This window comes from Pseudomonas sp. MF08875, assembly GCF_059862525.1.
Genome location: NZ_JCBCUW010000007.1, coordinates 1 through 112526, shown reverse-complemented (window position 1 = coordinate 112526; position 112526 = coordinate 1). Strand labels below are relative to the sequence as shown.

Annotated in this window: 102 protein-coding genes and 1 riboswitch (1 of these 103 running past the window's edge); of the genes, 50 read left to right on the top strand and 52 right to left on the bottom strand. The window is 64.1% G+C overall.

Annotation, left to right across the window (positions count from 1 at the left end; translation table 11 throughout):
* Nucleotides 1-778, top strand: the 3' portion of a protein-coding gene (locus AC19YT_RS06000) for a thymidylate synthase (RefSeq protein ID WP_500609930.1). The gene continues 194 nt to the left of window position 1, outside the view; 778 of the gene's 972 nt are visible here — the last part of the coding sequence; its start codon lies beyond the left edge, outside the window; it ends in the stop codon at nt 776-778.
* 31 nt (nt 779-809) lie between these two features.
* Here the strand turns inward: AC19YT_RS06000 and cadR are convergent, their stop codons facing one another.
* Nucleotides 810-1259: a Cd(II)/Pb(II)-responsive transcriptional regulator gene (cadR, locus tag AC19YT_RS05995; RefSeq protein ID WP_095109142.1), complete on the bottom strand. Its 450-nt coding sequence runs from the start codon at nt 1257-1259 to the stop codon at nt 810-812.
* A gap of 85 nt (nt 1260-1344) precedes the next feature.
* On the opposite strand from cadR, the gene AC19YT_RS05990 reads away from it, so the two are divergent.
* The 5 genes from AC19YT_RS05990 (at nt 1345) to AC19YT_RS05970 (ending at nt 8428) form a co-directional block, all read left to right on the top strand.
* Nucleotides 1345-3570 carry a heavy metal translocating P-type ATPase gene (locus tag AC19YT_RS05990; RefSeq protein WP_500609929.1) on the top strand — a complete coding sequence of 742 codons (2226 nt, stop codon included), beginning with the start codon at nt 1345-1347 and terminating at the stop codon, nt 3568-3570.
* A gap of 15 nt (nt 3571-3585) precedes the next feature.
* Nucleotides 3586-4455 carry a LysR family transcriptional regulator gene (locus AC19YT_RS05985; RefSeq protein WP_500609928.1) on the top strand — a complete coding sequence of 290 codons (870 nt, stop codon included), beginning with the start codon at nt 3586-3588 and terminating at the stop codon, nt 4453-4455.
* 114 nt (nt 4456-4569) lie between these two features.
* On the top strand, nt 4570-5646 hold the full coding sequence (locus tag AC19YT_RS05980) for a putative 2-aminoethylphosphonate ABC transporter ATP-binding protein (RefSeq protein ID WP_500609927.1): 1077 nt from the start codon (nt 4570-4572) through the stop codon (nt 5644-5646).
* On the top strand, nt 5646-7370 hold the full coding sequence (locus AC19YT_RS05975) for a putative 2-aminoethylphosphonate ABC transporter permease subunit (protein ID WP_500609926.1): 1725 nt from the start codon (nt 5646-5648) through the stop codon (nt 7368-7370). Before AC19YT_RS05980 ends, AC19YT_RS05975 begins: the two co-directional genes overlap by 1 nt.
* A 32-nt stretch (nt 7371-7402) precedes the next feature.
* Entirely contained in the window at nt 7403-8428 is a 1026-nt protein-coding gene (locus AC19YT_RS05970) for a putative 2-aminoethylphosphonate ABC transporter substrate-binding protein (protein ID WP_500609925.1), read from the top strand.
* Nucleotides 8429-8497: 69 nt separating this feature from the next.
* Here AC19YT_RS05970 and AC19YT_RS05965 read toward each other — a convergent pair whose 3' ends face one another.
* Both AC19YT_RS05965 and AC19YT_RS05960 read right to left on the bottom strand, forming a co-directional pair.
* Nucleotides 8498-9880, bottom strand: a complete 1383-nt coding sequence (locus AC19YT_RS05965) for a GTPase/DUF3482 domain-containing protein (RefSeq protein WP_500609924.1) — start codon at nt 9878-9880, stop codon at nt 8498-8500.
* Nucleotides 9873-11252, bottom strand: a complete 1380-nt coding sequence (locus AC19YT_RS05960) for a DUF2868 domain-containing protein (RefSeq protein ID WP_500609923.1) — start codon at nt 11250-11252, stop codon at nt 9873-9875. The genes AC19YT_RS05965 and AC19YT_RS05960 overlap by 8 nt, the downstream gene beginning before the upstream one ends.
* Before the next feature lie 84 nt (nt 11253-11336).
* Here AC19YT_RS05960 and AC19YT_RS05955 point away from each other — a divergent pair, with 84 nt between their 5' ends.
* Nucleotides 11337-11849 (top strand): dihydrofolate reductase, encoded by a 513-nt coding sequence (locus AC19YT_RS05955; RefSeq protein ID WP_095109134.1) that lies wholly within the window; start codon nt 11337-11339, stop codon nt 11847-11849.
* Between the two features lie 101 nt (nt 11850-11950).
* Here AC19YT_RS05955 and AC19YT_RS05950 read toward each other — a convergent pair whose 3' ends face one another.
* Nucleotides 11951-13342: an L-cystine transporter gene (locus AC19YT_RS05950; RefSeq protein WP_500609922.1), complete on the bottom strand. Its 1392-nt coding sequence runs from the start codon at nt 13340-13342 to the stop codon at nt 11951-11953.
* A 242-nt stretch (nt 13343-13584) separates the two neighbouring features.
* Between AC19YT_RS05950 and AC19YT_RS05945 the strand changes: the two genes are divergently transcribed.
* The 4 genes from AC19YT_RS05945 (at nt 13585) to AC19YT_RS05930 (ending at nt 18692) form a co-directional block, all read left to right on the top strand.
* Nucleotides 13585-14640 carry an HAD family hydrolase gene (locus tag AC19YT_RS05945; protein ID WP_095109132.1) on the top strand — a complete coding sequence of 352 codons (1056 nt, stop codon included), beginning with the start codon at nt 13585-13587 and terminating at the stop codon, nt 14638-14640.
* Between the two features lie 326 nt (nt 14641-14966).
* Nucleotides 14967-16352, top strand: coding sequence for an MBOAT family O-acyltransferase (locus AC19YT_RS05940; RefSeq protein ID WP_095109131.1), 1386 nt, complete (start codon nt 14967-14969; stop codon nt 16350-16352).
* Nucleotides 16339-17478, top strand: a complete 1140-nt coding sequence (locus AC19YT_RS05935; protein ID WP_500609921.1) for an SGNH/GDSL hydrolase family protein — start codon at nt 16339-16341, stop codon at nt 17476-17478. The genes AC19YT_RS05940 and AC19YT_RS05935 overlap by 14 nt, the downstream gene beginning before the upstream one ends.
* A 2-nt stretch (nt 17479-17480) precedes the next feature.
* Nucleotides 17481-18692, top strand: coding sequence for an SGNH/GDSL hydrolase family protein (locus AC19YT_RS05930; RefSeq protein WP_500609920.1), 1212 nt, complete (start codon nt 17481-17483; stop codon nt 18690-18692).
* A gap of 60 nt (nt 18693-18752) precedes the next feature.
* Here AC19YT_RS05930 and ilvD read toward each other — a convergent pair whose 3' ends face one another.
* From ilvD to AC19YT_RS05905, 5 genes are all read right to left on the bottom strand, one after another.
* Entirely contained in the window at nt 18753-20594 is a 1842-nt protein-coding gene (gene ilvD, locus AC19YT_RS05925; RefSeq protein ID WP_095109128.1) for a dihydroxy-acid dehydratase, read from the bottom strand.
* Between the two features lie 220 nt (nt 20595-20814).
* Nucleotides 20815-22011, bottom strand: a complete 1197-nt coding sequence (locus tag AC19YT_RS05920) for an MFS transporter (protein ID WP_500609919.1) — start codon at nt 22009-22011, stop codon at nt 20815-20817.
* Nucleotides 22004-22957 (bottom strand): diiron oxygenase, encoded by a 954-nt coding sequence (locus tag AC19YT_RS05915; RefSeq protein WP_500609918.1) that lies wholly within the window; start codon nt 22955-22957, stop codon nt 22004-22006. The genes AC19YT_RS05920 and AC19YT_RS05915 overlap by 8 nt, the downstream gene beginning before the upstream one ends.
* Entirely contained in the window at nt 22954-24036 is a 1083-nt protein-coding gene (locus AC19YT_RS05910) for a SagB family peptide dehydrogenase (protein ID WP_500609917.1), read from the bottom strand. Before AC19YT_RS05910 ends, AC19YT_RS05915 begins: the two co-directional genes overlap by 4 nt.
* Nucleotides 24037-24515: 479 nt before the next feature.
* Nucleotides 24516-25712, bottom strand: coding sequence for a class I SAM-dependent rRNA methyltransferase (locus tag AC19YT_RS05905; protein WP_095109124.1), 1197 nt, complete (start codon nt 25710-25712; stop codon nt 24516-24518).
* A 208-nt stretch (nt 25713-25920) separates the two neighbouring features.
* On the opposite strand from AC19YT_RS05905, the gene AC19YT_RS05900 reads away from it, so the two are divergent.
* A complete protein-coding gene (locus AC19YT_RS05900; protein WP_176465105.1) occupies nt 25921-26733 on the top strand; it encodes an HDOD domain-containing protein in 813 nt (270 codons plus the stop codon).
* Between the two features lie 21 nt (nt 26734-26754).
* Nucleotides 26755-27567, top strand: coding sequence for a bifunctional DNA-formamidopyrimidine glycosylase/DNA-(apurinic or apyrimidinic site) lyase (gene mutM, locus AC19YT_RS05895; RefSeq protein WP_095109122.1), 813 nt, complete (start codon nt 26755-26757; stop codon nt 27565-27567).
* A 121-nt stretch (nt 27568-27688) separates the two neighbouring features.
* On the opposite strand, the gene AC19YT_RS05890 is transcribed toward mutM, so the two are convergent.
* The 5 genes from AC19YT_RS05890 to AC19YT_RS05870 form a co-directional block, all read right to left on the bottom strand.
* Nucleotides 27689-27940, bottom strand: coding sequence for a YfhL family 4Fe-4S dicluster ferredoxin (locus tag AC19YT_RS05890; protein WP_048722619.1), 252 nt, complete (start codon nt 27938-27940; stop codon nt 27689-27691).
* A gap of 102 nt (nt 27941-28042) precedes the next feature.
* Complete coding sequence (gene coaD / locus AC19YT_RS05885; protein WP_095109121.1) at nt 28043-28522, bottom strand: pantetheine-phosphate adenylyltransferase; 480 nt, start codon at nt 28520-28522, stop codon at nt 28043-28045.
* A 115-nt stretch (nt 28523-28637) separates the two neighbouring features.
* Nucleotides 28638-30233, bottom strand: coding sequence for a GMC family oxidoreductase (locus AC19YT_RS05880; RefSeq protein ID WP_500609916.1), 1596 nt, complete (start codon nt 30231-30233; stop codon nt 28638-28640).
* 80 nt (nt 30234-30313) lie between these two features.
* A complete protein-coding gene (locus AC19YT_RS05875; RefSeq protein ID WP_095109119.1) occupies nt 30314-30859 on the bottom strand; it encodes a twin-arginine translocation pathway signal protein in 546 nt (181 codons plus the stop codon).
* 27 nt (nt 30860-30886) lie between these two features.
* Nucleotides 30887-32317, bottom strand: coding sequence for a coniferyl aldehyde dehydrogenase (locus tag AC19YT_RS05870; protein WP_500609915.1), 1431 nt, complete (start codon nt 32315-32317; stop codon nt 30887-30889).
* Nucleotides 32318-32463: 146 nt separating this feature from the next.
* Here AC19YT_RS05870 and AC19YT_RS05865 point away from each other — a divergent pair, with 146 nt between their 5' ends.
* Nucleotides 32464-33132, top strand: a complete 669-nt coding sequence (locus AC19YT_RS05865) for a TetR/AcrR family transcriptional regulator (protein WP_095109117.1) — start codon at nt 32464-32466, stop codon at nt 33130-33132.
* 33 nt (nt 33133-33165) lie between these two features.
* The gene (locus AC19YT_RS05860; protein ID WP_095109116.1) at nt 33166-34020 is read left to right on the top strand and encodes a sulfurtransferase; all 855 of its coding nucleotides are present in this window, start codon (nt 33166-33168) and stop codon (nt 34018-34020) included.
* Between the two features lie 48 nt (nt 34021-34068).
* Here the strand turns inward: AC19YT_RS05860 and AC19YT_RS05855 are convergent, their stop codons facing one another.
* The 4 genes from AC19YT_RS05855 to AC19YT_RS05840 are packed head-to-tail and all read right to left on the bottom strand — an operon-like array spanning nt 34069 to nt 38576.
* Nucleotides 34069-35067, bottom strand: coding sequence for a hydrolase (locus AC19YT_RS05855; RefSeq protein ID WP_500609914.1), 999 nt, complete (start codon nt 35065-35067; stop codon nt 34069-34071).
* A gap of 56 nt (nt 35068-35123) precedes the next feature.
* Nucleotides 35124-35735, bottom strand: a complete 612-nt coding sequence (rsmD, locus tag AC19YT_RS05850; RefSeq protein ID WP_095109114.1) for a 16S rRNA (guanine(966)-N(2))-methyltransferase RsmD — start codon at nt 35733-35735, stop codon at nt 35124-35126.
* Nucleotides 35735-37228, bottom strand: coding sequence for a M16 family metallopeptidase (locus tag AC19YT_RS05845; protein WP_500597368.1), 1494 nt, complete (start codon nt 37226-37228; stop codon nt 35735-35737). Before AC19YT_RS05845 ends, rsmD begins: the two co-directional genes overlap by 1 nt.
* Complete coding sequence (locus tag AC19YT_RS05840) at nt 37221-38576, bottom strand: M16 family metallopeptidase (protein ID WP_500609913.1); 1356 nt, start codon at nt 38574-38576, stop codon at nt 37221-37223. The genes AC19YT_RS05845 and AC19YT_RS05840 overlap by 8 nt, the downstream gene beginning before the upstream one ends.
* A 405-nt stretch (nt 38577-38981) precedes the next feature.
* On the opposite strand from AC19YT_RS05840, the gene ftsY reads away from it, so the two are divergent.
* The 4 genes from ftsY to rpoH all read left to right on the top strand — a co-directional run bounded on the left by ftsY (nt 38982) and on the right by rpoH (nt 43109).
* On the top strand, nt 38982-40454 hold the full coding sequence (ftsY, locus tag AC19YT_RS05835) for a signal recognition particle-docking protein FtsY (protein ID WP_500609912.1): 1473 nt from the start codon (nt 38982-38984) through the stop codon (nt 40452-40454).
* A complete protein-coding gene (gene ftsE, locus AC19YT_RS05830; protein ID WP_093418294.1) occupies nt 40451-41122 on the top strand; it encodes a cell division ATP-binding protein FtsE in 672 nt (223 codons plus the stop codon). The genes ftsY and ftsE overlap by 4 nt, the downstream gene beginning before the upstream one ends.
* Nucleotides 41119-42141 (top strand): permease-like cell division protein FtsX, encoded by a 1023-nt coding sequence (gene ftsX, locus AC19YT_RS05825; RefSeq protein WP_500597363.1) that lies wholly within the window; start codon nt 41119-41121, stop codon nt 42139-42141. Before ftsE ends, ftsX begins: the two co-directional genes overlap by 4 nt.
* A gap of 113 nt (nt 42142-42254) precedes the next feature.
* A complete protein-coding gene (gene rpoH / locus AC19YT_RS05820; RefSeq protein ID WP_095109109.1) occupies nt 42255-43109 on the top strand; it encodes an RNA polymerase sigma factor RpoH in 855 nt (284 codons plus the stop codon).
* Nucleotides 43110-43181: 72 nt separating this feature from the next.
* Here rpoH and mtgA read toward each other — a convergent pair whose 3' ends face one another.
* A complete protein-coding gene (mtgA, locus tag AC19YT_RS05815) occupies nt 43182-43904 on the bottom strand; it encodes a monofunctional biosynthetic peptidoglycan transglycosylase (protein WP_500609911.1) in 723 nt (240 codons plus the stop codon).
* 74 nt (nt 43905-43978) lie between these two features.
* Between mtgA and AC19YT_RS05810 the strand changes: the two genes are divergently transcribed.
* From AC19YT_RS05810 to trmB, 4 genes are all read left to right on the top strand, one after another.
* A complete protein-coding gene (locus AC19YT_RS05810) occupies nt 43979-44359 on the top strand; it encodes a DUF423 domain-containing protein (protein WP_095109107.1) in 381 nt (126 codons plus the stop codon).
* An 83-nt stretch (nt 44360-44442) separates the two neighbouring features.
* Nucleotides 44443-44643, top strand: a complete 201-nt coding sequence (gene thiS, locus AC19YT_RS05805; protein WP_095109286.1) for a sulfur carrier protein ThiS — start codon at nt 44443-44445, stop codon at nt 44641-44643.
* A gap of 79 nt (nt 44644-44722) precedes the next feature.
* Nucleotides 44723-45517, top strand: coding sequence for a thiazole synthase (locus AC19YT_RS05800; protein WP_095109106.1), 795 nt, complete (start codon nt 44723-44725; stop codon nt 45515-45517).
* 9 nt (nt 45518-45526) lie between these two features.
* Nucleotides 45527-46252, top strand: a complete 726-nt coding sequence (gene trmB, locus AC19YT_RS05795; RefSeq protein WP_095109105.1) for a tRNA (guanosine(46)-N7)-methyltransferase TrmB — start codon at nt 45527-45529, stop codon at nt 46250-46252.
* Nucleotides 46253-46338: 86 nt separating this feature from the next.
* On the opposite strand, the gene AC19YT_RS05790 is transcribed toward trmB, so the two are convergent.
* The 10 genes from AC19YT_RS05790 to AC19YT_RS05745 all read right to left on the bottom strand — a co-directional run bounded on the left by AC19YT_RS05790 (nt 46339) and on the right by AC19YT_RS05745 (nt 53437).
* Nucleotides 46339-46662 (bottom strand): DUF3392 domain-containing protein, encoded by a 324-nt coding sequence (locus AC19YT_RS05790; RefSeq protein WP_095109104.1) that lies wholly within the window; start codon nt 46660-46662, stop codon nt 46339-46341.
* A gap of 21 nt (nt 46663-46683) precedes the next feature.
* Complete coding sequence (hemW, locus tag AC19YT_RS05785) at nt 46684-47886, bottom strand: radical SAM family heme chaperone HemW (protein ID WP_095109103.1); 1203 nt, start codon at nt 47884-47886, stop codon at nt 46684-46686.
* Nucleotides 47883-48479 carry an RdgB/HAM1 family non-canonical purine NTP pyrophosphatase gene (gene rdgB, locus AC19YT_RS05780; protein ID WP_500609910.1) on the bottom strand — a complete coding sequence of 199 codons (597 nt, stop codon included), beginning with the start codon at nt 48477-48479 and terminating at the stop codon, nt 47883-47885. Before rdgB ends, hemW begins: the two co-directional genes overlap by 4 nt.
* Nucleotides 48476-48910 carry a DUF4426 domain-containing protein gene (locus AC19YT_RS05775; protein WP_095109101.1) on the bottom strand — a complete coding sequence of 145 codons (435 nt, stop codon included), beginning with the start codon at nt 48908-48910 and terminating at the stop codon, nt 48476-48478. The genes rdgB and AC19YT_RS05775 overlap by 4 nt, the downstream gene beginning before the upstream one ends.
* Nucleotides 48911-49069: 159 nt before the next feature.
* A complete protein-coding gene (metW, locus tag AC19YT_RS05770; protein WP_500609909.1) occupies nt 49070-49690 on the bottom strand; it encodes a methionine biosynthesis protein MetW in 621 nt (206 codons plus the stop codon).
* A gap of 7 nt (nt 49691-49697) precedes the next feature.
* A complete protein-coding gene (gene metX, locus AC19YT_RS05765; protein WP_095109099.1) occupies nt 49698-50837 on the bottom strand; it encodes a homoserine O-succinyltransferase MetX in 1140 nt (379 codons plus the stop codon).
* 159 nt (nt 50838-50996) lie between these two features.
* Entirely contained in the window at nt 50997-51293 is a 297-nt protein-coding gene (locus tag AC19YT_RS05760) for a DUF167 domain-containing protein (RefSeq protein ID WP_095109098.1), read from the bottom strand.
* 4 nt (nt 51294-51297) lie between these two features.
* Entirely contained in the window at nt 51298-51888 is a 591-nt protein-coding gene (locus tag AC19YT_RS05755) for a YggT family protein (RefSeq protein ID WP_095109097.1), read from the bottom strand.
* Nucleotides 51889-51898: 10 nt separating this feature from the next.
* The gene (gene proC, locus AC19YT_RS05750; protein ID WP_095109096.1) at nt 51899-52717 is read right to left on the bottom strand and encodes a pyrroline-5-carboxylate reductase; all 819 of its coding nucleotides are present in this window, start codon (nt 52715-52717) and stop codon (nt 51899-51901) included.
* A 33-nt stretch (nt 52718-52750) separates the two neighbouring features.
* Nucleotides 52751-53437: a YggS family pyridoxal phosphate-dependent enzyme gene (locus AC19YT_RS05745; protein WP_095109095.1), complete on the bottom strand. Its 687-nt coding sequence runs from the start codon at nt 53435-53437 to the stop codon at nt 52751-52753.
* Nucleotides 53438-53494: 57 nt separating this feature from the next.
* Here AC19YT_RS05745 and AC19YT_RS05740 point away from each other — a divergent pair, with 57 nt between their 5' ends.
* Entirely contained in the window at nt 53495-54529 is a 1035-nt protein-coding gene (locus AC19YT_RS05740; protein ID WP_500609939.1) for a type IV pilus twitching motility protein PilT, read from the top strand.
* A gap of 66 nt (nt 54530-54595) precedes the next feature.
* Here the strand turns inward: AC19YT_RS05740 and AC19YT_RS05735 are convergent, their stop codons facing one another.
* The gene (locus AC19YT_RS05735; RefSeq protein WP_095109093.1) at nt 54596-55210 is read right to left on the bottom strand and encodes a C40 family peptidase; all 615 of its coding nucleotides are present in this window, start codon (nt 55208-55210) and stop codon (nt 54596-54598) included.
* Between the two features lie 251 nt (nt 55211-55461).
* On the opposite strand from AC19YT_RS05735, the gene AC19YT_RS05730 reads away from it, so the two are divergent.
* Nucleotides 55462-55878: an NINE protein gene (locus AC19YT_RS05730; protein WP_095109092.1), complete on the top strand. Its 417-nt coding sequence runs from the start codon at nt 55462-55464 to the stop codon at nt 55876-55878.
* Nucleotides 55879-55952: 74 nt separating this feature from the next.
* On the opposite strand, the gene AC19YT_RS05725 is transcribed toward AC19YT_RS05730, so the two are convergent.
* The 7 genes from AC19YT_RS05725 to gshB all read right to left on the bottom strand — a co-directional run bounded on the left by AC19YT_RS05725 (nt 55953) and on the right by gshB (nt 61884).
* Nucleotides 55953-57224 (bottom strand): dihydroorotase, encoded by a 1272-nt coding sequence (locus AC19YT_RS05725; protein ID WP_095109091.1) that lies wholly within the window; start codon nt 57222-57224, stop codon nt 55953-55955.
* Nucleotides 57221-58225: an aspartate carbamoyltransferase catalytic subunit gene (locus tag AC19YT_RS05720; protein ID WP_095109090.1), complete on the bottom strand. Its 1005-nt coding sequence runs from the start codon at nt 58223-58225 to the stop codon at nt 57221-57223. The genes AC19YT_RS05725 and AC19YT_RS05720 overlap by 4 nt, the downstream gene beginning before the upstream one ends.
* 12 nt (nt 58226-58237) lie before the next feature.
* A complete protein-coding gene (gene pyrR / locus AC19YT_RS05715; protein ID WP_095109089.1) occupies nt 58238-58744 on the bottom strand; it encodes a bifunctional pyr operon transcriptional regulator/uracil phosphoribosyltransferase PyrR in 507 nt (168 codons plus the stop codon).
* Between the two features lie 86 nt (nt 58745-58830).
* Complete coding sequence (ruvX, locus tag AC19YT_RS05710; RefSeq protein WP_095109088.1) at nt 58831-59268, bottom strand: Holliday junction resolvase RuvX; 438 nt, start codon at nt 59266-59268, stop codon at nt 58831-58833.
* Nucleotides 59268-59837 (bottom strand): YqgE/AlgH family protein, encoded by a 570-nt coding sequence (locus AC19YT_RS05705; protein ID WP_500597357.1) that lies wholly within the window; start codon nt 59835-59837, stop codon nt 59268-59270. Before AC19YT_RS05705 ends, ruvX begins: the two co-directional genes overlap by 1 nt.
* 94 nt (nt 59838-59931) lie before the next feature.
* A complete protein-coding gene (locus AC19YT_RS05700) occupies nt 59932-60828 on the bottom strand; it encodes an energy transducer TonB (RefSeq protein WP_095109086.1) in 897 nt (298 codons plus the stop codon).
* A gap of 84 nt (nt 60829-60912) precedes the next feature.
* Nucleotides 60913-61884 carry a glutathione synthase gene (gene gshB / locus AC19YT_RS05695; RefSeq protein ID WP_500597356.1) on the bottom strand — a complete coding sequence of 324 codons (972 nt, stop codon included), beginning with the start codon at nt 61882-61884 and terminating at the stop codon, nt 60913-60915.
* 228 nt (nt 61885-62112) lie between these two features.
* Between gshB and pilG the strand changes: the two genes are divergently transcribed.
* The 7 genes from pilG (at nt 62113) to trhA (ending at nt 72875) form a co-directional block, all read left to right on the top strand.
* A complete protein-coding gene (gene pilG, locus AC19YT_RS05690) occupies nt 62113-62520 on the top strand; it encodes a twitching motility response regulator PilG (protein ID WP_095109084.1) in 408 nt (135 codons plus the stop codon).
* Nucleotides 62521-62564: 44 nt separating this feature from the next.
* Entirely contained in the window at nt 62565-62930 is a 366-nt protein-coding gene (pilH, locus tag AC19YT_RS05685; protein ID WP_095109083.1) for a twitching motility response regulator PilH, read from the top strand.
* Nucleotides 62931-62939: 9 nt separating this feature from the next.
* Complete coding sequence (locus AC19YT_RS05680) at nt 62940-63479, top strand: chemotaxis protein CheW (RefSeq protein ID WP_095109082.1); 540 nt, start codon at nt 62940-62942, stop codon at nt 63477-63479.
* A 126-nt stretch (nt 63480-63605) separates the two neighbouring features.
* Nucleotides 63606-65666: a methyl-accepting chemotaxis protein gene (locus AC19YT_RS05675; RefSeq protein WP_095109081.1), complete on the top strand. Its 2061-nt coding sequence runs from the start codon at nt 63606-63608 to the stop codon at nt 65664-65666.
* Between the two features lie 10 nt (nt 65667-65676).
* A complete protein-coding gene (locus AC19YT_RS05670; RefSeq protein WP_500609938.1) occupies nt 65677-71574 on the top strand; it encodes an Hpt domain-containing protein in 5898 nt (1965 codons plus the stop codon).
* A complete protein-coding gene (locus tag AC19YT_RS05665; protein ID WP_095109080.1) occupies nt 71567-72025 on the top strand; it encodes a chemotaxis protein CheW in 459 nt (152 codons plus the stop codon). The genes AC19YT_RS05670 and AC19YT_RS05665 overlap by 8 nt, the downstream gene beginning before the upstream one ends.
* Before the next feature lie 232 nt (nt 72026-72257).
* The gene (gene trhA / locus AC19YT_RS05660; protein WP_500597353.1) at nt 72258-72875 is read left to right on the top strand and encodes a PAQR family membrane homeostasis protein TrhA; all 618 of its coding nucleotides are present in this window, start codon (nt 72258-72260) and stop codon (nt 72873-72875) included.
* Nucleotides 72876-72908: 33 nt separating this feature from the next.
* On the opposite strand, the gene AC19YT_RS05655 is transcribed toward trhA, so the two are convergent.
* Complete coding sequence (locus AC19YT_RS05655; protein WP_500609908.1) at nt 72909-73811, bottom strand: LysR substrate-binding domain-containing protein; 903 nt, start codon at nt 73809-73811, stop codon at nt 72909-72911.
* A gap of 109 nt (nt 73812-73920) precedes the next feature.
* Between AC19YT_RS05655 and AC19YT_RS05650 the strand changes: the two genes are divergently transcribed.
* A complete protein-coding gene (locus AC19YT_RS05650; protein ID WP_095109075.1) occupies nt 73921-75162 on the top strand; it encodes a D-amino acid dehydrogenase in 1242 nt (413 codons plus the stop codon).
* A 37-nt stretch (nt 75163-75199) separates the two neighbouring features.
* Nucleotides 75200-76096 carry a transporter substrate-binding domain-containing protein gene (locus AC19YT_RS05645; protein WP_500609907.1) on the top strand — a complete coding sequence of 299 codons (897 nt, stop codon included), beginning with the start codon at nt 75200-75202 and terminating at the stop codon, nt 76094-76096.
* 41 nt (nt 76097-76137) lie between these two features.
* On the opposite strand, the gene AC19YT_RS05640 is transcribed toward AC19YT_RS05645, so the two are convergent.
* On the bottom strand, nt 76138-76857 hold the full coding sequence (locus AC19YT_RS05640) for a 16S rRNA (uracil(1498)-N(3))-methyltransferase (RefSeq protein ID WP_095109073.1): 720 nt from the start codon (nt 76855-76857) through the stop codon (nt 76138-76140).
* Between the two features lie 156 nt (nt 76858-77013).
* Nucleotides 77014-78420 (bottom strand): adenosylmethionine--8-amino-7-oxononanoate transaminase, encoded by a 1407-nt coding sequence (locus AC19YT_RS05635; protein WP_095109072.1) that lies wholly within the window; start codon nt 78418-78420, stop codon nt 77014-77016.
* 210 nt (nt 78421-78630) lie between these two features.
* Here AC19YT_RS05635 and AC19YT_RS05630 point away from each other — a divergent pair, with 210 nt between their 5' ends.
* From AC19YT_RS05630 to AC19YT_RS05620, 3 genes are all read left to right on the top strand, one after another.
* A complete protein-coding gene (locus AC19YT_RS05630; RefSeq protein WP_095109071.1) occupies nt 78631-80484 on the top strand; it encodes a flavin monoamine oxidase family protein in 1854 nt (617 codons plus the stop codon).
* A 291-nt stretch (nt 80485-80775) separates the two neighbouring features.
* Nucleotides 80776-81327: a cytochrome b gene (locus tag AC19YT_RS05625; protein ID WP_095109070.1), complete on the top strand. Its 552-nt coding sequence runs from the start codon at nt 80776-80778 to the stop codon at nt 81325-81327.
* A 32-nt stretch (nt 81328-81359) separates the two neighbouring features.
* On the top strand, nt 81360-81938 hold the full coding sequence (locus AC19YT_RS05620; protein WP_095109069.1) for a YceI family protein: 579 nt from the start codon (nt 81360-81362) through the stop codon (nt 81936-81938).
* A gap of 137 nt (nt 81939-82075) precedes the next feature.
* Here the strand turns inward: AC19YT_RS05620 and rhlE2 are convergent, their stop codons facing one another.
* From rhlE2 to ahcY, 4 genes are all read right to left on the bottom strand, one after another.
* The gene (rhlE2, locus tag AC19YT_RS05615) at nt 82076-83938 is read right to left on the bottom strand and encodes an RNA helicase RhlE2 (protein WP_500609906.1); all 1863 of its coding nucleotides are present in this window, start codon (nt 83936-83938) and stop codon (nt 82076-82078) included.
* A 222-nt stretch (nt 83939-84160) separates the two neighbouring features.
* Nucleotides 84161-84976 carry a substrate-binding periplasmic protein gene (locus AC19YT_RS05610; protein WP_095109067.1) on the bottom strand — a complete coding sequence of 272 codons (816 nt, stop codon included), beginning with the start codon at nt 84974-84976 and terminating at the stop codon, nt 84161-84163.
* A 107-nt stretch (nt 84977-85083) separates the two neighbouring features.
* Nucleotides 85084-85929 (bottom strand): methylenetetrahydrofolate reductase [NAD(P)H], encoded by an 846-nt coding sequence (metF, locus tag AC19YT_RS05605; RefSeq protein ID WP_095109066.1) that lies wholly within the window; start codon nt 85927-85929, stop codon nt 85084-85086.
* Between the two features lie 186 nt (nt 85930-86115).
* On the bottom strand, nt 86116-87525 hold the full coding sequence (gene ahcY / locus AC19YT_RS05600) for an adenosylhomocysteinase (RefSeq protein ID WP_095109065.1): 1410 nt from the start codon (nt 87523-87525) through the stop codon (nt 86116-86118).
* A 23-nt stretch (nt 87526-87548) separates the two neighbouring features.
* Nucleotides 87549-87655, bottom strand: a riboswitch (S-adenosyl-L-homocysteine riboswitch).
* Between the two features lie 185 nt (nt 87656-87840).
* Between ahcY and AC19YT_RS05595 the strand changes: the two genes are divergently transcribed.
* The 4 genes from AC19YT_RS05595 (at nt 87841) to AC19YT_RS05580 (ending at nt 95932) form a co-directional block, all read left to right on the top strand.
* The gene (locus AC19YT_RS05595) at nt 87841-88245 is read left to right on the top strand and encodes an acyl-CoA thioesterase (protein WP_095109064.1); all 405 of its coding nucleotides are present in this window, start codon (nt 87841-87843) and stop codon (nt 88243-88245) included.
* 115 nt (nt 88246-88360) lie between these two features.
* Entirely contained in the window at nt 88361-93052 is a 4692-nt protein-coding gene (locus tag AC19YT_RS05590; protein ID WP_500609905.1) for a dermonecrotic toxin domain-containing protein, read from the top strand.
* A gap of 74 nt (nt 93053-93126) precedes the next feature.
* Nucleotides 93127-93969 (top strand): formate/nitrite transporter family protein, encoded by an 843-nt coding sequence (locus tag AC19YT_RS05585; RefSeq protein WP_095109062.1) that lies wholly within the window; start codon nt 93127-93129, stop codon nt 93967-93969.
* A gap of 100 nt (nt 93970-94069) precedes the next feature.
* The gene (locus AC19YT_RS05580; protein WP_095109061.1) at nt 94070-95932 is read left to right on the top strand and encodes a DUF3857 domain-containing transglutaminase family protein; all 1863 of its coding nucleotides are present in this window, start codon (nt 94070-94072) and stop codon (nt 95930-95932) included.
* A 128-nt stretch (nt 95933-96060) separates the two neighbouring features.
* Here AC19YT_RS05580 and AC19YT_RS05575 read toward each other — a convergent pair whose 3' ends face one another.
* Nucleotides 96061-97227, bottom strand: a complete 1167-nt coding sequence (locus AC19YT_RS05575; RefSeq protein ID WP_500609904.1) for an MFS transporter — start codon at nt 97225-97227, stop codon at nt 96061-96063.
* 199 nt (nt 97228-97426) lie between these two features.
* On the opposite strand from AC19YT_RS05575, the gene AC19YT_RS05570 reads away from it, so the two are divergent.
* Together AC19YT_RS05570 and AC19YT_RS05565 are read left to right on the top strand one after the other, a co-directional pair.
* Nucleotides 97427-98266 carry an EamA family transporter gene (locus AC19YT_RS05570; protein WP_095109059.1) on the top strand — a complete coding sequence of 280 codons (840 nt, stop codon included), beginning with the start codon at nt 97427-97429 and terminating at the stop codon, nt 98264-98266.
* A gap of 37 nt (nt 98267-98303) precedes the next feature.
* Nucleotides 98304-98687: an MAPEG family protein gene (locus tag AC19YT_RS05565; protein WP_095109058.1), complete on the top strand. Its 384-nt coding sequence runs from the start codon at nt 98304-98306 to the stop codon at nt 98685-98687.
* 62 nt (nt 98688-98749) lie between these two features.
* On the opposite strand, the gene mltA is transcribed toward AC19YT_RS05565, so the two are convergent.
* Nucleotides 98750-99916 (bottom strand): murein transglycosylase A, encoded by a 1167-nt coding sequence (mltA, locus tag AC19YT_RS05560; protein ID WP_500609903.1) that lies wholly within the window; start codon nt 99914-99916, stop codon nt 98750-98752.
* 128 nt (nt 99917-100044) lie between these two features.
* Here mltA and AC19YT_RS05555 point away from each other — a divergent pair, with 128 nt between their 5' ends.
* On the top strand, nt 100045-100494 hold the full coding sequence (locus AC19YT_RS05555; protein WP_095109056.1) for a c-type cytochrome: 450 nt from the start codon (nt 100045-100047) through the stop codon (nt 100492-100494).
* A 48-nt stretch (nt 100495-100542) separates the two neighbouring features.
* Here AC19YT_RS05555 and AC19YT_RS05550 read toward each other — a convergent pair whose 3' ends face one another.
* From AC19YT_RS05550 to AC19YT_RS05530, 5 genes are all read right to left on the bottom strand, one after another.
* Nucleotides 100543-100935, bottom strand: a complete 393-nt coding sequence (locus AC19YT_RS05550; protein ID WP_095109055.1) for a DUF1090 domain-containing protein — start codon at nt 100933-100935, stop codon at nt 100543-100545.
* Between the two features lie 81 nt (nt 100936-101016).
* Nucleotides 101017-102699, bottom strand: a complete 1683-nt coding sequence (gene ligB, locus AC19YT_RS05545; RefSeq protein ID WP_500609902.1) for an NAD-dependent DNA ligase LigB — start codon at nt 102697-102699, stop codon at nt 101017-101019.
* A 101-nt stretch (nt 102700-102800) separates the two neighbouring features.
* Nucleotides 102801-103157, bottom strand: a complete 357-nt coding sequence (locus AC19YT_RS05540) for a DUF1090 family protein (protein ID WP_095109053.1) — start codon at nt 103155-103157, stop codon at nt 102801-102803.
* A gap of 197 nt (nt 103158-103354) precedes the next feature.
* Nucleotides 103355-104545 carry a methionine adenosyltransferase gene (gene metK / locus AC19YT_RS05535; protein ID WP_095109052.1) on the bottom strand — a complete coding sequence of 397 codons (1191 nt, stop codon included), beginning with the start codon at nt 104543-104545 and terminating at the stop codon, nt 103355-103357.
* 19 nt (nt 104546-104564) lie between these two features.
* Nucleotides 104565-105560 (bottom strand): ArsR/SmtB family transcription factor, encoded by a 996-nt coding sequence (locus AC19YT_RS05530; protein WP_095109051.1) that lies wholly within the window; start codon nt 105558-105560, stop codon nt 104565-104567.
* 261 nt (nt 105561-105821) lie between these two features.
* Between AC19YT_RS05530 and tkt the strand changes: the two genes are divergently transcribed.
* The 6 genes from tkt (at nt 105822) to fba (ending at nt 112087) form a co-directional block, all read left to right on the top strand.
* The gene (gene tkt / locus AC19YT_RS05525; RefSeq protein WP_095109050.1) at nt 105822-107819 is read left to right on the top strand and encodes a transketolase; all 1998 of its coding nucleotides are present in this window, start codon (nt 105822-105824) and stop codon (nt 107817-107819) included.
* Between the two features lie 155 nt (nt 107820-107974).
* A complete protein-coding gene (gene epd / locus AC19YT_RS05520) occupies nt 107975-109030 on the top strand; it encodes an erythrose-4-phosphate dehydrogenase (protein ID WP_500609901.1) in 1056 nt (351 codons plus the stop codon).
* Between the two features lie 17 nt (nt 109031-109047).
* Complete coding sequence (locus AC19YT_RS05515; protein ID WP_095109048.1) at nt 109048-110211, top strand: phosphoglycerate kinase; 1164 nt, start codon at nt 109048-109050, stop codon at nt 110209-110211.
* 32 nt (nt 110212-110243) lie between these two features.
* Nucleotides 110244-110468, top strand: a complete 225-nt coding sequence (locus AC19YT_RS05510; protein ID WP_095109047.1) for a hypothetical protein — start codon at nt 110244-110246, stop codon at nt 110466-110468.
* A 35-nt stretch (nt 110469-110503) separates the two neighbouring features.
* Nucleotides 110504-110833 (top strand): MliC family protein, encoded by a 330-nt coding sequence (locus AC19YT_RS05505; RefSeq protein WP_095109046.1) that lies wholly within the window; start codon nt 110504-110506, stop codon nt 110831-110833.
* A 189-nt stretch (nt 110834-111022) separates the two neighbouring features.
* Nucleotides 111023-112087: a class II fructose-bisphosphate aldolase gene (gene fba, locus AC19YT_RS05500; protein ID WP_095109045.1), complete on the top strand. Its 1065-nt coding sequence runs from the start codon at nt 111023-111025 to the stop codon at nt 112085-112087.
* Between the two features lie 46 nt (nt 112088-112133).
* Here fba and AC19YT_RS05495 read toward each other — a convergent pair whose 3' ends face one another.
* The gene (locus AC19YT_RS05495) at nt 112134-112454 is read right to left on the bottom strand and encodes a hypothetical protein (RefSeq protein ID WP_500609900.1); all 321 of its coding nucleotides are present in this window, start codon (nt 112452-112454) and stop codon (nt 112134-112136) included.
* Nucleotides 112455-112526 lie beyond the last annotated feature (72 nt).

The following is a 112526-nucleotide window of genomic DNA, read 5'->3' as shown; positions in this document are numbered from 1 at the left end:
GGTGAACAACGCCGCCGAGTTCCGCGCCCTGGGCTGCAAGGTCTGGGACCAGAACGCCAACGAAAACACCCAGTGGCTGGCCAACCCGTTCCGCCAGGGCGACGACGACCTGGGCGAGATCTACGGCGTGCAATGGCGCAAGTGGCCGGCGTACAAGCAAGTCCCGCGCAGCAACGCCGCCGCTATCGAGCAGGCGCTCCAGCAAGGCTACCGCCAGATCGCCGAAGGCGAGGAAAACGGCCAGGCCTATGTGGTGCTCTACAAGGCCATCGACCAGGTGCGCCAGTGCGTGGACACCATCATCAACGACCCGGGCAGCCGCCGCATTCTGTTCCACGGCTGGAACTGCGCCCAACTCGATGAAATGGCCCTGCCGCCGTGCCACTTGCTGTACCAGTTCCACCCCAACGTCGAAACCCGGGAAATCTCCCTGACCCTCTACATCCGCTCCAACGACCTGGGCCTGGGCACACCGTTCAACCTCACCGAAGGCGCCGCGCTGCTGAGCCTGATCGGCCGCCTCACCGGCTACACGCCGCGCTGGTTCACCTATTTCATTGGCGATGCCCACGTCTACGAAAACCACCTGGACATGCTCAACGAACAACTCACCCGCGAGCCGTTCCCGATGCCGCGCCTGGTGATCGCCGACCGCGTACCGGAGTTCACCAAGACCGGCGTCTACCAGCCCGAGTGGCTGGAGCAGGTCGAACCCGGCGACTTCTCGCTGGAGGGCTACCAGCACCACGCGCCGATGACCGCACCGATGGCGGTCTGACCCCCTCCCTCAAAAACTGTGGGCTGAGCCGTCAATGCCCGTGGCTTCTGCCCACATGTGAAGGCTCACCCTCACTGGTCACCACCGAGCCACTGACTTCCAGGCGCTGCAAGATCCCGCATTGCTCGATGCCGGGCGCTTCGTGGCAGCGTTGGCGCAGGTCGATCAATTGCACCTGCAAGGCCAGCAGGCCATCGATGCGGGCCTTGACGTGGAGGATGTGCTCGTCCACCAGGGCATTGACGTTCTCGCACTGGTCCTGCGGGCTGTCGCGCAGGACCAGCAGGCTGCGGATTTCTTCCAGGGTCATGTCCAGCGTGCGGCAGTTGCGGATAAACGTCAGGCGCTCGCTGTGGGCCTGGGTGTACAGCCGATAGTTGCCTTCGCTGCGCGCGGGTGGTGGCAACAAGCCTTCGCGCTCGTAATAGCGGATGGTTTCCACCGGGCAGTCGGTCAGTTTGGCCAGTTCGCCGATTTTCATCAGGTGCGTCTCCAAAAGGGTGCTTGACCCTATAGTGGCTATAGGGTCTTTACTTGGCAACAGGCACATTCTTGGAAGCACCGCGATGAGCGATTCCCTGCATATCCACAAACACAAAACTGAAGAAAAACACGACCACGGCCATTCCTGCTGTTCAAGCAAAGCCGCGCCCGCCGTGGTGAAAATCACCGCTGCGGTCAGCGCCAATGGGCGCCTGAGCACGTTCCGCATCGAAGCCATGGACTGCCCCACCGAGCAGACGCTGATCCAGAACAAGCTCGGCAAAATGGCCGGCGTGCAGCAACTGGAATTCAACCTGATTAACCGGGTGTTGAGCGTGACCCACGATCTGCCGTCCACGACGCCGATCATCGACGCCATCGCGTCCTTGGGCATGCAGGCCGACCCGTTCGAGGCAGGCGTCGAGGCTGAACACCCGCCGGCCGCCCCGGCGAAAAAACCTTGGTGGCCGTTGGCCCTATCTGGGGTCATGGCACTGGCTGCCGAGGTTATCCACTTCACCGACGCAGCGCCTACGGTCGTCGTTGCGCTGGTGGCTCTGGTGTCGATCCTCAGTGGTGGCCTTGGCACCTATAAAAAGGGCTGGATCGCCATCAAGAACTTCAACCTCAACATCAACGCGCTGATGAGTATCGCCGTGACCGGCGCGGTGCTGATCGGCCAGTGGCCGGAAGCGGCGATGGTGATGTTCCTGTTCACCGTGGCCGAGCTGATCGAAGCCAAGTCCCTGGACCGCGCGCGCAACGCCATCAGTGGCCTGATGCAAATGGCCCCGGACACCGCGACCGTGCGCCAGGCCGACGGAACCTGGGCCGAACGGGAAGTGAAAAGCGTTGAACTGGACGCCATCGTGCGGGTTCGCCCCGGCGAACGCGTGGGCCTGGACGGCGAAGTAACCGCCGGCAACTCCACCATCGACCAGGCGCCGATTACCGGCGAAAGCCTGCCTGTGGAGAAAACCCTCGGCGACAAAGTCTTCGCGGGCACCATCAACCAGTCAGGCTCGCTGGAATACCGCGTCACCGCCGCCGCCAACCATTCCACCCTGGCGCGCATCATTCACGCCGTGGAACAGGCCCAGGGCGCACGGGCGCCGACCCAGCGTTTCGTCGACAGCTTCGCGAAAATCTACACCCCGGTGGTGTTCCTCTTCGCCCTGGGCGTGGCCCTGATCCCGCCGCTGTTCATGGGCGCGGCGTGGTTCGACTGGATCTACCGCGCGTTGGTCCTGCTGGTGGTGGCGTGCCCGTGTGCACTGGTGATTTCCACCCCCGTGACCATCGTCAGCGGCCTCGCGGCGGCGGCGCGCAAAGGCATTCTGGTCAAGGGCGGCGTGTACCTGGAGGGCGGCTACAAACTCGACTACCTGGCCCTGGACAAGACCGGCACCATCACCCACGGCAAACCGGTACAGACCGATTTCGTGGTGCTCGACCCTTTGGCCGAAGGCACAGCCGTGGCCCTGGCCGCCAGCCTCGCGGCGCGCTCCGACCACCCGGTGTCGATGGCCATCGCCAACGCGGCTGTGGATAACCACACCGCGCTGCACACGGTGGATAACTTTGCGGCCCTGGCCGGGCGCGGCGTGAGCGGCGAAATCGGCGGCCAGCTCTACCACTTGGGCAACCACCGGTTGGTGGAGGAGTTGGGCCTGTGCTCCCCCGCGTTGGAAGAGCGCTTGTTCGCCCTGGAAAAACAAGGCAAATCCGTGGTGCTGCTGCTCAACTCGGGCGGCCCGTTGGCCCTGTTCGCGGTGGCCGACACCGTCAAGGCGTCGAGCCGCGAAGCCATCGCGCAACTGCATGAGCTGGGCATCAAGACCCTCATGCTGACCGGCGACAACCCCCACACCGCCCAAGCCATTGCCGCACAAGTGGGCATCGACCGCGCCGAGGGCAACCTGCTGCCGGCCGACAAACTCAGCGCCATCGAAGCCTTGTACGCCCAGGGCCATCGGGTGGGTATGGTGGGCGACGGCATCAACGACGCCCCGGCCCTGGCCCGTTCCGAAATCGGTTTCGCCATGGCCGCGGCCGGCACCGACACCGCCATCGAAACCGCCGATGTCGCCCTAATGGACGACGATCTGCGCAAGATCCCCGCATTTATTCGCCTGTCGCGCCAGACGTCCACGGTGCTCAAGCAAAACATCGCCCTGGCGCTGGTCATCAAGGCGATCTTTCTTGCGGTAACCTTCTTCGGGATGGCCACCATGTGGATGGCTGTGTTTGCCGACATGGGCGTGGCCCTGTTGGTGGTGTTCAATGGCTTGCGCCTGGTGCGCAAATAAAGAAGCGAGCGTGCAGTGCTGAGTGCCGAGCTAAAGGCGTTTTACATGGTTGCCCGCCTGGGTAGCATCACCCAGGCGGCGAAAAAACTGGCCCTGAGCCAGCCCACGGTGACGACCCAGATTCGGCACCTGGAAAGCCAATACGGCGTGGAGTTGTTCTACCGCGGCGGCCGGCGCCTGAGCCTGAGCGACGACGGCGTGCGGTTGCTGCCGATGGTCAAGATGCTGTTGCAGCAAGAGGCTGACATTGAGTTCTTCCTGCGCAACACCGGGCAGGTGCAGGGCTCCCTGCGCATTGCCGCGACGGCGCCGTATTACATCCTCGACCTGGTGAAAACCTTTCGCGAACGCCTGCCCCAGGTCGAGGTGTCGGTGGAAATCGGCAACTCCCAGCAGGTGCTTGAAGCCCTGGAGGAATACCGTGTCGACGTCGCTGCCTCGTCCCAACTGCTGGAAGACCCGCGCCTGATCCGCCGGGTGTTGGGCATGGACCCTCTCGTGCTGGCGGTGCACCGCAACCACCCGTTGGCGGCGTTCGACCACATCCCCCTCAGTGCGCTGAACGGGCACACGCTGCTGATGCGCGAAACGGGCTCCACCACCCGGCAGTTGACCGAACACATGCTCAAGAGCGCGGGCGTGTCCTTCGGGCCCTTGCTGGAAATCGGCAGCCGCGAATCGATCCGCGAAGCGGTGCTGCGCAACATCGGCATCAGCATCATCGCCCGCCAAGAAGTGCCCCACGACCCGCAGCTAAAGGTGCTGACCCTGGAAAACGCACCGCTGTTGCCCGAGTACCTGTACTGCCTCAAAGAGCGCAAAAACGCACGGCTGCCGGCGGCATTTTTGGGCGTGGCGCAGGAAATGGCGCCGGTTGAAGGCTAAGCCCGCTCCTACCCAAATCCCCCAATACCACTATCGGCAGTTTTTGCCTCGCTGCCATAAGACCTACGCATTGCTTCCCTAGGATGGCCTGCATCTGCTTGATGAGGCCCATCCATGAACCACGCGATCGCAACACCCCTGAGCAACCCCGGTGCGCCGATGAAGGTACGCGGTGTCGAGAAACGCTTCGGCGCCTTTACCGCCCTGGACAACGTGTCGCTGGACGTCGCCGCCGGCGAGTTGGTGTGCCTGCTCGGGCCATCCGGGTGTGGCAAGACCACCTTGCTACGCTGCATCGCAGGCCTGGAGCGCCAGGACCGTGGCGAGTTGTACCTGGGTGATCGCGATGTTTCCCGACTGGCACCGCAGGCGCGGGACTACGGGATTTTGTTCCAGTCCTACGCCCTGTTTCCCAACCTCAGCGTCGAAGCCAACATCGCCTATGGCCTGGCCGGCAGCGGCCGCGAGGAGGTGCGCAAGCGCGTGGCACAGATGCTGGAACTGGTGGGCCTGACCGGCAGCGAAAAGAAGTACCCCGGCCAATTGTCCGGCGGCCAGCAACAGCGCGTGGCCCTGGCCCGCGCCTTGGCGCCAGCACCCTCGTTGCTGCTGCTCGACGAGCCGATGTCGGCCCTCGACGCCCGCGTGCGCGAGCATTTGTGCACCGAATTGCGCCAATTGCAGCGCAGCCTGGGCATCACCACGTTGATGGTCACCCACAACCAGGACGAAGCCATGTTGATGGCCGACCGCATCGCCGTGATGAACCACGGCAAGGTCGAGCAATACGCCACCCCGCAGGAAATCTACGACCACCCGGCCACGCCTTTCGTCGCCGAATTCGTCGGCCAGGGCAACTGGCTACCGTTCCAGCGCCACAGCCAGAGCCACGCCCAGGTGGGCGGCATGAGCCTGCGCCTGGCCGCCAATGCCGGCAGCGCAGCGTCGGGGCGGTTGTTCTGCCGCCCCGAGGCGATCAGCGTCAACCCGTTGGTGCACGAAGAAAACCTGTTCCCGGCCAAGGTGCGCGAGATCACCTTTTTGGGTAACCGCTGCCGCATGAGTTTTGAACTCAACCACTTGCCCGGCCACGCCTTGCTCGCCGAAGTGGCGCCCGAGGCCATGCCGCGCCTGGGCGCACAGGACATCATGGTCGCCCTGCCGCCGCGCAGCCTGCAGGTGTTTGCCTGATGAGCACACCCATGACCCTGGCGCTGGCGCACAAGCAGGTGCGCAAGGCTTCGCGCGCCGAACTCGGTGACCGGGTCTTCGTGATTGGCGGCAAACTGCTGCTGTTGTGCCTGCTGAGCGTGGCGGTGCTGATGCCGCTGCTGGCGATCTTCTGGCGCGGTTTCAGCGCCGAAGACGGCCAGGGCGGAGGTTTGGTGGCCGCGCGGGAGCTGCTGACCAGCGACAACTTCCACTGGTTGCTGGGCAATAGCCTGAAAGTTTCGCTGAGTGTCGCGGCCATTGTCGTACCTTTGGCCTACCTGTTTGCCTACGCCTTGCAGCGCACCCTGATCCCGGCAAAAGGCTTGTGGCGCGGCCTATCGCTGCTGCCGCTAATGGCGCCCTCGATGCTGCCGGGCATTGCCCTGGTCTACCTGTTCGGCAACCAGGGCCTGTTGCGTGGGTTGCTGTCGGACAACATCTACGGTTTCTGGGGCATCGTCCTCGGCGAGGCGATCTACACCTTTCCCCATGCGCTGATGATTCTGTTGTCGGCGCTGTCCTTGGCCGATGCGCGCTTGTTCGACGCCGCCTCCAGCATGGGCGCCAGCCCGGCCAAGGCGTTTCGTAGCATCACCTGGCCGGCCACCCGGCAAGCTGTGTTCGCTGCGTTCTGCCTGGTGTTCACCCTGACCATCACTGACTTTGGCGTGCCGGTGGTGGTCGGCGGCGACTACCAAGTGCTGGCCCTGGAAGCCTATAAGGCAGTAGTGGGCCAGCAGCAATTTGGCCGCGGTGCGTTGATCGGCATGGTGCTGTTGCTGCCGGCGCTGTTCAGTTTCGCCGTGGACGCCTGGCTGCGGCGCCAGCACGGCGATGCCATGAGCGGCCGCGCCCAGGTGTTCACCCCGGCGCCGTCGCGGCTGCGCGACAGCTGCTACCTGGCCATCGTGCTGTTGATCTGCGCGGTGTTGCTGCTGGTGTTTGGCATGGCGGTGTATTCGTCGCTGGTCAAGTTCTGGCCGTACAACCTGTCGCTGTCGCTCAACCACTACCGGTTCAACGACACGGCGGGCGGCGGCTGGCTGGCCTACAGCAACAGCGTGAAGATGGCCCTGTGCACGGCGCTGATCGGCAGCGTGCTGATCTTCACCGGTGCCTACTTGATGGAAAAAACCCACAGCCAGCGCGGCCTCAACCTGACGCTGCGCATGCTGAGTTTCGTACCGATGGCGGTGCCGGGTTTGGTCTTGGGCCTGGGCTACGTGTTTTTCTTCAACCTCAGCGGCAACCCACTGCATGTGTTCTACGGGACGATGACCCTGCTAGTGGTCTGCACCATTGCTCACTATCTGACCACCGCGCAAATGACCGCCACCACCGCCCTGCGCCAACTCGACGCGGAGTTCGAGGCCGCCGCCCTGTCGCTGAAGGCGCCGCTGTATCGCCACTACGTGCGGGTCACGGTGCCGATTTGCCTGCCGGCCCTGCTGGACATCGTGCGCTACCTGTTCGTCTCGGCCATGACCACCGTGTCGGCGGCGATTTTCCTCTACAGCCCCGACACCATCCTCGCCGCCGTGGCGGTGCTGAACATGGACGACGCCGGCAACGTCGGCGGCGCGGCGGCCATGTCCACCTTGATTCTGTTCACTTCGGCGAGCGTTTCCCTGCTCCTGGCCTGGGCGTCGCGCGGCTTGCTGCGCCGCTCCCAGGCCTGGCGCCAGAGCGCTCCCGGCCAATGATTCAGCCCCTTAACTCACACAGGAAAACGCTCATGTTCAAGCCCCTGGCCCTGGCCGCTGCTGCCCTCACCGCTTTCAGCCTGAACGCCTTCGCGGCGAAAACCGAGTTGACGGTGTACACCGCCCTAGAAGCCGAACAACTCAAGACCTACAAACAGGCCTTCGAGCAGGCCAACCCGGACGTGGAAATCAAATGGGTGCGTGATTCCACCGGGATCATCACCGCCAAGCTGCTGGCCGAAAAGGCCCGCCCCCAGGCTGACGCGGTGTGGGGCCTGGCGGCGTCGAGCCTGGCCATCCTCGATGCCCAGGGCATGCTGCAAAACTACGCCCCGCACGACTTGGACAAAATCGGCAGCAACTACCGCGACGCCGCCAACCCGCCGGCCTGGGTGGGCATGGACGTGTGGGCCGCGACCATTTGCTTTAACACCGTCGAAGCCGAAAAACAGGGCCTGAGCAAACCAGTGAGCTGGCAGGACCTGACCAAGCCTGAGTACAAGGGCAAGATCGTTATGCCGAACCCGGCGTCGTCCGGCACCGGTTTCCTCGATGTCAGCGCCTGGTTGCAAACCTTCGGTGAGAAGCAGGGCTGGCAGTACATGGACGACCTGCACCAGAACATCGGCCAATACGTGCACTCCGGCTCCAAGCCGTGCAAGTTGGCGGCGGCGGGGGAGTTCCCTATCGGCATTTCCTTCGAGTACCCCGCCGTGCAGCTCAAGCGCCAGGGCGCGCCGCTGGATATCGTGCTGCCCAAGGAAGGCCTGGGCTGGGAAATCGAAGCCACCGCCGTCATCAGGGGCACGCCCCATGAGGCCGCAGCGAAAAAACTCGCCGACTTCTCCGCCAGCCCTGCGGCCATGGAGTTGTACAAGGAGAACTTCGCTGTCCTCGCCCAGCCCGGCATCGCCAAGCCGCAGACCGAGTTGCCTGCCGACTATGAGCAGCGCCTTATCAAGAATGACTTTGCCTGGGCCTCGAAGAATCGCGACGCGATCCTTGCCGAGTGGCGCAAGCGTTATGACGGCAAGTCCGAGAAAGTCGTAGCCAAGTAAATGATGGGTTAACCGCGCTCCCGGGGCCATCCGTCGCCCCGGGAGCGTTTTCGTTTGTATGGCCTGCGGCTAGAGGTCGTTGAGGACGTGGCTCAAGGCCTCCACCTCTTCCTGGCGTTGGGCCTGGCTCAGGCGGGCGCCGGGGTTGAGGGACGACCATTGCGGGTGCGCGCGGGCGCGGGTCAGGGCCGCGGGCAGTTTGCCTTCACGCCAGGTTTTGTCCTGGGGCGCGGCGACCTTGATGCTGTCCATCGCCGCGTGCCCGCGCAAGTTGAGGGCCTGCAGCAACTGGCGTTGGCGCAGGGCCAGCAGGCGCAGCACGCTGTCGTCGATGGTCAATTCCCGTTGGCCCTTGAGCTTACCCAGCAAGCGGCTGCTGTAGCCGCGCGCGGTTTGCAGGGCGCCGCCGGCGATAGCGCCGGCCAGGGCGGCGGCACCGAGGGTCAGGCCGCCCACCAGTAAATCCACCCCGGCGCCGGCCGCAGCGCCTGCGGCGATCCCACCGCCGACCCGCACCCCCAGTTGCTTGAGGGTTTCGGGGTTGAACAAGTCGTCGCCCCAGCGCCCATCCAGCAGCGGCAGGTCGCCCGCATCGGCGTCCTGGGGGCGAAAACCATAGAGCTTGAGCAGGGCCTCGACGCAGCGTTGTTCGCGCTGGCGAATGGCCGTGTGCAGTTGGCTGACGGCTTGCTGTTCTTCGCCGGCCTCGGTGCTGACGCTGCGCCGGCATGCCGCGCAGTCGATCAGCAGTTCGGCGATCAATCGCGCCGCGCTCTGTTGCCGGGCGTGGCGCTGGGCTTGTTGGTCGGCGATCAGGCGTTCGAGTTGGCCGCGGGCGCTTTCCAGCAGCAGCGCCAGGCTTTCATACAGGCGCCTTTCGCCATCCTCGGGCGGGGCGACGCTGTCAAAGCGCACCAGGGCATGCAGCCCCAGGCGCGCCAGGGCTTCGCGCCAATCCGGCTCGCGGTGGTTGGCGCTGCTGACGAAGTTGAGTACTGGCAGCAGCGGTTTGCCGCAACTGGCCAGCACTTGCAACTCGTCGCGGTACTTGGCCAGCACCGGCTCGCGGGCGTCGATCACGTACAAACCGGCATCCGAGGCCAGCAGTTGGCGCAGCACCTTGGCTTCCTGTTCAAAGCGCTGGCGCGCTTCGCTGGCGTCGAGAAAACGCGCCAGCCGCGCTGGGCCGTCGAGGCGCTCGCCCGGTTGCTCCAGGCGTTCGAGGTAGTCGAGCAGGGCGATGGCGTCTTCCAGGCCAGGGGTGTCGTAGAGCTCCAGCAGCGGCTCGCCGTCCACCGACAGCCGCGCCCCTTCGACGTGGCGTGTGGTGCTGGGGCGGTGGGACACCTCGCCAAAGCCCACGTCCCGGGTCAGGGTGCGCAGCAGGGAGGTCTTGCCCACGTTGGTGTGGCCGACCACGGCCAGTTTCAGCGGCTTGGCGGATTCAGTCATGGCCTGTCTCCAGCCAGTTCATGGGGGCGCAATCGGCGAACGGCAGTTCCAGTTGGCGCAGGGCGCTGTGCCAGTCGCCCAGGCGCTCGGCGTCCAGGGCCTGGCCGGGTGGCGCTTGGAGCAACCACACGCGGGTAGCGGTTGCACTGCGCGCCAGTTCAGCGATCAGTGCCAGGCTGCCGCGATCCGGCGAGCGCCGTGGGTCGCAGGCAATCAGCAGGCGCGCCGCCGGGAAGCGGCTCAGTTGTTCCAGCAGCTTGTTGCGCGATTCGCGGCTGTCGAGGATGCCAGCGTCTTTCACGCCCTTGGGCAGGGCCGGGGGCCAGGGGTGTTGGTCGTCCAGTTCGATGGCCACCAGCAGGGCGCCGTCGCTGTGCTGCACACCCGCACCGCTTTCGACGCGGTGCAACTGCGCTGGCGCGGCGTCATTGACTCCCAGGCGTTCGCTGCTGGGCATCAGGCGTTCACGCAATTGGGCGTAGCCGGGCAGGTTGAGGTCCAGGCCCAGGGCCGCTTGCCCGCGCCGCCAGCGCCAACGGCAAAACAGCATCAGCAGCAGGCGCGGCAGCACGCCGTAAATCAGCATCGCGCCCACCAGCCAGGTGGCCCACATCTGCCGCACCAGTTCGGTGTTGTACACATCGCGAGTGCTGGCCTCGATCATGGCCACGGTCGGCACGCCAAAACCGATGGCCCGTGGCGCGGCGGCGAGGGCGTTGGTCATGGCGACAAAGGCATCGGCGCCCAGCAGGGTGCTTTCCCAGAAGAAGCTGTAGCGGTGGGTGGTCAGCAGCACCAGCAGGATCGCCACCGCACTGAGCATCGCCAGCAGCCACAGGCCATTGACCAGGGTGCCCACGGCCCAGCGGTTGAGTTTGCGCCGTTGCAGCATCAGCAGCAGGGCGGGGGCCAGTTGCGCGGCCTTGGCGTCGCGGGCCAGTTTTTCGCTGAGCCACAACCACAGCCGCCCCAGGCTGGCGCTGTGTTCACCGGCAAACGCCAGGCCCAAGGCCCAGCCCAGCAGCAGGATCAGGTTCAACCCCAGCAGGCTGCCTAGAGCCCAAAACACATTGACCGGGCGCTGGCCGTCGCCCAGTGCGGCGAAGGCCAGGCCCGCGCCGCTGATGATGGCCAGCACGGCCAGCAGCCATACCGCCAGGCGTGCGCCTTGCAGCCAGTGGCCCAAGGCTTCGCGCAGGCCATCGCGGGTGGCCAGGGTCAGGGCGCGGTGCTGGATGCGGCTCGCCAGGTCGCCGCCGGCGGCGCGGGCGAGGCGGTTGGCTTCCTGATCGTCCAGGGCGCCGGCGTGTTCTTCGCGCAAGCGCACGGTTTCCGTCAGCCAGAGGTGGTGCAGGGGAGTCAGTTCAGTCACGCACGATACCGTCGCTCAAATGAGCGCTGAGCATAACCGCTGCGGCGCTTATCGGGGTAAGACGGCTCTGCTATCCTCGCCGCCATGAAAAAAACTCTCCCCTTAAGCCTGATCGCGGCCCTCGCCGAGAACCGCGTGATCGGCGTCGATAACCGCATGCCCTGGCACTTGCCGGGGGATTTCAAATACTTCAAGGCCACTACGCTGGGCAAACCCATCGTCATGGGCCGCAAGACCTGGGATTCCCTCGGCCGGCCCTTGCCCGGGCGCCTGAACATCGTGGTCAGCCGCCAGCCGGGTTTGCAGCTAGAAGGCGCGCAGGTCTACCCCTCGTTGGACGCCGCCCTGGCCCGCGCGCAAGCCTGGGCCCAGGAGCAGGGCGTGGATGAAGTGATGTTGATTGGCGGCGCGCAGCTCTATAGCCAGGCCCTGGCCGATGCCGACCGCTTGTACCTGACCCGCGTGGCGCTCAGCCCCGAGGGCGATGCGTGGTTCCCCGAATTCGACCCGGGCCAGTGGACCCTGGTCAGTAACACCCCGGTGGCCGCCGAGGGCGACAAACCGGCGTACAGCTTTGAGGTGTGGCACCGCCACTGAGGGCTAACAGCATCGCGGGCGGGCGCGCTCTCACAGTGGAACTCGGTTACCTGTGGGAGCGGGCCCGCCCGCGATGCTGTTAATAGGGGTAACAGGCGCCGCTAAGCGTGCGCCAATTCCTCATGCTCATCGGCATTGAGCAGTTCTTTATCGGTCTGCTGCATGATCTGGCTGGTGATCGCCCCGGCGGTCATTGAACCGCTGACGTTCAGGGCTGTGCGGCCCATGTCGATCAACGGCTCTACGGAAATCAGCAGCGCCACCAGCGCCACCGGCAAGCCCATGGCCGGTAGCACGATCAGCGCGGCGAAGGTTGCACCGCCGCCCACGCCCGCCACGCCCGCCGAACTCAACGTGACAATCGCCACCAGCGTCGCGATCCACAGTGGGTCCAGGGGGTTGATGCCCACGGTCGGGGCCACCATCACCGCCAGCATGGCCGGGTACAACCCGGCGCAACCGTTCTGGCCGATGGTTGCACCAAAGGACGCGGCGAAACTGGCGATCGACTGCGGAATACCCAGGCGCCGGGTTTGCGCCTCGATGCTCAACGGAATGCTCGCGGCGCTGGAGCGGCTGGTGAAGGCGAAGGTCAGCACTGGCCAGACCTTGCGGAAAAAACGCAGTGGGTTGATCCCGGCCAGCGCCACCAGCAGGCCATGGACCCCGAACATCAGGCCCAAGCCGATGTAGGACACCACGACAAAACTGCCGAGCTTGATGATGTCTTGCAGGTTGGAACCGGCCACCACCTTGGTCATCAGGGCCAGCACGCCGTAGGGCGTCAGCTTCATCACCAGGCGCACCAGGCGCATCACCCAGGCTTGCAGGGTGTCGATGGCGTTGATGACTTTCTGGCCTTTTTCCACATCGTCCTTGAGCAGTTGCAGCGCCGCCACACCCAGGAACGCGGCGAAAATCACCACGCTGATGATGGAGGTAGGCTTGGCGCGGGCCAGGTCGGCGAAGGGGTTCTGCGGGATAAACGACAACAGCAACTGCGGCACATTCAGGTCGGCAACCTTACCGGCGTAGTCGCTCTGGATGGTTTGCAGGCGCGCCAGTTCCTGGGTGCCGGCCACCAGCCCTTGGGCGGTGAGGCCGAACAGGTTGGTCAGGGCGATGCCGATCAACGCCGCGATGGCGGTGGTGAACAGCAGGGTGCCGATGGTCAGGAAGCTGATTTTGCCCAGGGACGAGGCGTTGTGCAGGCGGGCCACGGCGCTGAGAATCGAAGCAAATACCAGCGGAATCACGATCATTTGCAGCAATTGCACGTAACCGTTGCCCACCAGGTCGAACCAGCCGAGGGAGGCTTTGAGCACCGGGCTATCGGCGCCGTAAATCGTGTGCAGGGCCACGCCGAACGCCACGCCCAGCACCAGGGCCAGCAGGACTTTCTTGGCCAGGCTCCACGTGGTGTGGCGGGTTTGGGCCAGGCCCAGCAACAGGGCGAGGAATACCAGCAGATTGAGGATCAGCGGCAGATTCATTGAGACTCCGGACATAAACGAGTGCCAATCGCGTAGCGCTGCGATTGCGAACCGGCAAGCCTAACAGCTTGAAAAATAATGAATTAATACCGAGATGGAATGGTGACCGTCGTTTTTGGAATAAGGCTGTGGCGCAGATGTGCATGCCGGTGGCGCAATTACGACGCAAGCGGTCGTGGGCAGAGCGGCGCGGTGATGGGGATTTGCTAGCGTCCAACGCTTCCATTCAGGGAGAACCCGCCATGAAACTCGCTTCGAGATTGATCGCTGCCGCGCTGTGCCTGGGCCTCGCCGGCCAGGTGCTGGCCACCGAGTTGCAGCACTGGCCCGCAGAGCAGGCCAAGCAGTTGAACGCCATGATCGCGGCCAATGCCAACAAAGGTAACTACGCGGTGTTCGACATGGACAACACCAGCTACCGCTATGACCTGGAAGAATCCTTGCTGCCGTTCATGGAGAACAAGGGCCTGATTACCCGCGAAAGCCTGGACCCGTCCCTGAAACTGATGCCCTTCAAAGACACCGCTGAGCACAAGGAAAGCCTGTTCAGCTACTACTACCGCCTCTGCGAAGTGGACGACATGGTGTGCTACCCCTGGGTGGCGCAGGTGTTTTCCGGCTTCACCCTCAAGGAACTCAAGGGTTATGTCGATGAGTTGATGGCCGCCGGTAAACCGGTGCCGGTCAGCTATTACGAGGGCGACGTGGTGAAGACGATGGAGGTCAAGCCGCCGCAGATCTTCCCCGGCCAGGTCGAGTTGTATAACCGTTTGATGGAGAACGGCATCGAGGTCTACGTAATGACCGCGGCTTCCGAAGAGCTGGTGCGCATGGTCGCCTCCGACCCCAAGTACGGCTACAACGTCAAACCGCAGAACGTGATCGGTGTGAGTTTGCTGCTAAAAGATCGCAAAAGCGGCGAACTGACCACTGCGCGCAAGCAGATCAGTGCCGGTAAGTACGACGAAAAAGCCAACCTCGGCCTGGAACTCACGCCTTACCTGTGGACCCCGGCGACCTGGATGGCGGGCAAGCACGCGGCGATCCTGACTTACATCGACGAATGGAAAAAACCGGTGCTGGTGGGCGGCGACACCCCGACCAGTGATGGCTACATGCTGTTTCACGGCGTTGACGTGGCCAAGGGCGGCATCCACCTGTGGATCGACCGCAAAGACAAATACCGTGCGCAGATAAACGCCATGATGACCAAGCACGCCGCCGCCCAAGCCCAGGAAGGGCTGCCGGTCACGGCGGACAAGAACTGGGTGATCGTCAAACCTGAAGACATTTTGTAAGCGCGGGGCTCGCTGGCTAATCATGCGCTGCCGGTTCTGGCCTCATCGCGGGCAGGGCCCGCTCCCACAGTGTGGGTGGGATTTGCTTTTCCTTTGTGGGAGCGCGCCTGCTCGCGATGGCGGGGGCAAGACAGTTGCTCCCACAGTGGGGGCGTTTGTGGGCTTGGCCTACATCCCCGGTCGTATACTCCGACGGCTCTAGCTCGGCCTTTTACCTTGTGAGCAGTGCAGGCCTTCTGCCATAATCGCGCGCCCTTTTTACGCCACCCCGCGGCCTGTCGCGGCCGGTGGCGTTGTTGTTTTGCCTTTACGTAACGGACTACGTTGTGAGCTATCTTTCGATCGAATTCGGCCTGTGTTTCATCCTGTTTTTCGCCTTCTACTGGAGCCTGTGCTGGAGCCCGCGCCTGCAAAACGCGCTGTTGCTGGCCGCTAGCTACGCGATCCTCGCCAGTTTCAGCCTCGACTTCCTTTACGTGCTGCTGGGCTACACCGTGCTGGTGTATGCCCTGGGCCTGTTCAGCCAGCGTTTTCCTGCCCAGCGCATTACCTGGGCGTTGCTGCTGTTGCTGGTGCTGGGCTGTTTTTACCTGTTCAAGTACCAGGATTTTTTCACCAGTTCCGTGCAGGGTGTGTTGCTGAGCCTGGGGCTGGATGTGGCCCTGCCGCTGCTGCAAGTGCTGCTGCCCATTGGGCTGTCGTTCTATACCTTTCACTCGGTCAGTTACCTGGTGTCGATCAACCGGGGGGAACTCAAGCCCGGCTCGCCGTTCGACCTGGCGCTGTACCTGGCGTTTTTCCCCAGCCTGATCGCCGGCCCGGTCAACCGCGCCAGCCATTTATTGCCGCAAATCCGCCCCGAGGGCATCCGCCAGGTATTGGAGCCGCAACGGGCCTTGGGCCTGATCGCCATGGCGGTGGTCAAGCTGTTCTTCTTGAGTTCGTGGCTGGCCAACGAATGGGTGGACCCGGTGTTCGAGACGCCGGTGGGCTATTCGGGCGAGCAGATTTTGCGCAGCGTGTACGGCTATTCGTTCCTGATCTATTTCAATTTCAGCGGCTACACCAACCTGGTGACTGGCATCGCGCTGCTGTTGGGTTTTCGCCTACCCGAGAACTTCAACTTCCCCTACGCGGCGCGCAACCTCAAAGAATTCTGGGGGCGCTGGCACATCAGCCTCTCCACCTTTATCCGCGACTACGTGTACATCCCCTTGGGTGGCAACCGCCGTGGGGTGTGGCGCGGCAACCTGAACATGCTGCTGGCGATGCTGATTTCCGGTTTGTGGCACGGTGCCAGCGCCAATTTCCTGATCTGGGGGGCGCTCCACGGTGTGGGGCTGGCGCTGTACAAGCTGTGCAGCCCGCGTTTGCCGCGCTGCCCGGACCTGCTGGCGCGCCTGTTGACCTTCCACTACGTGGCCTTTGCCTGGATTTTCTTCCGCTGCGCCACCTTCGATGATGCCCTGGATATGCTCGCGGGCCTGGGCACGATGTCGGCGGCGGGGCTGGCCAATACCGGCGCGAGCCTGCTGGCGTGCCTATTGGGCGTGGCGTTCTACCCGCGCCTCGTCGCGGGGCTGCAACGCCTGTTCGATGCTGGCACGCGCCTGCCGTGGCTGGTGTATCCCGTGCCCTTGGCACTGTTTATCTGCTTGGTGATTTTTGCTTCGCCGTCGGGCGTGCCGGGGTTTATCTATGCCAGTTTCTGAACCGTCGCCATTGTTGCGCCACCAGGCCGGTGCCGCACGGGTGCTGTACGCCATGCTGCTGAGCAGTGCGCTGTTGTTGTGGTTGAACCAGGATTCGGTGCGCCAGTATTGCCAGCAGAAGTACCACGACGGCTGCGAGCTTCCCGGCTTGGGCCAAAGCACGGCATGGCGCACCGGGGCTTATCTGAGCGAGGCGCTGGGCGCGGCGCGGGTGGCGTTTGTCGAGAGCTTGAGCGGCCACGGCCAAGTCCAGGCAGTGGCCGAGGCAGAAGCGGCGCCGCAAAACGACGTGGCCCCCGCGATGGCGGTAGCGCCCGTGGTTGCACCGCCCGTGGCCAAAACCCTGGGGGCCACCCCCGCCGTGGTGAAACCCGCCCCGGTTGCACCTGCCCCGCGGCCAGTGCCGGTGGCTGCGCCGCCCACGGTTGCCGCAGCGGCCATGCCCCGGGTCACCAGCACGCCGCTGATGGCGTCTCTCAACAGCGGAGACGAGGTGTTTTTTGTCGGCGACTCGCTGATGCAAGGCGTGGCGCCGCACATGGCCAACACCCTGCGCAAACGCTACAACCTCAAGAGCGTCAACCTCAGCCGCCAGAGTACGGGGCTGGCGTACCCGAGTTTTTTCAACTGGCCGAAAACGGTGCAAAGCACCCTGCAAGCCAACCCGCGCATTCGCCTGATGGTGGTTTTCCTCGGCCCCAACGACCCGTGGGACATGCCCCAGGGCAAGGGCAAGCCGTTCCTGCGCTTCAAAACGCCGGATTGGGAAAACCTTTACCGCCAGCGCATCGATGCCATCCTCGACGTGGCCCAGGCGCAGAATGTGCAAGTGATTTGGGTCGGCCCGCCGAACATGCAAAAAACCAAGCTGTCGGATGCCATGGCGTACCTCAGCGACCTGTATAAGAACCGCGTCGAACACTACGGCCAGCATTACGTCTCGGCCAACGAAGTGCTGGGTTATACCAGTGCGCAGTTTTCCTACTACCTGACGGACAAGGGCGGCAAGCAACTCAAGACCCGTGTCGACGATGGCATTCACTTCACCATCACTGGCCAAAAACTGATCTCTGCGCAGGTGCTGTCGCGGATCAACTTCCCCAGTGAACAATTGACGGAACACTAGACATGCGGCACCTGCCGGGCGTGATCGCGCTACTGATGAGCTTTGCCTTGCTGAGCAGTTGCGCCCCCGTGGACGCGGTGCAGGCCACCCCGGCGCCCGTCGTCAAAAAAAATGCCGCCACCTATAACGCCGCCGTGCCGAACCTGGCGGCGCTGACGGCACGCTTCAAGAGCGCCAACCGCAGCCCCATCAGCGTCGTGCAACTGGGCGACTCGCACACCGCCGCCGACCTGTTCAGTGGCGAGATGCGCCGTTTGCTCCAGGCCCAGTACGGCGATGGCGGTATCGGCTTCGTTGCCGCCACCCCGGTGCCCGGCACCCGCTACGAGCGGGTCATCCTGACCACGGCCAAGCGCCAATGGGCGCTGGTGTCGGCGCGCAACCAGCAAAGCGCGCAGTTCCCGTTGGGCGGCTACCTGGCGTTGCCCCAGGTGGCGGGCGCGCAGGTGCGGATTGCCGAGCGCCAGCCTAGCGGGCAGCGTTATCGGGTGTCGGCGCTGTACCAGGCGCAGGCCAATAACAGCCTCAAGGCCCGCGACGGCGCGACCCAGGCCAGCCGCATGCTGTCGGCCACGGGCGGGCAGTGGCGGTTCAGCCCGGTGTTCAACAACATCGCCTTGCCGGTGGAACTGAGCATCGCCCAGCCCCAGGGCCTGGCGCTGGGCGGTTGGAATATTCAGGGGCAGAAAAACGCCGGCGTGACCTATTCGGCCCTGGGTATCAACGGCGCGCGCCTGGACGTGCTGGACAAGTGGCAGGCCGGTTGGCTCGACACCCTCAAGGCCCTGCGCCCAGACCTGGTGGTATTGGCCTACGGCACCAACGAAGCCTTCGACGATGAGCTGGACTTGGGGCTGTACGAGCGTCAATTGCAGGGCAAAATCGCCGAACTGCGGCGAACCTTGCCCAAAGCCGTGATCTTGTTGGTGGGCGCCCCGGATTCGATCAAGCACCGCCGCGCCCAGGCCTGCGCCGCCGCCCAGCCCCACAGCCTGCGCCAAGTCATCCAGATCCAGAAAACCGTCGCCCGGCAAAGCGGCGCGTTGTATTGGGACTGGCAGGCGTTCATGGGCGGCGATTGCTCGATCCGCAACTGGCAGGCCCGGGAAATGGCCCGTGGCGACCTGGTGCACCTCACCGCCGACGGCTACCGGCAAAGCGCCGAAGGGCTGTACCGCTTCCTGCGCGGGCAACTGGGCGAACGCCTACCCTGACGCTGAGGTAGCAGGCAAAAAAATGCCCCGCACGTGGCGGGGCATTTTTATGGGCGTGGATCAGAGGCCGTCGAGCATGGCCTTGTTGCGCACGGCGCCTTTGTCGGCGCTGGTGGCCAGCAGGGCGTAGGCCTTGAGGGCGGTGGTGACTTTGCGCGGGCGCACTTCCACCGGTTTCCAGCCTTTGTTGTCCTGTTCAACGCGGCGCGCCGCCAGCTCTTGATCGCTGACGAGCAGGTTGATCGAGCGGTTGGGGATGTCGATCAGCACTTTATCGCCGTCCCGCACCAGGCCGATGGCGCCGCCCGCGGCGGCTTCCGGCGAGGCGTGGCCGATGGACAGGCCCGAGGTGCCGCCGGAGAAGCGCCCGTCGGTGAGCAGCGCACAGGCTTTACCCAGGCCCTTGGACTTGAGGTACGAGGTTGGGTAGAGCATTTCCTGCATGCCCGGGCCGCCCTTGGGCCCTTCGTAGCGGATGATGACGATGTCACCGGCCTGCACTTCGTCGGCGAGGATGCCGCGCACGGCGCTGTCCTGGCTTTCAAAGATTTTCGCGTTGCCCTCGAACACATGGATCGACTCGTCCACGCCCGCGGTTTTCACCACGCAGCCGTCCAGGGCGATGTTGCCGTAGAGCACGGCGAGGCCACCTTCCTGGGAGTAGGCGTGCTCGACGCTGCGGATGCAGCCGTTTTCACGGTCGTCGTCCAGGCTCGGCCAACGGGTGGACTGGCTGAACGCGGTCTGGGTCGGGATGCCCGCCGGGCCGGCCTTGAAGAAGTGGTGCACGGCTTCGTCGCTGGTCTGGGTAATGTCCCATTTGGCGATGGCGTCGGCCATGGTCTTGCTGTGCACGGTCGGCAGGTCGGTGTGCAGCAGGCCGCCACGGGCCAGGGAGCCGAGGATGGAGAAGATGCCGCCGGCGCGGTGCACGTCTTCCATGTGGTACTTCTGGATGTTCGGCGCGACCTTGCACAGCTGCGGCACGTGGCGCGAGAGGCGGTCGATGTCCTTGAGGTTGAAGTCGATCTCGGCCTCCTGGGCGGCGGCCAGCAGGTGCAGGATGGTGTTGGTCGAACCGCCCATGGCGATGTCGAGGGTCATGGCGTTCTCGAACGCCTTGAAGTTGGCGATGTTGCGCGGCAGCACCGACTCGTCTTCTTCGATGTAGTACTGGCGGCACAGGTCGACGATGGTGCGCCCGGCCTGCAGGAACAGCTGTTCGCGGTCGCTGTGGGTGGCCAGGGTCGAGCCGTTGCCCGGCAGGGCCAGGCCCAGGGCTTCGGTGAGGCAGTTCATGGAGTTGGCGGTGAACATGCCGGAGCACGAACCGCAGGTCGGGCAGGCGCTGCGCTCGTACTCGGCGACCTTCTCGTCAGAGGCCGTGTCGTCGGCGGCGATCACCATGGCATCGACCAGGTCCAGGCCATGGCTGGCCAGTTTGGTCTTGCCCGCTTCCATTGGGCCGCCGGAGACGAAGATCACCGGGATGTTCAGGCGCAGGGCGGCCATCAGCATGCCGGGGGTGATCTTGTCGCAGTTGGAGATGCACACGATGGCGTCGGCGCAGTGGGCGTTGACCATGTATTCGACGGAGTCGGCGATGATCTCGCGGCTGGGCAGCGAATAGAGCATGCCGTCGTGGCCCATGGCGATGCCGTCATCGACGGCGATGGTGTTGAATTCCTTGGCCACGCCGCCGGCGCGTTCGATTTCGCGGGCGACCAGTTGGCCCATGTCCTTGAGGTGGACGTGGCCGGGAACGAACTGGGTGAAGGAGTTGGCGACGGCGATGATCGGCTTCTTGAAGTCGTCATCTTTCATCCCCGTGGCGCGCCACAGTGCGCGGGCGCCGGCCATGTTGCGGCCGTGGGTGGATGTTTTCGAGCGGTAAGCAGGCATGGAACACTCCGGGCGGTTAATCAGGTATCAAAAGGGAAGTGAGCTTCTATTGACGTCTGGAACACACAGAAATGGCCGTGTGCCCGGATGCTGCCGCCAGCGTTACGGGATCGCCGTGTGCCTGGGCCTTGAGCTCATAAACCCGCCGGGGATGACTGGCGATGAATGCGCCGATTCTACACCGCTGGCGCCAGGAAGGAATGGCGCGCCGCGCCGAGTGTCAGGCGCCCGCTTGGTCGGTGCGGGCCTGGCCTCGGCGCAGTTGCGCATTGAGCGCCAGCCCCACGGCGCCCGACAGCATCAGGCACGCGGCCAGGGTCCAGGCCAGGTGGCTGCCGCTGGCCAGGTTAATCAGGGCGCTGAGCAGTCCGCCGATGATGAAAATCAGCACACTGCCCGCCGAGGCCGAGGCGCCGGCCTGCTGGGGGAACACGTCCATGGCCCGGGACGTGGCGGCGGGCCGGGTGAGGGTGGTGCCGGCGGTGCACACCAGCATCGGCAGCAGGATGGTCAGGGTGCTTACGCCCCACCACCCGGTGAGGGCCAGCATCAGCAGCCCCGCAAGCAGGATCAGGCTCAGCCCGCCGACAATCTGCCCGTGGGCGCTGACCCGCGCACTCAGTGCCCCGGCGACCACGCCGCCGACCAGGTAAGCGGCGCCGTACAGCAGCAGGGTCAGGGCAAATTGGTAAGCCGACAGGCCCAACTGCTCCATGAAAATCAGCGGCGAGATGACGATGAAGGAAAAGTGGCAGGCAAACGCGATGGCGCTTATCAGCCAGTACGCGAAGAAGTCGAAGCGCCCGCCCAGGCGGCGGTAGGCCTGGAGGATGTTCTGCCGTGGCCCCTCGGCGCGGCGCGGCGCGGCGGGCAGGAACACCCAGGCCTTGAGCCACACCAGCGCCGCGAGGCCGATAAACAGATAAAAGCTGCCGCGCCAGCCCACCGCGCCCTGCAGCAGCGTGCCGGCCAGGGGAGACAGCGAGATGAACACCCCGGTGGCGGTGGTCATCAGGATGCGCAAACGCTCCCGTTCGCGGCCCTGGAACAAGTCCTGGACCAGCGCCTGGGACAGTACGAAGCAGCCGCAGCCCAGGGCTTGGAGCAGGCGAGAGGCAAGAAACCAGCGGTAGTCGCTGGCCAGCGCGCACCCCGCCGCGCCCAGCATCGCCACGGCCATGCCCGCCAGCAACAAGCCCTTGCGCCCGATCACGTCGGACAACGGCCCGAGCAGCAGTTGGGACAGGGCGATGCCGATGGCGAACAGGCTGATGGAAAACGCGATATCCGCCGCGGGGGTGGCGAAATGGGCGGACAGCGCCGGGAAGGACGGCAGCAGCACGTCGATGGGGAAAACCCCGAGCAACACCATGGCCAGCAACAGCGCCACCGCTGCACCCTTGCTCGCCCTAGCCATCGATCAGCCCTGCGTCGACGAACAACTGGCGGTTGTAGGCAGGCTCGAAGAAACCGTACTTCTTCATCGTCGCCAGGGTGGTGGTGGCATTGGCCCGCGCCCGCTGTGCCCAGGCCTGGGGCTGGAGCAGCGGCTCGATCACCTGCGTGCGGGTGGCCGGGTCGATGCCGGCGCTGGCGAAGCTTTCGTGCAGCCACTGGCCATCGATCTGCGCGAACACCTGAATGATCGCCAGCAGCAGGTCCGCCGCCGCCGGTTGCCGCGCCGCCGCCAGCGCCTCCCAGGTGTAGCCGAACACCTCGCAGAAGTAGCGGCTGTGCCGCGCCTCGTCTTCCAGGTGTTCGCGCAGCATGTGGTAGACGCACGGGATCAGGCTGTCGCGGGTGATGGCCAGCAGCTCCTTGGCGATGATGGTTTCGGAGACGAAACCGATGAAAAACCAGGCCAGCGGCACCTGTTGCGGCGCGGTGCGCTGCACCAGCGCCAGCAGGTGGCGGATGCGCCGGGGCACGCGGTGGCGGTTGTCGATGCCGTACCAGTGGGCGATCTGCGCGGCCAGGGTGTCGGAAAACAGCGCGTGATAGCCCTCGTCGGTGTACAGCTGCAGGGCCGCGGTGCGCATCGGCCGGGGCACGGCCATGGCCAGGTCGCCGTGGACCAGGGTTTCGACGGCGCGGTTGACGATTTTGTGTTCCAGCAGGGTGGTGTAGTCGAGGAAATACACCAGGTGATTGGCCGCCAAACGCTGCTGGGTGGCGCGGCCCAGGCCCTGGATCAGCGGGTGCGCCAGGTACGGCAGGAACGCGGGCGGAAACCAGTCCTGGGTGAGCAGTTGCCGGTCGAGGTCGGCGGGTAGCTCGAAGCAGTCGGGTTTGCTGCGCACCGAGGCCTTGCGGTCCCAGTCGGCCAGGGTGAAACGGTGTTGGGCGGCGCTGGAGGCGGTCATGGGGCGTCCTGGGCGGCGATCAACGCACGCAGTTCCTGGCATTGGGCCTGGCCGTCACCGTGGCCGCAGCCGACGAAAAACAGCGCCTGTTCGGCCGAGGCTTCTTGCAGGCCAAGCTGGGCTTCGACCTGGGCGTCGCTCAGGGCGCCGGTGAGCCAGGTGTTCAGGCCCAGAGCGGTGGCGAGCAACTGGAAGGTCTGGGACAGGTGCCCGGCCTCGACGTAGGCCATGCGATAGGCGCGCGAGTGTTCGTACTTCCACCACAGCTTGTCGAAGCGGCAGGTAATGAACAGGCCCACCGGCAGCGGGTTGATGAAATGCTGGCCGGCCAGTAACTGGCCCAGCGGCGCGTCAAGCAACGGCGCGACCAGTTGCAGGGCATGGCGGTCGGGGTGGTAGAAGTACACCCCCGGGGCGAGGCCGCTGACATTGCGCACATACAGGTAGCCGTCGCAGGCGTTCAAGCCGCCACCGGAGGGGCTGCTGCGCCGTGCCGCGAAGCCCTCGGCAATGGCCGGGTCATCGTCGTCGGCGCGTTCGTGCAAATAGCCGAGCGTCAGGTACAGCAGGGTGCCCACGTCCACCAGGCTGACTGCGCGCGGGGTGAAGGAGCGGCAGGTTTTGCGCTGAATCAGGGTGGTGGCCAGCCCGGCGGCCCGGGCCACCGACAGCGCAGGGTCGGGCAGGGGGATCAGCTCGGGCCCGTCAAAGGTGCAGCGCGGCGGGGGCGGCGCAGCGGCCATGACTTCTTTGCAATGCGCCAGATAATGCTGCGACCACTCATTGATATCCTGTGGCATATATTCGCAGGGAATATTCTTTGTGCCGATGTGGAATATCTTGGAAAGTTCATCCCAGCCCCAGGGTGTGGGAACTTGTTGAATGGGTGTGAAGAGGCCGGCGGCGAGAAATTGCGCATCCATGCTGTTGCACGGATCAAGTTGTTCAGGCGTGGCTATAAGTTGGATAAGGCGGGCGGAATAGTCGGGGTCTAGTTCAAATTGTGTATGGCGCTTGTAGTCCCATATAACCAGGCAGGGAGGTCGGGCAAGAACAAAGAAACTCGGATTTATATACATGGCGATGTTGGCCCTGCAAGCGTGGGCGATGAGGCTGGGGCGCCGGCATTCCCCAGCCTCATCTAGCGGTTAACAGCAGGGTTTAGCGGGCTTTCGCCGGAACCATGGCAGACAGGTTGGCGAGTTTGGTTGCTTCCATAATGATGGTTTTCATGGGTGTAACTCCTTTGATGTATGTTGTTTGAGTGTTGTGTTTTTTATGTTGTCACTTCCGAGTGACGAACAAATAGTAACGGTTAATTATTTAAAGATGAAGTAGTTGGCGGGTAGGGTTGTTCCATGAATGGCGTAGGATTCGTCTTGTGGAACTTATAGAGTGCTGAGTTTGTTTAATTTTTACTTTGAATTGTGGGCCGCGATAGGGTGCACACAAGAGCCAGAGTGCACTGTGGAGCGGAGTTGGTTAGTTTATTTTTTAGTTGGCGGGAAATGCGTTGAAAGTCATGAAGGGCCGTGCGGCCCTTCATGATGGCCGGGACTCAACTGTTAGGCAGCAGTCGGCAGGTGATGCTCTTGATGTAGCGGGTTTCGGCGATGGCCGGGTGAACGGGGTGGTCCGGCCCTTGGCCGCCGCGTTCGAGCATCTGGATGTTGCGGTCCAGGTGGCGGGCGCTGGTCAGCAGGATATTTTGCAGGTCGTCTTCGGGCAGGTGCATGGAGCACGAGGCGCTGACCAGGATGCCGTCCTTGCTGAGCAGGCGCATGGCTTGCTCGTTGAGGCGGCGGTAGGCGCCCTCGCCGTTCTTCATGTCTTTCTTGCGTTTGATGAAGGCGGGCGGGTCGGCGACGATCACGTCGAAACGCTCTTCGCTGGCCTTGAGTTCTTTCAGGGCTTCAAAGACGTCGCCTTCGATGCAGGTCATTTTTTCCGCAAAGCCATTCAGGGCGGCGTTGCGCTCCACGCCGTCGAGGGCAAAGGCCGAGGCATCGACGCAGAACACTTCGCTGGCGCCGAACGCGGCGGCTTGCACGCCCCAGCCGCCGATGTAGCTGTACAGGTCCAGCACGCGTTTGCCCTTGGCATACGGCGCCAGGCGTGCGCGGTTCATGCGGTGGTCGTAGAACCAGCCGGTTTTCTGGCCCTGGATCACCGGGGCTTCGAATTTCACGCCGTTTTCTTCCAGAGCGACCCATTCCGGCACGAGGCCGAACACGGTTTCGACGTAGCGGTTCAGGCCTTCGGCGTCGCGGGCGGCGGAGTCGTTCTTGAACAGGATGCCGCTGGGCTTGAGCACTTGGGTCAGGGCGGCGATCACGTCGTCTTTATGGGCTTCCATGGTGGCGGAGGCGATCTGCACCACCAGAATGTCGCCGAAGCGATCGACCACCAGGCCTGGCAGCAGGTCGGAGTCGCCATAGACGAGGCGGTAGAACGGCTTGTCGAACAGGCGCTCGCGCAGCGACAGCGCGACGTTGAGGCGGTGCACCAGCAGGGATTTGTCCAGGGGCAACTTGATGTCGCGCGACAGCAGGCGCGCGCAGATCAAGTTGTTCGGGCTCATGGCCACGATGCCCAGGGCCTTGCCGCCGGCCGCTTCGAGGATGGCCTGATCGCCGGCCTTGAAGCCGTGCAGTGGGGTGGCGGCCACATCGATTTCGTTGCTGTAGACCCACAAGTGGCCGTTGCGCAGGCGACGGTCGGCATTGGCTTTGAGGCGCAGGCTGGGCAGGGACATGACGTCGCTCCGGAAAAAAGAGCGGGAGTATAGCCTGTTGCGCTGGCAATGGCGGCGCCGCTGCGCCCTTGAATCTGGATCCGTGTTGGGTTTTGCGGTGTCGGCCGACTCTTTATAAGGGGTAGAATCGCCGCCTAGACCGGAGTGAGTACTTATGTCCCAAGAGCTATCAGCCGAACAGATCCAGCAGGCCCTGCAAGGCATCAGTGTGCCGCCCCAGCCGCAAATCATGGTGGATTTGCAGATGGAGCAATACATGCCCGACCCGGACCTGGAAGTGATCGCGCGGCTGATCTCCCAGGACCCGGGCCTGTCCGGGGCGTTGCTCAAGATCGTCAATTCGCCCTATTACGGGCTGAGCAACAAGATTGCCTCGATCCAGCGGGCGGTGAACCTGCTGGGCAGCCGTTCGATCATCAACCTGATTAACGCGCAGTCGATCAAGGGCGAGATGAACGACGACACCATCGTCACCCTCAACCGCTTCTGGGACACCGCCCAGGACGTGGCCATGACCTCGCTGACCCTGGCCAAGCGCATCGGCTCCCAAGCGGTGGACGAAGCCTACGCCCTGGGCCTGTTTCACGATTGCGGCGTGCCGTTGATGCTCAAGCGCTTCCCCCACTACATGAACGTGCTGGAACAGGCCTACGCCGCTGCCGGCGCCGATTGCCGCGTGGTGGACACCGAGAACCGTGCGTTCAACACCAACCATGCGGTGGTCGGTTACTACACGGCAAAATCCTGGCGCCTGCCAGACCACGTCAGCAACGCCATCGCCAACCACCACAATGCCCTGGCCATTTTCAGCGACGAGTCTTCGCGCAACAGCCAACTGAAGAACCTGCTGTCGATCCTGAAAATGGCCGAGCACATCTGCGCCTCGTACCGGGTGCTGGGTAATCAGGTCGATGACCATGAGTGGAACAGCATCGGCCCGTTGGTGCTGGACTACGTGGGGCTTTCGGATTACGACTTCGAGAACCTCAAGCAGACCATCCGCGAGTTGGGCGCACACTGATTTCTCAACCCTGGGGCGAGCATGCCGGAACTACCTGAAGTCGAAACCACCCGGCGCGGGATTGCGCCGCACCTGGAGGGCCAGCGCGTCAGCCGCGTGATCGTGCGCGAGCGGCGCTTGCGCTGGCCGATCCCCGAAGACCTCGATGTGCGCCTGTCCGGGCAGCGCATCGTGCTGGTGGAGCGGCGCGCCAAGTACCTGCTGATAAATGCCGAAGTGGGCACGCTGATTAGCCATTTGGGCATGTCCGGCAACCTGCGGCTGGTGGAGGCCGGGTCGTTGGCGGCCAAGCACGAGCATGTGGACATCGAACTCGAATCCGGCCTGGCGCTGCGGTACACCGACCCGCGGCGGTTCGGCGCGATGCTGTGGAGCCTCGACCCGCTGAACCACGAATTGCTGGCGCGCCTGGGGCCGGAACCCTTGACTGAGCTGTTCGACGGCGATCGGCTGTTCAAGCTGTCCCGGGGCCGCTCGATGGCGGTCAAGCCGTTCATCATGGACAACGCGGTGGTGGTGGGCGTGGGCAATATCTACGCGACCGAAGCGCTGTTCGCCGCCGGCATCGACCCACGGCGTGCGGCCGGGGGCATTTCCCGGGCGCGCTATTTGCGCTTGGCGGTGGAGATCAAACGCATCCTCGCCGCCGCCATCGAGCGCGGTGGCACCACCTTGCGCGACTTCATCGGCGGCGACGGCCAACCGGGTTACTTCCAGCAGGAACTGTTCGTGTACGGCCGCGCCTATGAGGCGTGCAAGGTGTGCGGGAGTGAGTTGCGCGAGGTCAAGCTGGGGCAGCGGGCGAGTGTGTTTTGCTTGAAGTGCCAGCGCTGAGCCTGGGCTGAGGGCCTCATCGCGAGCAGGCTCGCTCCCACGGGGCACCTTTTAACCTTGTGGGAACGGGCCTGGCCCGGGCGGCGATCCGACGATAGTGCCCTGCCAGCCCCCACACCTCTCAAGCCTTACCGGTAATCACCCGGTATTTGGCCATCAGCTGTTCTTCGGTTTCCGGGTGGGCTTCATCCAGCGGGATGCAATCGACCGGGCAGACTTGCTGGCACTGCGGTTCGTCGTAGTGGCCGACGCATTGGGTGCACAGGTTGGGGTCGATCACGTAGATCTCTTCGCCTTGGGAAATGGCGGCGTTGGGGCACTCGGGCTCGCAGACGTCGCAGTTGATGCAATCGTCGGTGATGATAAGGGACATGGGGCACTCCAGCCTGGGCGGACAGCCCAGGCAGCTAAAAACGAATGCGCGCAATTGTGCCGTATTGATGGGCGCAGTGCACGCGGGCGCGATGGAGGGCGGTTATTTCTTGAAGCGTTCGGTCAGGGCCTCGGCCACCGCCGGGTGGACGAACTTGGTGATATCGCCGCCCAGGGCCGCGATTTCCCGCACCAGGGTCGAGGAAATGAACGAATAGCGCTCCGACGGCGTGAGGAACAGGCTTTCCACGTCCGGCGCCAATTGGCGGTTCATGTTGGCCAGTTGGAACTCGTACTCGAAATCCGACACGGCGCGCAGGCCACGCAGGAACACATTGGCGTTCTGCTCCTTGGCAAAGTGCGCCAACAGGGTGGAGAAGCCGACGACTTCGACATTGGGTAGATGCTTGGTGACCTCGCGGGCCAGCTCCACGCGTTGTTCCAGGGGGAACAGCGGGTTTTTCTTGGGGCTGGCAGCCACGGCGATAATCACGTGGTCGAACAGGCGCGAGGCGCGTTCGACCAGATCGCCATGGCCCTTGGTAATAGGGTCGAAGGTACCTGGGTACAACACTCGGTTCATCGCGTCGTCCTGGCGGGAGTCCGTTGGGGAGTCGGATGGTAGCGCAGCAATCCCGGTGGGCCAAGCCGACTTTTTGCGAACAAAGCACTATAGACGCGGCGAATAATCCTGGTTTTCACGGGTTTTTCAGCCGCTCGGCCAGGGCGCTGGCCAGTTGTGCGGTCAGGCCATAGACCGACAATTGCGGGTTGGCGCCGATGCTGGTGGGGAACAGCGAGCCGTCGTGGATCGACAGGTTAGCCAACTGATGATGGCGCCCCAGGCTGTCGCACACCGCGCTTTGCACCGCTTCGCCCATGGCACAACCGCCCATCACGTGGGCGCTGCCCAGGCGCGTGCGGTACAGCGCCAGGTCCAGGCCGTCGATCATGGCGCGGGCCTCGCCCAGGGTTTTCACGTAGCGGGCGTCGTTGTGCAGCGGCATTACCGCTTTGGCGCCGCCGGCGAACTGGATCTCAGCCATGCTGTGGAAGGCCCGGCGCAGGCCATCCCAGGCGTAGGCCGAGACGGGGTAGTCGAGCACCGGCGTGCCATCGCCGCGCAGCTCCACGTGGCCGCCGGGGCTGTCGGGGTGAAAGCCGTCGCGCATCAGCGCCAGCATGGCGTGGGTATTGGGCAGTTGGGCCATGCGCAGGGCGTTGTCGCTGCCAAAACCGCCGAACAGGGTGGCGGCCAGCGCCGGGTGCAGGGGTGGCACTTCGAGCTTGTAGGACATGGGCCCGGTGGTGCCGTTTTGCCATTGGAAGTGGTCGGAGTAGATCGACTGCGGCGCGCCATAGAACGGGTTGATGACCTCGTCGAAATGCCCGGCGGACATGTTCACCAAGTGCAGAAAGGTGCGCTTGCCCAGGCGTGCGTGAGGGTCTGGCGCGCCTGAGCGCAACAGCAGCGCCGGGCTGTTGATGCCGCCGCCGGCCAGTACGTAGTGACGCGCCTTGACGCGGATGCGCCGCCCGGTGGGCGCCACGCAGCGCTCGTCCATGGCCACGCATTCTAGGCCGGTCACGCGCTCGCCGTCGATCAACAGCTTTTCGGCGCGGGCCAGGTACAGCAACTCGCCGCCGCTTTCCAGCGTGGCAGGGATGGTGGTGACCAGCATCGATTGCTTGGCGTTGGTCGGGCAGCCCATGCCGCAATAGCCCAGGTTCCAGCAACCGCGCACATTGCGCGGGATCACCTGCCAGCTGTAGCCCAGTTGTTCGCAGCCTTTTTTGATGACTTCGTTGTTGGCATTGGGTGGCACCCGCCATGGGGCGACCCCCAGGCGCTGTTCCATTTTCTCGAACCAGGGCGCCATCTCGGCCACGCCATGGCCTTTGACGTTGTGTTCGCGGGCCCAGTGTTCCAGGGTCGGCGCCGGGGTGCGGAAACTGGAGGTCCAGTTAATCAGCGTGGTGCCGCCCACGGCACGGCCCTGGAGGATGGTGATGGCGCCGTCCTTGCTCAAACGGCCGATGCCTTCCTGATAAAGGCTGGCGTAGGCGGCGTCTTCGAGCATTTTGAAATCGCTGCTGGTCTTGAGCGGGCCTTCTTCGATCAACAGCACTTTATAGCCGGCGGCGCTGAGGATTTCGGCCGTGGTGCCACCACCCGCGCCGCTGCCGATGATGGCCACGTCGGCTTCAAGCGTCAGGTCTTGGGTGAGGGTGGAGCCGTCATGGGTTTTCCAGCCGCGGGCCATGCCATCGCGAAACGGATCGGGTACGGGCATCAGGGGTCTCTTTCTTATTGTTGAGGTTGGGGCAGGTTCGCTCCCACGGGGGCATCCCTTGGGTTGTCAGTCACAGCGCCTCACACCCGCGGCGGCCCCGGGTAGCCGCAGTGGGCCCAGGCCTCGGCGCGGCTGTACCAGGCCATCATCACCAGTTGCAGCAGGGAGCTGTGGCCCATGCGCAGCAGGCTCAGGCTGCTGTTTTCCCAGCGCTGGAGGAAGTGGCGGATGTCGTCGCCGCTGGCGTTTTCCCACGCGCCCCAGATGCCGGTCAGGGGGCCGCGGGTGACCGCCATGGCGAGCACGTCAAACAGTTGCCGGGTCAGCTTGAGCATTTCTGGCGAGAGGTAGGCCAGGTTGCGGTCCAGGCTTTGCAGGGCGCCCTCCAGCGCAGCGGGGAGGGCGTCGGCGGCCACGGCGCCGTCGAGCATCACCGGCATCACCGCCCGCACAAAGGGCAGGTCGGCGCTGCGCAAGGCGAGAAAACCGCTGGCCGGTTGGCTGGCCGAACAACCGCTCAGGCTGGCGCCCAGGCCAGCGGTGGCGAGGAAGGCGCTGGCGCCCAGGCTGAACTTCAAAAGGCCGCGCCGCGACAGTGCGGCGGGCTCGGGCAGGCATGGATTCATTATTGTTTTAACCGGCAGTGGGGCGCGTTAGCGGATGAACAGTTTGTGGATCAGCTTCTGGATGGCCGTGCCATAGGGCGGGTAGATCAGCCGCGCCGCGTTCAGGCGTTGCTTGACCAGCACGCCCTTGGCCTTGCTGAAGGTCAGGAAGCCTTCATGGCCGTGGTACTGGCCCATGCCCGAGGGGCCGATGCCGCCGAAGGGCAGGTCGTCCTGGGCCACGTGCAGCAGGGTGTCGTTCAGGCACACGCCGCCGGAGTGGGTTTCCTGCAGCACGCGTTGCTGCTCGGCCTTGTCGTAGCCGAAGTAGTACAGCGCCAGAGGGCGCGGCCGCTGGTTGATGTAGGCAAACGCCTGGTCGAGGCCGCTGTAGGGCACGATCGGCAGCAGCGGGCCGAAGATTTCGTCCTGCATCACCGTCATTTCATCGTTGACGTTGAGCAGCACGCTGTGGCCCAAACGCCGGCCCTGGTTCTGCTCGAACAGCGGAACCAACAGTGCGCCCTTGCTCGTGGCGTCGCTGATGTAGCCGTTAAGCCGGTTGAGTTGGCGATCGTTGATGATTGCCGTGTAGTCCGGGTTATCCACAAGCGTGGGGTAAAACCCGCGCACAGCCTGGCGGTAGGCCTCGACGAAGGAACCGACGCGCTCTTGCGGCACCAGCACGTAGTCCGGGGCGACGCAGGTTTGCCCGGCATTGAGGGTTTTGCCGAAGGCGATGCGCTCGGCGGCGTCCTTGAGCGGCACGTCGCTGGAGACGATGGCCGGCGACTTGCCGCCCAGCTCCAGGGTCACCGGGGTGAGGTTCTCGGCGGCGGCGCGCATCACGTGCTTTCCGATGCTGGTGGCGCCGGTGAACAGCAAGTGGTCAAACGGCAGCCGCGAGAAGGCCATGCCCACCTCGGCCTCGCCCAATACCACGCACACCAGGTCTTGGGGGAACACCCGCGCCAGCAGGGTTTTGAGCAGTTGCCCGGTGGCCGGGGTGGCCTCGCTGAGCTTGAGCATCACCCGGTTACCGGCGGCGAGGGCGCCAACCAGCGGGCCAATAGCCAGGTACAACGGGTAGTTCCACGGCACGATCACGCCCACCACCCCCAGGGGCTGATAGACCACTTTGGCCGACGCGGGCTGAAAGGCCAGGCCGACCTTGCGCCGCGACGGTTTCATCCAGGCCTTGAGGTGGCGGCTGGCGTAGTGGATGCCGTGCAGGCTGGGCATCAGCTCGGCGAGCAGGGTTTCGTCGGCGCTGCGGTTGCTGAAATCCTCGCTGATGGCGGCGATCAAAGCCTGGCGTTCGCTGTTCAGTACATCGCCCAGGGCCTTGAGCCATTGCTGACGCTGCGCCGCAGGGGGCATGGGATGGGCGGCGTAGGCCTGGCGCTGGGCGTGGAAAAGCTTGAGCAGTTCGTCGCGCTGGGCTTGGGCGTCTTGCAGGTAGGCGATTTCAGCAGGCATGGCGGCGTCCGTTTTATTCGAGTTGTGCATTTTCTAGAGCTTATACTCTAAAAGGTCAAGGCCGAACTGTGCGTCACTTTGATTTATCCACAAGCGGTTAGGCCGTAAGATGCTCGCCAACGCACTCTGAATTAAAGCCCTTGCCCATGGCCCCACGCATAAAAACCAGCGAGCGCATCGTCCAGAATAGCCTGGAGCTGTTCAACCAGCAGGGCGAGCGCAGCGTCAGCACCAACCACATCGCCGCCCACATGGAAATTTCCCCGGGCAACCTCTATTACCACTTCCCCAACAAGCAGGCGATTATCGCCGTGCTGTTCAGCGAGTACGAAAGCCTGGTGGACAGCTTCCTGCGCCCGCCCCAGGGCCGCGCGGCGACGGTCGAAGACAAGCGCTTCTACTTGCAGGCCCTGTTGGCGGCGATGTGGCGCTACCGCTTCCTGCACCGCGACCTGGAGCATTTGCTCGACAGCGACGCGGACCTGGCCATGCGCTACCGGCGTTTCTCCCAGCGCTGTCTGATCCAGGGCCGCGCCATCTACGAAGGCTTTGTCGCCGCCGGCATCCTGGCGATGGACAAGGTGCAGATCGAGTCCCTGACCCTCAACGCCTGGATCATCCTCACGTCCTGGGTGCGGTTTTTGTGCACCACCCGGGAAAACTCCACGCACCTGAGCGAAGAAGCGATCAAGCGCGGGGTTTATCAGGTGCTGGTGCTGGAGGCCGGTTTCGTCACCGAGCAGGCACGGGACGCGGTGGACGCGCTTTTTGAGGAGTACTACGTGCCGCTGGGGCAGGCGCTGGAAGAACTGTAGGATGGCCTGAGCCTTAACTCACGGGAGCCTGTTATGCCGATTGCGCAACTCATCAGCCCGCAAGACCTGGACGGCAAGAAAGACCAGCCGAACCTGGTGCTTCTCGATTGCCGCTTTGCCCTGGATGACCTCGACTACGGCCAGCGCAGCTATGCCCAAGGGCATATCGCCGGGGCTTCGTTCGCGGACCTGGAGCGCGACCTCAGTGGCCGGGTGAGCAAAGGCGTGACCGGGCGCCACCCGTTGCCCGAGCCGCAGGCCCTGGTGGAGCGCCTGCAAGCCTGGGGCGTGAATGACGACAGCGACATCGTGCTGTACGACGACGGCCCCGGAGCTTTCGCCGCCCGCGCCTGGTGGCTGTTGGCCTGGCTGGGCAAGCGCGACGGGGTGTTTATCCTCGATGGCGGCCTCAAGGCCTGGCACGCGGCCGGCCTGCCCTTGAGCCTCGACGCGCCGCGCCAGGGTGTTGGCAACTTTGCCGGCACACCGGACAACAGCCTGCTGCTCAGCGCCGAGCAACTGCAACAACGCCTCGGCGACCCGGCCTTGACCTTGCTCGATGCCCGCGCCGAGGCGCGTTTTCGCGGTGAAGTGGAGCCCATCGACCCGGTGGCCGGGCACATTCCCGGCGCCCACTGCGCAGTGTTCACCGACAACCTGGGCAGCGATGGCCGCTTCCTCAGTGCGCAGGCCCTCCAGCAGCGCTTCGCCGCCCACCTGGGCGAGCGGCCAGTGAGCGAACTGGTGGCCTATTGCGGTTCCGGCGTGACGGCGTGCCACAACCTCTTCGCCCTGTGCCTGGCGGGCTATCCGCTGGCGCAGTTGTATGCCGGCTCGTGGAGTGAGTGGATCACCGACCCTGCACGGGAAGTCGCCAAGGGCGCTTGACGGCCGTACACCACCGGCCCCTGTGGGAGCCGGCCGGGCCTTCCTCGTTTATTGCCCCGCCCCCTGCGCCAGCCATTGCGGTATGCGCCGTTCCAGGTAGTAGCCGGGGCGGCGCAGGGTGCCGTCAACGAACCCCACATGGCCGCCGTGCGTGTGTAGCTCCCATTGCGTGCCGGGTGCCAGTTCGCTGGCGTCGGGCAGGCTGTGGGGGAACACGAACGGGTCGTCGGCGGCTTGGATCATCAGGGTCGGCGTGGTGATGGTAGCGAGGAAGTAGCGGCTGGAGGCGCGCCGATAGTAGTCGTCGGCATCGCGGTAGCCGTGCAGCGGCGCGGTGACGCGGCCATCGAAGTCCCAAAAGGTACGCAGGTTGCTCAGCGAGCCGAGCCCTTGCAGGGTGGCCAGGCCTTCGTGGCGGCCGTCGTGCTGGAACTGGCGCTGCTTGTTTTTGATGTAGGCGAGCATTTCGCGCATGAAATGGGCCTGGTAGACCCGCGAAAAGCCCTGGCCGATGCGGTCGGCGCATTGGTCGAGGCGAAACGGCACCGACACCGCCACCGCGCTCTGCAAGCCGCTGTCCTCGCCGGTTTCCCCCAAGTGTTTGAGCAGCACATTGCCGCCCAGGGAGTAACCGACTCCGTGCAGCGGCGCGCTGGGGCGCCTGGCCCGTAAGTGGCGGATCACCGCGGCGAGGTCTTCGCTGGCGCCGGAATGGTAGCTGCGCGCTAGCAGGTTGGGCTCCCCCGAACACCCACGCCAGTTCAGCGCCACGCTGGCCCAGCCCTGGGCGGCAAGGGCCTGTTGCAGGCCGGCGACATAAGGCGAGTTCGACGACCCGGTGAGGCCGTGCAGCACCAGCACCAGTGGGGTTTCCAGTTCGTGGGCGCCGTGCCAGTCGAGGTCGAGGAAGTCGCCATCCTCAAGCCAAAGGCGTTCGCGCTGGCGTTCTAAATGGACGGTTTTGCGCCACAGCGGCCCCCACAGGGTTTGCAGGTGCGGGTTGCGCAGGCCCGGGGCGGGCGTGAAGTGGTTCGGCGGTGTCGGCACGGAGGGTCTCGCAGCAGCGGTGCGCAGTGTGGCTGCGCACCTTGTTACACGGTCGGTCAGCCGACCGCCTGCGCCATACGTTGCCACAAGGCGTAGTAGACGCGCCCGGACTTCTGTTCGCGATGCAGGCGCCAGTTGCCCGGCAGGCCCAGGCTCGACGGTGGCGCTTCGCTTTCGGTGTAGACCCAGGCTTCGTCCGCCAGCCACTGGCGCTCTTCGAGCAGGGCGCAGGTGGCGGGCAGCAGGTTCTGGTTGAACGGCGGGTCGAGGAACACCAGGTCGAAGGCGATGGCGGGCTGGGTTTCCAGGTAGCGCAGAGCGTCGGCGGTCTGCACCTGGCCGACGCTGCAACGCAGGGTGCCCAGGTGCTCGCGCAGGCTGGAGACGGCGATGTTGCTGCTATCGAGCGCCTGGCCCATGGCCGCGCCACGGGACAGGGCTTCGAGGAACAGCGCGCCGCTGCCGGCGAACGGGTCCAACACCTTGGCCCCGGCCACGTAAGGGGCGAGCCAGTTGAACAGCGTTTCGCGCACGCGGTCCGGCGTTGGGCGCAGGCCCGGGGCGTCGGGAAAGCTCAAGCGACGGCTGCGCCATTCGCCGCCGATGATGCGCAGTTGGTTCACGCCGTTATGGACGTTGTGGACGGGTTTCTTGGTGGGACGGGCCATTAATGCTCCGGAACCCCGAGCGGCTGCTCGGCAGGTTTATCAGTAGGGGCCGGTAACGGCTTCTGTGCAACGGTCGGGCCGGCGGTGACGATCACCATTTTGTCGGCGCTCAGGTGTTTGTTGAGCGCCGTTTTGACCTGCTCGACGGTCAGGGCCTGGGATTGTTGCATGAAGTCTTCCAGATAGCTCAACGGCAAGTTGTAGAACCCCATGGCGCCCAACTGGCTGACGATGTCGGCGTTGCTGGCGGTGGACAGCGGGAAGCTGCCCGCCAGCTCACGCTTGGCGTCGTCGAGTTCTTTCTGGGTGGGGCCGGTTTTCAGGTAGTCGGCCAGTACGTCCTGCACCAGTTTGAGGGTGCCTTCGCTCATTTCGGCGCGGGTCTGCAGGTTGATGTTGAACGGGCCGCGGGCCTGCATCGGGCTGAAACCGGAGTAGACGCCGTAGGTCAGGCCGCGTTTTTCCCGCACTTCGGTCATCAGGCGCGTGCCGAACCCGCCGCCGCCCAGGATCTGGTTGCCCAGGGACAGGGCCGCGTAATCCGGGTCGGCGCGGTCGATGCCCAGTTGGGCGAGCAGCAGGTGAGTCTGTTTGGACGGGTATTCGATATGGCCAATGCTGGCCTTGGGCTGCACCGGTTCCGGGATTTTCGCCAGGGCCGGACCTTTAGGCAGGGCAGCGGACACCTGGGCGGCGATGGCTTCGGCGTCGCTGCGGGACAAGTCGCCCACCAGGGCAATCACCACGTTGCCGGCCGCGTAGGCTTTTTCGTGGAACGCTTGCAACTGCACCAGGCTGATGGGCGGGATGCTTTGCTCCGTGCCTTCGCTGGGGTGGGCGTAAGGGTGGTCGCCGTAGAGGCGGCTCATCAGTTCCAGGCTCGCCAGTTTGCCGGGGTTCTGCTTCTGGTACTCGAAGCCGGCCAGCACCTGGTTCTTGATGCGTGCCAGGGCATCGGCGGGGAAGGTCGGCTTGCCGACGACTTCGGCGAACAGCGCCAGGGCCGGTTCGCGTTTGTCGCTGGCACTCAGGCTGCGCAGGGAGGCGACGGCCATGTCCTTATAGGAACCGTTGCCGAAATCCGCGCCCAGGCCCTCGAAGCCTTCGGCAATCGCACCGACGTCCTTGCCCGCCACACCTTCGTTGAGCATGGCGTTGGTCAGCATGGCCACGCCGGGTGTCGCGCCGTCCTGGCTGCTGCCGGCGGCGAAGATCAAGCGCAGGTCGAACATCGGCAACTCACGGGCCTCGACGAACAGCACCCGGGCGCCTTCGGCGGTGTTCCAGGCTTGCACGTTCAAGCTGCGCCGGCTTGGCGCCTTGCCATCCAGTTCGGCCAGCGATTGCAGGGTCTTGGTGGTTTGGGCCTTGTCCAGCGCGGGGCTGGCGACGGTGTCGCCCGCGCGGTTGAGGTAATAGAAGCCGGCCGCGCCGAGCAGCACCACGGCCACCAGTACGATCAGAGCCTTGGCAGGGGATTTACGCTCACTCATGGGTAGTCTCCTCGGGCAGTACATGCGCAACGCTGAGACGTTCGCGAGTGAAGTAGGTGCGGGCGGCTTTCTGGATGTCGTCCGGGGTCACGCTTTGCAGCTCGGCCAATTCGGTGTCCATCAGCCTCCACGACAGGCCGACGGTTTCCAGTTGGCCGATGGCGGTGGCTTGGCTGGTGATCGAGTCGCGCTCGTAGACCAGCCCGGCGATAACCTGGGCGCGCACACGCTCCAGTTCTTCGGCGGTGGGCGGGGTGGTTTTCAGTTGTTCAAGCAGGCGCCACAGGCCCGCGTCGGCCTGGGCCAGGGTTTTTTGCTTCTGGGTATTGGGCGTGGCGGTGAGCATGAACAGGCTGTCGCCGCGGGTGTAGGCGTCGTAGTTCGATGAGCCACCGGACACCACTTCTTCGCCGCGTTCGAGCTGGCTCGGGATACGTGCGCTGTAACCGCCGTCGAGCAGCGCCGAGATCAGGCGCAGGGCGTGAACCGAGCGCTTGTCGTCGGTGGTGGCCAGGCTGGGTACGTTGAAACCCAGCATCAGGCTCGGCAGTTGGGTCTGCACATGCAGGGTGATCTGGCGCTCGCCGGGTTCGGCCAGTTCCAAAGGGATTTTCGCCGACGGCAGGTCACGCTTGCGGATCGGGCCGAAATAGCGCTGGGCCAGGGTCTTGACCTCGTCCGGGGTGACATCGCCGACCACCACCAGGGTGGCGTTGTTGGGCGTGTACCAGGTTTCGTACCAGTGACGCAGCTCCTGCACGCTCATGCGGTCCAGGTCGGCCATCCAGCCAATGGTGGGCGTGTGGTAGCCGCTGGCCGGGTAAGCCAGGGCCTTGAAGCGCTCGTAGGCCTTGGACATCGGCTTGTCATCGGTGCGCAGGCGGCGCTCTTCCTTGATGACTTCGATCTCCTTGCTGAACTCCTCCGGTGGCAGGCGCAGGCTGGCCATGCGGTCGGCTTCAAGCTCGAAGGCCACGGGCAGGCGATCGCGCGCCAGTACCTGGTAGTACGCGGTGTAATCGTCGCTGGTAAAGGCGTTTTCCTCGGCGCCGAGGTCGCGCAGGATCAACGAGGCTTCGCCGGGGCCGACCTTGTTGCTGCCCTTGAACATCATGTGTTCCAGGGCATGGGACAGGCCGGTCTGGCCCGGGGTTTCGTAGCTGGAGCCAACCTTGTACCAGACCTGGGACACCACCACCGGCGCGCGATGGTCTTCGCGCACGACCACTTTGAGGCCGTTATCGAGGGTGAATTCGTGGGTCGGTTGCGGGTCGGCAGCCAGGGCTGCAAAGGGCAGGCAAACTGTGCTGAGCAGCAGGCCTGCGGCGCGGCGGGCTAGAGCATTCATTCGTTTTTTAACCTGTTGGGCTGCCCGCGTGATGGTCGGGGCAGCGGACGAGGAGGTTGGGCATGCCATCATTCTTGAGCGGTACTGGTAATGACGCATGACACGCCCTAGGATACTGATCCGTTTTACTGGCGGCCACGCCTATCAGGCCTCTGATGAATCAGAGTGTGCTTGAGAAGGTTGCATGGGTTAGCGGCAAAAAGCCTGGTTTTATCAGCTAAACTGCGTTTTTTCGCCGATTTTGCCGTTCCAGTTCAGTGTAGAAGCGCTCTTCGGATGCCTTGGGCGTTTTGACAACATCTTGCGCGTGAACAAGCTCGGTTAATCGTAGTCTGTTTCGCATCCAATAGTTATTTGCCGGGGCGCCACCAATGGCGCGTCGCCACCTTGAGATAGCCGTCCTCCATGTTTGGTTCCAACGACGACAAAAAGACCCCAGCCGCGGCTGGCGAGAAGAAAGGCCTGTTCGGATGGCTGCGCAAAAAGCCGCAGGAAGCCGTCAGCGAGCAACCGCAACCCGCTCCTGAACCGATTGCCGAGCCTACGCCAGCCGTCGAGGCCCCGGCGCCGGTGGTGTTGCCGCTGGCCGAACCGGTGCTGCAACCGGTAGCCGAGCCCGTGCCACTGGCTGAGGCCGCCCCCGTTGCCGAACACAAGCCCTGGTTGACCCTGCCAGTGGCTGAAGAGCCGGTGGCGCTGGTCCCGGACGACTGCGCCCCGCACATCACGCCGCCGATTCCCGCCCCGACCGCCACCCAGCAAGCGGTGGAGCAACTGCCGGTGGCCGAGCACGTGCCTGCGCCAGAGCCCGTCGTCGAGATCCCGCACGAGCCGGAGCCGGTCATCGCTGCGTTGGCCGTTGCGCCCGCGCCAACCCCGATGGAACCTATCGTTGAATCGCTGCCCGTTGTCAGCGAGCCTGCACCGGTTGCGGTGCAAGAGAACAAGGTCGGCTTCTTTGCCCGCCTCAAGCAAGGCCTGTCGAAAACCAGCGCCAGCATCGGCGAAGGCATGGCGAGCCTGTTCCTAGGCAAGAAGCTGATCGACGACGAACTGCTCGACGACATCGAAACCCGCCTGCTGACCGCAGACGTGGGTGTCGAAGCCACTTCGGTGATTATCCAGAGCCTGACCCAGAAGGTCGCCCGCAAGCAGTTGGCCGATGCCGACGCGCTGTACAAGTCGCTGCAAGGCGAGTTGGCGAACATGCTCAAACCGGTCGAGCAACCGCTGGTCATCAGCGCGCAGACCAAGCCCTTCGTGATTCTGGTGGTGGGCGTCAACGGCGCCGGCAAAACCACCACCATCGGCAAGTTGGCGAAGAAACTGCAACTTGAAGGCAAGAAAGTCATGCTGGCCGCCGGCGATACCTTCCGCGCTGCGGCCGTGGAGCAATTGCAGGTGTGGGGGGAGCGCAACAAGATCCCGGTGATCGCCCAGCACACGGGCGCCGATTCGGCCTCGGTGATCTTCGACGCCGTGCAGGCCGCCAAGGCCCGCGGCATCGACGTGCTGATCGCCGACACCGCCGGGCGCCTGCACACCAAAGACAACCTGATGGAAGAGCTGAAGAAAGTGCGCCGGGTGATGGGCAAGCTGGACGCCGACGCGCCCCACGAAGTGCTGCTGGTGCTGGACGCCGGCACTGGCCAGAACGCCATCAGCCAGGCCAAGCAATTCCACCAGACCGTGCAACTGACCGGCCTGGCCCTGACTAAGCTCGACGGCACCGCCAAGGGCGGGGTGATTTTCGCCCTGGCCAAGCAGTTCGGCCTGCCGATCCGCTACATAGGCGTGGGCGAAGGCATCGACGATTTGCGCACCTTTGAAGCCGAACCCTTTGTCCAGGCACTGTTTGCCGAGCGGGAGCGCTCATGATTCGATTCGAACAGGTCGGTAAACGCTATCCGAACGGCCACGTCGGCTTGCATGAGCTGAGCTTTCGAGTACGTCGGGGCGAATTCTTGTTTGTCACCGGCCATTCCGGCGCGGGCAAAAGCACGCTGCTGCGCCTGCTGCTGGCGATGGAGCGCCCCACCACGGGCAAGCTGCTGCTGGCCGGCCAGGACCTGGCGACCATCAGCAATGCGCAAATTCCTTACCTGCGTCGGCAGATAGGTGTGGTGTTCCAAAACCATCAACTGCTGTTCGACCGCACGGTGTTCAACAACATTGCCCTGCCGTTGCAGATCCTGGGTCTGTCCAAGGCGGAAATCACCAAGCGCGTGGATTCGGCCCTGGAGCGCGTGGCGCTGTCGGACAAGACCGACCTCTACCCCGGCGACCTGTCCACCGGCCAGCAACAGCGCGTCGGCATCGCCCGCGCCATCGTCCACCGCCCGGCCCTGCTGCTGGCGGACGAACCCACCGGTAACCTCGACCCGCGCCTGGCGGCGGAGATCATGGGGGTGTTCGAGGACATCAACCGTTTGGGCACCAGCGTGCTGATCGCCAGCCACGACCTGGCCCTGATCGCCCGCATGCGCCACCGCATGCTCACCTTGCAACGCGGCCGACTGATCGGCGACGGGGAGGCCGGGGTATGAGTGCCACACGCAGTCCCAAGGTTTCCGAGCGGGTGGCGCCCAAGGCGGCGGATCCGAAACCTGCCAAGAAAAAACGCGACGATGACGACGGCCCGGACTTTCGCACCCTGCTGCACGCCTGGATCGAAAGCCACCGCGCCAGCCTGCTCGACAGCCTGCGGCGCCTGGGTAAGCAGCCCATCGGCAGTTTCTTCACCTGCATGGTGATGGCCGTGGCTTTGAGCCTGCCCATGGGCCTGTCGCTGCTGCTGGGCAACGTCGAGCGCCTCGGCGGTTCGTGGCAGCGGGCGGCGCAGATTTCCCTCTACCTGCAACTGGACGCCAGCGCCGCCGAGGGCGAGCAATTGGGCGAGCAGATCGCGGCCATGCCGGGCGTCGCGGATGCCCAATACATCAGCCGCGAACAGGCGCTGGAGGAATTCCAGCAGCAGTCCGGGATCGGCGAAGCGCTCAAGGAATTGCCGCAGAACCCCCTGCCGGGTGTGGTGCTGGTGACGCCCAAGGAAGTCGACAAGGCAGCCCTGGAAACCCTGCGTCAGCGCCTGGCCGAGATGCCCAAGGTGCAACAGGCGCAACTTGATCTAGTCTGGGTGGAACGCCTTGCGGCAATCCTCAAGCTGGGTGACCGGTTTGTCTTCGGTCTGACCGTGCTTTTGGTGTCTGCATTACTTTTGGTGATAGGCAATACCATTCGTCTTCATATTGAAAACCGCCGCACCGAGATAGAAGTGATTAAACTCGTCGGCGGCACCGACAGCTATGTGCGTAGGCCCTTTCTATATATGGGCGCGCTTTATGGCTTGGGTGCAGGGATTCTTTCGTGGGGGTTGCTGGCGTTCGGCCTGGATTGGCTGAACGACGCAGTGGTGGGGTTAGCCGGGTTGTATGGCAGTGATTTTGCCCTGGCTGGCGTGCCTCCTGCTGACGGCCTGTCACTCTTGCTTGGCGCGGTGCTGTTAGGGTATATCGGTGCATGGATCGCCGTCGCAAGGCACCTCAGGGAGCTTGCGCCGAAGTAGTGTCTTTTTGCTTGTATTGACCTTTCAGCTTTCTAGGGAACTTGTCCTACGGTTCCCGGTCAATTTTCGCAGTGCTGAACTGCACGAGTTATGTGAGTCGGAGGTTTTTTCGTATGACCACTTCTTTGCAACCTGCCTATGCCCTAGTCCCAGGCGCAAACCTGGAAGCCTATGTGCACACGGTCAACAGCATTCCATTGCTGACGCCCGAGCAGGAGCGTGAACTGGCCGAGAGTCTCTATTATGAGCAGGATCTTGGGGCGGCTCGGCAGATGGTGCTCGCCCACCTGCGTTTTGTCGTACATATCGCCCGCAGCTATTCCGGCTACGGGTTGGCCCAGGCCGACCTGATCCAGGAAGGTAACGTGGGCCTGATGAAAGCGGTCAAGCGTTTCAACCCGGAAATGGGCGTGCGCCTGGTGTCCTTTGCGGTGCACTGGATCAAGGCGGAAATCCACGAATTCATCCTGCGCAACTGGCGCATCGTGAAAGTCGCGACCACCAAGGCCCAGCGCAAGCTGTTCTTCAACCTGCGCAGCCAGAAAAAACGCCTGGCGTGGCTGAACAACGAAGAAGTGCACCGCGTGGCCGAAAGCCTGGGCGTTGAGCCCCGTGAAGTGCGCGAGATGGAAAGCCGCCTGACTGGCCATGACATGGCCTTCGATCCGGCCGCCGAGGCGGACGACGACAGTGCCTTCCAGTCGCCGGCCAATTACCTCGAAGACCACCGCTACGACCCGGCGCGGCAACTGGAAGATGCTGACTGGAGCGATAACTCCACCAGCAACCTGCACGAAGCCCTGCAAGTGCTGGACGACCGCAGCCGCGACATTCTCTACCAACGCTGGTTGGCAGAAGAAAAAGCCACGCTGCATGACCTGGCGCAGAAGTACAACGTATCGGCTGAGCGTATCCGCCAGTTGGAAAAAAGCGCGATGAACAAGCTGAAGCTGTCTATCGCCGCTTGATCTCAAACTGCTAGTGGATGTAGGTGTGGATGTGGGAGCGGGCAAGTCCGCTCCCACACTTTTTCTGCTGTGTCAGTCTGCCCACGGCAAGCGCCGCGAATCATTGATCCCCAACAGATAACTCTCTCCCCCCAACTGGTTCATCTGCTGCCGAATCCAGCTGGCACGCCGTGCCACGTAAGGGCTTGGGCGGCTGGCGCTCCAGGCGCGGGGATTGGGCAGCACCGCGGCCAGCAGGCTGGCCTGTTGCCGCGACAGTGAGCGGGCGCTCACGCCAAAGTGATGGCGCGCAGCCGCCCCGGCGCCAAACACGCCGTCGTCCCACTCCACGCTGTTGAGGTACACCTCGAGGATGCGTTGCTTGGGCCAGAGGATTTCGATCAGCCCCGTGAACCAGGCCTCCAGGCCCTTGCGCAGCCAACTGCGGCCCGACCACAGAAACAGGTTCTTCGCCACTTGCTGGCTCAAGGTGCTGGCGCCGCGCAGCGAACCACCGCGCTCGTTATGGGCCAGGGCGGCCTTGATCGCGCCGACGTCAAAACCCCAGTGTTCGGGGAATTTCTGGTCTTCGCCGGCAATCACCGCAACTTTCAGGTCGTTGGCGATTTCATCCCACGCTTGCCAGTCGCGCTGCAGGTCGATGGGCTTGCCATTGAACCAGGACTGCACCTTGCGCTCGACCATCAATGCCGTTCCCGGCGGCGGTACGACGCGGAACACAAGCACCAGCAGCACGCTGCCAGCCGCGAACCAGAGCAGGCCTTGGGTGATACGACGAAAGATTAAACGCAACATAGAGATGGCTTGGCCGGAGCGGTCGAGCGGGCCATTATACAGACCCTGTCCTACGAGTCTGACTGGAGTTCCTCATGCTGCGTGGCTTTGTGATGCTGGCTGCCTTCTTCGGCTTTACTGGCGTTGCCCTTGGCGCGTTCGCCGCCCATGGCTTGAAAAACCGCCTCAGCGCTGAATACCTGGCGATTTTCCACACCGGCGTCAGCTATCAGTTGGTCCACACCCTGGCCCTGGTGGGCGTGGCGCTGCTAGCTGCGCACCTGCCCGGACGCTTGGTGACTTGGGCCGGCGCGTCATTCACCCTCGGCATCCTGCTGTTTTCCGGGAGCCTGTACCTGTTGACCCTGACCGGCATCAGCAAACTGGGGATCATCACCCCGTTGGGTGGCGTCGCGTTCCTGGTGGGCTGGCTCTGCCTGGGCCTGGCCGCGTGGCGCCTGCAACCGACGCCCTGAAACCACCGCTGACCAGAGGGCTTGGGTCGGCCTGACGGATCGGGCTAGAATGCTGGCCCTTAAAAACGATGGCGGCCTTTGGCATGCGTATTCAGCTGAACGGTGATTCCTTAGAACTGCCCGACGGTGCAACCGTTGCGGCCCTGCTCGCGCACCTGGAGTTGACCGGGCGTCGCGTCGCAGTCGAGCTCAACCTGGATATCGTCCCCCGCAGCCAGCACGCCGACACCACGCTGAACGACGGCGATAGCGTCGAAGTGGTGCACGCCATCGGTGGCGGCTAGAAGCTAGCGCGTTCGCTACGTTTTCCCTGAATTTGCCGACAAGATTTCTGCAGAACCTCTCCCCAACCGAGGATTCCCGATGAGCAATGTTCGCAGCGACAAGCCTTTCGTCCTGGCCGGTCGTACCTACCAGTCGCGCTTGCTGGTAGGCACCGGCAAGTACCGCGACATGGAAGAAACCCGCCTGGCCATCGAAGCCTCGGGGGCCGAGATCGTCACCGTTGCCGTGCGCCGCACCAACATCGGCCAGAACCCGGGCGAACCGAACCTGCTGGATATCCTGCCGCCAGACCGCTACACCATCCTGCCGAACACCGCCGGTTGCTACGACGCCATCGAGGCCGTGCGCACCTGCCGCCTGGCCCGTGAGCTTCTGGACGGCCATAACTTGGTGAAGCTGGAAGTGCTGGCCGACCAGAAAACCCTGTTCCCCAACGTGATCGAAACCCTCAAAGCCGCCGAAGTGCTGGTCAAGGAAGGTTTCGACGTGATGGTCTACACCAGCGACGACCCGATCATCGCCCGCCAACTGGCCGAAATCGGTTGCATCGCAGTCATGCCGCTGGCGGGCTTGATCGGCACCGGGCTGGGCATCTGCAACCCCTACAACCTGCAGATCATCCTTGAAGAAGCGAAGATCCCGGTGTTGGTGGATGCCGGTGTCGGCACCGCGTCCGACGCCACCATCGCCATGGAACTGGGCTGCGAGGCGGTGCTGATGAACTCGGCCATCGCCAATGCGCAGCAGCCGATCATGATGGCCGAAGCCATGAAGCACGCAATCGTTGCCGGTCGTCTGGCGTACCTCGCCGGGCGCATGCCGAAAAAACTCTATGCCAGCGCCTCTTCGCCGCTGGATGGTCTGATTAAGTAAGAGCCATTGATGACTGAATCAAACGAAACGCCGAACACCGTGCAAGAAGGCGACGAGTCCAAGCACCGCCGTATCAAGAGTTTCGTGATGCGCGCCGGGCGCATGACCGAAGGCCAGCAAAAAGGCCTGGAGCAAGGCACGCCGTTGTTCGTCCTGCCGCTGGCGGATGCGCCGGTGGATTTTGACCAAGTGTTTGGCCGTTCGGCCCCGCGCTCCCTGGAAATCGGCTTTGGCATGGGCCACTCCCTGCTGGAAATGGCCGCGGCGTCGCCCGAGCAGGATTTCATCGGTGTGGAAGTGCACCGCCCAGGTGTCGGCGCGTTGCTCAACGGCGTGCTGACCCAGGGCCTGACTAACCTGCGGGTGTACGACTGCGATGCGATTGAAGTGCTCAACCGCTGTATCGCCGACAACAGCCTGGATCGCCTGATGCTGTTTTTCCCCGACCCGTGGCACAAGAGCCGCCACCACAAGCGCCGTATTGTCCAAGCGTCTTTCGCAGAGTTGGTGCGCAGCAAGTTGAAAGTCGGCGGCATCTTGCACATGGCCACTGACTGGGAACCCTACGCCGAGTACATGCTGGAAGTGATGAACGTCGCGCCGGGCTACCGCAATCTCGCCGAAGACGGCCGCTGCGTGCCGCGCCCGAGCGAGCGCCCGATCACCAAGTTCGAGCGCCGTGGCGAGCGACTGGGGCATGGGGTGTGGGATTTGAAGTTCGAGAAGCAGTCTTAAAGCAGGCAAAACCTAGTGTGGGAGCGGGCTCGCCCGCGATAGCGGTTTCGGCCTCATCGCGAGCAGGCTCGCTCCTACAGTTGTGGTTAACGGCGATCCGCCACTACCCCAATCAGCACCAGCACCACCAACAACACCGGCGCCAGGCTGTAGTTGTTGAATTGGCTCAGGCCGCGCACGATCCACGGTGTGGCGTAGATCAACGCCGCGCCGCTGCCGATCATGCACAGCAGGGCCATCAGCGGTACGCGCAAGGCGCCGGCGATGTTGCCCAGGCGTTGCTCGACCCAGCCCTTGATATCGGCGCCAAACAACACCAGCAGGCAGCCCACCAGCGCCAGGGAGATGTCCGACAGGTTGCTGCGGCTCCAGCGCGAGACGGTGGCGAGCAGGTCGAGTACCAGGTCCATTCGATTTCCTTAAAGAGCCAGTCAGCTCAAAAACTTCTGTAGCAGGTCATTGAGAAAGAGTTGGCCGCGCTCGGTGGCCGCCAGCCGTGACGGTTCGACCTGCAATAAGCCACTTTGTTCGGCCTCGCGGCGGCCCTGGGCCAGGCTTTGCAGCGTCAGCCCGGTGCGTTGCGGGTACAGCTCGGCGGCCACGCCCTCGGTCAGGCGCAAGGCGTTCATCAAGAACTCGAATGGCAGTTCGTCGTCGCCCAGGTATTTTTCGCCGGCCTGGAAGTTTTTGGCTGGGTTGAGGTAGTCCTTGGGCAGGCGGGTTTTCCAGGTGCGCACGATGCGCCCGTCCGGGTGGCTGAGCTTGCCGTGGGCGCCGGCACCGATGCCGATAAAGTCGCCGAAACTCCAGTAATTGAGGTTATGCCGCGCCGCTTTGCCGGGCTGGGCGTAGGCCGAGACCTCGTACTGCGCGTAGCCGTGCTCGGCCAGCAGAGCCTGGCCGGCCTCCTGGATGTCCCACAGGGTGTCGTCCTCCGGCAACACCGGCGGCTGGTTCCAGAACACCGTGTTCGGCTCCAGCGTCAGTTGGTACCAGGACAGGTGCGTAGGCTTGAGGGAGATGGCTTGGCGCAGGTCGTCGAGGGCGTCGTCCAGGGACTGATCGGGCAAGCCGTGCATCAGGTCCAGGTTGAAGTTGTCGAACCCGGCCAGGCGCGCCATGCCGGCGGCGCGGATCGCTTCGTCGCCGTTGTGGATGCGCCCCAGCGCACTGAGCTTGGCCTGCTGGAAACTCTGGATGCCGATGGACAGGCGATTGATGCCCAAGGCCCGGTAGGCGCTGAATTTCTCTTGCTCGAAGGTGCCAGGGTTGGCTTCCAGGGTGATTTCGATGCCCGGGGCGAACGGAATACGTTGCTCCACGCCCTTGAGCAGGCGGCCCAGGGCGGCGGCGCTGAACAGGCTCGGGGTGCCGCCACCGAAGAAGATCGAACTCAGCTCGCGGCCGTATACCGCGTGCAGGTCCTGGTCGAGGTCGGCCAGCAGGGCATCGACGTACTCTTCTTCCGGCAGCACGGGGCTGGCGGTGTGGGAGTTGAAGTCGCAGTACGGGCATTTGCGCACGCACCAGGGAATGTGGATGTACAGCGCCAGCGGCGGCAACAGCGGTAATGCCGCGCGGGTGCTGGGCGTGCCGCCGACGATCAGCGGCAACGCGGGCGAGTCGTGGGTCATTTCAAGCCCAGACGTTGGCGCAGCAAATCCATTGCGCGGGCGCGGTGGCTGATCTGGTTCTTATCGGCGGGGCTCAGCTGCGCGCTGGAGCAGTCGCGCTCCGGCACCCAGAACAGCGGGTCGTAGCCAAAACCATGTTCGCCGCTGGCGGCGGTGAGAATGCGCCCGTGCCACAAGCCTTCGCAGAGGATCGGCAGCGGGTCGTCGGCGTGGCGCACCAGGGCCAGCACACAGACGAACTGCGCGCCGCGCTCTGCCTCGGGCACGTCCTTGAGGGCGTCGAGCAGCTTGGCGTTGTTCGTCGCATCGCCCTGGCCGTCGGCATAGCGCGCCGAGTAAATGCCCGGCGCGCCGCCTAGGAAGTCCACCGCCAGCCCGGAATCGTCGGCCAGCGCCGGCAAACCGGAAATGCGCGCGGCATTGCGGGCCTTGAGGATGGCGTTCTCGACGAACGACAGGCCGGTTTCTTCCGGCTCGACGCGGCTGAACTCGCCAATGGAGCGCAGTTGTACCGCTTGGCCGAGCATGGCCTGGAGTTCTTTGAGTTTGCCGGCGTTATGGCTGGCCAAAACCAGTTGGGTGAAGTTCATCATTGGCCCGGAAACAGCTCTTGGTTAAAGCTGAAACTGTGGGCTTGGCCGCCGGTTTCAACGCTGATGGTGAAGGTTCTGACTTCCTGCTGCTCCACCGGGTATTGGGCGATGTAGTAGATCGCGCCGGGTTCGGTGATTTTCTTGAACGTCAGCGGCACGCTTTTGCTGGTCAGGTCCTTGAGGGTGCCGGTGACCGTGGCGTCCGTCGCTTTGCCAGCCTTGAGCACGGAGAGGTTGATGAGCCCCTGATGCTTGTCGCGCACCAGGCCGGCGGCCTTGGCGATGTCCGGTTGCAGGGCGGTGGAGTTGAAGGTGTTGTAGTGCACCGTCACGTCACCGAAAACTTCCTTGCGTTCGCCTTTGATGGCGTCGGCGGCCATGGCGCTCAGGCTCAGGCAGGCAGTCAGGGCTAACAGGGCTAGACGTCCCATGATCGTTCTCCTCAAAAAATATTTGTGGGCAGTAGCAAGCGGGCTGGCCCGCGCTGGGCAGCGCAGCGGCCCCTCAGTGCGTTTGAGCAAGCACCGCATCAGGAGCGCTACGCACTCCAGCGCGGGCGAGCCCGCTTGCTACAGCCGTTAATGTTGGGGTCAGACCGCGACCTGGTGATCTTGCAGGCCAGGACTGCTGACGCGGTAAATACCGATTTCACCTAATAGGTTAGGCCATAGCTTACTGGCCCACCCGTGGCGGTGTTGTTGATCGACGGCAAGCCGATCGATGACTTTCGCCGCACGTTCGCGGCACAGTTCTTCAAAGTCTTCAAAGGTGCAGAAGTGGATGTTCGGCGTGTTGTACCAGGTGTACGGCAAGAATTCCGACACAGGCATGCGGCCCTTGCTGGCCAGGTACCAGCGGCAGCGCCAGTGGCCGAAATTGGGGAAGGTGATGATGCACTGGCGGCCCACGCGCAGCATTTCGTCGAGGATTCGGTCCGGGTAGTGCACCGCTTGCAGGGCTTGGGTCATCACCACGATATCGAAGCTGTTGCTGGCGAAGTTGCCCAGCCCCTTGTCCAGGTCCTGCTCGATCACGTTGATGCCCTTGGCCACGCATTCGGCAATGTTGTCCGGGTCGTTTTCCAGGCCATAACCGGTGACTTGCTTGTTGTCCCGCAGCCAGGTCAGCAGTTCGCCATCACCGCAGCCAAGGTCGAGCACGCGGCTGCCGGCGGGGATCCATTCCTGGATGATTTCCAGATCAGCTCTCATGGCGTTCTCACAATTGGATTCTGTTCATGTAATTGCCAAACGCCTGCAAGTAGCGCGGGATCGGGATCAAGAAGGCGTCGTGGCCCTGGGGGGCGTCGATTTCCAGGTAGCAGACGTCTTTTTTCGCCGCCATCAGGGCGTCCACCAGTTCCCGCGAGCGGGCCGGGGAGAAGCGCCAGTCGGTGGTGAACGACATCACGCAGAACTTGGCCTTGGCCCCGGCGAAGGTTTTCGCCAGGTTATCGTCGAAGTTCGCCGCCGGATCGAAGTAGTCCAGCGCTTTGGTCATCAGCAGGTAGGTGTTGGCGTCGAAGCGCCCGGAGAATTCTTCGCCCTGGTAGCGCAGGTAGCTTTCCACTTGGAATTCGACGCTGTGGAAGTCGTAGTTGAGCTTTTCGCTCTTGAGGCCGCGGCCGAATTTCTCGCCCATGGAGTCATCCGACAGGTAGGTGATGTGCCCCACCATCCGCGCCAGCATCAACCCGCGCTTGGGGATCACACCGTGCTCCTGGAACGAGCCGCCGTGGAACTCGGGGTCGGTGAGGATGGCCTGGCGCGCCACTTCGTTGAAGGCGATGTTCTGCGCCGAGAGCTTAGGCGCCGAGGCGATGGCCAGGCAATGGCGGATGCGCTCGGGGTAGCTGATGCTCCACTGCAAGGCCTGCATGCCGCCCAGGCTGCCGCCGATCACCGCGGCCCATTGGTCGATGCCCAGCAGGTCGGCCAGGCGCGCCTGGCTGTGCACCCAGTCTTCGACCGTGAGCACCGGGAAGTCGGCGCCAAACGGCTTGCCGGTGTCCGGGTTGGTGCTGCTTGGGCCGGTGGAGCCGTTGCAGCCGCCCAGGTTGTTGAGGCTGACGACGAAGAAGCGGTGGGTATCGATGGGCTTGCCGGGGCCGATGCAGCTGTCCCACCAACCGGGCTTGCGGTCGTCGGGGCTGTGGTAGCCAGCGGCATGGTGATGGCCCGACAGCGCATGGCAGATCAGCACGGCGTTGCTGGCCGTGGCGTTCAGCTCACCGTAGGTTTCATAGATCAGGTCATAGGCGGGCAGCGAACGGCCGCAGGCCAGGGCGAGGGGTTCACTGAAGTGCGCCACTTGGGGCGTCACCAGACCAACGGAATCGGCGGGAAAGGCAGTTGGCATCGACCCTGCTCTCATTTAAATGAGGCGTAAGTCTAAAGAGCAGGGCCCCTAGCGGCAAGCGGCTGTACCGTGGCGTCCCCCTCGCGAGCAGGCTCGCTCCCACACGTCATTGCATAACCTTGTGGGAGCGAGCCTGCTCGCGATAAGTGAGGCGGCTCATCACCCCGCCGGGCGCTCCAGCCCCGGCAGCGGCGGGAGTTTTTTCGGTGCACTGATGCGCACCCGTTTCTGCCGGTTCAACTCGCCGCTGAGCAGGCTCACCTGGCTTTTGGCGACCCCGAAGGCCTTGGCCAGAAAAGCCATCAGGTAGGCATTGGCCTTGCCCTCGACGGGCGGTGCGGTGAGGCGGATTTTCAGGCGCTCGCCGTGCAGCCCGCAGAAATCATCGCTGCGGGCCGCCGGTTGCAGGTGGCATTCGAGGATCAGATCCTCGCCGTCCCAGCGGAAATAGCTCACCGGGTCAGATCAGCATGCGCAGGATGTCCGGCATCTGGCTCATGGCGGCGAGGTTGTTGATGACCAGCATGTCCAGCAGCTTGAGCACCATGAACGCGAGGATCGGCGAGATATCCAGGCCGCCCAGGCTGGGCAGGATCTTGCGAAACGGCGCCAGCACCGGCTCGCAGATCTGGTTGACCAACTCGGCGCCCGGGTTATGGCTGCCCGGTGCGACCCAGGACAGGATCACGCTGATAATCAGGGCGAAGAAGAAAATCTTCAGGAACAGCGCCGTCACGCCGATGATCGCCCAGATCAGCAGTTGCAGCGGGGCGCCCGTGGTGCCGTAGGCCAGCAGCATGGTCACGGCCATCAGCAGCACCTGGAGGATAAGGGCCAGCACCAGGGACGACATGTCCAGGCCGAACACGCTGGGAATGACCCGGCGCAGCGGCTTGAGCAGCGGCTGGGTGGCCTTGACCGCGAACTGGCACAGTGGGTTGTAGAAGTTGGCGCGTACCAGTTGCAGCACGAAACGCAACAGCACGATCAGCAGGTACAGGCTGCCGAGGGTTTGCAGCACGTAGATGGCTGCGGTTTCCAATCCAATCATGAATGGCTCCTTATTGGCCCAGTTGTTCGGCCATTTCGGCCGAGCGATGTGCGGCGGCGCCCAGGGCGGTTTCGACCAGCGCCTCGAAGCCGCCGGCCTGGAATGATTTGATGGCCGCTTCGGTGGTGCCGGCCGGGGAGGTGACGCGGCGGCGCAGCTCAGCGGCGTCCACGTCGCTGGCCACCGCCATGTGGGCGGCGCCGAGTGCGGTTTGCAGGGTCAGTTGGGCGGCGATGTCGCGGGGCAGGCCGAGTTTCTCGCCGGCGGCGGTCATGGCTTCGATCAGCAGGAAGAAGTACGCCGGGCCGCTGCCGGAGACGGCGGTGACCGCGTCCAGTTGCTGCTCGTTTTCCAGCCACAGGGCGAGGCCCACGGCCGACAACAGCTCTTGCGCCTGCTGGCGTTGCGCCTCGGTGACGGCGCCAGTGGCGTACAGGCCGCTCACCCCTTGGCGCAGCAGCGACGGGGTGTTGGGCATGCAGCGCACGATGGGTTGCTCGCCGAGCCACTTGGCCATGCTGGCACAGGTGATGCCAGCGGCGATGGACACCACCAGTTGCTGCGCCGTGAGGTGCGGGCGCAGGGCCTCGCAGACGGCTTTCATCATTTGCGGCTTGACCGCCAGCACGACCACGTCGGCGCCGTCGATGGCCTGGGCGTTGTCGGCGAACAGTTCGATGCCGTGCTCGGCGTGAACCCGCGCGCGGGTTTCTGCGCCGGGGTCGCTGGCGCGGATCTGCGCGGCGTCCAGGCCCTTGGCGCGCAGGCCGCCGATCAGGCTGGCGGCCATGTTACCGGCTCCGATAAAGGCAATACGTGTCTTGCTCATGACAGGTCCTTATAGAGAAGTAAGTCAGCCATTTCAGGGCTGGCTGTAGTCGCGGGCACCGAATAGCGCAGTACCGATGCGCACCCAGGTGGCGCCTTGGGCAATGGCTGACTCCAGGTCGTGGCTCATGCCCATGGAAAGCGTGTCCAGCGGCAAACCGAGGCTGGCTTGCAGCTGTTGTACGGCGGCAAACGCGGCATCTTGCTCGGCGCGCTCGTCGGTTGGCTCCGGGATCGCCATCAAGCCGCGCAGCTTCAAACGCGGCAAGGCATTGATGGCCGTGGCCAGGGCCGGCAGGTCGGCCGGGGTGCAGCCGGATTTGCTCGCCTCGCCGCTGACGTTGACCTGGATGCAGATGTTCAGTGGCGGCAGTTCAGCGGGGCGTTGCTCGGACAGGCGTTGGGCGATTTTCAAGCGGTCCACGGAATGCACCCAGGCGAAGTGTTCGGCGATGGCTCGCGTCTTGTTCGATTGAATGGGGCCGATGAAGTGCCAACTCAAGGGCAGGTCGCGCAGTTCGAGTTGCTTGCTCAGGGCTTCTTGCAGGTAGTTTTCGCCGAAATCGCGCAGTCCGGCGGCATAGGCTTGGCGCAGGGCCTGGGCGGGTTTGGTCTTGCTCACGGCCAGCAGTTGCACGCTGTTTTCGTCGCGCCCGGCGGCTTTTGCGGCAGCGTGGATGCGGCTGCGAACCAGGGCAATGCTGTCTGCTATCGTGGACATTCGATGGGCGCCTGTGGTTCTGAGGTTGGCGGCATTCTACTGGAGTTGGGTTTGGATATGGATATCACTGAGCTACTGTCCCTGAGCGTGCGGCTCGGGGCTTCGGATGTGCATCTGTCGGCGGGCCTGGCGCCCATGGTGCGAGTGGACGGCGACATCCAGCGCCTTGACCTGCCGACGCTGGACTCGGCGCGGGTGCCGGCCTTGCTGGACGAGATCATGGACGATGAGCAGCGGGGACAGTTCGACGCGACCCTGGACCTGGATTTTGCTTTCGAGCGCGCCGGCGTGGGGCGGTTTCGCGTCAACCTGTTCCACCAGCAGCGCGGCGTCGGCGCGGTGCTGCGCAGCGTTGCCGCCCAGGTGCCAAGCCTGGCGTCGTTGGGGTTGGGGGAAGTGTTTCGGCGTATTGCCGAGGCACCCCGTGGCCTGGTATTGGTCACCGGGCCCACCGGGTCGGGCAAGTCCACCACCCTGGCGGCGCTGGTCGATCACCTCAACGCGCACCGCCAGCAGCACATCCTCACCATCGAAGACCCCATCGAGTTCATTCATGAGCCCCGCCAGTGCCTGATAAGCCAGCGCCAAGTGCAGCGCGACACCCGCAGTTTCGCGGTGGCGCTGCGGGCGGCCCTGCGCGAAGACCCGGACTTGATCCTGGTGGGCGAGATGCGTGACCTGGAAACCATTCGCCTGGCCCTGACCGCCGCCGAAACCGGGCACTTGGTGTTCGGCACGCTGCACACCACCTCGGCAGCGAAAACCATCGACCGCGTACTGGACGTGTTCCCGGGCACGGAGCGAGGCATGGCGCGCTCGATGCTGTCGGAGTCATTGCAGGCAGTGGTGTCGCAGTGCTTGCTCAAGAAAGTCGGTGGCGGGCGGGTGGCGGCCCATGAGGTGATGCTGGGCACGGCGGCGATCCGCAACCTGATCCGCGAAGACAAGGTGGCGCAGATGTATTCGGCGATTCAGACCGGCGGGGCGCTGGGCATGCAAACGCTGGACATGGCCCTCAAAGACCTACTGGCCAAGGGGTTGATAAGCCGCGAACAGGCGCGGGAGAAGGCACGGGCGCCGGAGGGGTTTTGAGGCTTTAGGGCCTCAAAACCTGTGGGAGCGGGCTCGCCCGCGATGAGGCCGTCAGCGTCAAACTGCTCAGCGCTGCACAATCCGCAGGGTATTGGGCTCTTTGGGCAACACTCGCTTGGCCACCACGTAGTGTTTTTCCCAATATGGTTTTTTCAGGGTGTCGATGGTTACCGACTTGCCGCGCCGTGGCGCGTGGATAAAGCGGTCGTTGCCCATGTAGATGGCGACGTGGTTGACCCGCCGGCTCTTGAGGTTGAAGAAAATCAGGTCGCCGGGTTTGAGATCCTTGCGGTCGACTTTCTGCCCGTGGCCGCTGGCCATGGCGTTGGAGGTGCGCGGCAGATCGATGGCGGCGACGTCGTTGAAGGCGTACTTCACCAGGCCGCTGCAATCAAAACCCTTGCTGGGGCTGCTGCCGCCCCAACGGTAAGGGGTGCCGAGCACATTGACCGCGCGGCTGAGCACGTCGCTGCTTTGCTTGGCGGCCATGACGGGCACACGCTTGTTGCTGCTGACGCGGTTCAGGCGAGGCGCCTGCTTGTTTTTGCTCGAAGGAGCCGAAACATGGGATTTGGGGGTGAAACCATTGACGTTGGGCAGACGTTGCTCACGATTGGTGGCGTGGGCGGCCAGTGGCATTAATAGGCAGATGGTTAGCCATGTCTTGAAAAATGGACGCATTAGGCAGGGCTCTATAAAGGTAGGCGCGCAACTTTATAACAGCTTTTTTGTCTGTTTCGCGGCCACTGGTCGATTCAAATCGGTAGCCAAGTTCGGCCAACATGCGGCAAATTGGCGCAATTGTCAGACAGAAGTCAGGCGCTACAAGGCTTTGCGCGCGGTGTAAGGTGAACCAGCCACACGTCGGGACGACACAAAAAAGTCACACCTATAGCGAAAAAATTTATCTATCGGACCGCAAGAGGAACTCCATGAACACCTATCAGCAACAGGACACCCACAGCAAAATCATCGGCTATCTGCTGTGGATTTTCGGTTTTACCGGCGCCCACCGCTTCTACTACGGCAAGCCGGTGACCGGGACGATCTGGTTTTTCACCCTGGGCTTGCTGGGGATTGGTTGGTTGATCGACCTGTTCCTGATCCCGGCCATGGACCGCGAAGCCGACCTGCGTTTCACCGCCGGGCCGCTGGAGTACAACGTGGCGTGGATTCTGCTGGCGTTTCTGGGGGTGTTTGGCGTGCACCGCATGTACCAGGGCAAGTGGATCACGGGGGTGATCTACCTGTTCACTGGCGGGTTGCTGCTGGTAGGGGTGCTGTATGACTTCTGGACGCTCAACACGCAGATCTCGATCCGCAACGCCCAGAGCCGTGGGGGGCGATAGCCACTCCCCCATGATGGGAGCCTACTTGCGGGCCGCGCCGCGGCCCGCTCCCACACAAGTTGCTCTTACAGGGTTTAGGCCTGGTAGGTGATGTGCCCATCTACCAGGGTGTAGCGCACGTTCGCCGGCAGGCTGTGGCCCATGAACGGGCAGTTTTCGCCTTTGGACAGCCAGCCTTCGCCGGCCACGGTGGAGCGGTTGGGGTCGAACAGCACCAGGTCGGCGGCGGCGCCCACGTGCAGCTTGCCGGCGGGTAGGCGCAGGGCTTGCGCCGGGCCGGCGCTCAGGCGTGCCAGTAGCGTCGGCAGGTCGAGCAAGCCGTCTGCCACCAGGGTCATGGCCAGCGGCAGCAGCAGTTCAACGCTGCTGATGCCCGGTTCGGTGGCGCCGAACGGTGCCAGTTTGGCGTCGCGCTCATGGGGCTGGTGATGGCTGGAAATGGCCGAGATCACGCCGCTTTTCACCGCTTCGCGCAAGCCGTCGCGGTCGGCGCGGGTGCGCAGCGGCGGTTGCACGTGGTAGAGGCTGTTGAAGTCGATCAGCGCCTCGTCAGTCAGGATCAACTGGTACAGCGCCACATCGGCGGTCACTTTCAGGCCGCGGGCCTGGGCCTGGGCGATCAGCGCCGCGCCACGGGCGCTGGTCAACTGGCTGAAGTGCGCGCGCACGCCGCTTTGTTCTACCAGCAAGAGGTCACGGGCCAGGGCCACGGTCTCGGCGGTTTCGGGAATGCCCGGCAAGCCGAGGAAGCTCGCGGTCGGGCCTTCGTGGGCCAGGCCGCCGGCAGCGAGGTCGTGGTCTTGGGAGTGGAAGATCACCGTCAGGTCGAACGTGGCGGCGTATTCCAGGGCACGGCACAGGGTGCGGGTGTTGCGGAAGTTGTCCAGGCCATTGCTGAAGGCCACGCAACCGGCGTCGCGCAGGGCGATGAGCTCGGCCAATTGCTCGCCTTCCAGGCCTTTGCTCAGGGCGCCGATGGGGAACACCTTGCAATTGCCGGCCTCGCGGGCGCGGTCGAGGATCAGTTCGGCCACGGCGGAGGTGTCGAGCACCGGTTTGGTGCGCGGCGGGCAGCACAGGCTGGTGACGCCGCCGGCGGCGGCGGCGCGGGTTTCGCTGGCGATGGTGCCTTTGCGGCTGTAGCCCGGCTCGCGCAGGGCAACGCTCAGGTCCACCAGCCCCGGCGCGGCCACCAGGCCCTGGGCGTCGAGGGTTTGGCTGGGGCTGAAGTCCGCCGGGGCGGCGCCCATGGCGATGATCTTGCCGGCGTGCAGGTGCAGGTCGGTGGTTTGGTCCAGGCCACTGCTGGGGTCGATGACACGTGCGCCGAGGATGCTGAGCTTCACTGGGCGGTCTCCTGCTCGAATTGACGCTGGGCGGTTTGCCCACTCATGGCCATCGACAGCACGGCCATGCGGATGGCGATGCCGTAGGTGACCTGGTTGAGGATCACCGAGTGGGGGCCGTCGGCCACCGCCGATTCGATCTCCACGCCACGGTTGATCGGGCCCGGGTGCATGACGATGGCATCGGGCTTGGCGCCGGCCAGGCGTGCGGTGGTCAGCCCGAACAGGCGATAGAACTCGCCTTCGCTGGGTAGCAGGCCGCCGGTCATGCGCTCGCGTTGCAGGCGCAGCATGATGACCACGTCCACGTCCTTGAGGCCTTCGGCCAGGTCGGTGTAGACCTTCACGCCGTACTGCTCGACGCCGATGGGCAGCAGGGTTTTCGGCGCGATGACGCGGATGTCCGGGCAGCCCAGGGTTTTGAGGGCTAGCATGTTCGAGCGCGCCACCCGCGAGTGCAGGATGTCGCCGACGATGGCCACCGAGAGGTTCTCGAAACCGCCCTTGTGGCGGCGGATGGTGAGCATGTCGAGCATGCCCTGGGTCGGGTGCGCGTGGCGGCCGTCGCCGCCGTTGATGATCGCCACCTGCGGGCACACGTGCTCGGCGATGAAGTGCGCGGCGCCGGAGTCGCCGTGGCGCACCACAAACATGTCGGCGGCCATGGCTTCGAGGTTGCGCAGGGTGTCGAGCAGGGTTTCGCCCTTGCTCGCCGATGAGGTGGAGACGTTCAGGGTGATGACGTCTGCCGACAGCCGTTGGGCCGCCAGCTCGAAGGTGGTGCGGGTGCGGGTGGAGTTCTCAAAGAACACGTTGCACACGGTCTTGCCGCGCAGCAGCGGGACTTTTTTCACCGCCCGGGCGCCGACTTCCAAGAAGGAGTCGGCGGTGTCGAGGATTTCGGTCAACAGCTCGCGGCGTAAACCGTCGAGCGAGAGGAAGTGCTGCAACTGTCCCTGGTGGTTGAGTTGCAGCGGGCGCTGGGTGTCGAGAGGCGTCATCGCGATGGACTCTTAAAGGGCAAGATCTTGGAGTTCGAGTTGCAGCGGCGCCGGGCCGCAGAGCTTGACCCGCTCATGGGCGGCCAGGCTCAGGGTGGCGCCGACCACGTTGGGGCGGATCGGCAACTCGCCGGCGTCCAGGTCCAGCAGGCTGACCAGGGTCACGCTGGCCGGGCGGCCGTAGTCGAAGAGTTCGTTGAGGGCGGCGCGGATGGTGCGCCCGCTCATCAGCACGTCGTCGATCAGCACCAGGTGCTGGCCCTCGATCTCGAAGGGCAACTCGGAGGGCCGCACTTGCGGGTGCAGGCCGTTCTGGCTGAAGTCGTCGCGGTAGAAGGACACGTCCAGGGTGCCCAGGGGCGAATCGCTGCCCAGCTCTTGCAGCAGCGCCTGGGCCACCCACACGCCGCCGGTGCGGATGCCGATGTAGCGCGGTTCGCTGATGGCGCGGCGGGCCAGGTGGGCCTTGAGATCGACGGCCATCTGGCGGATCAGTTCGGCGGGGTTGGGCAGGCTCATGGTGGCTCCTTCAAGGGCGCGGCTCGGCCAATGATGGCAGGGTCCGGGCTGAAACGAAGAGAGGCGCGGCCCTTGGCCGCACCCCGTCAGGATTCGAACAAAGCAGTGTTTTCGTCGAGCCAGCCTTGCAGCAGCAGGGCGGCGGCGATGGCGTCGACCGGGTTATCGCGGTAACTGCCTTTTTGCCCGCCACGGGCCAGGCGTTCGCCCTTGGCCTCGAACGTGGTCAGGCGTTCGTCGTGGGTATAGAAGGGCAGGTTGAAGCGGCCGTTGAGGCGTCGGGCGAATTTCTCCGCGCGCAGGCACATGTCGCTGGGGGTGCCGTCCATGTTCAACGGCAGGCCGACAACAACGGCGTCGGGTTTCCATTCTTTTATCAGGGCCTCGACCTGGTTCCAGTCGGGGATGCCGTTCTGCGCTTTGAGGGTACACAGCGCACGGGCCTGGCCGGTAATTACTTGGCCCACGGCGACGCCGATCTGCTTGGTGCCGTAGTCAAAACCCAGGATCAGCCGCAGCGCCATCAGGCGTGCCCCGCCTGGCTGGTGAGTAGGTTGAGGTTGACCCCCAGTTGTCGGGCGGCGGCTTCCAGGCGCTGCTCGCTGCTGGTGTTGAACAGGATGTCGGCGTCGAACGGGCAGGTCAGCCAGGCGTTGGCGGCCAGCTCGGCCTCCAATTGCCCCGGCTCCCAACCGGCATAGCCCAGGGCGATCAGGCTCTTGGACGGGCCCCTGCCGTCGGCGATGGCGAACAGCACGTCCTGGGAGCTGGACAGTGCCACGCCGCCCAGTTCGATGGTGGCCTGGAAGGTTTGGCCGCTGGGGTGCAGGACGAAACCGCGGTCCTTGCTCACCGGGCCGCCGAGGAAGATCGGCACGTGCTGGCACAGGGCTGGCGGTTCGATCTCGGGGCGCAATTGTTCGAGGATGTCCGCCAGCGTGATGTCTTGCGGGCGGTTGACCACCAGCCCCATGGCCCCATTGGCAGTGTGCTCGACGATGTAGGTCAAGGTATGCGCAAAGTTCGGGTCCACCATGTGGGGCATGGCGATCAGGAAGTGATGCGAGAGGTAGCTGGGGCTGACGTTTTTCATGGGCGCTAGTGTGGCGTCGGTGTGGCGAACTGACAAGCTGGGGATGTGCGGGAAAACTCTGGCGTTGTGCCATGAATCGGCCTGGGCGGCCCCGTCAATTGCTGGACAAGCGATCCCCGCGCGCGAACTTCCAGGTGCGGATGATTTCCAGGCGATCGATATCTGCCAAGTCGCCGCTGAACGGGGCGAAGGGCGCGCTCAGGCGCACGATGCGTTGTGCGGCTTGATCCAGCAGGGGCTGGCCCGAGGACTCCAGCACCAGCACTTCATGCAACGAGCCATCGCGGTTGATGGCCACCATCAGCCGCAGGCTGCCGTAGATCTGCTGGCGCCGGGCTTCGTCCGGGTAGTTGAGGTTGCCGATGCGCTCGATCTTCTTGCGCCATTCGTCTTTGTACCAGGCGCCCTTGTCGCGCATGGTCGAGGCCGCGTTGATGCGGTGGATACGCGGGCGCTTGGCGTACAGCTGGCGTTCGTTAGCCAGCTCGGCCTCCAGGCTGGCGATGTCGCTGGACAGTTGGGCGCTGTCGAAGCTCGGCGGCGCCTTGGGCGCTTCGGCGGTTTTCACTGCTTCGCGGGGGGTGGTGGTTTTTTTCGGCTTGGGAGCGGTGGTGGCGACGGCTGCCTTGGTGGTGGTCTGCTCGACTTCGTTTTTCTTCGAGGGTGGTGGCACCACTTTTTTCACCTCGGTGCTCTGCATCGGCGCCACTTCGGTGGTGGTGGGGATGGCTTTCTTGTCCAGCGTACCGCTGCCCTGCTGGTTGTCCTGGGCGATGAAGTCGGCCTTCTTCGGCGCGGCCTGGCTTTTGAACATCGACAGGGTGATTTCCAGCGTTTGGCTGACTTGTTTGGGCTCGACGAAGGTAAAGCCCACGCCCAGAAGCAGCGCCAGGTGAACCAGCGCGGCGACCAGCAGGGTAAATCCGAGGCGATCGGCCGGGCGCACACCGCGGTGGGTGAGTTCGGGAGGCAGCTCGGAAGGGAGGGTCATGGCAAAAAACCAACATCGCGTGTATCGAGGCTCGGCATGATAGCGCGATGTGGGTTTTTAGCTGCAAGCTTTGGGGCGTGGGCCTTAGGCTTGTGGCTTGGCGCTGGCGGCTTGCAGCTTGCCAGCAATGGCCGCCATCAGCAGTTCGCCGATGTTGGTGCCGAAGGCATTGTCGATTTCGCGGATGCAGGTGGGGCTGGTGACGTTGATTTCGGTCAGGTGCTCGCCGATCACGTCCAGGCCCACGAACAGCAGGCCCTTTTCCCGCAGGGTCGGGCCGACCTGGGCGGCGATCCAGCGATCCTTATCGGTCAGCGGCCGTGCTTCGCCACGCCCGCCGGCCGCCAGGTTGCCGCGGGTTTCGCCGGCTGCCGGGATGCGCGCCAGGCAGTAGGGCACCGGTTCGCCGTCGATCATCAGGATGCGCTTGTCGCCATCCTTGATCGCCGGCAAATAGCCCTGGGCCATGATTTGCTGGGTGCCGTTGGCGGTCAGGGTTTCGAGAATTACCGACAGGTTCGGGTCGCCTACGCGGTGGCGGAAGATCGAGGTGCCGCCCATGCCGTCCAGCGGTTTGAGGATGACGTCGCCATGCAGTGCGGCAAATTCGCGCAGCACATCGGCGCGGCGGCTCACCACCGTGGGCGGCGTGCACTGCGGGAACTGGGTGGCGAACAGTTTTTCATTACAGTCGCGCAGGCTTTGCGGCTTGTTGACCACCAGCACCCCGGCGCGCTCGGCCTGCTCCAGCAGGTAAGTGCTGTAGACGAATTCCATGTCGAAGGGCGGGTCCTTGCGCATCAGGATCACGTCCAGGTCGCTCAGCGGCGCGTCCGTCTCGGCCTGCAACTCGAACCAGTGCTCGGGGTTGGCGAACACCTGCAATGGCCGCATCCGCGCCCGGGCCACGCCAGCGTTCTGGTAAAGATCCTGCTGTTCCATATAGAACAGCGTCCAGCCGCGGGCCTGGGCGGCGAGCAGCATGGCCAGCGAGCTGTCCTTCTTATAGGAAATGCTGGCGATGGGGTCCATGACAATGCCGACGCGAACGCTCATGGGGGGTTTCCTCTAGCAGATTGGGGCGCACAAAAGTGGCGTCAGAGTGGCGCCCGGGGTGTTCCCGGTCAAGGAAAAACCACCCGGCGGGCGAGCCGATAGATTGACGCTGGCGACTGTGCTAAAAAGGCTCCCATGCCGTTTCGAGCCCTTGGCCATCAAGGCTTTTGAGTGACGGTGCCCGTATACGGACACAACCGATTCGCTGTGGCGATGGTACAAGCAGATATGGAACAGCACTCCAGCGCCTTGAAAGTCATGGTCATCGACGACTCCAAGACGATTCGGCGCACCGCTGAAACACTGTTGAAGAACGTGGGCTGTGAAGTCATCACCGCGGTCGATGGCTTTGATGCGCTGGCCAAGATCGTCGATCACCACCCCGGCATTATCTTCGTCGACATCATGATGCCGCGCCTGGACGGCTATCAGACCTGCGCCCTGATTAAGAACAACAGCGCCTTCAAGGCCACGCCCGTGATTATGCTGTCCTCCAAGGACGGCCTGTTCGACAAGGCCAAGGGGCGGATCGTCGGTTCCGATCAGTTTTTGACCAAGCCTTTCAGCAAGGAAGAATTGCTCAGCGCAATCAAGGCCCATGTGCCGGGGTTCGCCGCAGTAGAACAAGCACATTGACGGGCGGCCATTGGGCCGCTCGGCTTTTGGAAATGGGGAAGACCATGGCACGTATTCTGATCGTCGATGACTCGCCGACTGAAATGTACAAACTGACCGGCATGCTGGAAAAGCACGGCCACCAGGTATTGAAAGCGGAAAACGGCGCCGATGGCGTCGCCCTGGCCCGCCAGGAAAAACCCGACGCGGTGCTGATGGACATCGTCATGCCCGGCCTCAACGGCTTCCAGGCCACGCGCCAGTTGACCAAGGACGCCGACACCAGCCACATCCCGGTCATCATCATCACCACCAAGGACCAGGAAACCGACAAGGTCTGGGGCACGCGCCAGGGCGCGCGGGACTATCTGACCAAACCGGTGGACGAAGACACCCTGATAAAGACCCTGAACAAAGTCCTGGCCGGCTGACCCGCGGCCATGACCGATTCCCTCACCGCGTTTGAGCTGCTACTGGATATCGACCAACGCTGCCGCCTGTTGGCCGCCGACCTGCCGTCCCAGGAAACCCGCCAGCAGAGTTGGAGCGGCATCGGCTTTCGCATCGGCGCGCACTGGTACGTCGCGCCCATGGGCGAAGTCAGCGAGGTTTTGCACGAGCCGCGGTACACCCTGTTGCCCGGGGTCAAGACGTGGGTCAAGGGAGTGGCTAATCTGCGGGGGCGGCTGTTGCCGGTAATGGACCTGTGCGGCTTTTTCGGCCACGAACTGTCGGCCCGGCGCAAGCAGCGGCGGGTGCTGGTGGTCGAGCACCGCGATGTGTTCGCGGGGCTGATGGTCGATGAAGTCTGCGGTTTGCAGCACTTTGCCCAGGACAGCCTGGAGCCGTTGCTGATGGACGACCTGGATGGCGCCATGAGCGCGTTCGTCAAGGGGCGGTTCCCCGGGGAGCAGTCCTGGCAGGTGTTCAGCCCGTTCGCCCTGGCGCAGTCGCAAGGTTTCATGAATGTAGCCCTGTGAAGGCGGGGTTCGCTTAGGTGGGCCCGGCTCCATGGTTTAACCGATTCACTTCAAGAGCGCTTTGCGCTCACTCGCGGACAAGCCCGCTGGCCACGGTGCCTGTGGCGACAGGTGGGGACCTGATCGATGACAAAAGCAAAAACCGCCAAGCCCATGGAAGCGTCGCGCAGCCGTTCGCAGATCATCGTGCTGTTCATGGCCCTGATCGTGTTCATCGTGTTGTTGTTCGCCAACTTCGCCTACCTCAATACCCAGTCGAACTACGACAAGCAGTACATCGGCCACGCCGGTGAGCTGCGGGTGCTGTCCCAGCGCATCGCCAAGAACGCCACCGAGGCCGCCGCCGGCAAGGCCGCGGCGTTCAAGCTGCTCAGCGATGCGCGCAACGATTTTGCCCAGCGCTGGGGTTACCTGAAAAAAGGCGACCCGGCCACCGGCCTGCCCGGTGCGCCGTCGGCGGTGCGCCCGCAAATGCGCGCGGTGCAGCTCGACTGGGAGCGCCTGCTGAAAAACGCCGACGCCATCCTGTCCAGCGAACAGACCGTGCTGTCGCTGCATCAGGTCGCCGCCACCCTGGCCGAAACCGTGCCGCAATTGCAGGTCGAATACGAAAAAGTCGTGGAGATCCTCCTGCAACGCGGCGCCCCGGCCGGACAAGTGGCCATGGCCCAGCGCCAATCGTTGCTGGCCGAGCGCATCCTGGGTGCAGTGAACACCGTGCTGGCGGGGGACGAAAACGCGGTGCAGGCCGCCGATGCCTTTGGCCGCGACGCCGCGCGCTTCGGCCAGGTGCTCAACGGCATGCTCCAGGGCAACACGCTGCTCAAGGTCAGCCAGGTCGAGGACCGCGACGCCCGCGCGCGGTTGGCGGAAATCGCCGAGTTGTTCCAGTTCGTCTCCGGCTCCGTGGACGAAATCCTCGAAACCTCGCCCGAGCTGTTCAAGGTCCGCGAGTCGGCGGGCAACATTTTCAACCTGTCCCAGACCCTGCTCGACGAAGCCTCGCTGCTGGCCAGCGGTTTCGAGAACCTGGCCGAGGGGCGCACCGTCAACGCGGTGGGCGGCTACGTGCTGGGCCTGCTGGCCTTGGCCTCGATCATCCTGATCGGCCTGGTGATGGTGCGCGAGACGAACCGCCAGTTGCGCGAAACGGCGCAGAAAAACGAACGCAACCAGAACGCGATCATGCGCCTGCTGGACGAAATCGCCGACCTCGCCGACGGCGACCTGACCGTGACCGCGTCGGTCACCGAGGACTTCACCGGCACCATCGCCGACTCGATCAACTATTCGGTGGACCAACTGCGCGACCTGGTGGCCACCATCAACCTCACCGCCGGCCTCGTCGCCGCCGCCGTGCAGGAAACCCAGGCCAACGCCATGCACCTGGCGCAGGCCTCGGAACACCAGGCCCAGCAGATCAGCGAGGCCTCGACCTCCATCAATGACATGGCCCGCTCCATCGACCAGGTCTCGGCCAATGCCGCCGAGTCCTCCGCAGTGGCCGAACGCTCGGTGGAAATCGCTAACAAGGGCAACGAGGTGGTGCACAACACCATCTACGGCATGGACAACATCCGCGAACAGATCCAGGACACCGCTAAACGGATCAAACGCCTGGGCGAGTCTTCCCAGGAAATCGGCGATATTGTCAGCTTGATCGACGATATTGCCGACCAAACCAACATACTCGCCCTCAACGCGGCGATCCAGGCCTCCATGGCCGGTGACGCCGGCCGCGGCTTTGCCGTGGTGGCCGACGAAGTGCAGCGCCTGGCCGAGCGTTCCTCGGCGGCGACCCGGCAGATCGAAACCCTGGTGCGGGCGATCCAGACCGACACCAACGAAGCGGTGATTTCCATGGAGCAGACCACCACCGAAGTGGTGCGTGGCGCCCGCTTGGCCCAGGACGCGGGCGTGGCCCTGGAAGAAATCGAAGGCGTGTCCAAGACCCTCGCGGCGCTGATCCAGAGCATTTCCAACGCGGCGCAGCAGCAAACCCTGTCGGCGGGGCAGATTTCCCTGACCATGAACGTGATCCAGCAGATCACCTCGCAAACCTCCTCCGGCTCCACCGCCACCGCCGAAAGCATTGGCAACCTGGCGAAAATGGCCAGCCAACTGCGCCGCTCGGTGTCGGGCTTTACCTTGCCCGCCGCCCCCGAGCCGGGCGTCGAGCACGCGTGAGGCCATGGTGATGGTCGACCGGCACGACTATGTGGGCCTGGAATGGGTCAAGGGTGAAATCGCCGAAACCCTCAAGCAAGCCCTGGCCGCCCTCGACAGCCTGGGCACCGAGGCCGGCGAGCACGATGCCGAGGCCCTCGAACGGTGCCTGGCAAGCGTTCATCAGGTCCACGGTTGCCTGCAGATGGTCGAGTTCTACGGCGCGGCGCTGCTGGCCGAAGAGATGGAACAACTGGCCCTGGCCGTGCAACAGGGCCGCGCCGGCCACCGCGACGAAGCCATCGGCCTGCTACGCCAGGCCCTGGTGCAGTTGCCGATCTACCTGGAGCGCGTGCAAAGCGCACGGCGCGACCTGCCCCTGGTGGTGCTGCCCCTGCTCAACGATTTGCGCAGCGCCCGGGGTGAAAGCCTGCTGTCGGAAACCAGCCTGTTCAGCCCGCAACTGCCGGTGATCCCCGCCCTGGACGCCTATGCCCTGGCCCTGCTGGAGCCGCCCGACTTGCCCGTGGTACTGCGCAAATTGCGCCAGGGGCTGCAAACCGCGTTGGCGGGGTTGCTGCGCGAGCAGGACGACGACGCCAACCTGGCGCGCTTGGCCACCGTGTTTGGCCGGCTCCAGGCCTTGTGCCGCAATGCGCCGCTGGAGCCCTTGTGGCAAGTGGCGGCAGCGCTGGTGGACGGCATGCGCACAGGCAGTATCGGCAACAGCCCGGCCCTGCGCAGCCTGTTCAAGGACGCTGACCAAGAACTCAAGCGCTTGCTCGACCAGGGTATGGCCGGGGTCAACCAGCCTGCGCCGCCGCACTTGCTCACCAGCCTGTTGTTTTATATCGCCAAAGCCGAACATCCCAGCGGACAGATGCAGACCATGAAAGAAGCCTACGGACTCGACGACGCCTTGCCTGACAGCGCCGTGGTCGATGAAGAACGCGCGCGCCTGGCCGGGCCGGACCGCGACGCCATGCGCTCGGTGCTCGCCGCCCTGTGCGAGGAGTTGGTGCGGGTCAAGGAACGCCTGGACCTGTTCGTGCGCAGCGACCGCCAGCACACCTCGGACCTGGACAGCCTCCTGGCGCCGTTGCGGCAGATCGCCGACACCCTGGCGGTGCTGGGTTTCGGCCAGCCGCGCAAAGTGATAATCGACCAATTGGCGGTGGTGCAGAGCCTGGCCCAAGGCCAGCGCGAGCCCAACGACGCAGTGTTGATGGACGTCGCCGGGGCGCTGCTGTACGTCGAAGCCACACTGGCCGGGATGGTCGGCACCGTCGAGGCGCAGCGCCGCGAGGAAAGCCACCTGCCCACCACCGACCTGACCCAGATCCACCAATTGGTCATCAAGGAAGCCCAGGCCTGCCTGCAACAGGCCAAGGACATGATCGTCGACTACATCGACGGCGAATGGGACCGCAGCCAGGTCCAGGACCTGCCCGAGCTGCTGACCCAGGTGCGCGGCGCGCTGGCGATGATCCCCCTGAGCCGGGGCGCGGGCCTGCTGGAGGCCTGCAACGGCTTTGTCCGCGAGCATCTGCTGGGCAGCCCGACGCCGCCCGATTGGGAGCAACTGGAACACCTGGCCGACGCCCTGAGCAGCATCGAGTATTACCTTGAACGCCTCGGCCAGGACCCGTTGGCCCCCGGCGAAACCGTGCTGGACGCGGCTGAAGAAAGCCTGGCGGCCCTCGGTTACCTGCCGGCCGAGCCCCATGTGCCGGTGCTGAGCCAACCCCTGAGCCCCAACGAAGCGCTGGTGATGCACGACTTGCAGGAGCTGGACGACGCCGAGGTCGCCCAGTCCCTGGCCGATGTGCTGGCCGGGCCGGTGTCAAGCCTCAACCCGCCCGCGCGGCACACCCCCGGCAGCCTGCTGCCGCCGCCCACGGGCGAAGCGCCGGTGGACGAGGAGTTGCATGAGGTGTTCCTCGAAGAAACCGATGAAGTCCTCGAAGTGCTCCATGAATTTCTCCCGCAATGGCACGCCGACCCCACCGACGCTTCGGCCCTGAGCGAGCTGCGCCGCGCCTTCCACACCCTCAAGGGCAGCGGGCGCATGGTCCGTGCCCTGGTGCTGGGCGAACTGGCCTGGGCCGTGGAAAACCTGCTCAACCGCGTGCTGGAACACAGCGTCGAACCTTCGCCGGCGCTGCATCAGTTGCTCGACGAAGTGGTCAGCCTGCTGCCGCGCCTGATCGCCGATTTCGCCGCCCAGGCCCAGCGCCAGCGCGATGAGGTCGATCAACTGGCGGCCCGCGCCCATGCCCTGGCTCGGGGCGACCAAACCACGGTCGCCGCCCCGGCGGCGCTGGACCCGCAACTGCTGGAGATTTTCCGCACCGAGGCCCAGGCCCACCTCGACAGCCTCAACCGCTTTCTCGACCAGGCCGCCGAGCACCTGCCGTTGCAGGCCAGCGACGAACTGCAACGGGCCCTGCACACCCTCAAGGGCAGCGCCTCCATGGCCGGCGTGCTGCCGATGGCCGAGTTGGCCGCGCCCCTGGACCACTTGGCCCGCGAGTACAAGGCGCACCAGTTGCCCCTGGACCTGGACGAAGTGGAACTGCTGCTCGAAGCCGAAGGCTTGCTGCGCCGTGGTTTGAAGCACCTGCACCTGGACCCGTTGGCGCGCATCGAGGGGGCCGCGGCGCTGATCGAACGCACGCAAAAGCTTCTTGCCGAACGCCTGCAAGCCATCCTCAACGCCCCCAGCGGCGGCCTGCGGGTCAAGCGCGACCCGCAGCTCATCAGCAACTTCCTGGCCCAGGGCATGGACATCCTGCTCGACGCCGAAACCCTGTTGCAGCGTTGGCAGCAGCACCCCGGCGAGCGCCAGGAACTGAGCGCCCTGCTGGACGAACTGACCACCCTGGGCGAAGGCGCGCACCTGGCCGAGCTGCACCCGATGGATGAGCTGTGCGAGGCCCTGCTCGACCTCTACGGCGCCGTCGAAGAAAGCAGCCTGGCGGTCAGCGAAGCGTTTTTTCGCGAGGCCGACAGCGCCCACGAAGCCCTTATCAGCATGCTCGACCAATTGGCCGCCGGGCAGGAAATCAGCCCGCAACCGGCGCGGGTCAAGGCCCTGCGCGAGTTGCTCGGGCAAAGCCTGGACCCGTCTGCCACCGGGCTGATCCGCAGCGATGCCAACCGCACCCTGAGCATCAGCGACCTGGGCACCGCCACTGCCGAACTGGCGCACACCGCGCCGATGGACGACGAGATCGTGGCGATCTTCCTCGATGAAGCGACGGACATCCTCGAAAGCGCCGGCCAGGCCCTGCAACGCTGGCTCGACGAACCGGACAACAGCGCGCCCTTGCAATCGCTGCAACGGGATCTGCATACCCTCAAGGGCGGTGCGCGCATGGCCAACGTGGCGCCGGTGGGCGACCTGGCCCATGAACTGCAAAGCCTCTACGAAGACCTGGTGGACCGGCGCTACGCCTACAGCCAGGAGCTGGCGCTGCTGTTGCAACACAGCCATGACCTGCTGGCGTTGCTGCTGGAAGACTTGCAGCAGCACCATCCCTTGGAAGACCCAGGGTTTTTGATCGACGCCATCCGCGATTTCCGCCAGCAGGCCGCCAGCCCTGCGGCGAGTGAGACCGTGGCCGAACCGGTGGCGGACAGCGCCGGGGCCGACCCGGAACTGCTGGAAATCTTCCTCGAAGAAGGCTTTGACATCATCGACAGCTCCGGCGCCGCGTTGCTGCGTTGGCAGGCCGAGCCGCATGGCCGCCAGGAACTGGAAACCCTGCTGCGTGACCTGCACACCCTCAAGGGCGGTGCGCGGATGGTCGAAATCGGCCCGATTGGCGACCTGGCCCATGAACTGGAATTTCTCTACGAAGGCCTCTCGGCCGGGCAATTGCTGCCCTCCCAGGAACTCTTCACCCTGTTGCAAAGCTGCCACGACCGCCTCGCCCAGATGCTCGAAGCGGCCCGCGCCGCCCGCCCGGTGCTGGCCGCCGACAGCCTGATCGAAGCCATCCGCAGCTTCGCCCAATGCCCCGTGGCGCCACCCGCCGCCGAACCCGCGCCCGCCGCCGTCGAGGTTGCACCGCCCGCTCCCCAGGAAACAAGCAGCGCCGACATGGTCAAGGTTTCGGCGCAACTGCTCGACGACCTCGTCAACCTGGCCGGCGAAACCTCGATCTTCCGTGGCCGCATCGAACAGCAGGTCAACGACGCCCGCACTGCCCTGGGCGAGATGGAAACCACCCTCGAACGCATGCGCGATCAACTGCGGCGCCTGGAAACCGAAACCCAGGCGCGCACCCTCGGCCAGCAGCAAATGGAGGCCGAGCACCAGGGCTACGAAGAATTCGACCCACTGGAAATGGACCGCCACTCCCTCTTGCAGCAATTGTCGCGGGCCTTGTCCGAGTCCGCCTCGGACCTGCTCGACCTCAAGGAAACCCTCGGCCGGCGCACCTACGACGCACAAAACCTGTTGCAGCAGCAGGGCCGGGTCAACACCGAGCTGCAAGAAGGCCTGATGGGCACGCGCATGGTGCCGTTCGAGCGCATGCTGCCGCGCCTCAAGCGCATCGTGCGCCAGGTGGCCGGCGAGTTGGGCAAGGACGTGGCCTTCGTGGTCGGCAACGCCCAGGGCGAGATGGACCGCAACGTGCTCGAACGCATGGTCGCCCCCCTGGAACACATGCTGCGCAACTCCGTCGACCATGGCCTGGAGGCCGCTGCGGTGCGCCTGGCCGCCGGCAAACCGGCCCAGGGGCGCATCACCCTGGACCTGTCTCACGAGGGCGGCGACATCGTCTTCGACATCCGCGACGACGGCGCCGGGGTGCCGCTCGAAGCGGTGCGGCGCAAGGCGATCAACCGCGGCCTGCTGGACCCCGCCGCCCAAATCAGCGACCGCGAAGTGCTGCAATTCATCCTGCAACCGGGGTTTTCCACCGCCGAAAAAATCACCCAGATTTCCGGGCGTGGCGTGGGCATGGACGTGGTCCACGAAGAAGTGCGGCAACTGGGCGGCAGCATGAGCATCGACTCCACTCCGGGCCTGGGCGTGCACTTTCGCATTCGTCTGCCGTTCACCCTGTCGGTCAACCAGGCCCTGATGGTGCAGTGCGTGGAGGAGCAATACGCGATCCCGCTCAACACCATCGAAGGCATCGTGCGGGTGCTGCCCAACGAGCTGGAGGCCTGCTACCAACTCGACGCGCCGCACTATGAATACGCCGGGCAGCGCTACGAGTTGTGCTACTTGGGCGAACTGCTCGGCACCGTCGCCCGGCCGCGCTCGCTAGGGGAAAACCAGGCGCTGCCGGTGCTGTTGGTGCACGTTGACGAGCGGCGCATCGCGGTGCAGGTGGACGCCATGGCCGGCAGCCGCGAAATCGTGGTCAAGAGCCTGGGGCCGCAGTTCGCCGCCGTGCAGGGGCTGTCCGGGGCGACCATCCTGGGCGATGGCCGGGTGGTGCTGATCCTCGACCTGCTGGCCCATATGCGCGCCCTGCACACACGCCTGCCGCAACAGCGCAGCGGCGACGGCGCGGCGGGCGACAGCCAGGTACGCCGGCCCATGCTGGTGCTGGTGGTGGACGACTCGGTCACCGTGCGCAAAGTCACCAGCCGCTTGCTGGAACGCCACGGCATGAACGTCCTCACCGCCAAAGACGGCGTGGACGCCATGGCTCTGCTGGAAGAACACACCCCCGACCTGATGCTGCTGGACATCGAAATGCCGCGCATGGATGGCTTTGAAGTGGCCATCGCCGTGCGCAACCATCCGCGCCTGCAACAGCTGCCGATCATCATGATTACCTCGCGCACCGGCCAGAAACACCGCGACCGCGCCATGGCCATCGGCGTCAACGACTACCTGGGCAAGCCGTACCAGGAGTCGGTCTTGCTTGAAAGCATCGGCCTGTGGAGCAAACCCCATGCGTGACCACCGCGTCAGCAGCCTTACCGGGCTGCTCCTGCCCTTGGGCGACCGCCACCTGATCCTGCCCAACGTGGCCATCGCCGAACTGATCGACTACCAGCCCGGCACCTTCGACCTCGACACCCCGCCCTGGTACTTGGGCCGCGTGACCTGGCGGGACCGGCACATCCCGCTGCTGAGTTTTGAATCGGCCTGCGGGCAGAAAACCGTCATCGGCGAACGCGCCCGCATCGTCGTCCTCAACGCCCTGGGCGGCCATGCGGGCCTTAAATTTATTGGCCTGTTGGTGCAGGGCATCCCGCGCTCCTGCAAGCTCGACAGCCAACTGAGCTACGTGGACGTGCCCCTCTGCCCCCTGGAAAAAGCCGCCGTGCAAATCGCCGACCAAGTGGCCAAAGTCCCGGACTTGCCGGGGCTTGAGGCCTTGCTGGTGGAGGCGGGGTTGGTGGGGTAGGAGCTGCCACCCAAAGGACTCTGTAGGCTCGATCCGGCAGGCGCAAGCGGTGCAGATTTCTAGGAAATGTCCTTCAAATTAAAGGGAAGCAGCACCGGAGTGCTGATTGACTTGTCGACATATCGGACCCAAATAGGGACCGATCAGTCCCGTTTTTGGGCTGATTCAATAGACCGCGTGGTGTGCGGCTGTACATTGCGCGCTCCGCGGGGATTCTCAAAGCGAGGCAGCGATGTATCACGGGGAAAGATTCAACGCCTGGAGCCATTTGCTCGGGGCGGTGGCGGCGTGTGTGGGGGCGGTGTGGTTGCTGGTGATCGCCAGCCTGGACGGCAGCCCCTGGAAGATTGTCAGCGTGGCGATCTACGGGTTCACGCTGTTGGTGCTGTACAGCGCCTCGACCGTGTACCACAGCGTGCGCGGGCGCAAGAAGGCGATCATGCAGAAGGTCGACCATTTTTCGATCTACCTGCTGATCGCCGGCAGCTACACCCCGTTTTGCCTGGTGACCCTGCGCGGGCCGTGGGGTTGGACGTTGTTCGGGGTTGTCTGGGGGCTGGCGGTGATCGGCATTTTGCAGGAGATCAAGCCCCGCTCCGAGGCGCGGATTTTATCCATCGTGATTTACGCGGTGATGGGCTGGATCGTGCTGGTGGCGGTCAAGCCGTTGCTGGCGGCCCTGGGCCCCAGCGGTTTCGCCTGGTTGGCCTCGGGTGGGGTGCTGTACACCGTGGGCATCATCTTCTTCGCCCTCGACAGCCGTTTGCGCCACGCCCACGGCATTTGGCATCTGTTCGTCATGGGCGGCAGCTTGCTGCATTTCGTGGCGATTCTGTTTTACGTGCTCTAACCCCCGTCCTGTTTGCCACGCACTGCCCGCTTGCTACAGGCGTGCCAGGGCTTGGCGGGCGTTGTTGCTGACGATGTGCAGCAGGCTGCCCAGGGTGTGGGCCGGGGCTTCGTGGGCGCGGGTGACGGCGTAGAGGGTGATGGGCAGCGCCGGGGCGAGGGGGCGGATGCGGGTGGTGGCGGTGGAGGCGCCGAGCGCGGTGAAGGGGTCGATCACCGCCAGCCCCGCACCCGATTCGACCATGGCCCGGGCCAGGGAATAGGTCTGCACGGCAATGCGGATACGCGGCGCCGGTTCTACCGCTTCCAGGTAGCTGTCGAGCCGTGCCGCTAACGGGTCGGCGCTGGACAAACCAATCAACGGCGCATCTGCCAGGTCCATCAATGCCAGGGGCCGGCCCACCGTGTCGGCCGGCCAGTAGTTGGCCGGGGCCAGTACCACCAGCACGCCCTCGGCCAGGGCCTGGGCCGTGAGCCCCGGGTGATCGGGGCTTTGCAGGGTCAAGGCAACATCGATTTCACGCATCAGCAGGTTTTGCGTCAGTTCGCGGCTGTGGGCGCTGGACAATTCGCAGGCGATGTCGGGGTAATGCTGCGTCCACTGGTGGATGGCCGGCGGCAGGATCGACAGGGCCAGCGCCGGCGTAGCGCCGATACGCAGGCTGTGGCCCGGTTCGCGGCGCAGGCTTTGGGCCAGGCGCCGCACCCCTTGCAGGCTTTCGCTGACCTTGCTGACCTCGCGCTCCAACTCCAGCGCTTCGGGGGTGGCGTGAAGCTTGCCGCGCACCCGCAAAAACAGCGGGAAGCCCAGCTGCAACTCGGCGTGTTGCAGCACTTTGGTCACCGCCGGTTGAGACACGTGCAGCAACTGCGCGGCGCCGCTGACCGAGCCGGTCTGGCGGATGGCCTGGAAAATCTCGATATGTCGCAAGCGCATGGCAAGTCCATAACCTTTGTTTATGGGTTGCCCATCTTTATTCATTGTCCCGCGCCTGTCACCCGGGCCTACCCTTAACGCCTGATTTATCCACAGGGCAAGGACTGACATGGCACAGCGGGTTTGCATCATCGGGGGCGGCGTGGTTGGCCTGGCAACGGCCTATGCGCTGGTGCGCGACGGCGTCGAGGTGACGCTGGTGGAGGCGCGCCAGGACCTGGGCGGGGAAGCCAGTTTCGCCAACGGCGGCCAGTTGTCCTACCGCTATGTCGCGCCCCTGGCCGATGCCGGCGTGCCCTTGCAAGCGTTGGGCTGGATGTTGCGCGCCGACTCCCCGCTCAAGCTGCGCCCGCGCCTGGACCCGGCGCAGTGGCGCTGGATGGGCGCGTTCCTGGCGGCGTGCCGCACCTCGGTCAACCGCCAGAACGCCGCCCACCTGCTGCGCCTGGCGCTGTTGAGCCAGCGCACCTTGAGCGACTGGCGCGAAGAAGACCTGCTGGGGGATTTCCACTGGCGGCGCAACGGCAAACTGGTGACCTTCCGCGATGCCTATAGCTTCGAGCGCGCCCGCCATGCGCTGATCGAGCCACAGCAGCAATTGGTGCTGTCGGATACCGAATGCGCCAGCCTGGAGCCGGCCCTGGCCCGCCGCGAACTGGTGGGCGGCATCTATACCCCCGAGGAAGAGGTTGGCGACTGCCACGCCTTTTGCCAACAACTGCTGGCCCGGCTCCAGGCTTCGCGCAGTTGCACCTTGCGCCTGGGCCAAGCGGTCACCGGGTTGCGCCACGCCGGCGGGGTGGTGCAGGCCATCGAGCTGGGCGACGAGGTGCTGGCGGTGGAACACCTGGTGATCGCCGCCGGGCACCGTAGCCCGCTGTTGCGCCTGCCCGGCGTGCAGATGCCGCTGTACCCGCTCAAGGGCTACAGCCTGACGGTGCCGATTGGCCCGCAGCACCGCGCGCCCCAGTTGAGCATCACCGATTACGACCGCAAGATCGTCTACGCGCGGCTCGGCCAGCAATTACGGGTGGCGGCGATGGTGGATATCGTCGGCTTCGACCCGGCCCTGGACCCCAAACGCCTGGCCCTGATAAAGCGCCAGGCCCGCGAGACGTTCCCCGAGGCCGGCGATTATGAGGCCGCCATCGAGTGGGCCGGCATGCGCCCGGCCACGCCCAATGGCGTGCCGCTGATCGGCGCCACGGCGTACCGCAACCTGTGGCTCAACCTCGGCCACGGTGCGCTGGGCTTTACCCTGGCCTGTGCCAGCGGGCGTTTGCTCAGTGAATTGATCGGTGGGCGCAGGCCCGCCATCGACATGCAAGGCCTCACGCCCCGCGCGGCGTGAGCCTTGGTTCCGCGAAAAACCACAACGGAGAATAACAATGCAAAAAATCACGTTGATCGGTTGTGCCCTGGCCTTCTGCGCCCCGTTGCACGCCAACGAAGCCCCCCTGGCGGGCACCCTGGGCAAAATCGCCGGTGCCCAGAGCATCACCCTGGGCTACCGCGACGCCTCGGTGCCGTTTTCCTACGTGGGCGACCACAGCGGCCAACCCATGGGTTACTCCGTCGATCTGGCGGCCAAAGTGGTTGAACGGGTGCGCAACAAGCTGGATATGCCCAAGCTCAAGGTCAAGTACAACCTGGTTACCTCGCAAACCCGCATCCCCTTGGTGCAGAACGGCACCGTGGACCTGGAGTGCGGCTCCACCGGCGTCACCGCCGAGCGGCAGAAGCAGGTGGCGTTCTCTTACGGTTTTATCTACGTCAAAGGCCAGTTGCTCACCGCCAGAGACAGCGGCATCCAGGGTTTTGCCGACCTGCGCGGCAAGAACGTGGTGACCACGGCGGGCACCACCAACGAGCGTTACCTGAAGAACTACAACGCTGAAAACACCATGGGCATGGCGGTGATTAGCGCCAAGGACCACGGCGAAGCCTTCCAGATGCTGGAAACCGGCCGCGCCCAGGCGTTTTACATGGACGACGCGCTGCTCTACGGCGAACGGGCCAAGGCCCGCGACCCGCACAAGTGGGTGGTGGTGGGCGAGGAACAATCGCGGGAGATCTACAGCTGCATGCTGCGCAAGGACGACCCGCAGTTCCTCGCCCTGGTCAACGACACCTTGGGCGAGTTGTACCGCTCGGGGGAAATCCACGGGATCTACCAACGCTGGTTCGAGCAACCCATCCCGCCCAAGGGCCTGAACCTGGAATTCCCCATGACCGGCGAGCTCAAGGCGCTGATTGCGGCGCCGACGAGTGAGCCGGTGCAGTAGGGCTGCGGGAGAAAGCCTACGTGGCAGCGGGCTGCGAGAGCCTAGAAATCACCCCACAACTGCTGCGCCACCGCCAGGGCGACCACGGGGGCGGTTTCGGTGCGCAGCACCCGTGGGCCGAGGCGGGCGGCGTGGAAGTCGGCCTGGCGGGCCTGTGCCACTTCGCCATCGGTCAAACCGCCCTCGGGGCCGATGAGAAAGGCCAGCGAAGCGGGTTTGGCGTGGCTGAGCAACGGCTCGGCCACCGGGTGCAGCACCAGTTTCAGCGCGGCGTCGGCCTGTTTGAGCCAGTCGGCCAGCAGCAGCGGCGGGTGAATTACTGGCACCCGCGAGCGCCCGCATTGTTCGCAGGCGCTGATGGCCACCTGGCGCCAATGCAGCAGGCGCTTGTCGGCGCGTTCGTCCTTGAGGCGCACTTCGCAGCGCTCGGTGAAAATCGGCGTGATCTCATTGGCCCCAAGCTCGGTGGCCTTCTGGACTGCCCAATCCATGCGTTCGCCCCGGGACAGGCCCTGGCCCAGGTGGATGTGCAGCGGCGATTCTTCTTGCCCGGCAAAGCGCTCGGTGACCTGCACACGTACGCGCTTCTTGCCGACTTCCACCAGGCTGGCGCGAAACTCCAGGCCCGAGCCGTCGAACAACTGCAACCCGTCGCCTTCGGCCATGCGCAGCACGCGGCTGATGTAGTGCGCCTGGGCCTCGGGCAGTTCGTGCTCGCCGAGGCTCAGCGGGGTGTCGGTAAAGAAGCGGGACAGTCTCATGGGTGGGTCTCTGTAATTCATGTGGATCAGGTGAAGGCCCTGCGGGTCTTATCGCGAGCGGGCTCGCTTTCACCGGGAACGGCGCGGGCCTTTGTGGGAGCGAGCCTGCTCGCGATGGCGGCCGCCCCGGCCCCACAAAAATAAAGGTGAACTCAATCAACCCGGATCACGAAACCCCGGGTGGAAGTTTTCCGGCACTGCCACGCTCACTGTGCTGCGGGTGGCGATGTCGATGCCTTCGCTGGCCACCTCGGCGAGGAAGTCGATCTGCTCGGGGGTAATCACGTAGGGCGGCAGGAAATACACCACGCTGCCCAGCGGGCGCAACAGGGCGCCGCGCTCCAGGGCGTGCTGGAACACCTTCAGGCCACGGCGTTCCTGCCACGGGTAGGCGGTTTTGCTGGCCTTGTCCTGAACCATCTCGATGGCCAGCACCATGCCGGTCTGGCGCACTTCGGCCACGTGGGGGTGGTCGGCCAGGTGCGCGGTGGAGGTGGCCATGCGCCGGGCCAGGGCCTTGTTGTGCTCGATGACGTTGTCTTGCTCGAAAATATCCAGGGTCGCCAGCGCCGCCGCACAGGCCAGCGGGTTGCCGGTGTAGCTGTGGGAATGGAGGAAGGCGCGCAGGGTCGGGTAGTCGTCGTAGAAGGCGCTGTACACCTCATCGGTGGTGACGCACGCCGCCAGTGGCAGGTAGCCGCCGGTCAGGGCCTTGGACAGGCACAGGAAATCCGGGCGGATGCCGGCCTGTTCGCAGGCGAACATCGTGCCCGTGCGGCCAAAACCCACGGCGATTTCGTCGAGGATCAGGTGCACGCCGTAGCGGTCGCAGGCCTCGCGCAGCAGCGTCAGGTACACCGGGTGGTACATGCGCATGCCGCCCGCGCCCTGGATCAACGGCTCGACGATCACCGCCGCCACGCTGGCATGGTGCTCGGCCAGGGTCTGCTCCATGGCGGCGAACATCGTGCGTGAGTGTTCTTCCCAGCTCACGCCTTCGGGGCGCAGGTAGCAGTCGGGGCTGGGCACCTTGAGGGTGTCTAGCAGCAGGGCCTTGTAGGTTTCGGTGAACAGCGGCACATCGCCCACCGACATCGCCGCCATGGTTTCGCCGTGGTAGCTGTTGGTCAGCGTGACGAAGCGCTTCTTGGTCGGCTGGCCGCGGTTGAGCCAGTAGTGAAAGCTCATTTTCAGCGCTACTTCGATGCAGGATGACCCGTTATCGGCGTAGAAGCACCGCGTCAGGCCTTCGGGCGTCATCTTCACCAGGCGTTCGGACAGCTCAATCACCGGTTGGTGGCTGAACCCGGCCAGGATCACGTGTTCGAGTTGGTCGACCTGGTCCTTGATGCGCTGGTTGATGCGCGGGTTGGCGTGGCCGAACACGTTGACCCACCAGGAGCTGACCGCGTCCAGGTAGCGCTTGCCTTCGAAATCTTCCAGCCACACACCTTCACCGCGCTTGATCGGGATCAGCGGCAGCTGCTCGTGGTCTTTCATCTGGGTGCACGGGTGCCACAACACCGCGAGGTCGCGCTGCATCCACTGATTATTCAGACCCATTGGGGCTCTCCTGGAGGCGGTCCGGGACATACACGGACAAACAATCGCGCAAGCCTATGCAATGCGTGGGCGCGGGACAACCCATAGCGCGCCGGGCGCGGCGATAGACGTCGCTGGCGGGCGTCTGATGCCTGACGTATCCTTCGCCGCTCTGTGAGCCGTCTGGCTTAAAAATCGGAATTTTCCTCGTTCAATACCGGAGTTCGCTGAATGTCTGCTGGTTGGCTGCGCGCCTGTGCGCTGGTGGTGATAGGGCTGTTCAGCGTGAGTGCGCTGGCCAAGGACAAACAACCGACGGCGATTGTGATCGGCGGTGGCCTGGCGGGCCTGACGGCGGCGTACGAGCTGCAAAACAAAGGTTGGCAGGTGACCTTGCTCGAAGCGCGGCCGAACCTGGGCGGGCGCTCCGGCATGGCCACCAGCGAGTGGATCGGCAACAGCAAGACCCAACCGGTGCTGAACCAGTACGTGGACGCTTTCAAACTGGGCACCACGCCCGCGCCGGAGTTCGTGCGTACCCCGGGCTACCTGATCGACGGCACCTACTTCAGCGTCGCTGACCTGGCCACCAAGCAACCGGCCACTGCCGAGGCGCTCAAGCGCTACGAAGCCACCCTCGATGACCTGGCGCGCTCGATCACCGACCCGCTCAACCCCTCGGCCAATAGCACCCTGCATGCCCTGGACCAGATCAACGTGTCCAACTGGCTCGACCGTTTGCAACTGCCGGCCACCGCGCGGCAACTGGTCAACCAGCAGATCCGCAGCCGCTACGACGAACCGTCGCGCCTGTCGCTGCTGTATTTCGCCCAGCAAAGCCGCGTCTACCGTGGCGTGGCCGACCGCGACCAGCGCGCCTCGCGCCTGCTCGGCGGCAGCCCGGTGCTGGCCCAGGCGTTCGTCAAGCAGCTGAAAACCATCAAAACCGCCTCGCCGGTGTCGGCCATCGTCCAGGGCAAGGACGGCGTCACCGTCAAGGTCGGTAGCGTCGGCTACCAGGCCGACTACGTGGTGCTGGCCGTGCCGCTGCGGGCGCTGGCCAAGATCCAGATGACCCCGGCCCTGGACGCCGTGCATCAGGGCGCCATCAAGGGCACCAACTACGGCTGGCGCGACCAGATCATGCTCAAGTTCAAGACCCCGGTGTGGGAGAGCAAGGCGCGGATGTCCGGCGAGGTGTACAGCAACGCCGGCCTGGGCATGCTGTGGATCGAGCCTGCGCTCAAGGGCGGCGCCAACGTGGTGATTAACCTGTCCGGCGACAACGCGCGGATCATGCAGGCGTTTGGCGACAAACAGATCGCCGACCAGGTGCTGATCCGCCTGCACGCTTTTTATCCACAGGCCCGTGGTGCGTTCACTGGCTATGAAATCCGCCGCTACAGCACCGACCCGTCCACCGGCGGCGCCTACCTGGCCTTTGGCCCGGGGCAGATCAGCAAATACTGGCGCCTGTGGGAGCGGCCGATCCAGCGCGTTGCCTTTGCCGGCGAGCACACCGATGCCCTCTACCCCGGCACCCTGGAAGGCGCACTGCGCAGCGGCCAGCGCGCAGCGAGCCAGGTGCAGGACCTGGCGGCGGGCAAGTCGTTCGACCCGGTAAAAGCGGCCCCTGTGGTGGCGGCTGCGGCGGCCGGTGCGGCGACGGCCAGCAAGGGTAACTTCTTCAGCAATATGTTCGGCGGCTCGTCCGACAAGCCTGCCGAGAAGAAAGCAGAGCCGGCCAAGGCCGAGGCGAAAGCCGAAGCGGGCAAGCCCGGGTTCTTCTCGCGGATGTTCGGCGGTGGCGACAAAGCTCCGGCCAAGGCGCCAGAGCCCGCGGTTGCACCGGTGGCCCCGGCTCCAGCTCCGGTGGCTGCCCCGGCCCCGGTGGAAGCGCCCAAACCTGTGGTGCCGGCCAAAGCCGAGCCGGTGAAAAAAGCCCCGGCCAAGGCCCAACCGGCGAAAAAACCACCGGTCAAAAAAGCCCCGGCCAAACCGGCCCCCGCGAAAAAGGCCCCGGCCAAGGTCGAACCGGCGAAAAAAGCCGTCGCCAAACCGGCGGCTGAGGCCAAGGCGCAGTAACCCTTCCCAACGTTCCCATGTGCCCGCATGGGAACGTGCTCCCTTTGTAGCAAGTGGGCTCGCCCGCGCTGGGGTGCGCATGTACCCCACGGTTTTTTCGGCCGCTTTGCGCCCAAGCGAGCGAGCCCGCTGGCTACGACGGCCCGTCATAAACCCGCTGTTAATCTTGCGTTAACGAGCCCGTTTCAGACTCTTGATCGTTTTTCTCGATCATTTAAAGCCAAATTTTCCGCTTTAAGTCGATAGATAACGGGTTAACCTTGCCCGCAGTTCCCACAGGATTGGCAATCAATGCAGTTACGTAATTCTTCTTCCCGTTATGGCTGGGTCAGTATTTTCATGCACTGGGGTGTGGCGCTGGCGGTTTTCGGCCTGTTCGCCCTGGGCTTGTGGATGGTTGGCCTGGACTACTACAGCACGTGGCGCAAAGACGCGCCGGATTTGCACAAGAGCATTGGCCTGACGCTGTTCGCCGTCATGCTGCTGCGGGTGGTGTGGCGCTTTGTCAGCCCGCCACCGCCGACGTTGAGCAGCTATAGCCGCCTGACGCGGCTGGGTGCCAAGGTCGGCCATTCGTTCCTGTACCTGAGCCTGTTCGCCGTGATGATTGCCGGTTACCTGATTTCCACCGCAGACGGCGCGGGCATTGCGGTGTTTGGCCTGTTTGAAGTGCCGGCGCTGGTGTCTGGCTTGCCGGACCAGGCGGACGTGGCCGGTGTCGTGCATCTATATCTGGCCTGGGCGCTGGTGGTTTTCGCCGGTTTGCACGCCCTGGCTGCCCTCAAGCACCACTTTATCGATCGTGACGCGACCCTGGCTCGTATGCTGGGGCGCAAAGCCTGATGTTCAACCTGGACTCCAAAGGAATAGAAAATATGTTGAAGAAGACTCTCGCCGCTCTGGCAATCGGTACTGCACTGTTGTCGGCCGGTCAGGCGATGGCCGCCGACTACAAGATCGACAAGGAAGGCCAGCACGCCTTCATCGATTGGAAAATCAGCCACCTGGGCTATAGCTTCATCCACGGCACCTTCAAAGACTGGGACGGTTCGTTCTCTTGGGATGCGGCCAAGCCAGAAGCCAGCAAAATCGACGTCACCCTGAAAACCGCCAGCCTGTGGAGCAACCACGCCGAGCGTGACAAGCACATCGCCAGCAAAGACTTCCTCGATGTAAGCAAGTACCCAGAGGCCAAGTTCGTCTCCACCGCGGTGAAAACCACCGGCGAGAAAACCGCTGACGTGACTGGCGACCTGACCCTGCACGGCGTGACCAAGCCCGTGGTTATCAAGGCCACTTTCAACGGCGAAGGCAAAGACCCATGGGGCGGCCAGCGGGCCGGCTTCAACGGCAGCACCACCCTGAACCTGAACGATTTCGGCATCAAAGGCCCGGGCCCAAGTTCCCAGACCCTGGACCTGGATATCTCGCTGGAAGGCGTGCAAGTGAAGTAAGGCCCCGGCCTTGAAACGAAAAAGCCCCCGGTTGTGAGACCGGGGGCTTTTTTGTGCGGCTCAAATTCCACTGAGCGCCAGTGGAACCTGTGTGGGAGCGGGCATCAAGCAGGCACTTTGCCGATGCCTACAAAAACTCAGCGGTTGCGGGTCAGCAGCGCTGGTTTTTCGCCGCGTGGGCGGCCTGGTAGTTGATCCAATTGCTCTGGAGTCAGCGAGCGATCGCTTTTGGACTCCTTGTGGATGATTTTCGGTGCCGGGCCGCTGCGTGGGTTTTGTACGGCCGGTTCCGACAAGCGTGGCTGGTCGTCACGGGCCGGGCGGCGGTTGCGTGATTCCTCGCGGCGGGCCTGGCCGTCACGTGGGGCGCCGTTGCGCGGGCCGCTGCGTTTGGCGGGGGCGGTGCCGCTGCCATTGCGTGGGCTGCCGGGGCGTGCCGCGCCACCGCTGCGGGGGGCGGCAGCGCCGGTTGCGCTGCCCTGGGCCGGAGCACCCGGACGACGGCCGCGACCCTGGGCAGGTTTCTGCTGGGGCACGTAGTCGACGCGGTTGCCGAAGTTGTCGATGTCGTCGTCCAGGAACTCGTCCGGGGCGCGGTCGGCGGCCCGTGGTGGCTGGCTCGGCTGGCGCTGTTCGCGGGCCGGAGTGCCTTCACGGGGTTTTTGTTCGCGGGCCGGGCGTTCGCCACGGGCAGCGGCGGGTTTTTCCTTGCCGCCCTTGTCCTTGCCTTTGTCCTTGCGACCACCGCCGCCACCGCCGCCGTTCGGGCCATCGCCACGCGGGCCACGGGGGTTGCGCGGGTTACGAACGTCCGGGCGCTCGCGCACTTCCGGTTTTTCGGCTTCCACCGTGCTGGCGTCAAAACCCATCAGGTCGCCGTCGGCGATTTTCTGCTTGGTCATGCGCTCGATGCTTTTGAGCAGCTTTTCTTCGTCCGGCGCGACCAGCGAGATCGCCTCGCCCGAGCGACCGGCGCGGCCGGTACGGCCGATGCGGTGCACGTAGTCTTCGTCAACGTTGGGCAGCTCGAAGTTGACCACGTGGGGCAACTGGTCGATGTCCAGGCCGCGAGCGGCGATATCGGTGGCCACCAGGATGCGCACTTCACCGGCCTTGAAGTCGGCCAGGGCTTTGGTGCGGGCGTTCTGGCTCTTGTTGCCGTGGATGGCGACGGCGCTCAGGCCGTGTTTGTCCAGGTACTCGGCCAAGCGGTTGGCGCCGTGCTTGGTGCGGGTGAAGACCAGGACCTGTTCCCAGGCGCCAGCGGTAATCAGGTGGGCCAGCAATGCACGCTTGTGGCTGGCGGGCAGGCGGAATACCCGTTGCTCGATGCGCTCGACCGTGGTGTTGGGCGGCGTGACTTCGATGCGCTCGGGGTTGTGCAGCAGCTTGCCGGCCAGGTCGGTGATGTCCTTGGAGAACGTCGCCGAGAACAGCAGGTTCTGGCGCTTGCTGGGCAGGCGCGCGAGAACTTTCTTCACGTCATGGACAAAGCCCATGTCGAGCATGCGGTCGGCTTCGTCCAGCACGAGGATTTCAACGTGGGACAAGTCAACGCTGCCCTGGCCGCACAGGTCGAGCAAACGACCGGGGCATGCCACCAGCACGTCAACACCGCGGGACATGGCCTGAACCTGCGGGTTCATGCCGACGCCGCCGAAGATGCAGGCGCTGACGAACTTGAGGTCGCGGGCATAGAGCTTGAAGCTCTCGTGCACCTGGGCGGCCAGTTCGCGGGTGGGGGTCAGGACCAGGACGCGCGGTTGGCGCGGGCCGTGACGCTGGGATTTGTCCGGGTGACCGTTGGGGAACAACCGCTCCAGGATCGGGAGGGCGAAACCGCCGGTTTTACCAGTACCTGTCTGTGCCGCAACCATGAGGTCGCGACCTTGCAACACGGCGGGAATGGCCCGCTGTTGCACCGGAGTAGGCTCGGTATAGCCCGCCGCTTCGATGGCACGGACTAAAGCCTCGGAGAGACCGAGGGAAGCAAAGGACATGAGTAATCCTGTTTTAGTTAGGGCTTGGCCCAGAGGGATAGTCTTGCCGGGTGCGAATCACGTTTAAGGGGACGAGATCCCGTCCGGTCCAGCTCGAACCTGGCGCCTCGTGCAGCGCTCGCGCGGGCTCTGTGGCTGCGCTGTAGCGGTGTTGGGAGGCGTGTTGCTAGGTCCGGTGTCCGGGCGTCAGCCTGGCGGAAAGGCCGCAGTATAACAGAGCAATCACTGCGCGCTGCTTTCCTGCTGCTCAACGGTGCCTGGCGCCCGTTGCAGGGGGATGCCCGGTTCGCTGGCCAGGATGTGCATGCTGGCGTATTTGGCGCTCAGTTCAGCGTAGGCCGGCTCTTGCTTGAAGCGCTTGAGCTCCGCGCCAAAGCGTTGCACCAGCAGGTCCATGCCGGCACTGCGGCGCACCGCGAGGAACTGGCTGTTGCTGCTCACAACCTTGGGTTGCTGGCTGATCTGGTCGTTGAGTTGCAGTTCGTTGACCACCAATTGCCCGACGCGGCGGTCGGTGATGAGCATGTCGATGCGCCCGCGCAGCAGTTTGCCGAAGTTGGCTTCGTGGCTGGGCGCCGGCTCGCGGGTGAACAGGTTGGAGGTGCTGAACTGCGTGCTGTACAGGTAGCCGGGCGAGGTGCCGATGGTCAGGCCGCGCAGGTCGTCGAGGCTGTCGAAACGGTGGGGGCGGGCGTTGGCATAGAACAGGACGAATTCCACTTCGGACAGTGGCTCGCTGGGGTATAGCAGGGTGAGTTCGCGTTCGGCGCTGTGGAAGATGTCCAGGGCGCCGTCGGCCTGGCCCAGTTCCAGCATCGCCAGGCAGCGTTTCCAAGGCAGAAATTGCCACTCCACCTCGATCTCCAGGCGCTTGAACACGATGGCCGTGGTTTCGTAGTCCAGGCCAAGGGCCACGCCGTTTTCCTCGTACACGTAAGGCGCCCAGGGCTCGGTGACAATACGGATTTTCTCGCCCCGGGCGCTAAAGCTCAGGCAAGTGATGAGAAGGGCGACGAGTAACTGCGCAATCACGGGCATGCCTTGAGATTACGACGAGATATGGCAAAGAGCCAGAAAGCAGCTGCGAGCTGTAAGCGACAAGCTGCAAGAGCTTGCTGCTTACAGCTTGTAACTTGCAGTTGCCCTTACCGTGGCAGCTTGAGGTTGTTCCACACCGCCAGGCTCGGTTCGGCCTGGTTGAGGGTGTAGAAGTGCAGCCCTGGTGCGCCGCCTTGCAGCAGGCGTTCGCACATCTGGGTGATGACCTCTTCGCCGAAGGCCTGGATGCTCTTGACGTCATCGCCGTAGGCTTCCAGTTGCTTGCGCACCCAGCGTGGGATTTCTGCCCCGCAGGCGTCGGAGAAGCGCGCCAGCTTGCTGTAGTTGGTGATCGGCATGATGCCGGGCACGATCGGGATGTTCACGCCCATCGCCCGTACCCGCTCGACGAAGTAGAAGTAGCTGTCGGCGTTGAAGAAGTACTGAGTGATGGCACTGTCGGCGCCGGCGTTGGCCTTGCGCACGAAGTTGACGAGATCATCTTCGAAATTACGCGCTTGTGGGTGCATCTCCGGGTAAGCCGCCACTTCGATGTGGAAGTGATCGCCGCTTTCTTCGCGGATGAAACTCACCAGGTCATTGGCGTAGCGCAACTCGCCGCTGGCGATGCCCATGCCTGACGGCAGGTCGCCGCGCAGGGCGACGATGCGCTTGATGCCCGCTTCCTGGTACTGGGCCAGCAGGCCACGCAGGTCGGCCTTGCTGTCGCCGACGCAGGACAGGTGCGGCGCAGCAGGGATTTTTACTTCACTTTCCAGCTGCAGCACGGTGTTGATCGTGCGGTCGCGGGTCGAACCCCCGGCACCGTAGGTGCAGGAGAAGAAGTCGGGGTTGTAGCCGGCCAGTTGACGGGCGGTGGCGAGCAGTTTTTCGTGCCCGGCATCGGTCTTGGTCGGAAAGAACTCGAAGCTGTAGCGACGGTCTTGGGACATGTCGGAATCTCCAGCCAAAAGCTGCAAGCTTTAAGCGGCAAGAGGGCGGGGCGCCGGGTCTTGTGGCTTGAAGCTCACCGCTTGTAGCTGCTCAATGAGCGATGAAGTAGCAAGCCACAAGCTTCAAGCCACCAGTAAACGCATCGCCTTTACTTGCCGCTTGAAGCTTGCCGCTTGCCGCTGCTGTCAGTACCGGTAGGCGTGCGGCTTGAACGGGCCTTCGACCGTCACGCCGATGTAGTCGGCCTGGGTCTTGGTCAGTTGGGTCACGACGCCGCCGAAACCGCGGACCATTTCCAGGGCCACTTCTTCGTCGAGTTTTTTCGGCAGCACTTCAACGGTCAGGCGCTCGGCTTTCTGGGCCGGCGACAGGTCGGCGTATTTCTGGCCGAACAGGAAGATCTGCGCCAGTACCTGGTTGGCGAACGAGCCGTCCATGATGCGGCTCGGGTGGCCGGTGGCGTTGCCCAGGTTCACCAGGCGGCCTTCGGCCAGCAGGATCAGGTAGTCGTCGTTCTGCGCGTCGAAATCGCCAGGGCCGGTGCGGTGGATCTTGTGCACCTGCGGCTTCACTTCTTCCCACGCCCAGTTCTTACGCATGAAAGCGGTGTCGATTTCGTTGTCGAAGTGGCCGATGTTGCACACCACGGCGCGCTTTTTCAGGGCCTTGAGCATGTTGGAATCGCACACATTGACGTTGCCGGTGGTGGTCACGATCAGGTCGATCTTGCCCAGCAGCGCTTTGTCGATGCTCGCTTCAGTGCCGGTGTTGATCCCGTCGATGAACGGCGAAACCAGCTCGAAACCGTCCATGCAGGCTTGCATGGCGCAGATCGGGTCGACTTCCGAGACCTTGACGATCATGCCTTCCTGGCGCAGCGACTGGGCCGAGCCCTTGCCCACGTCGCCGTAGCCGATCACCAGGGCCTGCTTGCCGGACAGCAAGTGGTCGGTGCCGCGCTTGATGGCGTCGTTGAGGCTGTGACGGCAGCCGTACTTGTTGTCGTTCTTGCTCTTGGTCACCGAGTCGTTGACGTTGATGGCCGGGATTTTCAGCTCGCCCTTGGCCAGCATGTCCAGTAGGCGATGCACGCCGGTGGTGGTTTCTTCGGTCACGCCGTGGACGCGTTCGAGAACGGCCGGGTACTTCTTGTGCAGCAGCTCGGTGAGGTCACCGCCGTCGTCGAGGATCATGTTGGCGTCCCATGGCGCGCCATCCTTGAGGATGGTCTGCTCCAGGCACCATTCGTACTCTTGCTCGGTCTCGCCTTTCCAGGCGAACACCGGGATGCCGGCGGCGGCGATGGACGCGGCGGCCTGGTCCTGGGTGGAGAAGATGTTGCACGACGACCAGCGGACTTCGGCGCCCAGGGCAACCAGGGTCTCGATCAGCACGGCGGTCTGGATGGTCATGTGGATGCAGCCGAGGATCTTCGCGCCCTTGAGCGGTTGCTCGCCGGCGTATTTGCGGCGCAGGCCCATCAGGGCGGGCATTTCCGATTCGGCGATGATGGTTTCGCGACGGCCCCAGGCAGCCAGGGACATGTCGGCGACTTTGTAGTCGGTAAAATCTGCAGGCGTGTTGACAGCGCTCATGAAGAGCCTCCATTCGTTTTGAGTGCGAATGGGCGCCGTTGTGCGTTTAAGGCCGGGCCGGATCATCCTGGCCAGACAACGCCCCATCCGAGCCTGACAGGTAGAACCTGCTGCAGCGCCCCTCGGACAGGTGGCGGGAAACGGCGTTTGCCGTGTTTGAAGCGGTGGGGATTATAGCGGGGTTTGCGCGGCAAGTTGCAAGCTGCAAGCGGCAAGTAAGGGCAGGAGCGCTTTTAACTTGCAGCTTGGCGCTCAAAACTCGAAGCTGGGAGGGCAACACCCCCCCGCAAATTGCCCACCCCCTCGGAGCCCCCCATGAATTTCCACACCCGCAAATGGGTCAAACCCGAAGACCTCAACCCCAACGGCACGCTGTTCGGCGGCAGCCTGCTGCGCTGGATCGACGAAGAAGCGGCGATCTACGCCATCGTCCAGTTGGGTAACCAGCGCGTGGTCACCAAGTACATTTCCGAGATCAACTTCGTCAGCGCCTCGCGCCAGGGTGACATCATCGAGTTGGGCATCACTGCCACCGAATTCGGCCGCACCTCCATCACCCTGACCTGTGAAGTGCGCAACAAGATCACCCGCAAAAGTATCCTCACCGTGGAAAAAATGGTCTTCGTCAACCTCGGTGAAGACGGCCTGCCCGCGCCCCACGGGCGCACCGAAATCAAATACGTGAAGGATCAGTTCAGCGCCGAAGGCATCGGCGAGTAACCGGCCACGCGATACCCCGCTACCACCGTTACCACCCCGTCGCCCGCCAGGCTTGGCGACGGGCTGACTGACCCATACCGCGTCCAGGGCCCGCACCTTTTACTAGGAGGCGATCATGGCCCTGACACCTAACGGCCCGTCCCACTACGTGCCCCTGGCGGCCCTGGCCGTGAAGATCCAGACGCTGTTCGCCGAGCGCTCGACCCTGGTCCAGGCTGTCGCCCGGGACCTGCGCCGCAGCCTGCTCGATAGCTACCCGAACCTGGACATCACCGACCAACTCCCCGTGCTGCTGACCCCGCGCTATCACTATGAGAACAAGGTCATCACGGCCCTACCGGCCGCCCACACGCCGCTGGTGGAGGTGTTGATCCAACGTTTCGTCGACGATAAACACGTCGATTTCGGTAATGGTGAGGTCATCACCGACGAGCCTGCCCGCCATCCGCCACGGGCCGGCGCCCTCAAGCCCTTCGACGCCGAAACCGCGATCAACGCCCGTGGCGCGCAGTTGCTACGCACCTGCCAGAGCGCCTTGATCGAGGATTGGACGAGCCTTTCGTACCAGGCTAAAAGCCGTTTCGAGGCCTTGGCGGGGCTGCTCAAGGACGGTTTCAGGGACGTGGCCGCACAAACCGCCACGCTGGATGTCGACCAGCAGCAGATGGTCAGTGACGTGGTGCAGGTGGCGGACAACAACCTGCGCCAATCCGGCGTGCGCGCCTACCTGGTCGACCAGTGGGGCGAGGAGGGCAGCCCCCATCTGGAGCTGCTGCGGGGCATGGTGCTGATCGCGCCCAAGGCTTCGGGCGAGCACGTGTTGCTGTTCACCCTGGGCGCGGGGGTCGAGGTGTTCGACTCCCGCGCAGCCTTGGGCGCGGCGCTGCCCAGGTGGTTGACGGGCCTGCGGCCGGGGAAAGCGATGCAATGGCGCCTGTACGAACCCGGAGCCAATATTTTCGACAGCTTTGCCCTGACCTTCCTGGCCAAGCAACTGGCCGACCTGGGGCAGCTGGCCAACTATGGCCGGCAGTTTCCCTTCTGGGGCAGTGCTGCGCTCAAGGGTGCGCATTCTTGGATCACAGGCGATTTCGACAGCCTGCAACTGGCCGATAACCACGACCTGCAACGCCTCTACAGTGCCTTACCGTCGTGGCTCAAGCAGGTCGACCGGGATTTGCGCAGCCTGTTCAGCCAACAGATGCGCCAAATGGCTGAACTGACCGGACGTGCGGGCTGGAAGTTTTTCAACGAGGGCGTGCCGACGATTCTCGATTTCACCCGTGAACGCTTGGTCGCGCAGTATCCCCAGGCCAGTGACGTCAAGCCCGATGACGTGCAGCTCACCATCCACACGGTGCGCGGCGCGTCGGCGGCGGGCGGCTTCCCGGTGAAGGTCATCACCACGCTGCTCGAAGTCGCCCTGGAGAACCTCGCGGCGCTGCCGGGCGATGCCATCAGCGTGCAGTTGCGCGACGGCAGCCCGCCGCCGGCATGGATGAACGCCCAGGCAATCAAAAAACTGGTGACCGACGCCGACATCGGCCGCACCTACCCGGAGCTGGTCAGCGCCAAGCTGCGCGACGATCAAGCCGAGGTAGCCTGGCGTAGCCAGCACTTTGCCGAGCAGTTGCGCATCGAGTTGCCCATGGTCGCCCTCCAAGCCCTGTGTCGCGGCCATGGCGGGGTGACGCGCAAGGGCTACGACTGCGTGGCGGCGGTGGTCAGGGAGACGCCGGAACAGCGTTATGTCGGCGACCAGGCCATCGTGCTGCGCCCGCTTGGCTTTCGCACGGGCGCCGATGTCAGCCCGGACAACGTGCTGAACATGTTCGTGATCGGCCCCAAGGACTTCGAGCAAGGCCCGCACCTGCTCTACCGGCCCATGAGCGAGGAGAAACTGCTGGAGTTCAGCTCGCACGAGGCGCTGTTCGAGGCCATAAAGCAACCGGGAACGTTGCAGCAGCAGGTGCTGGCTTGGATGAGCCGCGAAGCGCGCACGGTGTACCAGGGGGAAGGGTTCAACGTGCCGCACTTCAAGAGCATCGATGGCCTGGCGATGCTGTTCGACGCCATGTTCAGCAAGCCGGCGCTACTGAGCCGCGATGAGGTCTCGGGCGACTACCTCGCTCACCTCTACCACAGCCAGGTACGCGCCACCCTGGAGCTGGCGGACCGCCAATCGGTGTCCAACAGCGAGAACCTCTGGGCGCGACGCCTGGAGGGCTTGGCCCTGGGCTTGAACAGCGTGCTGTCGTTCGTCACTGGCCCCGCCGCCGTGGTGGGCTGGATGCTGGTGGCCTGGGATGTGCAAGGGCAGATCAACGCCGCCCACAACAACCCGACGCAGGACAAGAGCGCGGTGATGGCCGGGTTCTTCTTGAACATGGCGCTGGTGTTGATGCACTACTCCCGCACCGAAATCAGCAGCGCACGCCTGGAACGCGTGAAGGTAGACGAGGCGTTGACCGTGCCCGCTGCCGAAGAAGCCGCCGTGGCGCTCAAACCATTGCCTGAGGCCCGAGCCCAGAACGCCAGCCTCACGGCCACGGTGCCGATCGATTATGGCTTCGTGTTCACCTCCACCCGGTTGACCCCGGCCCAGGAGGCAGACCTCAAAAGCTTTGCCGTGCCCGCGCCGCAAGGCGCCCAACGGCTCAGCGCGGGCACGCTGGCCGGGCTCTATCAGAACGCCACTGGCCTGTACGCGAACCTGGCCGATGGCTGGTTCCCGGTCACGAGGCAGCCCGACGGGGTGCGCGTGCAAGCAACCGACGCTCGCCCAGGGCCGTGGCTCAAGCCCCAGGGCAACGGCCAGTGGGTGCTGGACCTGCGCCTGCGCCTGGCCGGCGGCAGCCTGGGCCTGCAAGGGCAGGTGAGCCAGGCCCAGATCACGCTCAAGGAGCGTTTCACCAGCCTGTACCGGGCCTTCGAGGCTCGCGAGCACCTGGAGGCGGGTTTGGTCGCCAGGGTCCTGGCGGAAAACGGCTTTGACAATCGCCTCAAACGCATCGAGATCGAGCAGGCCAAGGCGCTGGTGCAGGGCGAACAGTCGCGCGAACTGCTGGACCTCTTGGAACAGCGGCGGCGCTTCGAGGTAGTGCGCCACTATGCCAAGACCCGCAGCGCGCTGATGGCTGGGCGGGTGGACTGCCTGCGCATCCAGGTGCGCCTGCTGGAGCAAAAACGCCATTTGATCTGCGAGCGTTTGGCGGGGGCGCCCAGCCACAGCTATTTCCTCAACCTGGGGGAGGTGGCCAAGCGCAACCCCTCGCTGGAATTTCGCACCACCCTGGGCCAAATCGTCGCCCTGCATGACGAGGCGATAACCCTTTGCCGGGAAGAGCAGCAAACCTTCGCCCTGATGCTCAAGGAAGCGGTGGCGGGCGATGTCAATGTGGCGCGCCTGGACACGCCCGAGTTCAAGGGCAAGGCCGCGATCGCGCGCTGGCAGGAAGCGTCCCTGCGCCCGCGGGTGCTGCTGTGCCTCAAGACCCAGGTCGCGCCCCATCAGCGCGAAGGCCTGGCCCTGCTGACCCAGGCCAACCTGTATTGCCGGATGAAACTGGCCACGTACCGCGAGCTGTTCGACGCCCCGGCCCTGGGCCTGGAAACCCGCGCCCGGGTATTGAACGACGTGATTGATGCCCTGGCCTGGGAGCATGTGCGCTTGCACAGGCTGGAGGGCGAACTCAACGGTTTTGTCGATCAACCGGCCTTGAGTGAATACCGCGCTTTCCTCTTGGGCGTGCGCCAGGACATCGTTGGCGAAACCCTGGAGCATTACGCCCGAGCGGCCACCGCGCCGGCATCGGCCATGCAGAGTGATGAGGTGGGCGAGCACCGGTTGCTGATCCGCCATGAACGCCTGGGCTTGCTGATAGCCGTCAAGGGGGAGCGCATCGCATCCAGCAGCAGTAGCAGTAGCAGCACCGCCAGTGAGCCGGAAAACGGCAACGAGCCGGGCACGGGCCGTGAGGGTGTCGCGGAGCTGGAGGGTCACGACGGCTCGCTCACGTTTTCGCTGGATGGCTTTGTGCAGTTCATCGACCCCTATACCGGTGCGGCTTACGCCGGGTTGAGAAAAACGATCTCTGAACAAAACATCCATTGGGACTTGGTGGCCCCGACGGTGGAGCGCCCCAGCCAAGCCCTGATGCGCTACATGAATGCCTTGCGCGTGCTGCGCCGCGGCGAGGCGCGTCTGGCCGACCTGGCGAATCTGGAGAGCAACCCATTGGTCTCGGTGCAGTTGCTACAGGCCGAGGCAGAAATCATGGCCGATGAACTGCGGATTTTTTACCAACTGTTCGAGGACCGCGATGTGCTGGACGTCAGCCTGATGAACCAGATGGATGGTGTGGCACGGCAGTTGAGCGACAAGAGCCGCGAAGTGGCGCAGCGCATGATTCTGGCCCGCGACCCGACCCCTGCCGGGGTGCGCCAATTGCTGAACGAGGGCGTAGTGGAAATCAAGGAAGTGCTGGCCACCGGGCGCGAGCCGGGCGCCGGCACGCCGCCGCTGTTTCGCAGCTTCTACATCAGTAAGGTGCCGGCGGTGGGTGCGCCGCCCACGGCGGTGGAGATTCTCTGGTTCGCCCATTTTCACTATGCCCCTCAGCGCACCGACAGCCGGGGCCTGGGCTTTACCCGGGCGCATCTGAAGCGCTACGTACGCCACTCCGAAACCTTCGACCAGCAAATCCGTAACGCCCGAAACGACGAGCAAGTGCTCAACGTGCTGCGCACCACCCTCGACCATGAGGCGGCGCAGGGGTTGTTCTTCCCCCAGGAGACTTTGCCCTGATTGCACGGCACCACCGAACAGCCTGCGGCGCGGGAGGTCGTACCTGTACGCCCCCCCTTCGCCCCAGGAATACCATGGCCACGCCAAACGACGGCAAGACCCCCAATCTGTCGGCCCGCGAGCAGCACGAAGTCGACAAAAACCAGCCGCCCCGCGCGGCGGTGTTGCACGAAATCATCCGCGCCCAGGGCGAGCAGGAGCTGGAGCGCAGCATCGCCGCGCTTTGGTGGTCGGCGCTGGCGGCGGGGTTGACCATGGGCCTGTCGCTGATGGCGATGGGCTTGCTCAACTCGCGCCTGCCGGACGGCGAGGGCTTCAAGGTGATCGCCAGTTTCGGCTATTGCGCGGGGTTTCTCGCGGTGATCCTGGCGCGCCAGCAACTGTTCACCGAAAACACCCTGACTGCCGTGCTGCCGGTGATGACCAAGCCGTCGCTGAACAACTTCGCCCGCTTGATCCGCCTGTGGTCCGTGGTGCTGGTGGGTAACCTGTGCGGCACCTTGCTGGTGGCCTACGTGATGCTGCACTTGCCGATCTTCGACAGCAAAACCGACCTGGCCTTCCTGGAAATCGGGCGCAAGGTCATGGAAAACCACACCGGCCAGATGTTCGCCAAGGGCATTATTTCCGGGTGGATGATCGCCACTATGGTGTGGATGATCCCGTCCATGGAGAGCGCCAAGATGTGGATCATCATCCTCATCACCTACCTGATGGCCCTGGGGGATTTCACCCACATCGTCGTCGGCTCGGCGGAGGTGTCGTACCTGGTGTTCGCCGGGGAACTGGGCTGGAAGGACTTCTGGCTGGGCTTCGCCGGGCCGACGCTGGCGGGCAACATCATTGGCGGCAGCTTCATCTTTGCCTTGCTCAGCCATGCGCAAATCCGCAGCGAAGCCACCGTGCCCAAGGCGTAGGTAGTTGAGGGGAAAAGGTTTTTTTTCGGTGATGGGTAAATGATGGCCAGCTTCATGCTGTATATTGCGAACGTTTCCCATTTAGAGAAGACGGACCTTTATGCAGTTTTCAGCTTTTTCCCCGGCGCGCCTTTTCGCCGCGTTGGTCGTCCTGGCCCTGAGCCTGGGCACGGCCCACGCCCGCGATGACGGCACCGACCGCTCGGTGACCATCGAGAAAGAAACCCAGAGCAACGTGATTAATGCCGACGGCAGCTTTGTGGTCAGCGCCGAAACCGTACTGCTCATCAACGAAGAGCGAGCGATCAAGGAACAGGCGCAACGGTCGCTGAGCTACAACCGCACCCTGGAAACCCTCGACGTGGTGCAGGCGTACACGCAAAAACCCGACGGGCGCAAAGTGCCGGTGCTGGCCGAGCAGATCAAGGAGCAGCAGGAGCAGGCTTCTTCCGGCGCGCCGATGTTCCAGGACACCCGGGTCAAAGTGGTGATCTTCCCCGAAGTGGCGGTGGGCGATCGCCTGGTGTTGCAGTACAAGAAAAACCGCACCACGGCACTGTTCCCGGGCCAGTTTGAAGACCTGTCGTTCCCAGCCTTCCACCCCACCCAAGCGTTCAGCCTGATCTACGACCTGCCGGCGGATATGCCGCTGCACGCCGATGCCCGCGGCTTTACCGCGTCCACGCCTGCGGCGGCGCCGGGGCGCAAGGTCTATCGCTGGGACTATGTGCCCGCCGACAAGGCGCGCATCGAGCAGGGCGCGGTGTCGTACCTCGACTACGGCCAGTTCCTGGCGGTATCCACCTTCAGTGACTTCGCTGCGTTCGCCAAGGCCTACGACGCGCGGGCCAAGGTCGAGCAGACCGCCGAGATCCGCGAACTGGCCGCCTCCCTCACCGCCAAGCTGGATAGCCCCCGCGCCAAGGCCCTGGCCCTGAGCGACTGGGTGCGCAAGAACATCCGCTACGTTGCCGTGTACATGGGCGCTGGCGGTGTGGTGCCGCATTCGGCCAAGACCATCCTGGCCAATCGCTATGGCGACTGCAAAGACCACGTCGCTTTGCTCGAAGCCTTGCTGGCCGCGGCCGGTATCGACAGTACGCCGGCCCTGGTCAACCTGGGCAACGCCTACACCTTGGCCAAGGTGCCGACCCTGGGCGTGCTCAACCACGCCATCACCTACGTGCCGAGCCTGGACCTGTACCTGGACTCCACCGCCGAAGGCATCTCGGCAGGCTTTTTGCCGGCGCCGGTGCTGGACAAAACCGTGGTGCTGAGCAAAAGCGGCACCCTGGGCCACACCCCCGCGACCCAGGATGGCCTGGTGCAAAACACCACGGTGTTCAAGGTTACGTCCACGGGGGCGGCGGATTTCACCCACGCCTCCAACGTCAATGGCTGGGCGGCGGAACTGAACCGTTTTGGCATCAAGTCGATGAAACCGGCTGACCGCGACCTGCTGATCCAGCAAATCCTCGCCTCCTACGGCCAAAGCGCCAGCGGCAAGCTCGACGCCGGCAACCTCGAAGGCACCGCCAACAGCTACGAAATCAAGATGGCCGGGCGTACCGAAAACCTGGTCACCCTGCCCGGGCCCATCGGCGTGCCGACCCTGAGCAGCTTTGCCGGCGGCATCGCGCAGAACGTGTTTGGTTTCATCATGGAACCCGAGCGTACCCAGGCTTTCGGTTGCATTGGCGGGGTGACCGAGGAGCAGGCGCGTTTTGAGTTCCCCAAGGAAGTCAGCGTCCTCGCCGCGCCAAAACCGGTGAGCCTGCGCACCGCCAGTTTCGACTACAGCGCCACCTACACCCGTGAGGCCAACGCCGTGGTGGTCAAGCGCCGCTTCGCCTTCACCCACCCCAGTGCGGTGTGCAGCGCCGAGGACTTCAAAGCCATGAAGCCGACGGTGGACGCGATGGTCAACGACCTCAAGAGCCAGATCATCGTCCAGACGCTGTAGGGCGATTTGCTGGTTGAGGTAGGCCTGCGAACAGCCCTTGTGGGAGCGAGCCTGCTCGCGATAGCGCCGTGTCAGTCACCCGATATCGACGGGCAGGCTCGTTCCCACAGAAGGTTTTGGCTCGGCAGTCAGCCGGCCGCCGCCACCCGCTCGGCGCCGCGCTGGCGGTAGATAAAGTACAACGCCGCCAGCACGGTCAAGCCGCTGACCAGGACGCCGGTCCACGGCAGGTCGGCCAGGTCGGCGCCGCTGGCCACCACCAGGCCGCCAATCCAGGCACCCGCCGCATTGCCCAGGTTGAAGGCGCTTTGGTTCAGGGTCGAGCCCAGGTTTGGGGCTTCGTGGGCCTGGTCGATGATGAGCAGTTGCAGGATCGGGCACAGGGCGAAGGCAAAAATCCCCCACAGCACCAGGGTGATGGCCGCCGGGATCAGCGATTGGCTGGTCTGGGTGAATGCCGCCAATACCAGCACCACCGCCAGCGCCATGCCCACCAGAGACGGCAGCAAGCGGCTGTCGGCCAGGCGCCCGCCGAGCATGCTGCCCGCCGTCAGGCCGACGCCGAACAACAGCAGCATGACGGTCACGCCGTGGGGGCTGACGCCGGTGATGTCTTGCAGGATCGGCGCGATGTAGGTGAACACGCTGAACAGGCTGGTGGACGCCAGCACGCTCATGCCCAACGCCAGCAGCACGTTGACCTTGCCCAGCACCTTGAACTCAGTGGCCAGGTTGGCTTTGTCCAGAGTGATGGCACGGGGTAGCCAGCGCCATTGGGCGAGGGCGGCGATCACGCCGATTACCGCCACCGCCCAAAACGTCGAGCGCCACCCGGCGTACTGGCCCAGCGCCGTGCCCAGCGGCACGCCGAGCACATTGGCCAGGGTCAGGCCAGTGAACATCAGGGCAATCGCCTGGGCTCGCTTGTTCGGCGCCACCAGGCCTGCGGCCACCACCGAGCCAATGCCGAAAAACGCCCCGTGGCACAGCGCCGTGACCACCCGCGCGGCCATCAGCGTGGCGTAGTTCGGCGCCAGGGCGCAGAGGATATTGCCCAGGATGAACATCAGGGTCATGCCCAGGAGCGTGGCTTTGCGCGGCATGTTGGCGGTGCCGATGGCCAGGATCGGCGCGCCGAACACCACGCCCAGGGCGTAGCCGGTAATCAGCAGGCCCGCATCGGGGATGCTCACCCCCAGGTCGCGGGCGACGTCGGGCAGCAGGCCCATGATGACGAATTCAGTCGTACCGATGCCGAAAGCGGCAACGGCCAGTGCAAGCAAAGCAAGTGGCATGCGCAAGGTCTCTGTCTGTAGTCTTGACGCTTTAATCAGGCATACGCCGGCCAGCTCCGGTTCGCGCGGGGCGCGGCGGTGGCGGGCCTTTATTGGAATGGGTGTGTGCGCAACTGAATGGGGCGTGGCGGTGGCCAGTATAAACAGGGCTGCTGAAACGTGGTGAAACGATTCTGCAAAACCGGACAAGGAGCACACCGTGCTGGCAACCACCCTGGTATTGGTCGCCGCGCTGCTGCATGCAGCCTGGAACACCCTGATTAAATTCAGCGCCGAACGCTTGCTGGTGATCGCCTGCATGGACAGCGTGGCCATGCTGTTCGTGGCGCTTATGTTCGCCTTCGGCGCCGTGGACTGGCCGCCGGCCGAACTGTGGCCGTGGATCTTCGCCTCGGCGGCCCTTGAGCTGCTGTATCGCTATTTGCTGATCCAGGCCTACCGCGTCGGCGACCTGGGGCTGGTCTACCCGCTGATGCGCGGTTTGTCGCCCCTGGTGGTGCTGGCCCTGACCCTGTTCTTTGCTGGCGAAGTGCTGACAACCCAGCAGATCATCGGCATCCTCCTGATCCCCCTCGGCATGCTCTGCCTGCTGTGGCAGGGCGGTGGCGGGGAGCGCTTGCCCTGGTCGATGCTGCCGGTGGTGGCGCTGATCGGCCTGTGCATCGGTGGCTACACCTACATCGACGGCCAGGCGTTGCGCCGCTGGTCCCACCCGCTCGATTACCTGGTGTGGGTGACACTGCTCAGTGCCTGGCCCTATCCGGTGCTGGCGCTGGTGGCCAAGCGGGCGGCGTTCACCCTGTTTTGGCGCGAGCAATGGCGGCTGGGTTTGAGCGTGGGGTTCTGCGTGCTGTTGAGCTATGCCCTGGTGTTGTGGGCGATGCAGCTAGGCTCGATTGCCGAGGCGGCGGCGCTGAGGGAGATCAGTGTAATTTTGGTGGTGCTGTTCGGTATGCGCTACCTCAAAGAACCTTTCGGCCGGCCGCGGCTCTTAGCGTGTGGGCTGGTGTTGATTGGCCTGTTGGTGATGAAGCTCTAAACCGGATCTAAACAAAAACTAAACAAGGGTATGTGTGATGACTGTGGCTTTTTGGTGTGTGCTGATTGCGATTTTCCTGCCCTACCTGGGTACGGCCGTGGCCAAGGTCAGCGGCAAGTATGGCCTGCGGGACAACCATGACCCCCGGGCCTTCATGGGCAAGGCGCAAGGGCTGGGCAAACGCGCCCACAACGCCGAACTCAACAGCTTTGAAATCACCCCGGCCTTCGCCGCCGCCGTGATAATCGCCCACCTCGCCGGCAACGCCGACCTGGTGACGATCAACGTGCTGGCGGTGCTGTTCATCACCACGCGCCTGCTGTTCCTGATCTGCTACCTGGCCGACTGGGCGACCCTGCGCTCGCTGATGTGGTTCGTGAACATGGGGCTGGTGGCGAGTTTCTTTTTCGTCTCGATGTGAGGCGGGCGGGTAAGCGGAGCGCAGCCCGGCCCGCTCCCCCACAAGCCTGCTCTCACAAAACCTCAAGGCTTTTGCGGCACATCCGGTAACGCGAGGCCCTTGGGCCAGAGCATCCAGATCTGCCCTTGCTGCTTCATGTCGCCGGCCAGGTGCCCGGCGGCGTCGCCTGTGCCCCAGAACAGGTCGGCGCGCACTTCGCCGGTGATGGCGCCACCGGTGTCCTGGGCCGCGACCGGGCGTACCAGCGCGGTGCCGTCGGGGCGGGTGGTGGACAGCCACAACAGGCTGCCCAGCGGGATCACCTTACGGTCCACTGCCACGCTGTAGCCGGAGGTCAGCGGTACGTTCAACGAGCCGCGCGGGCCCTCGTTGCTGTCCGGGTTGCGGTTGAAGAACACATAACTGGGGTTGCTCGCCAGCAGCTCGGGGATGCGCGTTGGGTTGGCCTTGGCCCAGGCACTGATGGTGCCCATGGTGACCTCCTCCTTTTTCAACTCGCCCTGTTCCACCAGCCAACGGCCGATGGGCCGGTACGGGTGGCCGTTCTGGTCGGCGTAGCCGATGCGCAGTTGCCGGCCATCTTCGAGTTGCACCCGGCCCGAGCCCTGGATTTGCAGGAATTGCAGGTCCATCGGGTCGGTCAGCCAGGCGATCACCGGCGCTTTCACACCCTTGGCCTCGATGCTGGCGGAGTCGTCGTAGGGCTTGAGCACCCGCCCTTCGAGCCGGCCGCGCAGGCGTTTGCCCTTGAGTTCGGGGTAGAGGCTGTCCAGCGCGACCACGATCATGTCCTCGGGCACGCCGTAAACGGGCACGTGGGCGCTGTCGGTGCGGGTCAGGCTGCCGGGGTAGACCGGTTCGTAGTAGCCGGTAATCAGGCCTTTGTCGCTGCCCTCGCCGGAGCGCAGGCCATAGACCTGCAAATGCTCCTTGAGGAAGGCGCGGATGGCCGCCGGGGTCTGGGGCAGGTCGGCGGCCGCCAGGCAGGTGCCGCCCCACACCGGGTCGGCCTTGAGACGGGTGCAAGCACTGCGCCAGGCACCGAAGCCGGCCAGCAGGTCGTTATCGGCCACGGCGGGCAGGGCATCCCAGGAGGCACTAGCGTAGGTGGCGAGGGCGTGGGGCTCAGGTTGGGTGCTGTCGCCGCCGTTGCAGCCGGCCAGCAGCGCCGCCAGCAGGGGCAGCGTCCAGGCCAGGCGACGGTGCCTGCGGTTGAATCTTGGGTTCATGCACGATGTCCTTGGCAGGTTGGGCGCAGGCATCAGGCCTGCGGGCAACCCTCATTGTTAATAGGGCTATTGGTCTTTGCGGGCGAGGCGAGGATACTGGCCGCCGTTTTCCGTGACCTGAAGCCACCATGACTCTTAAACGAATTTCCGTTGTATTGCTGGCCTGCCTGGCCCTGGCCGCCTGTGGCGGTGTCGATCCGAACTCGCCTTTGGGCCAGCGCAAGGCCATCTTCAAGCAGATGCTCAAGACCGGCGAAGACCTGGGCGGCATGCTACGTGGGCGCATTCCTTTTGACGGCCAGCGGTTTGCCGACGGCGCGGTGAAACTCGACGCCTTGGCCCACGAGCCGTGGAAGCACTTCCCGCAGGTGCGTGAGCAAGATCACACCAGTGCCACGGACGACGTCTGGAAAAAACAGGCGCGCTTCCAGGAAATCGCCCGCGAACTGGAAGCGGCCACCGGCCAATTGGTGATCGCCAGCAAGATCCAGCCCTACAAGGTCAGCAACCTGGCACCGGCGGTGCAACGGGTCGAAGACGCGTGCAGCGCGTGCCATAAGGAATTCCGCGATCATTGAGTGCTGCCCGTAGCAAGTGGGCAAGCCCGCTTGCTACGGGGCGGCGGTTTATTTATCCAGCTCTTCCACCGCTTCTTGCAGTTCCTTACGTGACTTGGCCAGTTTGTCCTTGAGCTTGTTGATCTTCTCCGGGTCGCCCTTCTTCATCGCCTTGTCCAGGTCGCCCTGACGGCGACTGACTTCGTGCTTGGCTTCCAGCACTTTGTTTTCCCGTTCCTTTTTCAGCGAGGCGTCGGTGCAGTGGGCGGTCACTTCGCTCAGGGCTTTTTCCAGGCCGGCGAGCTGGTCGCTGTTGCCGTGGGCCTTGGCGTGTTCGATCTGGGTGGCGATGGACTGGCGCTTGGCGGCGCAGCCCGTGAGTTCCTGGGCGGGTTCAGCGGCCAGCAGCGGGGTGGACAGGCTGCAAAGCGTGATAAGGGCGAGCGGTGCAAGAAATTTCATAAAAGCTCCGTACAAAAAATAGTCTGGTCGTCTGCCAATGGCGATTGGAGCCGGTTGGCGGATGCGGGTTCAATCCGGCGTCTAGAAGCCTTCAACGCCGGCCATACGTAAATGTTCGGCCAGGGCCAGGACCTGCGGGTCGCGAAAAAAAGCGCTCAGTTGCGCCGCGCGCCCCGGGCCGATGCCTGGCTCGGCCTGCCACTGTTCGGCCTCGCGGCTGGCCAGGGCCTGCCATTGCCGGGGCAGGTTGGCGCCAGCGGTCGGCGGCATGCCCAAAGCCTTGAGCCATCGTTCGAACGGGCGTTGCCGGGCACTGTGGAAACTGTTGAGCAGGCGCGTGCTGCTACGTGCGCCGAAGCCGGCAATGTTAGCAAGCTCTTGGGCGTCGAGGGTCAACCAATCGAGCAGGTGGCCGATTCGCCCGGCCGCCAGCAATTTCTCCCAAGTCCCCGGGCCGACATGCGCCAGGCCCAAGCCTTGTTTGCCACTGAGCCAGGTCAAGCGAGCCAGGAACTGGCTTTCGCACCCCGCGCTGGGTTGCCAGCAGCTGAGGGCGTGGAAGGCCTGCGGGTCGGGCACCGGCAGGGCTAGCCGTTGCGGGTTGCGCCACAGCACGTTGTCCAGGCGCGGGATGGTCAGCCCCGCCAGGCTGATGGCCACATGGTCGCCGGGGCGGATGTCCAGGGCTTGCCAGCGCGCGAGGGAGCCGGCGCTGACCCGTTTGATCTGGCGGTCGTCGAGCAGCACTGGGGTCAGTTCCAGCACCGGGGTGATGCGCCCGGTGCGCCCGACCTTGAAGTTGACCTTACGCACTTCGGCCAGGGCCTGGGCGAAGGGGTACTTCCAGGCCACGCCCCAGAACGGGCTGCTGGCCTGCCAGCGCTCGGCGGGCGGGCGACGGCTCTGGCGCAGCACCACGCCATCGCTGGCGAAGGGCAAGGCTGTGCGATACCAATGCTCGCGCCATTGCCGGGCCTGGGCAAAATCCTTGATGGGTTGGCTGTATTCGACGCTATCGGTGAAACCCAGTTGCGCCAGGCCGGCCAAGCGCTCGGGCAGGGTGGCGGGGCCTTGGGGCCAGTCCCAGACAAACAGGCCGATACCGCTGGCCTCGTCGGCGCCCAGGGTTTTGCGCGCCATCAACCCGGCCACGCGGCCGCGGGCGTTGCGGCTGCCGGCCTTGGCCTGCACGTGTGCGTCGAGGCGCCAGTAGAGTTCGCCTTGCAGCAGCAGGTCTATGTCCTTGGGCAGTTGCCGGGGGATGGCCGCAACCTGCAAGGCGTTGGTGGTCCAGTCCTGGCCGGTGTTGCCGTCGCCACGGCTGATGGCCTGCTGGAGCAGGCCCTGGCGGTAGATCAGGGTGACCGCCACGCCATCGACCTTGGGTTGCACCCAGACGTCATCGCGCGGGTGCAACCAGGCGCGCACGGCTTCGGCGTCGTTGAGCTTGTCCAGCCCGGTATGGGCGATGGGGTGCGCCACCGGGCCGCCCGCCGTGCGCAGTGGGTGGGCGGGAATGTCGGCGGGGGCGGGGAAGCAGCGACGCCATTGGTCGAGGCGGATGCGGCTCTGGTCGTAGAGTTCGTCGGCTACCAGCGCCTGGCCCTGGCGGTGGTAGCTGTCGTCCCAGTGGGCGATTTGCGTTTGCAGGGCGCCGATCTGTTCCCGGGCCTGTTGGGGCGTCCAGGACGGGCAGTCGGCAAGGGCTGGCAGGCAAAAAAAGGCGAGCGCCAGGCTGGCGCAAAACCGCAGGGGGCGAGGCATGGTGAGCATCCTTGCTCGGCTTGGGGGAGCCTGAAGCCTAGACCCGTCGCCCACAAAAAAGCCCCGCACGGGGCGGGGCTTTTTTTGCAGCGTATGTCGGCTTACTTCAGCAGGCCGCCGAGGGCGCTAACGCCGCTCTTGTCAGCTTTGGCCTGGGTTTCTTGCGTGACGCCGTCAACCTTCTGGTTGGCTTCTGCGGTCTTGTCGCCGACCACTTTGCAGCCTTTGTTGGCTTGCTCCAGGGCAGCCTTGTAACCGGCGGCCTTAAGGGTGTTGCCGCTGGCTTCGGCTTCGTCGAACTTGGCTTGCAGTTCGGCGGTTTTCTCTTTGCAGTTGCCGTCGGCAACGCCGATGTGGCCGGTCACTTTCGAGGTCAGCGAGCCCAGGTCCACGGCTTGTGCAGGCAGGGAGAACAGCGCGAACAGGGCAGCAGCAGGAGCGAGCAAGGAAATACGCATGAAAAACCTCAATGTTCGATCGCGCGCGCACAAATGATCTCGGATAAGCGCGTCGCAATATCCAAATGGAATAAGGATCCGAGTTGGCGCGGATTCTATTGGGCCATCATTGGGCCTGCAAGTGAGACATGTCGTTTAGCCATTAAAAAACCCCGCGCGGCATGCCGGGCGGGGTTTTCGGTGCAGCGAAACGGCGTTTACAGGCCGGCGGCGGTGCGCAGGTCGTTGGCGCGGTCGGTTTTTTCCCAGGTGAAGGTGGTGAAGGTGTCTTCGCCCACGGTCTTTTGCTCCGGGGTGCGGCCGAAGTGGCCGTAGGCCGCGGTCGCCTGGTACATCGGGTGCAGCAGGTCGAGCATCTTGGTGATCGCGTAGGGGCGCAGGTCGAACACTTCGCGCACCAGTTTGATGATCTTGTCATCGCTGATCTTGCCGGTGCCGAAGGTGTTCAGCGAGATCGAGGTCGGTTGCGCCACGCCAATGGCGTAGGACACCTGGATCTCACAGCGCTCGGCCAGGCCGGCGGCGACGATGTTCTTGGCCACGTAGCGACCGGCGTAGGCTGCCGAGCGGTCTACCTTGGATGGGTCTTTGCCGGAGAACGCGCCGCCGCCGTGGCGGGCCATGCCGCCGTAGGTGTCGACGATGATCTTGCGCCCGGTCAGGCCGCAGTCGCCCACCGGGCCGCCGATGATGAACTGGCCGGTAGGGTTGATGTGGAACTGGGTGTCTTTGTGCAGCAGTTCGGCTGGCAGCACGTGCTTGACGATCAGTTCCATCACGCCTTCGCGCAGGTCTTTGTAGGAAACTTCCGGGTTGTGCTGGGTCGACAGCACCACCGCGTCAATGCCCACCACCTTGCCGCCTTCATAGCGGCAGGTGACCTGGGATTTGGCATCCGGGCGCAACCACGGCAGCAGGCCGGATTTGCGGGCTTCGGCCTGGCGCTGCACCAACTGGTGGGAGAAGGTGATGGGCGCGGGCATCAGCACGTCGGTTTCGTTGCTGGCGTAGCCGAACATCAGGCCCTGGTCGCCCGCGCCCTGGTCTTCCGGCTTGGCGCGATCAACACCCTGGTTGATGTCGGGGGACTGCTTGCCAATGATGTTCATCACGCCGCAGGTCGCGCCGTCGAAGCCGACGTCGGAGCTGGTGTAGCCGATGTCGGTGATGACATCGCGCACGATCTGCTCCAGGTCAACCCAAGCCGAGGTAGTGACTTCGCCGGCGATGATCGCAACGCCCGTTTTCACCAGAGTCTCGCACGCCACACGGGCGAACTTGTCTTCAGCAATGATGGCGTCCAGCACCGCATCAGAAATCTGGTCGGCGATTTTGTCCGGATGCCCTTCAGACACGGACTCGGAGGTGAAAAGGGAGTATTCGCTCATCTCGATGGTTTCCTACTGTTTACCGATGGTGAGTGTCGCCAGCCGGCCGCTGAAAATGGCGGACCTGGATCTGGAAACCATTACGTAAGCCTACATAGAGGCTGTCCCCGGGAACGAGTCCCGCAGCGGTGGCCCAATGGGCCAGATCGTCCTGTTCAAACCCCAACCAAAGATCACCGCAGGCCTCCCTGGCCCAACTTTGGTTGTGACTGCATAACTCTGTCACCAGCAGGCTACCGCCCGGTTGCAGCAGATCGGCCATGCGCTTGAGGGCATCGGCGGGCGCGGCGAAATGGTGTAGCACCATGTTCAGCACCACGCAATCGGCTTGCAGGGCGACGCCGTTCAAGGCGTCGGCCAGTTGCAGGCGCACATTGCCCAACGCCTGGCGCTGGCACACCTGGCGCGCCAGTTCGAGCATCGCCGGGCTGTTCTCCAGTGCGGTGACCTGGCTGAAACGCTGCGCCAGCTCCGGCAGGAAACCGCCGTCGCCGGGGCCGACTTCAATGGCCGTGGCGCCTTCACTGAAGCTCAACTTGTCCAGCAGCGCCAGCACGCTTTCCCGGTACTGGGGCAAGCCGGCGATCAAGTCTTGCTGGGCCCGAAACTTCTCCGCAACCCGTGAGAAAAAATCCTGGCTGGCGGCGGCCCGTTGCCCGTGGACCTGGCCTATCCGCGAGCGCACTTCGGCGGGCAGGGTCAGGTTGTCCACTTCATCGAGCAACGCCGCGTGCAACTTACCCCCCAGCAATTCGGTGTGGGGCAGGGCGCGGCGATAAAAAATCGCATTGCCCTCGCGCCGTGTTGCCACCAGGTCGGCTTGGGCCAGCACCTTCAAGTGGTGGCTCATGCCGGACTGGCCGATGGCGAAGATCTGCGCCAGTTCCAGCACGCCAAACGAGTCGTTGGCCAGCGCGCGCAAAACATTGAGCCGCAACGGATCGCCGCCAGCCTTGCACAAGGCTGCCAGCTCATCGCAATCGTCATGACGAATTGAAGGCACGCGTAAATTCATAAGGCCGGCAGTCTAGTGACGGGCCTGTCGCCCCGCAAGGTCAATATCAAAAAGTTTTGATATTGCTCGATAAATGGCACTCCGGCAGTGCTGGCGGGTTCTACTCAAAGGGTGCGCAATGGTTTCAGCAGGCCCGGGGGCGGTTATCCACAGGAAAAAGTCGCCCCAGCGACTATCTGTGATTGCCCCAGGGCCGCCCCGTGAGGGAAAATGCTCGCCTTTTTTCCGTTTCGTTTTATTCAAACCCCCAGGAGATCAGCGATGCCCAGCCGTCGTGAGCGTGCCAACGCCATTCGTGCCCTCAGCATGGATGCCGTGCAAAAAGCCAACAGCGGCCATCCGGGTGCCCCTATGGGTATGGCGGATATCGCCGAAGTACTTTGGCGTGACTTCCTCAAGCACAACCCGAGCAACCCCTCGTTCGCCGACCGTGACCGCTTCGTGCTGTCCAACGGCCATGGCTCGATGTTGATCTACTCGCTGCTGCACCTGACCGGCTACGACCTGTCGATCGACGACCTCAAGAGCTTCCGCCAACTGCACAGCCGCACCCCGGGCCACCCGGAATTCGGCTACACCCCAGGCGTCGAGACCACCACCGGCCCACTGGGCCAAGGCCTGGCCAACGCCGTGGGCTTTGCCCTGGCGGAAAAAGTGCTGGCGGCGCAGTTCAACCGCCCCGGCCACAACGTTGTCGACCACCACACCTACGTGTTCCTGGGCGATGGCTGCATGATGGAAGGCATTTCCCACGAAGTCAGCTCCCTGGCCGGTACCCTGGGCCTGGGCAAACTGATCGCGTTCTACGATGACAACGGCATCTCCATCGACGGCGAAGTCGAAGGCTGGTTCACCGACGACACCGCCAAGCGTTTCGAGGCCTACAACTGGCAAGTGATCCGCAATGTCGACGGCCACGACCCGGAAGAAATCAAGACCGCCATCGAAACCGCCCGCAAGAGCGAGCAGCCAACGCTGATCTGCTGCAAGACCACCATCGGCTTCGGCTCGCCGAACAAGCAAGGCAAGGAAGACTGCCACGGCGCCCCACTGGGTGACGCGGAAATCGCCCTGACCCGTGAAGCCCTGAAATGGACCCACGGCCCGTTCGAGATCCCGGCCGACATCTACGCCGAGTGGAACGCCAAGGAAGCCGGCCTGGCCGTTGAGGCCGAGTGGGACCAGCGTTTCGCCGCCTACAGCGCCGAATTCCCGGAGCTGGCCAATGAGCTGGTGCGCCGCATGGCGGGCGACCTGCCGGCCGATTTCGCCGAAAAGGCCTCGGCCTACATCGCCGAAGTGGCCGCCAAGGGCGAAACCATTGCCAGCCGCAAGGCCAGCCAGAACACCCTGAACGCCTTTGGCCCGCTGTTGCCTGAGTTCCTCGGCGGTTCGGCCGACCTGGCCGGCTCCAACCTGACCCTGTGGAAAGGCTGCAAAGGCGTTTCGGCGCAAGATGCCAGCGGCAACTACATGTACTACGGTGTGCGCGAGTTCGGCATGAGCGCCATCATGAACGGCGTCGCCTTGCACGGTGGCCTGGTGCCTTACGGCGCGACCTTCCTGATGTTCATGGAATACGCACGCAACGCGGTGCGCATGGCCGCACTGATGAAGCAGCGGGTGATCCACGTCTACACCCACGACTCCATCGGCCTGGGCGAAGACGGCCCGACGCACCAGCCCATCGAGCAACTGGCCAGCCTGCGCTGCACGCCGAACCTCGACACCTGGCGCCCTGCCGACGCCGTGGAATCGGCGGTGGCCTGGAAGTCGGCCATCGAGCGCAAGGACGGCCCGAGCGCGCTGATCTTCTCGCGCCAGAACCTGCAGCACCAAACCCGCGACGCCGGCCAGATCGCCGACATCGCCCGCGGTGGCTATGTATTGAAGGACTGCGCGGGCGAGCCTGAGCTGATCCTGATCGCCACCGGTTCCGAAGTGGGCCTGGCAGTGCAGGCGTTCGACAAGCTGACCGAGCAGGGCCGCAAGGTGCGCGTGGTGTCGATGCCGTGCACCAGCGTGTACGACGCCCAGGACGCCGGCTACAAGCAAGGCGTGCTGCCGTTGCAGGTCAGTGCGCGGATCGCCATCGAAGCGGCCCATGCCGACTACTGGTACAAGTACGTGGGCTTGGAAGGCCGCGTGATCGGCATGACCACCTATGGCGAGTCGGCTCCAGCTCCTGCCTTGTTCGAGGAGTTCGGTTTTACCCTGGAAAATATCCTGGGTCAGGCTGAAGAGCTGCTGGAAGACTGAGGCAGGTTCTGTACTGCCTGTTCTGACGCCATCGCGGGCGAGCCCGCTCCCACAGGGATATGCACCGCCCGCCCCTGTGGGAGCGGGCTCGCCCGCGATAGCGTTGGTCAACACAACGCAACGCTGACTGACTTACATCGGTAATCGAGAACCCCATGCTCCCACCGCGTCCCTACAAAGTTGCACTCAACGGCTATGGCCGCATTGGGCGTTGCGTCTTGCGTGCGTTGTTCGAGCGTGGGGCGGCGGCCGGGTTCGAAATTGTCGCGATCAACGACTTGGCCGACATGGCCAGCATCGAATACCTGACACGCTTCGACTCCACCCACGGGCGTTTTCCCGGTGAGGTAAGGGTCGATGGCGATTGTCTGCACATTAATGGCACCTGCGTGAAAGTCCTGCGCAGTGCCACCCCCGAAGGCATCGATTGGAAGGCCCTGGGCGTCGATCTGGTGCTCGAGTGCTCCGGTGCCTACAACACCCGTGCCGACGGCGAGCGCTTTTTGGCCGCCGGTGCGCCACGGGTGCTGTTCTCCCAGCCGATGGCCAGCGAGGCGGATGTCGACGCCACCATCGTCTACGGCGTCAATCAGGATTGCCTGACCGGCGCCGAGCTGCTGGTGTCCAACGCCTCCTGCACCACCAACTGCGGCGTGCCGCTGTTGCGCCTGCTGGACCAGGCCATCGGCCTGGAGTACGTGTCGATCACCACCATCCACTCGGCGATGAACGACCAACCGGTGATCGACGCCTATCACCACGAAGACCTGCGCCGCACCCGGTCGGCGTTTCAGTCGGTGATCCCGGTGTCCACGGGCCTGGCGCGCGGTATCGAACGCCTGTTGCCGGAACTTGCCGGGCGAATCCAGGCCAAAGCCGTGCGGGTGCCGACGGTGAATGTGTCGTGCCTGGATATCACTCTGCAAACCGTCAGCGACACCGATGCCGGCGAGGTCAACCGTATCCTGCGCGAGGCTGCCACCGTGGGCCCGCTCAAGGGCTTGCTGGCGTACACCGAGCTGCCTCATGCCAGTTGTGATTTCAACCATGACCCCCATTCGGCCATTGTCGATGCCAGCCAGACCCGCGTTTCCGGCCCCAGGCTGGTGAACATCCTGGCCTGGTTCGATAACGAATGGGGTTTTGCCAACCGCATGCTGGACGTTGCAGAGCACTACCTGCACGTCGCTTCCAAACCACCTCAACAGTAATTCAGGAACTGCCCCCCATGACCGTGTTGAAGATGACCGACCTCGATCTGCAAGGTAAGCGCGTACTGATCCGCGAAGACCTCAACGTCCCCGTCAAGGACGGTGTTGTCACCAGCGATGCGCGAATCCTGGCCTCGCTGCCGACCATCAAGCTGGCCCTGGAAAAAGGCGCGGCCGTGATGGTCTGCTCCCACCTGGGTCGCCCGAGCGAAGGTGAGTTCAGCGCCGAAAACAGCCTCAAGCCTGTGGCCGATTACCTGAGCCGCGCCTTGGGCCGTGACGTGCCGTTGGTGGCCGATTACCTGGGCGGCGTCGACGTGAAAGCGGGCGACATCGTGCTGTTCGAGAACGTGCGCTTTAACAAAGGCGAGAAAAAGAACAGCGATGAACTGGCCCAGCAATATGCCGCCCTGTGCGACGTGTTCGTGATGGACGCCTTCGGCACCGCGCACCGTGCCGAGGGTTCGACCCATGGCGTGGCCAAGTTCGCCAAAGTTGCCGCTGCTGGCCCGTTGCTGGCCGCCGAACTGGAAGCCTTGGGTAAAGCCCTGGGCGCCCCGGCCCAGCCGATGGCGGCGATCGTCGCAGGCTCCAAGGTGTCGACCAAGCTCGACGTACTCAACAGCCTGAGCCAGATCTGCAACCAGTTGATCGTCGGCGGCGGCATCGCCAACACCTTCCTGGCCGCGGCCGGGCACCCGGTGGGCAAGTCGCTGTACGAGCCGGACCTGCTGGACACCGCCCGCGCCATCGCCGCCAAGGTCAGCGTGCCGCTGCCGGTGGACGTGGTGGTAGCCAAGGAATTCGCCGAGAGCGCCGTGGCCACCGTCAAGCTGATCGCTGACGTCGCTGAAGACGACATGATCCTGGACATTGGTCCGCAAACCGCGGCCAACTTCGCCGAACTGCTGAAATCCTCCCAGACCATCCTGTGGAACGGCCCGGTCGGCGTGTTCGAGTTCGACCAATTCGGCAACGGCACCAAGGTGCTGGCCCAGGCCATCGCCGACAGCGCCGCGTTCTCAATTGCCGGCGGTGGCGACACCCTGGCGGCCATCGACAAATATGGCGTGGCCGAGCAAATCTCCTACATTTCTACCGGTGGCGGCGCATTCCTCGAATTCGTCGAGGGCAAAGTGCTGCCCGCCGTTGAAGTCCTGGAAAGCCGGGCCAAGGCATAAGGCCCCCGGTGCCCCGGCAAAGGAGTGTTCACATGGTCAAGACATGCGCATTGTTGCTCGCCCTGGGGCTGCTGGCCGGTTGCGCCGGCGCCCAGCAGGCCAAGCGTGAGGAGGCGCAAGCCACCGAGCCCGAAAGCCATTGCTACCAGGCCGATTGGCAAGCCGAGACGGCACCGGTGATTAACAAGCGAGCCGGGACCCAGGCGCTGGACAAATACGACACGCCGGCCAAGGCCAAGGAACGGGGCTGCCCATGACGGGTCAGAACCTCCACGCATCACGAGGAACACCGATGAAAGGTTTTATCGCCCTGGCGGCACTGGCGTTGCTCGCCGGTTGTTCCAGCCTCGGCCTGGGCACAGCGCCAGCGCCGGACAACTGGACCACCTGGACCTGCGACAGCCAGGCCCAAGTGCAGTGGCGCTACACCGACAGCAGCCGCGAGCAGGTAGATGTACGCCTGGGCGGCGACGACCAGGTGCAGCGCCTCAAGCTCGAAGCCAGTGGCTCCGGCGCGCTCTACAGCAACGACAGGCTGGCGTTTCATCAAAAAGGTGACGAGGGCCTGGTTTACTGGGTTGCCACCGACGACTTGATCGGCCGCGGCTGTAAAGCGCCGTAAACGCTTGTGGCCATACCCTGCGGGAGCGGGCAAGCCCGCTCCCGCAGAAGTTATGCACAGCCGTTGAGCATTTCGCACCACCCCATTCGCAGGTCCGGCCTTACCCCCGATCTGCAATCACTTGAATAGCAGCCGCCGCTCCGGCAGGCTTGCACGATTAACGACCCTCGACCGGGAGATACACGAACAATGGCACTTATCAGCATGCGCCAGATGCTGGACCACGCAGCCGAATTCGGCTACGGCGTTCCAGCCTTCAACGTCAACAACCTTGAGCAGATGCGCGCCATCATGGAAGCCGCTGACAAGACTGACTCCCCGGTGATCGTCCAGGCTTCGGCCGGTGCCCGTAAATACGCCGGCGCACCGTTCCTGCGTCACCTGATCCTCGCCGCCATCGAAGAGTTCCCGCACATCCCGGTGTGCATGCACCAGGACCACGGCACCAGCCCTGACGTCTGCCAGCGCTCCATCCAACTGGGCTTCAGCTCGGTGATGATGGACGGCTCCCTGGGCGAAGACGGCAAGACCCCGACCGACTACGACTACAACGTGCGCGTCACCCAGCAAACCGTCGCCCTGGCCCACGCCTGCGGCGTTTCGGTCGAAGGCGAACTGGGTTGCCTGGGCTCGCTGGAAACCGGCATGGCCGGCGAAGAAGACGGCATCGGCGCCGAAGGCGTGCTCGATCACAGCCAGATGCTCACCGACCCGGAAGAAGCCGCTGACTTCGTCAAACGTACCCAGGTCGATGCCCTAGCCATCGCCATCGGCACCAGCCACGGCGCGTACAAGTTCACCAAACCACCGACCGGCGACGTCCTGGCCATCGACCGTATCAAGGAAATCCACAAGCGCATCCCCAACACCCACTTGGTGATGCACGGCTCGTCCTCGGTGCCGCAAGAGTGGCTGGCGATCATCAACGAGTACGGCGGCGACATCAAAGAAACCTACGGCGTACCGGTTGAAGAAATCGTTGAAGGCATCAAACACGGCGTGCGCAAAGTCAACATCGACACCGACCTGCGCTTGGCTTCCACCGGCGCCATGCGTCGCCTGATGGCCACTCATCCGAGCGAGTTCGACCCACGCAAATTCTTCGGCGCCACCGTGACTGCCATGCGTGATGTCTGTATCGCCCGCTACGAAGCGTTCGGCACTGCGGGTAATGCCTCGAAGATCAAGCCGATCTCCCTGGAAGCCATGTACCAGCGGTATTTGAAAGGTGAGTTGAACGCCAAGGTTAACTAAACTTTGCGTATTTATAAAAACCCGCCGCGAGGCGGGTTTTTATTTTCTAGCAAGGGTTAGGCTGCACCAAGGTTATGGTAATGATATTGCAAGTGGTCGTGCCGTTTTGTGCGCCTTCCACACTGCCGGTAAACCGCTCAAGTCCGTCAGCATCAAGTAAGGCGTCGTGGGCGTCGCTTAAGAAACTGCTCAGGCTCTTTGGCGGATTCTTGGCATCAAGTTCGACCGTTATCTTAAGGTTTTTTGTTTCAATCTCTTCGGTGGTTTTGGGGTATGTTTTCGACGCTTCGCGATTCCATATCTTTAATGCTCGGCGGTTGCAGGATCTGAGTGCAACACGGTTATTGAATTGAAGCGGGAGCATCATGCCGCATCACCACGGCTTCTTGCATCACTTCGCCCATCACCTCGATCGGGCATTTGAAGTCGAAGCGTTTGC

Bases quoted from the DNA above. Each gene is read 5' to 3' on its own strand.
- cadR (WP_095109142.1), bottom strand. From the start codon at position 1,259: ATGAAAATCGGCGAACTGGCCAAACTGACCGACTGCCCGGTGGAAACC.
- AC19YT_RS05990 (WP_500609929.1), top strand. From the start codon at position 1,345: ATGAGCGATTCCCTGCATATCCACAAACACAAAACTGAAGAAAAACAC.
- AC19YT_RS05980 (WP_500609927.1), top strand. From the start codon at position 4,570: ATGAACCACGCGATCGCAACACCCCTGAGCAACCCCGGTGCGCCGATG.
- AC19YT_RS05975 (WP_500609926.1), top strand. From the start codon at position 5,646: ATGAGCACACCCATGACCCTGGCGCTGGCGCACAAGCAGGTGCGCAAG.
- AC19YT_RS05970 (WP_500609925.1), top strand. From the start codon at position 7,403: ATGTTCAAGCCCCTGGCCCTGGCCGCTGCTGCCCTCACCGCTTTCAGC.
- AC19YT_RS05965 (WP_500609924.1), bottom strand. From the start codon at position 9,880: ATGACTGAATCCGCCAAGCCGCTGAAACTGGCCGTGGTCGGCCACACC.
- AC19YT_RS05955 (WP_095109134.1), top strand. From the start codon at position 11,337: ATGAAAAAAACTCTCCCCTTAAGCCTGATCGCGGCCCTCGCCGAGAAC.
- AC19YT_RS05950 (WP_500609922.1), bottom strand. From the start codon at position 13,342: ATGAATCTGCCGCTGATCCTCAATCTGCTGGTATTCCTCGCCCTGTTG.
- AC19YT_RS05945 (WP_095109132.1), top strand. From the start codon at position 13,585: ATGAAACTCGCTTCGAGATTGATCGCTGCCGCGCTGTGCCTGGGCCTC.
- AC19YT_RS05935 (WP_500609921.1), top strand. From the start codon at position 16,339: ATGCCAGTTTCTGAACCGTCGCCATTGTTGCGCCACCAGGCCGGTGCC.
- AC19YT_RS05930 (WP_500609920.1), top strand. From the start codon at position 17,481: ATGCGGCACCTGCCGGGCGTGATCGCGCTACTGATGAGCTTTGCCTTG.
- ilvD (WP_095109128.1), bottom strand. From the start codon at position 20,594: ATGCCTGCTTACCGCTCGAAAACATCCACCCACGGCCGCAACATGGCC.
- AC19YT_RS05920 (WP_500609919.1), bottom strand. From the start codon at position 22,011: ATGGCTAGGGCGAGCAAGGGTGCAGCGGTGGCGCTGTTGCTGGCCATG.
- AC19YT_RS05915 (WP_500609918.1), bottom strand. From the start codon at position 22,957: ATGACCGCCTCCAGCGCCGCCCAACACCGTTTCACCCTGGCCGACTGG.
- AC19YT_RS05910 (WP_500609917.1), bottom strand. From the start codon at position 24,036: ATGTATATAAATCCGAGTTTCTTTGTTCTTGCCCGACCTCCCTGCCTG.
- AC19YT_RS05905 (WP_095109124.1), bottom strand. From the start codon at position 25,712: ATGTCCCTGCCCAGCCTGCGCCTCAAAGCCAATGCCGACCGTCGCCTG.
- mutM (WP_095109122.1), top strand. From the start codon at position 26,755: ATGCCGGAACTACCTGAAGTCGAAACCACCCGGCGCGGGATTGCGCCG.
- AC19YT_RS05890 (WP_048722619.1), bottom strand. From the start codon at position 27,940: ATGTCCCTTATCATCACCGACGATTGCATCAACTGCGACGTCTGCGAG.
- coaD (WP_095109121.1), bottom strand. From the start codon at position 28,522: ATGAACCGAGTGTTGTACCCAGGTACCTTCGACCCTATTACCAAGGGC.
- AC19YT_RS05880 (WP_500609916.1), bottom strand. From the start codon at position 30,233: ATGCCCGTACCCGATCCGTTTCGCGATGGCATGGCCCGCGGCTGGAAA.
- AC19YT_RS05875 (WP_095109119.1), bottom strand. From the start codon at position 30,859: ATGAATCCATGCCTGCCCGAGCCCGCCGCACTGTCGCGGCGCGGCCTT.
- AC19YT_RS05870 (WP_500609915.1), bottom strand. From the start codon at position 32,317: ATGCCTGCTGAAATCGCCTACCTGCAAGACGCCCAAGCCCAGCGCGAC.
- AC19YT_RS05865 (WP_095109117.1), top strand. From the start codon at position 32,464: ATGGCCCCACGCATAAAAACCAGCGAGCGCATCGTCCAGAATAGCCTG.
- AC19YT_RS05860 (WP_095109116.1), top strand. From the start codon at position 33,166: ATGCCGATTGCGCAACTCATCAGCCCGCAAGACCTGGACGGCAAGAAA.
- rsmD (WP_095109114.1), bottom strand. From the start codon at position 35,735: ATGGCCCGTCCCACCAAGAAACCCGTCCACAACGTCCATAACGGCGTG.
- AC19YT_RS05845 (WP_500597368.1), bottom strand. From the start codon at position 37,228: ATGAGTGAGCGTAAATCCCCTGCCAAGGCTCTGATCGTACTGGTGGCC.
- AC19YT_RS05840 (WP_500609913.1), bottom strand. From the start codon at position 38,576: ATGAATGCTCTAGCCCGCCGCGCCGCAGGCCTGCTGCTCAGCACAGTT.
- ftsY (WP_500609912.1), top strand. From the start codon at position 38,982: ATGTTTGGTTCCAACGACGACAAAAAGACCCCAGCCGCGGCTGGCGAG.
- ftsE (WP_093418294.1), top strand. From the start codon at position 40,451: ATGATTCGATTCGAACAGGTCGGTAAACGCTATCCGAACGGCCACGTC.
- ftsX (WP_500597363.1), top strand. From the start codon at position 41,119: ATGAGTGCCACACGCAGTCCCAAGGTTTCCGAGCGGGTGGCGCCCAAG.
- rpoH (WP_095109109.1), top strand. From the start codon at position 42,255: ATGACCACTTCTTTGCAACCTGCCTATGCCCTAGTCCCAGGCGCAAAC.
- mtgA (WP_500609911.1), bottom strand. From the start codon at position 43,904: ATGTTGCGTTTAATCTTTCGTCGTATCACCCAAGGCCTGCTCTGGTTC.
- AC19YT_RS05810 (WP_095109107.1), top strand. From the start codon at position 43,979: ATGCTGCGTGGCTTTGTGATGCTGGCTGCCTTCTTCGGCTTTACTGGC.
- thiS (WP_095109286.1), top strand. From the start codon at position 44,443: ATGCGTATTCAGCTGAACGGTGATTCCTTAGAACTGCCCGACGGTGCA.
- AC19YT_RS05800 (WP_095109106.1), top strand. From the start codon at position 44,723: ATGAGCAATGTTCGCAGCGACAAGCCTTTCGTCCTGGCCGGTCGTACC.
- trmB (WP_095109105.1), top strand. From the start codon at position 45,527: ATGACTGAATCAAACGAAACGCCGAACACCGTGCAAGAAGGCGACGAG.
- AC19YT_RS05790 (WP_095109104.1), bottom strand. From the start codon at position 46,662: ATGGACCTGGTACTCGACCTGCTCGCCACCGTCTCGCGCTGGAGCCGC.
- hemW (WP_095109103.1), bottom strand. From the start codon at position 47,886: ATGACCCACGACTCGCCCGCGTTGCCGCTGATCGTCGGCGGCACGCCC.
- rdgB (WP_500609910.1), bottom strand. From the start codon at position 48,479: ATGATGAACTTCACCCAACTGGTTTTGGCCAGCCATAACGCCGGCAAA.
- AC19YT_RS05775 (WP_095109101.1), bottom strand. From the start codon at position 48,910: ATGGGACGTCTAGCCCTGTTAGCCCTGACTGCCTGCCTGAGCCTGAGC.
- metW (WP_500609909.1), bottom strand. From the start codon at position 49,690: ATGAGAGCTGATCTGGAAATCATCCAGGAATGGATCCCCGCCGGCAGC.
- metX (WP_095109099.1), bottom strand. From the start codon at position 50,837: ATGCCAACTGCCTTTCCCGCCGATTCCGTTGGTCTGGTGACGCCCCAA.
- AC19YT_RS05755 (WP_095109097.1), bottom strand. From the start codon at position 51,888: ATGATTGGATTGGAAACCGCAGCCATCTACGTGCTGCAAACCCTCGGC.
- proC (WP_095109096.1), bottom strand. From the start codon at position 52,717: ATGAGCAAGACACGTATTGCCTTTATCGGAGCCGGTAACATGGCCGCC.
- AC19YT_RS05745 (WP_095109095.1), bottom strand. From the start codon at position 53,437: ATGTCCACGATAGCAGACAGCATTGCCCTGGTTCGCAGCCGCATCCAC.
- AC19YT_RS05740 (WP_500609939.1), top strand. From the start codon at position 53,495: ATGGATATCACTGAGCTACTGTCCCTGAGCGTGCGGCTCGGGGCTTCG.
- AC19YT_RS05735 (WP_095109093.1), bottom strand. From the start codon at position 55,210: ATGCGTCCATTTTTCAAGACATGGCTAACCATCTGCCTATTAATGCCA.
- AC19YT_RS05730 (WP_095109092.1), top strand. From the start codon at position 55,462: ATGAACACCTATCAGCAACAGGACACCCACAGCAAAATCATCGGCTAT.
- AC19YT_RS05720 (WP_095109090.1), bottom strand. From the start codon at position 58,225: ATGACGCCTCTCGACACCCAGCGCCCGCTGCAACTCAACCACCAGGGA.
- pyrR (WP_095109089.1), bottom strand. From the start codon at position 58,744: ATGAGCCTGCCCAACCCCGCCGAACTGATCCGCCAGATGGCCGTCGAT.
- ruvX (WP_095109088.1), bottom strand. From the start codon at position 59,268: ATGGCGCTGCGGCTGATCCTGGGTTTTGACTACGGCACCAAGCAGATC.
- AC19YT_RS05705 (WP_500597357.1), bottom strand. From the start codon at position 59,837: ATGAAAAACGTCAGCCCCAGCTACCTCTCGCATCACTTCCTGATCGCC.
- AC19YT_RS05700 (WP_095109086.1), bottom strand. From the start codon at position 60,828: ATGACCCTCCCTTCCGAGCTGCCTCCCGAACTCACCCACCGCGGTGTG.
- gshB (WP_500597356.1), bottom strand. From the start codon at position 61,884: ATGAGCGTTCGCGTCGGCATTGTCATGGACCCCATCGCCAGCATTTCC.
- pilG (WP_095109084.1), top strand. From the start codon at position 62,113: ATGGAACAGCACTCCAGCGCCTTGAAAGTCATGGTCATCGACGACTCC.
- pilH (WP_095109083.1), top strand. From the start codon at position 62,565: ATGGCACGTATTCTGATCGTCGATGACTCGCCGACTGAAATGTACAAA.
- AC19YT_RS05680 (WP_095109082.1), top strand. From the start codon at position 62,940: ATGACCGATTCCCTCACCGCGTTTGAGCTGCTACTGGATATCGACCAA.
- AC19YT_RS05675 (WP_095109081.1), top strand. From the start codon at position 63,606: ATGACAAAAGCAAAAACCGCCAAGCCCATGGAAGCGTCGCGCAGCCGT.
- AC19YT_RS05670 (WP_500609938.1), top strand. From the start codon at position 65,677: ATGGTCGACCGGCACGACTATGTGGGCCTGGAATGGGTCAAGGGTGAA.
- AC19YT_RS05665 (WP_095109080.1), top strand. From the start codon at position 71,567: ATGCGTGACCACCGCGTCAGCAGCCTTACCGGGCTGCTCCTGCCCTTG.
- trhA (WP_500597353.1), top strand. From the start codon at position 72,258: ATGTATCACGGGGAAAGATTCAACGCCTGGAGCCATTTGCTCGGGGCG.
- AC19YT_RS05655 (WP_500609908.1), bottom strand. From the start codon at position 73,811: ATGCGCTTGCGACATATCGAGATTTTCCAGGCCATCCGCCAGACCGGC.
- AC19YT_RS05650 (WP_095109075.1), top strand. From the start codon at position 73,921: ATGGCACAGCGGGTTTGCATCATCGGGGGCGGCGTGGTTGGCCTGGCA.
- AC19YT_RS05645 (WP_500609907.1), top strand. From the start codon at position 75,200: ATGCAAAAAATCACGTTGATCGGTTGTGCCCTGGCCTTCTGCGCCCCG.
- AC19YT_RS05640 (WP_095109073.1), bottom strand. From the start codon at position 76,857: ATGAGACTGTCCCGCTTCTTTACCGACACCCCGCTGAGCCTCGGCGAG.
- AC19YT_RS05635 (WP_095109072.1), bottom strand. From the start codon at position 78,420: ATGGGTCTGAATAATCAGTGGATGCAGCGCGACCTCGCGGTGTTGTGG.
- AC19YT_RS05630 (WP_095109071.1), top strand. From the start codon at position 78,631: ATGTCTGCTGGTTGGCTGCGCGCCTGTGCGCTGGTGGTGATAGGGCTG.
- AC19YT_RS05625 (WP_095109070.1), top strand. From the start codon at position 80,776: ATGCAGTTACGTAATTCTTCTTCCCGTTATGGCTGGGTCAGTATTTTC.
- AC19YT_RS05620 (WP_095109069.1), top strand. From the start codon at position 81,360: ATGTTGAAGAAGACTCTCGCCGCTCTGGCAATCGGTACTGCACTGTTG.
- rhlE2 (WP_500609906.1), bottom strand. From the start codon at position 83,938: ATGTCCTTTGCTTCCCTCGGTCTCTCCGAGGCTTTAGTCCGTGCCATC.
- AC19YT_RS05610 (WP_095109067.1), bottom strand. From the start codon at position 84,976: ATGCCCGTGATTGCGCAGTTACTCGTCGCCCTTCTCATCACTTGCCTG.
- metF (WP_095109066.1), bottom strand. From the start codon at position 85,929: ATGTCCCAAGACCGTCGCTACAGCTTCGAGTTCTTTCCGACCAAGACC.
- ahcY (WP_095109065.1), bottom strand. From the start codon at position 87,525: ATGAGCGCTGTCAACACGCCTGCAGATTTTACCGACTACAAAGTCGCC.
- AC19YT_RS05595 (WP_095109064.1), top strand. From the start codon at position 87,841: ATGAATTTCCACACCCGCAAATGGGTCAAACCCGAAGACCTCAACCCC.
- AC19YT_RS05590 (WP_500609905.1), top strand. From the start codon at position 88,361: ATGGCCCTGACACCTAACGGCCCGTCCCACTACGTGCCCCTGGCGGCC.
- AC19YT_RS05585 (WP_095109062.1), top strand. From the start codon at position 93,127: ATGGCCACGCCAAACGACGGCAAGACCCCCAATCTGTCGGCCCGCGAG.
- AC19YT_RS05580 (WP_095109061.1), top strand. From the start codon at position 94,070: ATGCAGTTTTCAGCTTTTTCCCCGGCGCGCCTTTTCGCCGCGTTGGTC.
- AC19YT_RS05575 (WP_500609904.1), bottom strand. From the start codon at position 97,227: ATGCCACTTGCTTTGCTTGCACTGGCCGTTGCCGCTTTCGGCATCGGT.
- AC19YT_RS05565 (WP_095109058.1), top strand. From the start codon at position 98,304: ATGACTGTGGCTTTTTGGTGTGTGCTGATTGCGATTTTCCTGCCCTAC.
- mltA (WP_500609903.1), bottom strand. From the start codon at position 99,916: ATGAACCCAAGATTCAACCGCAGGCACCGTCGCCTGGCCTGGACGCTG.
- AC19YT_RS05555 (WP_095109056.1), top strand. From the start codon at position 100,045: ATGACTCTTAAACGAATTTCCGTTGTATTGCTGGCCTGCCTGGCCCTG.
- AC19YT_RS05550 (WP_095109055.1), bottom strand. From the start codon at position 100,935: ATGAAATTTCTTGCACCGCTCGCCCTTATCACGCTTTGCAGCCTGTCC.
- ligB (WP_500609902.1), bottom strand. From the start codon at position 102,699: ATGCCTCGCCCCCTGCGGTTTTGCGCCAGCCTGGCGCTCGCCTTTTTT.
- AC19YT_RS05540 (WP_095109053.1), bottom strand. From the start codon at position 103,157: ATGCGTATTTCCTTGCTCGCTCCTGCTGCTGCCCTGTTCGCGCTGTTC.
- metK (WP_095109052.1), bottom strand. From the start codon at position 104,545: ATGAGCGAATACTCCCTTTTCACCTCCGAGTCCGTGTCTGAAGGGCAT.
- AC19YT_RS05530 (WP_095109051.1), bottom strand. From the start codon at position 105,560: ATGAATTTACGCGTGCCTTCAATTCGTCATGACGATTGCGATGAGCTG.
- tkt (WP_095109050.1), top strand. From the start codon at position 105,822: ATGCCCAGCCGTCGTGAGCGTGCCAACGCCATTCGTGCCCTCAGCATG.
- epd (WP_500609901.1), top strand. From the start codon at position 107,975: ATGCTCCCACCGCGTCCCTACAAAGTTGCACTCAACGGCTATGGCCGC.
- AC19YT_RS05515 (WP_095109048.1), top strand. From the start codon at position 109,048: ATGACCGTGTTGAAGATGACCGACCTCGATCTGCAAGGTAAGCGCGTA.
- AC19YT_RS05510 (WP_095109047.1), top strand. From the start codon at position 110,244: ATGGTCAAGACATGCGCATTGTTGCTCGCCCTGGGGCTGCTGGCCGGT.
- AC19YT_RS05505 (WP_095109046.1), top strand. From the start codon at position 110,504: ATGAAAGGTTTTATCGCCCTGGCGGCACTGGCGTTGCTCGCCGGTTGT.
- fba (WP_095109045.1), top strand. From the start codon at position 111,023: ATGGCACTTATCAGCATGCGCCAGATGCTGGACCACGCAGCCGAATTC.
- AC19YT_RS05495 (WP_500609900.1), bottom strand. From the start codon at position 112,454: ATGATGCTCCCGCTTCAATTCAATAACCGTGTTGCACTCAGATCCTGC.